This is a genomic window from Pantoea sp. Z09, assembly GCF_022394795.1.
Taxonomy (GTDB): domain Bacteria; phylum Pseudomonadota; class Gammaproteobacteria; order Enterobacterales; family Enterobacteriaceae; genus Pantoea; species Pantoea latae.
In genome coordinates this window covers 56,783-172,125 of record NZ_CP092373.1, presented here as the reverse complement: position 1 = coordinate 172,125, position 115,343 = coordinate 56,783, and the positions used below count along the sequence as shown (strand labels likewise).

Here is a 115,343-nt window from a genome sequence, read left to right as displayed (position 1 = left end):
CTCATCCTGAATCTCATAGGAGCGGAATTCAGGCCGCGCCGCCGCCATGCCGAGCAGATGTCCGCCGGCGGAAAAGCCCAGCACATGCACTTTGCGCTCAAACGAACGCACCAGGCGAATCGCGCGCTGCGCGTCCTGCAGCGGCGCCAGATGCCCCGCCTGCCACTTCTCTTCCGGCAGCCGATAGCTCAGTACATAGGCGGTATAGCCGTTGCTGTTGAGCCAGCGCGCCACCGGCCAGGCCTCGCGGCCCATGCCGATAAACTTGTAGCCGCCGCCCGCCGCGATCAGCACCGCTTCGCCGTTGGGATTTTCCGGTTTAAAACGCTGAATGGTCGGGCTGACGATGTTGGACCAGGAGCCGTGTTTGTTGACGCGCAGCGGCCCGGACGGCCCGCCGCCGCCCGGCGGCTCATCCGGCCACAGCGGGATCACCTCGTCGCGCGCAAAGAGTTTGCCCGCAGTCATAGAGAGGAGAAGTGCTCCGGAGCCCAAAAGAAAGTGTCGACGCGTGATCATGATGCCCGTTGAGTCAATGCCAGTAGCTGATTCAGACGCGCCTGTCTGCGGCGACGCTGTAATTATGTGATGCGTATCAATTGCTGGCGATTATGTACGCAATTCGGGAGAAAATGCCACAAAAAAACGCGCCCGGATGGCGCGTTTATGCTGGGTACCGCAACGCTTAATCTTCCTGCTGAAACTGCGTCATCACCGTCTGCTCGCACTGCGGCTCGTCGGCGCGCAGTTTGCCGCGCTCTTCCTCGCCCAGCTGCAGCCAGGCGTTGGCCACCTCGTTGGCAATATCTTCATCAAACTCCGGCTGATTCATGGCGCTGGAGGATTTGCTCATCGCCGTATAGCTTTTCATTTTCTGCACGTAGGAGTCGGCCGTGCCCACCTGGGTTTCCCCGCTGACGATATGGCATAGCTTGCTGGCGTAGACGTTTTCCTGCGGAATATTGGTGTCGTCGTCAGCCGCCAGCGCGGCGGATGAGGCCAGCAGCCCCAGTACAATCAGTAACGGCTTTTTCATATCTGCTCCTGTTTTAGTCTATTCGTCATTCTGCCGGGCGGAGAGGCGCGCCGAGCGCCAGTTCAGCAGCGGCGTCACCGTCACACCATGAATGACGATGCTGCACACCACCAGCGTCAGCGCCATATCAACCATGGTCTCGGCCTGTTGCCCCGCCATGCCGTGCACCCAGGCAAAGGCGATATAGTTAATACTGCCGATGCCGCGAATGCCCAGCCAGCCGATAAGCAGGCGTCTTACCGCGGGAATGCCGCAGCGCAGCGTGGTCAGCCACACCGCCAGCGGGCGCACCACGATAAACAGCGCCAGCCCCAGCAGAATGCCGTTGAGGTTCCAGTGGTGCGCCAGCGTCACGCCCAGCACCACCATCATCGCCGCCGCCAGCAAACGCTCAATGGTATCACCAAAAGAGAGCGCGTCACTGACCACCAGCCCGACCGATTTTATCATGCCGCCACTCTCGCCCGCGTGCTCCAGGCGATTGTTGGGATTAACCAGCGCTTCGGCGGGCAATACCCGCTGCTCTTCGCTCAGCTCTTCCGGCGGATAGGCTTTAAACACGCGCAGCTCGGCGCGGCGCAGCCCGACGCCGGCGGCGAAGGTGGCCAGGAAGCCCGAAGCGCCGATCGCCTCGGCCGCCGCATAGCTCAGCGCAATCAGCGCCAGCGCGAGAAAATCGTTGGGCGCCACATCGCCGTGCGCGCTGCGCAGCCGCGTCGCCATCAGGCCGACCAGGCGGCCAAACCCGAAGCCCAGCCCCAGGCCGGCGCCGATGCCCCAGATCACCTCCACCGCCGTCCAGTGACCAAAGCTACTCCAGCTGAGGCTTTCGCCGTTGAACAGCAGCAGCGCCAGAATCAACAGCGGCAGCGCCGATCCGTCGTTCATGCCCGCCTCGCTGGAGAGCGCCACGCGCAGCGCGTCGTCGTCGCGCGCGTCGTTGACCGAAATCAGACTTGCCAGCACCGGGTCGGTCGGCGCGACGATGGCGCCGAACGCCAGCGCCAGTGGCCAGTCGAAGCCCACCAGCCAGTGCGCCATCAGCGTCATGCCGCCGACCGTCAGCAGCATCGCCGGAAAGGCGAGCCGCATGCCAACGCGCCAGCTGTGGGCGCGCAGCGGCAGACGCAGCTTCAGCCCGGTGATAAACAGCGAGGCCGCCATGGTGATTTCCGTGATATGCGCAGCGGCTTCCGAATGTTTCAAAATGTCGATCTGCACCACATCGAACACCCAGGGCCCGCACAGGATCCCGGCTAACAGATAAAGCCCAAACGACGTCACTGGCCCGCGATGGATCCATCCCGAGGCCAGCGACATTAATAACAGGAGGCAGCCGGTGGCCGCCATCCAGGCAAGAAAGTTCATAACGCTTCGTTTTCCCTGAAAAATATCTTTTAATCCTGGCACAAGCGCACGAAAGCGGGATCAGTTCTTCAGGTGACGACTCGCCAGGCGAAGCGCGAAGCTGGCGGCGCCGGCCAGCGTGGCGAGCGTTACGACGCCGTTCCAGCCCCAGCGCGCCAGCGCCAGGCTGCCCAGCGCGGCGCCGGTCGCCATGCCGATAAACACCACGGTGAACAGCAGCGCGTTGAGTCGGCTGCGCGCCTCCGGCGCCAGGCTGTAGACCAGCGTCTGATGCGCCACCAGCGTGGCCTGCACGCCGAGATCGAAGCCGATGGTGCTGAGCACGATCAGCGCCAGCTGGGCCGGCAGCGGCAGCGCGGGCAGCAGAAACATCAGCGCGAAGGAGACGGTGACCAGCCCGGCGCCGACGATAGTGACGCGCGCCGGACCGATGCGGTCGGCGACGCTGCCCGCCAGCGGCGCGGCCATAGCGCCCGCCGCGCCCGCCAGGCCGAAGGCGCCCGCTACCGCGCTGTCGAGATGAAAGCGATCGCTGAGCATCAGCGCCAGCGTCGACCAGAAGGCGCTAAAGCCCACCGACAGCAGCCCCTGCGCCAGCGCCGCGCGGCGCAGCGTCTGATGATGGCGCCAGAGATGTGCCAGCGACAGCAGCAGGCGCGGATAGCTCACCGACGTGCCGGGCGTAAAGCGCGGCAGCACGCGCCACAGCGCCAGGCTAATCAACAGCACCAGCGCCGCCGCCAGCCAGTACATGGCGCGCCAGCCGAAATACTCCGCCACCACGCCGCTCACCACGCGCGACAGCAGAATGCCCACCAGCAGGCCGGTCATCACCGTACCGACCGTTTTGCCGCGGCTGCGTTCAGGGGCCAGCGCGGCGGAAGCCGGCACGATATCCTGCGCCACCGTCGCCGTCAGGCCGGTGGCGAAGCTGGCGATCAGCAGCGCGTTCAGGCCGCCGGAAAAGCCGCACAGCAGCAGTGCCGCCACCAGCAGCAGCCCTTTAATCAGAATGATGGCGCGGCGATCGTGCCGGTCGCCCAGCGGCGCCAGCAGCAGAATGCCCAGCGCATAGCCCATCTGCGTCAGCATCGGCACCATGCCGACCGCGCCGACGCCGACGTTGAACTGTTTGCCGATGATATCCAGCATCGGCTGGCTGTAGTAAATCGAGGCGACGCTCAGCCCTGCGCCTGCGGCGAGGGTAAACACCAGCGGGCCGGGTAAAGTCTCGGCCGGGCGGGCCGCAACGCTGTTAATTGCTGACATGTTGTCGTTCTCCAGAAGTATCCGGCGCTTAGTAAAGCGCATCGTCGCCATACGTTGTAGACTGAGAAAAAGCAAAACCGTTATGCGTGGTACGTATGAGCAACCTCTCCAGTCCCGATCGTATTGAACTGATGCAGACCTTTATCCGCATCGTTGAGAGCGGCAGCCTGTCGGCGGCGGCGCAGCAGCTCAACACCACCCAGCCCACCATCAGCCGTCGGCTGCAGGCGCTGGAGCAGCGTCTTGGGCTAAAGCTGATCATGCGCACCACCCACGCGCTGAAGCTCACCGACGACGGCGAGCGCTGCTACGCCCAGGCGCGCCAGCTGCTGGCGACCTGGCACGCGCTGGAGGATGAGCTGACCCACGCCAATGACGAGCCAGTCGGCACGCTGCGGGTGCGCGCGCCGCACGCCTTTGGTCAGGATCAGCTGGTCGCGCCGCTGGTGGAGTACCTGATGCGCTACCCGCGCCTTAACGTAGAGTGGATGCTTAACGATCGCACGCCCGACTTTATCGCCGAGAACGTCGACTGCGCGATTCAGGTCGGCGCGTTGAGCGATCCCGCTATCGTGGCGATTCTGCTGGCGGAAGTGCCGCGCATCGTGGTGGCCTCGCCGGCGCTGCTGGCGCGGCACGCGCCGGTCGATGCCGTCGAGCAACTGGCGGATCTGCCGTGGCTGGCGCTGACCAGCTTTTACCGTAACGAAATCGCGTTACAGCGCCTTGACGACGGCCAGCCGGTCAATATGGCGATTGCGCCGCGCCTGAGCAGCGACAGCCTCTACGCGGTGCGCAAAGCGGCGCTGATGGGCATGGGCGCGGCGATCATGTCGTCGTGGGTGGTGCAGGAGGATTTAGCGCGCGGCGAGCTGGTGCAGCTGACGCCGCAGTGGCAGGCGCCGCCGCTGCCGGTGTGGCTGACCTATCCCTGGGCGAGCTACTACCCGGCGCGCCTGCAGAAGTTTTTTGAAATGATACGGGAGGTGATGCCGCAGCTAACCGGCACGCGGCCAGCCGGGGCGTTTCCGCGCTAGGCGGACTTCTTCTCGCTTTTCGACATATTGTCCAGCAGGCCCATCACAAAAGCCGACAGCACAAAGGTCAGATGGATGATCACGTACCACATCAGCTTGTCGTTGGGCACGTTGCGTGCTTCCATAAACACGCGCAGCAGATGGATAGAGGAGATAGCGACGATCGACGCCGCGACTTTATTTTTCAGCGAGCTGGAATCCATCTTGCCGAGCCAGCTCAGCTTCTCTTTATGTTCGTCGATATCGAGCTTAGAGACGAAGTTCTCATAGCCGGAGAGCATCACCATCACCAGCAGGCCGCCCACCAGCGTCATGTCCACCAGCGACAGCAGCAGCAGGATCAGATCGTTTTCCGCAATGCTGAGTATATTGGGCAGCAGGTGAAAAATTTCTTCAAAGAACTTAATCGTCAGCGCCAGCAAACCCAGCGAAAGTCCAATGTAAACCGGAGCCAGCAACCAGCGCGACGCATACATCAGGTTTTCGGTAAAACGTTCCATAATTTCCCACAGGTAATCAGACAGGTGAGGCAGTATAACCGATCCTCTGTGAAGTTATTTCAGCGCCTCTTCAGAAATTTCAGGCGCGGGCGGCAGCGGCAGCGACAGGCGGAACGCCACGCCGCCTTCAATACGGTTCTCCGCCCAGATGCGCCCGCCGTGGCTCTCGACGATGGTTTTGCAGATCGCCAGCCCCAGCCCGACGCCCGGCACCGACGACTCTTTATCGCCGCGCGCGAACTTGTCGAAAATACGCGTCAGGTCTTTGTCGGCAATGCCCGGCCCGTTGTCCCAGACCGCCATCTCCAGCCGATCGCGCTCGCGCCAGGCGCGAATGCCGCGCTGCGCGCTGTTGCCGGCATACTTCAGGCTGTTCTCAATCAGGTTGGTCAGCACCCGCTCCAGCAGCGCGCTGTCGCCTTTAATCAGCATCAGATCTGACGGCAGGTCGAGCGTCACGCCGTGCCCTTTCAGCGACGGCGCCATGCTGCTGAGCGCGCCGCCGATCACCTCGTCCAGCGCCAGCCACTCTTCGCGCAGGTTCAGCCCGCCCGACTGAATGCGCGCCATATCGAGCATATTGCTCACCAGGCGGATGGTGCTCAGCGTCTGCTCGCGGATCTGGTTCGCCTGAGTGACATACTTCGACTCATCGCTGGCCAGGTCGAGCATCAGCATCTCCGCCTGGCCGAACAGCACGGTGAGCGGCGTGCGCAGATCGTGCGACAGCGCAGAGAGCAGCGCGTTGCGCAGCTGCTCGCGCTCCGCCGCCAGCCGCGACGCCGCTTCGCTCTGTGACAGCGCCATCCGCTCCAGCGCGTTGGCGATCAGCACGGTAAAGGTCTCCACCAGCCGCTGCTGCTCCGGGATCATCAGCTGGCGCAGGTTTTGCGGCTCGACCACCAGCAGCCCGCGACAGTGCGCGCCGCTCTTGAGCGGCAGCATCTGGTAAGGCACGGCGGGCAGCGTATCGGTGCCCGCGCCGGCGGGCTGTCCCTTGCTGTAGCTCCATTTGGCAATGGCGCGATCCGGCTCGCTGCCCGGCGTCGCCGCGCCCGTCGCCACCAGCTCGCCCTGCTCGTCCGGCAGTAGCAGCAGGCTGCGCGCCTGCAGGGTCACCTCGATCACGCGCTGGGCGGTAGCGGCGATATCCTCGGGCGTCAGCGCGCTGCCCAGCGACTTCGCCATCTCGTAGAGGTGGCGCGCGCGCTGCTCGCGGTAGCGCGCCACGCGCGCCTGATAGCGCACGCCGGCGGTCAGGTTGCCGACGATCACGCCTACCGCCAGCATCACCGCGAAGGTTACCAGATACTGCAAATCAGAGACCGCCACCGTGCCGGTGGGGGCGACGAAAAAGAGGTCGAAGGCGAGGATATTCATCACCGTGGCGATCACCGACGGCCAGCGCCCGTAGCGCAGCGCGATAATCACCACCGCCAGCAGATAGATCATCACGCCGTTGGCGGTGTCGAACCCGGCCAGCAGCCAGCGTCCGGCGGCGGTGACCAGGATGCAGAGCAGCAGCGCCATCAGCACGCCGCGCAGCGGCAGGCGCCAGCGGTCGCCGCCGGCGCGCGCGTCGGCTAACGGCAGCGCGTCGCCGGCCGGCTCGTCCAGCGCCACCACCAGCAGATCGAGATCCGGCCCCAGCTTGCCGAGGCGCGTGGCGAAGCTGTCCCGATGCCAGCGCCGCAGCGGCCGACGACCGGTGACGATCTTGCCGAGGTTATGTTCGCGCGCGTAGCGCAGCACCGCCTGCGCCTCGTCGGGATCGGAGAGCGTGGCGGTCTCCGCGCCCAGCTCCTGCGCCAGCTGCAGGGTTTTCAGCACGGCGCGCCGCCGCGCCTCCGACAGCCGGTTAAGGCGCGGCGTTTCGACGTAGACCGCGTGCCATTCGCTGCCGAGCCGCGCCGCCAGTCGCGCGGCGGTGCGCACCAGCTTTTCGCTGCCGGTGTCATCGCCGATGCAGAGCAGAATGGCGTCGCGCGTGTGCCAGACGCGATCGCGGCCCTGCTGGTCGCGCCAGGCGCGCATCTGATCGTCGACGCGGTCAGCGGTGCGGCGCAGCGCCAGCTCGCGCAGCGCGAACAGATTGCCCTTGCGGAAGAAGTTTTCGATAGCGCGCTCGGCGCGATCGCCGACGTAGACCTTGCCCTCTTTCAGACGCTGGCGCAGATCGTCCGGCGGCAGATCCACCAGCACCACCTCATCGGCGCTGTCGAAAAAGGGATCGGGCACGGTTTCGCGCACGCGGATGCCGGTGACGCCGCCCACCACGTCGTTAAGGCTTTCCAGATGCTGCACGTTGACGGTGGTGATGACGTCGATGCCCGCGTCCAGCAGCTCGTCGATATCCTGCCAGCGTTTGGGGTGGCGCGAACCCTGCACGTTGGTGTGCGCCAGCTCATCCATCAGGATCAGCGCCGGATGGCGCGCCAGCGCCGCGTCGAGATCGAATTCGGCGTGGCGCGAACGTCCGGTGGCGCGCCGCGGCAGCACCGCCAGTCCGCGCAGCAGGCTGGCGGTCTCTTCGCGGCCGTGGGTTTCGACCACGCCGATCAGCACGTCGAGCCCCTGCGCGCGCAGCCGCTGCGCCTCCTGCAGCATGGCCCAGGTTTTGCCGACGCCCGCGCAGGCGCCGAAGTAGATTTTCAGCTTGCCGCGATGGCTGTCGGCCTGTTGTAGCAGCAGCGCGTCGGGATCGGGGCGTTGGCGTTCGTCGTTCATCACGTCCTTCAGGGTTGAGTCAGCGCGTCCAGCGCCAGGTTAAGCCGCAGCACGTTGACGGTGGGATCGCCGCTAAAGGCGAGCAGCGGCCGCTCGGTATGGGCGTCGATCAGATCCTCGACCGTTTTCAGCGGCAGCTGACGCGCGGTGGCAACGCGCGGCGCCTGCCAGTGCGCGGCAGCGGGGGAAATCGCTGGATCAAGGCCGCTGGCCGAGGCGGTCACCAGATCCACCGGCACCGCCTGCGGCGAGAGCGGATTGGCGGCGCGCAGCGCGGCAACGCGTTCCGCCACCGCCTTGTCCAGCGCCGGATTGCTCGCCGCCAGATTACTGCCGCTCGACGCCAGCGCATTATAGGGCGCGTCGCCGGTCGCCGACGGCCGACCCCAGAAATAGCCGGGTCGGCTAAAGTTCTGGCCAATCAGCGCCGAACCGCGCGCTTCGATCAGCGAGCCGTTGGCCTGCGCCGGAAACAGCCACTGCGCCAGGCCGGTGGTCAGCAAAGGATACCCCACGCCGGTGACCAGCGTGAGCAGCAGTAAAACTAACATTGCCGGACGTAACTGACTCATTTTTTTCTCCTTATGCCAGACCCAGCAGCACCAGCAGCAGGTCGATGGCTTTAATGCCGATAAAGGGCACCAGCAGCCCGCCCAGCCCATAAATCAACAGGTTGCGGCGCAGCAGCGCCGCAGCGCTCAGCGGCCGATAGCTGACGCCCTTCAGCGCCAGCGGGATCAGGAAGACGATCACCAGCGCGTTGAAAATCACCGCAGAAAGAATCGCCGACGACGGCGAATGCAGATGCATCACGTTCAGCAGGTTGAGCTGCGGATAGGTCGCCGCGAAGGCCGCCGGAATAATGGCGAAATATTTGGCGACGTCGTTGGCGATGCTGAAGGTAGTGAGCGAGCCGCGCGTCATCAGCATCTGCTTGCCGATATGCACCACTTCCAGCAGCTTGGTGGGGTTGGAGTCGAGATCCACCATGTTGCCCGCCTCTTTCGCCGCCTGGGTGCCGGAGTTCATCGCCACCGCCACGTCCGCCTGCGCCAGCGCCGGCGCGTCGTTGGTGCCGTCGCCGGTCATCGCCACCAGCCGCCCTTCCGCCTGATACTGGCGGATCAGCGCCAGCTTCGCTTCCGGCGTCGCCTCTGAGAGAAAGTCATCGACGCCCGCTTCCGCCGCGATCGCCGCCGCGGTCAGCGGGTTGTCGCCGGTGATCATCACAGTTTTAATGCCCATCTTGCGCAGCTCGGCGAAGCGCTCTTTGATGCCGCCCTTAACGATATCCTTCAGCGCCACCACGCCCAGCACCTTCGCCCCTTCCGACACCACCAGCGGCGTGCCGCCGGCGCGCGCCACCTCTTCCACCAGCGCGTTGACCTCTGTCGGGAAGCGGCCGCTATTGGCCTCGATATGGCGCTTCACCGCGTCTACCGCCCCTTTGCGGATCAGCCGGTTCTGCACGTTGACGCCGCTCATGCGCGTCTGCGCCGAGAAGGGAATAAAGCTCGCGCCCATGGTGGTCAGATCGCGCTCGCGCAGGTTGAAGCGCTGTTTCGCCAGCATCACGATGCTGCGTCCTTCGGGGGTTTCATCCGCCAGCGAGGCGAGCTGCGCCGCGTCGGCCAGCTGCTCTTCGCTGACCCCCGGCGCAGGCAGAAACTGCGTCGCCTGACGGTTGCCGAGCGTAATGGTGCCGGTCTTGTCCAGCATCAGCACGTCGACGTCGCCCGCCGCCTCGACCGCGCGGCCGCTGGTGGCGATAACGTTGGCGCCCAGCATGCGGCTCATGCCCGCCACGCCGATGGCGGAGAGCAGGCCGCCGATGGTGGTCGGGATCAAACAGACCAGCAACGCCACCAGCACCGTGACGCTCACCGGCGCCCCGCCCCACGCCGAGAAGGGCCACAGGGTGACGGTGGCCAGCAGAAACACGATGGTCAGCGACACCAGCAGAATGGTCAGCGCGATCTCGTTCGGGGTTTTGCGCCGCTTCGCCCCTTCCACCATGGCGATCATGCGGTCGAGAAAGGTTTCGCCCGGATTGACGCTGCACTGGATCACCAGCCAGTCGGAGAGGATGCGCGTGCCGCCGGTCACCGAGGCGAAGTCGCCGCCCGACTCGCGGATCACCGGCGCGGATTCGCCGGTGATGGCGCTCTCATCCACCGAGGCGCCGCCCTCCAGCACTTCGCCATCGCACGGGATAATGTCGCCCGCCTCCACCAGCACGATCTCCCCTTTGCGCAGGCTGTCGGCCGACACCTGCTGCCACTGCGCGTTGTGGCGCGGCTCCGCCAGCTTTTTGGCGAAGCTGGTTTTTTTGACGCCTTTCAGGCTGCTTGCCTGCGCCTTGCTGCGCCCTTCCGCCAGTGCCTCGGCGAAGTTGGCGAACAGCACGGTGAACCAGAGCCAGAGGGCGATGGCGCCGGTAAAGCGGGCGTTGCCGTCGAGCCAGCCGCCCGCCATGCCCAGCGCCAGCAGCGTGGTGAGCAAACTGCCGAGCCAGACCACGAACATCACCGGATTGCGGAACTGCACGCGCGGATCCACTTTTTTCAGCGCGTCGAGCAGCGCGACGCGCATCAGCGCGCCGTTCAGCGCCTGTTGTTGACGACTCATGAGTGCGTACCCTGAAGAAGTTGCAGATGCTCGGCGACTGGACCCAGCGCCAGAGCGGGAATAAAGGTCAGCGCGCCCACCAGCAGTACCGCGCCGATCAGCAGCGCGATAAACAGCGGGCCGTGGGTCGGCAGCGTGCCGTTGCCCACCGGCTGCGCCTTTTTCACCGCCATGCTGCCCGCCAGCGCGATGACCGGAATAATGATGCCGAAGCGACCGACCAGCATGCAGAACGCCAGCAGCAGGTTCCAGAACGGCGTGTTGGCGCTCAGGCCCGCAAAGGCGCTGCCGTTGTTGTTGGCGGCGGACGACACCGCATAGAGCACTTCGCTAAAGCCGTGAATGCCCGGATTCGCCATGCCGGCGCGCCCCGCATCGGTCATCATCGCCAGCGCGGTGCCGAGCAGTACCAGCGTCGGCGTCACCAGGATCGCCAGCGCGGTCATCTTCATGTCGCGCACGTCGACCTTTTTACCGAGATATTCCGGCGTGCGGCCGATCATCAGCCCGGCGATAAACACCGCCAGCACCACGAACAGCAGCATGCCGTACAGGCCGGCGCCGACGCCGCCGAACACCACTTCCCCCAGCTGCATCAGCCACATCGGCACCATGCCGCCCAGCGCGGTAAAGGAGTCGTGCATCGCGTTTACCGCGCCGCACGACGCGGCGGTAGTGATCACCGCAAACAGACTGGAGTTAAGAATGCCGAAGCGCGTCTCTTTGCCCTCCATGTTCAGCGCGCTGTCGGCGCCGAGCGCCAGCAGATGCGGATTGCCGCGCGTTTCTGCCCACATCACCGCCACGACCGCCACCACGAACATCAGCGACATCGCCCAGAGCAGCATATGGCCCTGACGGCGATCGCGCACCGCGTAGCCAAAGGCGAAGCAGAGCGCCGCCGGGATAAGAAAGATCGCCAGCATCTGCACGAAGTTAGTCAGCGCGTTGGGGTTCTCGAACGGATGGGCCGAGTTGGCGTTAAAGAAGCCGCCGCCGTTGGTGCCCAGCATCTTGATCGCCTCCTGCGACGCCACCGGCCCCATCGCCAGCGTCTGCTTCGCCCCTTCCAGCGTGGTGACCTCATGGTAGGGCAGGAAATTCTGGATGCTGCCCTGGCTGACGAACAGCAGCGCCATCAGCAGGCTGATCGGCAGCAGCAGATAGAGCGTGATGCGCGTAAGATCGCGCCAGGCGTTGCCGAGCGCGTCGCTGTTGCGGCTGGCGAAACCGCGGATCAGCGCGAACGCCACCGCGATGCCGGTCGCGGCGGACACGAAGTTCTGCACCGTCAGGCCGACCATCTGGCTGAAATAGCTCAGGGTGCTTTCGCCGCCGTAGGACTGCCAGTTGGTGTTGGTGACGAAACTCACCGCGGTATTCAGCGCCAGATGCCAGCTCAGCGCGGGCAGCTGCTGCGGATTAAGCGGCAGCCGATCCTGCAGCAGCAGGATCGCCAGCAGCAGCAGCAGGCCGAGCAGGTTAAACAGCAGGATCGCCAGCAGATAGTGCGGCCAGCGCATGGCGGGCGCGTCGGCGCCGAGCAGCCGCCAGAGCGGGCGCTCGACGCTGGCCAGCAACGGCCTGTCGGCGATCAGCACCGCCAGCCCGCGTCCCAGCGGCTGCGCCAGCGCCATTAACGCCACGAAAAACGCGGCGATCAGTAAAAACGCATTGGCGGCCATTAAAACGCCTCCGCATTCAGCAGGGCATAGATCAGGTAGCCCAGTAACAAAAACACCAGCACGATGCCGGCCATTACGCCCACGCTCACAAAGACCTCCAGAGGGATCAGGGTTTCGCGTTAGCCTGCGCGCTTCGGTATAAAGAAGCGGTTAAATTGCCTGTAGCGGGCGTAAAAAAGTTATAAAAATGGCGATAAAACAGGCGGATGGCAGCTGGTAACCGCCTTTTTTAGTTATATAACCCGGCAAGGCACCGCCACGCGTCCTGGAACATTGCGAAGACGACTGATATTCATTATCATTTCGATTTCCTTACGAAATAGTGCTGATGCGTTTTCTTTTTTCTCTGCTGCTGCTGCTGTGCAGCACCGCTGCCGTCGCAAAATCGGTCGTCGATATCACCGGCCAGAAGGTGATTATTCCTGACCATCCGCAGCGCATTATTCTGGGCGAAAGCCGCATGCTCTACACCCTGGCGCTGATCGTGCCCGGCAATCCGGCGGCGCGCATCGCGGGCTGGCCGGGGGATATGGCGAAGTACGACGCGCAAAGCTGGCGAGAGTTTACCGCCGCGTTCCCGGCGATCAACGCGGTGCCGCAGCTCGGCGCCGGCGCGCTGCGCGATCTCAATCCCGAGCAGCTGCTGACGCTGAAACCCGATCTGATTATTCTGCCGCGCCTGGCGAAAAGCGGCGCGCAGGAGGCGCATTTCCGCCAGCTGATGCAGCAGGTCAATATTCCGGTGATCTATGTCGACCTGCGCGTCGACCTGCTTAACAACACGGTGCCGAGCCTGAAAATTTTGGGCGAGGTATTCGACCAGCCGCAGCGCGCGCAGGCGTTTATCGACTTCTATCAGCAGCATATGGATCAGGTGCGCGATCGGCTGGCGCGCTATCACGGCGCGAAAACCCGCGTGATGCTGCATCTGCATCTGGGCCGCCGCGACACCTGCTGCACCACGGCGGTTAACGGCAATCTCGGCCAGCTGCTCGCCTTTGCCGGCGGCGACAATATCGCCGCCGGCGCGGTAAAAGGGGTGTTCGGCGAGATCAATCCTGAACAGGCGCTCGCCCAGCCGCCGCAGGTCTATATCGCGACCGGCATGGCGGACGCGGACGACGACAGCACGCTGCAGCTCGGCCCGGAAATCGACGCCGATCGGGCGGCCGTCAGCCTGCAAAGGCTGCTCGCCGCGCAGCCGGTTCTCAGCCAGCTTGAGGCGGTGAAAAACCACCGCGCGTACGGCCTGTGGCACAACTTTTATCTCAGCCCGTGGCACGTGGTCGCGGTAGAGCTCTTCGCAAAAGCGCTCTATCCGCAGCTGTTCGCCGACCTCGATCCGCAACGCACGCTGGAACAACTTTATCAGCGCTTTCTGCCGCTGAATTTATCAGGGACCTTCTGGAGCCAGTTACCGCAATGAAACCCCTCTCTTCTCTTCTGCTGGGCAGCGCGCTGCTCTCCGGCGGCCTGCAGGCGCAGGAATCGACGCTACTGGTAACACAGGAGGCGGAGCCGCAGGAAAGCGGCTACCAGCCGCACAGCAGTGTGACCGCCACGCGCGCGCCGGCAAAGATTATCGACACGCCGCAGAACATTACCGTCGTGCCGCAGCAGGTGCTGCAGGACAGCGACGCGCAGAATCTCGACGACGCGGTAAAGTTCGTCAGCGGCATCACCCAGGCCAATACGCTGGGCGGCACCCAGGACGCGCTGATCAAGCGCGGCTTTGGCGATAACCGCGACGGCTCGATCCTGCGCGACGGCGTGCGCTCGATTCAGGCGCGCAACTTTACTCCCACCAGCGAACGCGTCGAGGTGCTCAAAGGCCCCTCCTCCATGCTCTACGGCATGAACGAGCCTGGCGGGCTGGTCAACATTATCAGCAAGAAGCCGCTGCTGACGCCGCAGGTGCATCTGGAGGGGCGCAACAGCAGTTTTGGCGGCGGCGGCGGGCAGCTCGACGTCACCGGCCCGCTCGGCACCAGCGGCTTTGCCGGGCGACTGATCGTCGATCACGACGAGACCGACTACTGGCGCAACTTCGGCCGCACGCGCCAGACGGTGATTGCGCCGTCGCTGACGTGGTTCGGCGAGAGCACCACGCTGCGCGTCGCCTGGGAACATATGGAGTATCTGGTGCCTTTCGATCGCGGCACGGTGATCAACCCGAAAACCGGCAAGCCGGTGAATACGCCGCGCGAAGAGCGCTTCGACGAGCGCTTCAACGCCACGCGTGGCGACCAGGATACCCTGACGCTGGCCGCCGATCGGGTCCTGAACGACAGCTGGACGGCGCATCTCAACTACAGCTTTACGCGCAACACCTACAGCGACCATCAGGCGCGCGCCACCGCCTTTAACGCCGATACCGGCGTGCTGACGCGCCAGGCGGACGCCACCGGCGATGCGCAGAGCCGTTCGCAGCTGGTGCAGCTGACGCTGAATGGCGATGTCGACTGGGGACGCGTCAACCATCAGCTGCTGGCGGGATTTGACTACGAAGCCGACCGCACCTTCCGCGGCGATATGCTGCGCGGCACGAAGAACAGCCGCTTCAACATCTGGCATCCGGTGTATGACGAGATGGCGTCTACCTCGACGGTGAGCGCCGCCGACAGCGATCAGCGCGAGAATATCGATAGCCGCGGCCTGTTTTTACAGGATGCGATCCGCCTGACGCCGAACTGGCTGCTGCTGGGCGGCCTGCGCTACGACAGCTTTGACGTGATGGCGGGCAAAGGCCGCCCGTTTGTCGCCCGCACCCGCAGTTCTGACAGCCGACTGGTGCCGCGCGCGGGCGTGGTGTACAACCTCAACAGCTGGTCGAGCCTCTACGCCAGCTACACCGAATCTTTTAAGCCCAACTCCTCTATCGCCACCGAGATCGGCGCGCTGCCGCCGGAGCTGGGTAAAGCCTGGGAAGTGGGCGGCAAGATCGATCTGCCCAACGGCGTAACCGGCACGCTGGCGCTGTTTGATATCCAGAAGCGCAACGTGATGGTGGATGAGCTGGTAGAGGGCGAAACCGTGACGCGCACCGCCGGCAAGGTGCGTTCGCAGGGGGTCGAGCTGGATCTGGCGGGCAAGCTGACCGAGTCGCTCAGCCTGGTGGGCAGCTACGCCTGGACCGACGCGCGCGTCACCGCCGATCCTGAGAACAACGGCAACGCCATGGCCAACACCGCGCGCCATACCGCCGCGCTGTTCCTCACCAACGACTTCGGCGCCACCGGCCTGCTGGCGGCAGACGACCTGCGCGCCGGCGTCGGCGCACGCTACGTCGGCCGTCGTCCCGGCGATGCGGCCAACAGCTTTTACCTCGATGACTACACGGTGGCGGACGCCTTTGTTGCCTGGCAGACGCCGCTCAACGGCTACCGCCTGAAGTGGCAGGTCAACGTCAACAACCTGTTTGATAAGACCTACTATCCGTCAAGCGGCAATAACCTGCGCGTTGCCGTGGGCGAGCCGCGCGAAATCGTGCTGCGCGCCAGCGTCGATTTCTAGCTCGCCAGCGCCCAGACGCGGTTGAGATCGGCGTTCTGCCAGAGCTGACTCTCTTCCGCGCCGATAATGCTGTCGGTGCAGAAGCTGTCGCCGAGATCGATACGCTCCGGCTTCACTTCGCGCTGGGCGTGCAGCGACCAGAAGGCGTGCACCACCGGTTTCAGCAGCGAGCGCTCGCCCGCCTTGACCACCAGCGCCACGCGTCCCGACGCCAGCCGCACCAGCGATCCCACCGGATAGATGCCGATGGCGCGCACAAAGGTATGCAGCACCTGATTGTCGAAGTGGCCGCGCCAGCTCAGCATATTGTGCATCGCGTCGGCGGGCGACCAGCCTTTGCGGTAGACGCGCGTCGAGGTCAGCGCGTCGTAGACGTCGCACACCGCGGCCATGCGCGAGTAGAGCGAGATCTCCTCGCCTTTCAGCCGGTGCGGATAGCCGCTGCCGTCATATTTTTCATGGTGATGCAGCGCAATATCGAGCAGATCGGCGTCGGCGTCCGCCTCCATCAGCATCTGCGCGCCGATCACCGGATGCTGACGCATCACCTCAAACTCCTCGTCGCTGAGCTTGCCGGGCTTGTTGAGGATCTCCAGCGGCACCGCCGCCTTGCCGACGTCATGCAGCAGGCCGCCCATGCCGACGCGCCGCACCTGCCTGCTGTCCAGCCCCATCCGCTGCCCCAGCGTGATCATCAGCCCGCAGACCGCCATCGAGTGCAGCCAGGTGTAATCATCATGATTTTTCAGCCGCGCCACGCTCAGCAGCGCGGTCGGTTCGCGCCGGATAGAGCCGGCGATCTCATCCACCAGATCGAGCGTGCCCGCCAGGTTAAGGCTATGACCGAGACGCGCCTCGTTAAACATCGCCATCACTTGGGTTTTGCCCTGCTGAAAAATTTTCTGCGCCTGGTCCAGCTCCTGGAAAAACGGCGTGCGGGCAATGGGCTTGCGCGCCGGCGACGGCGCGACGGGCGCCTGCACCGATTTATTCAGATCGATCCACAGCTGCTGGATCCCTTCGTTACGCAGCATCGCGATCTGGCGCGGATCGGTCACCAGCATCTGATTACGGATGCGTTTATCTTTGATCCACCAGACATCGAGCTTATGGATAAACATCCCTGGCCGCAGCTCGTCGACGGTGATTTGCTTGATCACGATATCTCTCCTTAGGATCGCCCCTGGTAGAGAAGTATCGGCAAGTGAGCAAATTTTCTTCAGTGAGAATCAAGTGGTCGGTGGTCGGCGCAGCGCGCCGACCGGCGGGAAGTTAAAGCGCCTTGATGCCGTGCGCCGCTTTTTGCGTCTCGCGCGCCGCTTCCGGCGTCTGCGCTTCGCCGACGCGAGCGATCGGCCCCATCACGAACAGGAACAGCAGCGCGGCAACCACGCAGTGCGCGCCGACAAATCCCAGCCCGATGCTGTAGCTGCCGGTCAGCCCGACAATCACGCCGAACAGCAGCGGCGTGACGAAACCGGCGATATTACTGATGCCGTTAAAGATGCCGCCTGCAAGGCCAACCGCCTCTTTCGGCGCGGTGTCGCTGATCACCGTCCAGGTGCCGGCGCCCGCCGCCACGCCCTTGCCGAAGAAGGCGAAAGACATAATGGCGATAATGCCGAGGTTGCTCGGGATCACCGCCGCCATCACCAGCGACGCCGCCATCAGCATGCCGACAATAAAGGGCGTTTTGCGCGCCCAGGAGAGGCTCCAGCCGCGTTTGATCAGCATATCGGAGATGTAGCCGCCGCTGATGCCGCCAAGAAAGCCGAACAGCGCGGGCGCGATGGTGGCGAAGCCGGCGTCCATAATATTCATGCCGCGCGCCTGCACCAGGTAAATAGGGAACCAGGTGATAAAGAAGTAGCTCAGCGCGATGGTGCAGTACTGACCGAGGTAGGCGCACCAGAGCATGCGGCTGGAGAGCAGGGTTTTAAACATCTTTTTGTTCAGCGCAGGCCGCGCCTTAAGAGTATGGGGCGCATCGATATCCACCAGCGCCCCGCCTTCGACGATATAGTTCAGCTCGCTTTGAGAAACGCCGGGATGTTTGCGCGGCTCGCGCATATAGGCCGCCCAGACAAACACCGCCAGCACGCCGATGCCACCGAGTACGAAGAAGGGCCACTCCCAGCCGAAGCGTGACACCAGCCAGCCGGAGAGCGGCGAGAAGATAGCCACGGCGAAGTATTGCGCCGTGCTAAACAGCGCCGAGGCACGGCCGCGTTCGGCGCCGGGAAACCACATAATCACCACGCGCGCGTTGGCCGGGAAGGCGGGCGCTTCTATCAGCCCCAGCGCGAAGCGCAGCGTAAACATCAGCACCAGCGCGGCGGTCATGCCGCCGGCGAATTCGCCGACAAAGCCCATCGCAATGGTGGAAAGCGACCAGAGCGCCAGCGTCACGCCGTAGATTTTTTTGGCGCCGAAGCGATCGAGCAGCAGACCGCCGGGGATCTGGCCGATCACATAGGCCCAGCTAAAGGCGGAGAGGATCAGGCCGAGCTGGATCGCCGACAGACCGAACTCATCTTTGATCGCCGATCCGGAGATCGACAGGATCGAACGGTCGGCGTAGGCCACCACGGAAAGAAACAAGATCAGACACAGGATCCAGATACGCACGCGGGTTGGTCGTGCAGCAGATTGAGCTATGGTCATCAGGTGAATTCCTCAGGATGCGGAGCGTCCTGCCCCTGGAATTATTATCAGGAATACCGCTTTGAATTCGCTGTTGAGGAAATATAGGTAGCAGGCGAAGGGTTGGTCATTGGGCGAGTGTTGAAATCATGCGTGCTCTCTGGCACGGATTTTGGCAGCCTTCACAACACAGCTTGCGGCACCGCACATAAGCGGCAGAAACGTCAGCTGGCGCATGGGGAATGTGCGCCAGCTCCAGGAAATCATGGCGCGCTGCGCTATGAAACGCAGCGGCTTGCGCGGCTGGCAGCAAAATGAAACAAAGCCCATTGCTCTCGTCGCGCTGAACGGCGAAAGTCGTTAATGTCCATCGCGTTCTCCCGGTTTGTTGTTTTAAACAGAGGGTTACGCACTACGCCTGCATATTGGTTACTGGAGCGTTGATAGTGATGCGGAGCTACTCTACAATCGCTAAATGTACGGTAAAAAACCGTACATCAGATGAACCCAAACGGCTGACCTTGTGTAGCTATCGGTTCTCAATGCGGATGAACGGGAAAAGTAGCATGGGCGCTTCAGCTAAATCGGAACGGATGGAACTGCGGATAAGCCCGCATGACAAGCAAGAGATCGAACAGGCTGCGCAGTTGAGCCGCGTCAGCGTGTCGCAGTTTATTGCCGACTCGGCGCGAGAGCGTGCGGAACAGATTATCAATGAACACAAGCGCATCCAGCTGACCGAAGCCTCCTATAGAGCGGTCATGGAGGCGCTGGAAAACCCGCCGGAACCGAATGAACGACTCCGTCGCGCAGCGGATCTCAGCAGAAAGGATTCAACCTGGGAATGGAAGCGGTAACATTAAAAATCATCAGGTTTTCGCCGCAGCTGCCTCTCAATAGCGCGAATTTTAGCTGTGGTCGGCCCGCGTTAGACGACTTCCTGAAAAAACATCTGGCCGCGCAGCACCAGCAGAACGTCCTTAAGGCGTATCTGCTGGTCACCGACGATCCTGTTGCAGAAGTGCTGGGTTATTACACACTGTCAGGCGGCAGTTACGCCAGAAGCGCCATGACGCGCACCTTTCAAAAACAGGCTGCGCCCTACCATGAAACCGCCTGTATCATTCTTAGCCGTCTGGCGGTCGATAAGCGCATTGCCGGCAAGGGCTTCGGCACGCAGCTGGTGCTGGATGCGCTGCGCGTCGCCTGGCACGCGGCGGATGCCGTCGGCATTTACGCCGTCATGGTGGAAGCCAAAGATGAAGAGGCCGCCGGTTTTTATCGCGAAGCGATGAATTTTATCCCGCTCAAAACCGACGACGGGAAACTGAAATTCTTTTTTCCCGTCGCAAGCATCGCGTCGCTACTGTGAAGGGCCATCGCGCAGCAGCGCCATCACAACGATATCGTGATAGTCGCCGTCGCGCAGGCAGGCTTTGCGGCGCACCCCTTCCTGCTCAAAGCCGATGCGCTGATAGAGCCGCCGCGCGCGTTGGTTGTCGTGAAACACCTCCAGCTCGACGCGCGTCACGCCCAACCAGTTAAAGGCGTAATCAAGCCCGGCGCGGATTAGGCGTTCGCCGATGCCGCGCCCGCTGAAAGCGGGATCAACGCCGATGCCGAAGCTCAGTCCGTGCCGGGTGCGCGGCCGGTTTTCCACAAACAGCGTCAGCTCGCCGACCATCTGCCCGTCAAGTTCGGCAACGAAACCGATATAGCCTTCACTGTCCATCCGTTCGAATTTTTTCTGCCATGTCGCCACGCTGGGAAACGGTAGCTGGGTGGTCCAGCGATAGACCTCAGGCTGGCTGTAAAGACGCTGATAGCCAGCGGCATCGCTGGGTTCACGGCCGCGGATGGTCAATTCCATATCGGTAATCCCTTTTAAGTTGCACTAAGCTGTTTACTCTCCCCAGGCGTAAAGAGAGTCGTTATGTTGTATCGCCGTTTCGAACGTTTTATCAATATTTTCCAGGATGCTCCATCCGATTCGCCTCCTGGCCGTATCGGACCCTTCTATTTTTACTACCTGCGCCAGGTGTGGCCGAGCTTTGCGGCGTTGCTGGTGGTCGGGCTGGGCTCAGCGCTGATTGAGGTGGCGCTGTTTAGCTATCTGAGCCGCATTATCGACCTGGTCAACGGCGCGACACCCGCCACGCTGTTTGCGGAACACTGGCCGATCCTGCTGTGGATGGCCTTTGTGGCGCTGATCCTGCGGCCGATCTTTATCGCGCTGCACGATATGCTGGTGCACCAGAGCATTAATCCCGGCATGACCAGCATGATCCAGTGGCAGCAGCATAATTACGTGCTGCGCCAGAGCCTGAACTTCTTCCACAACGATTTCGCCGGCCGCATCGCCCAGCGCATTACCCAGACTGGCAATGCCCTGCGCGACTCGGCGGTGCAGCTGGTGGACGCCATCTGGCACGTGCTGATCTACGCCATCACCTCGCTGGTGCTGTTTGCCGAAGCGGACTGGCGGCTGATGATCCCGCTGGTGATCTGGATCGTCGCCTATATCGCCTCGCTGCGCTTCTTTGTGCCGCGCGTCAAGGCGCGCTCCGTGGTGGCGTCGCAGGCGCGATCGAAGCTGATGGGCACCATCGTCGACGGCTACACCAATATTTCGACGATAAAGCTGTTTGCGCATCACGATCTGGAAAAGCGCTACGCGCGCGACGCGCTGCAGGAGCAGACCGAAAAGAACCAGCGACTGAGCCGCATGATCACCAGCATGGACGTGACGCTCTCTTCGCTTAACGGTTTGCTGATCGTCTCGACCTCCGGGCTGGCGCTCTGGCTGTGGAGCCAGTCGCTGATCAGCGTCGGCGCCATCGCGCTGGCGACCGGGCTGGTGGTGCGGCTGGTCAATATGTCCGGCTGGATCATGTGGGTGGTGAACGGTATTTTCGAAAATATCGGCACGGTGCAGGACGGCATCAATACCATCGCCCAGCCGCTCAGCGTGCAGGATGCGCCGCAGGCGAAAGCGCTGAAGGTGACGCGCGGCCAGATCCGCTACGAGGATATCCGCTTCGACTACGGCGGCGGCCACCAGGTGATTAACCGTCTCAACCTCAACATCAAACCCGGCGAGAAAATCGCCCTGATCGGCCCTTCCGGCGCGGGCAAGTCGACGCTGGTGAATCTGCTGCTGCGTCTCTATGACCTTAACGGCGGACGCATCACCATCGACGATCAGAATATCGCCGAGGTGACGCAGGCGAGCCTGCGCGGCCAGATCGGCATGATTACCCAGGACACCTCGCTGCTGCACCGCTCGATTCGCGAGAACCTGCTGTATGGTCGTCCCGACGCGACGGAAGACGAGCTGCAGACGGCGATCCGCCGCGCGCGCGCCGACGAGTTTATTCCGCGCCTTTCCGACGCCGAAGGGCGCACCGGACTCGACGCCCACGTCGGCGAACGCGGCGTGAAGCTCTCAGGCGGCCAGCGCCAGCGTATCGCCATCGCCCGTGTGCTGCTGAAGGATGCGCCGATCCTTATCATGGATGAGGCGACCTCGGCGCTCGACTCCGAGGTGGAAGCGGCGATCCAGGAGAGTCTGGGCACGCTGATGGAGGGCAAAACGGTGATCGCCATCGCGCACCGCCTCTCGACCATCGCCAAAATGGACCGGCTGATCGTGCTGGATAAGGGACATATCGTCGAGATGGGCAACCACAGCGAGCTGCTGGCGCACAACGGCCTCTATGCACGGCTGTGGCGCCATCAGACCAGCGGCTTCGTCGGCGACCATTAATCGCCGCGTCGATACGGCAGGGCGTCGCGCGCTTCATCCGCCCAGGCGCGCACGCCTTCCCGCTCTTGCTGCAGAAAATCCGCCACCGCGTCGCGCAGGCCGGGATGCGCCAGATAGTGCCATGAGGTAGTGAGCTGCGGCTCAAAGCCGCGCACCAGCTTATGCTCCCCCTGCGCGCCGGCGTCGAAACGCTTCAGGCCGGCGGCGATGGCGTAGTCCATGCCCTGATAGAAGCAGGTTTCGAAATGCAGGCGGTCGAACTCCGCCAGGCAGCCCCAGTAGCGGCCGTAGAGCGTCTCGCCATCCACCAGACAGAACGCCATCGCCGCCGGCTGATGGTGCAGACGGGCAATCGCCACGCGAATGCTGCCCGGCATCCGCGCCACCAGCAGGCTGAAGAAATCACGCGTCAGATAGGGGCGCTGGCCGCGCACCGCGTAGGTGTTGGCGTAGCAGGTATAGACGAAGTCCCACTGATCTTCGCGCAGCTCGTCGCCGCGATACCAGCTAAATTCAAAGCCGCTCTGCGCCACCTGCTCGCGCTCTTTGCGCAGCTGTTTGCGCTTGCGCGACATCAGCGTGTCGAGAAAATCCTGAAAATCGCGGTAGCCGCGATTGTGCCAGTGATACTGGCAGCCGAGCCGCATCAGCCACTCCGGCTGCTGACGCAGCAGCGCGTCGCCAGGCGCGTCGGTAAAATTGATATGCGCGCTGCTCAGCCCGTGGCGATGCAGCGTCTCCGGCAGCGCGGCCAGCAGCTGCGCGGCGGCCTGCGGCTCGCCCAGCAGACGCGCGCCGGTCACCGGGCTAAAGGGAATGGCGCCCAGCCATTTCGGGTAGTAGCGGATGCCCGCGCGCTGGCAGGCGTCTGCCCAGGCGTGATCGAAGACATATTCGCCCCATGAGTTGCGCTTGCGGTAGCCGGGTATGGCGGCACGCAGCGCGCCCGCTTCCCGCCACAGCAGGTGATCCGGCTGCCAGCCGCTTTCGGCGCGCACGCTGCCGCTCTCCTCCAGCGCCAGCAGAAAGGCGTGGCGTAAAAAAGGCTGATCGTCGGGCAGCAGCGCGTCCCATTCAGCGGCGTCGACGTCCGCCAGCGAAGCAAGGTGAAACAGAGACATGCAGGGCTCCAGGCCAAAACGGGCAGAAAGTTAGTCAAGCAGGTTTTACCGCGCAGCGAAAGGGCGACGGCACCTAATGTGAAGCGACGAAGCGCGCGTCTGGCTGAGCCGGCGGCAGCGCGAAGCCCTCCCGCAGTCGCCTCGCCTCTTCGCCCGGCGACAGGCCGAACAGCCGACGGAATTCGCGGCTGAACTGCGAAGGGCTTTCATACCCCACCGCCAGGCTGGCCGCAGCGGCGGTCATCTGCTGCCGCACCATCAGCAGCCGCGCCTGATGCAGGCGAATCGACTTCACATACTGCATCGGCGAAGTCTGCGTGATGGCGCGAAAGTGGAGGTGAAAGGTGGCGTGGCTCATGCCCGCGCGGCGGGCGAGCTGGGTGATATCCAGCGCCTGCGCATAGTGCTGATGAATATGACGCAGCGCCTGGCCGATTTTGCCGAAGGCGCCCTGCTGCGCCAGCGCGGCGCGCAGCTCGCCGCCCTGCTCGCCGCTCAGCACGTGGAAGTAGATTTCGCGCACCAGCGCCGGCCCGAGCAGCGCGGCCTCCAGCGGATCGCCAAGCGCGTAGAGCAGCCGCGCGACCGAACGCTGCAGCGCGTCGCTAAGCGGCGTGGAGAGCAGGCCGGCGGGTTTGTGCCCTACCGTCGCGCCCGCCTGCTCCATCTGCAGCAGCAGCTCTGCCGCGACCGCGAGATCGAGGTGCATATAGATCGCCAGCAGCGGCGCCTCTTCGCTGGCGTCGGTCTCCATGGTAAAGGGCACCGGCACCGAGACCGCCAGATAGTGCTGCGCGTCGTAGCAGTAGACGCGATCGCCGAAATAGCCGCGCTTGCGCCCCTGCAGCACGATGACGATCCCGGGATCGTAGAGCACCGGGGTGCGGCTCAGCGGACGGTTGGATCGCAGCAGCCGCACGTCGGGCAGCGGCGTCAGGTTGTAGCCTTCCTGCGGCGCAAGCGCGGCGATCAGGCGGAGAGAGTCGGCGTTCATAACAGGATTATGCACGCTATCGCGCGGTTTGGCCGCTGGCGCGCCTGAAAATCAGCGTTTCAGGCAAGGATGGCAGATAAACAGGCATCCTCTTTTGCTCACTGCGGGCGCAGGCTACAGGCTCACCCACAGAGAGGAAAAGAGATGAAGACGATTATGATCACTGGCGTCAGCAGCGGATTCGGTCAGGCGCTGGCGCAGGCTGCGTTGACGGCGGGCCACCGCGTTATCGGCACCGTGCGCAGCCAGCCGGCGCTGGAGGCCTTTACGGCGCAGGATCCAGCACGCGCCCACGGCGCCATCCTCGACCTCACCGACGTCGAGCGCATCGCCCCACTGGTGGCCGCGCTGCAACAGGCGCACGGGCCAATCGACGCGCTGATTAACAACGCGGGCTACGGCCATGAAGGCATTTTTGAAGAGGCGACGCTGGCGGAGATGCGCCATCAGTTTGAGGTGAACCTCTGGGGCGCGGTGGCGATGATGAAGGCGCTGGTGCCGCATTTCCGCGCGCGGCGGCGCGGGCGGATTATCAATATTACCTCGATGGGCGGCTTTATTACGCTGCCCGGCATCAGCGACTACTGCGCCAGTAAATTCGCGCTGGAAGCCTTTTCAGAGACCCTGAGTCAGGAGCTGGCCGGTTTTAACATCGCCGTGACCGCCGTGGCGCCGGGATCGTTTCGCACCGACTGGGCGGGCCGCTCGATGGTGCGCAGCCCACGCGCCATCGGCGATTACGACGCGCTCTTCGATCCGGTGCGTGAAGCGCGCCTCGCCAAAAGCGGCCAGCAGAATGGCGATCCGCACAAAGCGGCGCGGGCGATCCTCGACCTGCTAAATCACCCTGCGCCGCCGGCGCACCTGCTGCTGGGCAGCGACGCGCTGCAGCTGGTGCGCGACAAACTGCGCGCGCTGGAGAGCAGCCTGGCGGAATGGGAGCGCGTCACGCGTTCAACCGACGGCTAAAAACCGGTAGAGTGGCGTTTTCTCTTGCAGGAACGCCCTATGGATCGGCTCGATTGCGACCGGATGCTGGTCGCCGTACTGGAGCTGGGCAGCTTTGCCGCCGCCGCGGCGCGGCTCGGCGTCAGCAGCGGCCAGGCGTCAAAACTGGTCTCTAAGCTGGAGCGGCAGCTCGGCGTGCAGCTGATTAAGCGCAGCACCCGCGCCCTGTCGCCTACCGACGTCGGCCACGCCTATTACGAACGGGTCAAAGCGCTGCTGGAGGCCTTCGACGCGCTCGACGCCCGCGTGCGGGAAAGCGCCAGCACGCCCAGCGGCCGCCTGAAAATCAGCGCACCCGTCACCTTTGGCGGCGCGGTGCTCTCCCGCGCGCTGGTCGCCTTCGCCAGGCGCTATCCGCTGATTGAGCTGGACGTCAGCTTTACCGACCGGCTGGTCAGCATCGTGGACGAAGGCTTCGATATCGCCGTGCGCGTCGGCAACCTGAGCGACAGCAGCCTGGTCGCGCGGCGTCTGGGGGACATCCATGTTCGACTGGCCGCGTCGCCGGCCTATCTGCAGCAGTACGGCACGCCGCAGCACTGGCGCGCCGTCAGCGAGCACCAGTGCATTACCGACACCAACTTTCGCGATCCCTGGAACTGGCCCTTCGCCGGCGACAACGGCGAGACGGTCAACGTGCCGGTGCGCGGACGGCTGCGCTTCGCCAACGCCGAGGCGTGTTTGCAGGCGGCGATCGCCGGACTCGGCATTGCGCGCCTGCCGGACTTTATCGCCGCGCCCGCGCTACAGCGCGGCGATCTGGTGCCGGTGCTGGCGCGCTACGACGTGCCGCCGCTCGGCCTGTTCGCGCTCTATCCCGCCGCGCGTCACCTGGCGCAGCGCACGCGGCTGCTGGTCGATTTTTTAGTGGATCATTTTGATCGTTTCCCGCCAGGGCGATCGCTTCCAGAATGGAAAGAATGATTGCGGTTTTGACCCGATTATCAGCGGTCAGGAAGAGGAATAAGCTGCTGCTCATCTCAGAATAAGGAGCAGCGCCATGTTAGTCAGCGGTAAATGGAGTGCAGAGTGGCATCCGGTTCAGGCCACGGATAAACAGGGCGGATTCGTCCGCCAGACCTCGAGTTTTCGCCACTGGATCAGCAGCGACAACAGCACGGCGTTTCCCGCCGAGCCGGATCGCTACCATCTCTATGTGGCGCTGATTTGCCCCTGGGCTTCACGCGCGCTGATTGCCCGCAAGTTAAAAGGCCTGACGTCGGTTATCAGCGTGTCGGTGGTGGAGCCGCAGCTGGGCGAGCAGGGCTGGCGCTTCGGCGACTTTCCCGGCGCAAACCGCGACACCCTCAACGGCGCGCGCTATCTGCACGAGCTCTATACCCGCGCCGATGCCGACTTCACCGGGCGCGCCACCGTGCCAGTGCTGTGGGACAAGCAGACGCAGACCATCGTCAACAACGAGTCGGCGGATATTCTGCGCATGCTTAACAGCGGCTTCGGCGACCTGGCGGATAACCGCATCGATCTCTTTCCCGCCGCGCAGCGCGACGAGATTGAGGCGCTGAACGAGACGATCTATCCGCGCCTCAACAACGGCGTCTATCGCGCCGGCTTCGCCACCACGCAGATCAGCTATCAGCAGGCCTACAGCGATGTATTCGCCCAGCTGAACGAGCTGGAGGCGCGCCTGGCCGACGGCCGCACCTTTCTGCTGGGCGAGCGCGTCACCGAAGCGGATATTCGCCTCTTCGTCACGCTGATCCGCTTTGACGTCGCCTACTACGGCCTGTTCAAGTGCAATCAGCGTCGGGTGCGCGACTATCCGTTGCTCAACCGCTATCTGAAGAGCATGCTGTCGGTTTCCGGCGTGCGCGAAACCGTTAACGTCGAGCACATTAAACAGGGCTACTATTCCATTAAGGCGCTGAATCCCAACGGCATCGTGCCGGCAGGCCCGGATATGAGCGAGTATGGTTTTTAAGGAGAAACGGATGGCGAAAGCGTTAGTGATTTTTCTGCATGGCGTCGGCAGCAACGGCGAGGATTTAGCAACGCTGGGCCGCCACTGGGCGCCGCTGTTGCCGGACGTCATCTTCGCGGCGCCCGATGCGCCCTTTCCCTTTCCCCACGGCGCGGGCTTTGAGTGGTTCAGCCTCGACGGCGTGACGCCGGAAAACCGTCCGGCGCGGGTGCGCGCCGCGCGCGCAACGTTCGACGCCACGCTGGAAGCGATACTGGCGCAGCACGGCATGGAGGATGCCTGGCATCAGGTGGTGCTGGTCGGTTTTTCGCAGGGTTCGATCATGGCGCTCGACGCGCTGGCGTCAGGTCGTTTCCCGCTGGCGGGCGTGGTGGCGTTTTCCGGCCGGCTGGCGTTCGACGAGGCGCTGTCGCCGGCGGCTCAGACGCCCGCGCTGCTGATCCACGGCCACGCCGACGCGGTGATCCCGTGGCGTGAGAGCGAATCGGCCGCGCAGCGCCTGAAAGCGGCGGGCGTGCCGCTTGAGCTACAGCTTGAACCCAGGACAGAGCACACTATTTCCGCGCAGGGGGCGATGCGCGCCGCCGCCTTTATCGCGCAGTGTCTGCAGGACTAAGACCAGAAACGCCGTAACGCGGCATACGCCTGCTGCGCCGCTTCGCGCGGCGGCTGGCGTTTCAGGTCGTCGTTGAACACCTCGATGCCCACCGGTCCCTGATAGCCCGCGCTTTTCAGCTTGTCAACAAAGCTGTTGATATCGATGATGCCCGCGCCGGGCAGCTGGCGCTGGTGTTTGGCGAGGGTCATGATCGCCTCTTTATCCTGCGGCGACGGCTGAACCGCCATATCGCACAGCTGCACTTCATAGATCCGCTCGGCGGGAATGGTGTCGAGATGCGAGGCGTCGCCGCCCAGCGCGCAGATATGAAACAGATCCACCACCAGCCCGATATTGGGCTGATCCAGCCGCTGCAGCCGCTCCCAGGCTTTCGGCAGCGTATTATCGACGCTGCACCAGGCCATCGGCTCATACATAATGCGCATGTCGAAACGTGCGGCTTCCGAAGCGAGCCAGCGCAAATCTTCGTCGATATGCTGCGCAATGCAGTCCTCGCGCGTGGTAGCGGGCGCCTGTATGGTGTCGCAGCCGAGCGCCTGCGCCATCTCGATAAACTGGCGCAGCTCGTCGCGCTTTTGCCGACGCAGATCGCCAGGCGCGCCGGTGAAATCGCGCAGCACCTGCAGGTTAGTAAAGCCGATGCCCTGCTGCGCCAGCCGCGCTGCGCCGCCGTGACAGGCCTCAACATCTTCACGCCAGATTTCCACCTGATCGAATCCCGCGTCGCGCGCGGCCTGTAGCTTCTCTTCGGGTTCACCGCTTAACAGCACCAGGTTAAGGAATGCAGGATGAGTCATGAACGTCCTCCTTAATTGTCCGGAATAATCGGTTGCCGCAGAGGCGGAATGCCGCTGCGACGCGGTATTTGCTTTTAGCCGAGCGCGTTCACCAGCGCGAAGCCGGCGAAGGTCATCAGCAGCGATCCGGTGACGTGCACCAGCACGCTCGCCATCGCCCACAAATACTTACCTGATTGTAGCAACATGAGAATTTCTGCTGAGAAAGTCGAGAAGGTGGTCAGGCCGCCGCACAGGCCGGTGACGATCAGCAGCTTCCAGGCGGGATCGAGCTGCGGATATTTGAGGAACCAGGCGAGCGCCGCGCCGATAATAAAGCCGCCCGCCAGATTCACCAGCAGCGTGCCAGGCGGCAGCGAGGGAAACAGCGCGTTAAAGCGCAGCGAGATCAGCCAGCGCAGCGTACAGCCCACAGCGCCGCCCAGCATAACGGCGAACAGCGACTTCAACATAATGTGCTCCTGTAGTCAGCAATCGCGCAGGGTTATGGCGGAGAGAGAACGGCCTGACACACCGATAACGCCTGCGAGAGGATTAGGGTTAATGTCAGGCGTCATCAGCCGCTGGGATCGCCAGCAGGCGGTTGGCAAAGGTGGAACGCCATCACCTTAAGGCGTTGATAGTACGATGATGAGCAGGGAGTGACAAGCGGGTCAGAGGCGCAGCAGGCGGCGGAAAAAAGTGGGGTTTTAAAAAATTGCGGGCACCTCAATATTAGCGATCAGCTTAGGCAGCTGTGTTTTAGCATTGTAAGGGTTTAACTTGTGCATAAAACCGCTTTTAGTTGGTCAAGCTACTCGCCAGTTTTCCCGTTTTGTTAGTCTAAAAGCATCGCTTTTTTCTGGTCAATTTTTATTCAGGCATTCAGGCGATAGCGACGTCCCCTCTTAGGGTCATGCGTTAAGGAGATTTTATGCGCAACTTGATTTTCGACACCGATATCGGCGTAGATGACGCCTTTGCGCTGGCTTATGCGGCGCGGACGCAGCGGCTGCTGGGCATTACCACGGTGTTCGGCAACGTGGCGGTGGGCCAGGCGGTGAAGAACGCCCGCCTGTTTTGCGAAAAAATGCAGATTAACGCGCCGATCTATCGCGGCTGCTCGCGTCCGCTGGCGCTGGCGCCCAGCGAACCGGCCAGGCTGCACGGCGAAGATGGTTTAGGCGACGCGTTTGACAATAGTTACAGCGACGCGGCGCCGGACGCGGTCGCCTTTATTATCAACAGCGTGCGCGCGCAGCCGCATGAGATTACGCTGGTGGCGATTGGCCCGCTAACCAATATCGCCAGCGCCATTAACCAGGCGCCGGACATTATCCCGCTGGTGAAAGAGCTGGTGATCATGGGCGGCGCGTTCGGCACCGACGGCCACAGCGGCAACGTGACGCCTTTCGCCGAGTTTAATATCTGGAAAGATCCGCACGCCGCCGATCAGGTGCTGAGTTCGGCGCTCAACGTGGTGGTGATGCCGCTCGACGTGACCCATAAGGTGCTGATCAGCGGTGAAGAGGTGCGACAGCTTAACCAGCCGGTGCTGAGCGCCATCGTGCGGCCCTACCTCGCCTACAGCCTGCAAAAAGAGGGCTTCGACGGCATGGCGCTGCACGACACGCTGGCGATCGCCTGGCTCTGCCAGCCCGAGGCATTTCAGCTAAGCGAAGGGCCGCTGCGCGCGATCACCGAAGGCATCGCGTGCGGACAAACGGTGCGGAAGCTGAGCGCGCTGGCGTCGCGGGAGGATCCGTTTCGCCATCTGCCTGCCCAGCGCGTGGCGCTGGACGTGGACGCCGCGCAGGTGCGCGACCACTTCTTCCGCACGCTTAGCGATCGAAGTGAATCACCCCTTTAATCAGCTCGCGGTTGTTGATCACCTGCGGCTCGAAGCTTTCCGCCAGCGTCGAGAAGGCGAAGTGCGCGTTGAGCATCATCTCGGCGCGCAGCTGGCCGCTGGCCATTAAATCGCGCACGCGGTCGAAATCCTCGCGCGTCGCATTGCGGCTGCCCATCAGCGTGGTCTCTTTTTTATGAAACTCGCTGTCCGGGATCACCAGATCCCCTTTGTGCAGGCCGACGTAAACTACGGTGCCGCCGTGGCGCATCAGGTTGACCGCGTTATTCATCGCCGCCGGGCTGCCGGTCGCGTCGATCACCTTGAGCGCCAGCCTGCCGTTGAACTGCGCGCGCAGCGCGTCGTAAAAATCGTCCTGCGTTGGGTCAAGCGCCGCCACGCCCAGCTCTTTAGTGACGTGCGCGCGGCGGAATTCGCTGGTGTCCGCCACCGCGACGCTGGCGCCCGCCGCTGCGGCAATCGCCGCCACGCCCAGGCCAATCGGCCCCGCGCCCACCACCAGCACATGCTCGTCCGCGCCGACATTCGCCCGGCGCACGGCGTGCGCGCTGATGGCGAACGGCTCAATCAGCGCTGCGGCCTCTGGCGCCACCTTATCGACCGGCAGCAGATTGCTGACCGGCACGGCGAGGTAGTCGCAAAAGCCGCCATCCTGATGCACGCCGATCACCGAGATCTTTTCGCAGCAGTTGGTTTTGCCGCTCTGGCAGGCGTCGCAGCGCAGACAGGAGAGATAGGGGATCAGCGCCACGCGCTGGCCGGGCTCAACGCCTGCGGCGCCTTCCCCCAGCGCCACCACTTCGCCGCACAGCTCATGGCCCAGCACGCGCGGATAGCTGAAGAAAGGCTGGTTGCCCGCCCAGGCGTGGATGTCGGTGCCGCAGATGCCGGCGGTAATGATTTTAATCAGCGCCTCGCCCGCCGCAGGCACAGGCTGCTCGCGCGTGGCCCAGACCATTTTTTTCGGTTCAGCGATGACCAGGCTTTTCATTGTTGTCATGGTGGTTCTCCTGTTGTCTTGCCGCAGTTATGACGAAACGATCGCAAACCGGCTGTTTTGCCCGCGCGATCTGTGAGGCATGACGTTTTTTTTGGGATTTGAATGGTTTTTAATAAATAAAAACCCGGAGAGCCCCCGTGAGCCGCAACCTGAATCTGCGCCAGAACGTCATCAACCAGATGCTGGAAGGGATCGCCCAGCGTCATATCCGTTCGCCGCTGCCCGCGCAGGCGGCGCTGGCGGAGATGTTCAATATCAGCCGCACCACGGTGCGCCATACGCTGCACTATCTGGAACAGCGCGGCGTGCTGGAAAAAGTGGCGGGCACCTATGTGATTGTGCGTCAGCCGCAGGAAGAGGATGGCTTTAGCGAACTGACGTCGCCGATTGAGCAGCAGGCGAGCCAGTTCGAACAGGCGTTTTTCGAGATGATCAACCAGCGCCAGCTCTCGCCCGGCGACGCCTTTAGCGAGCTACAGCTGGCGCAGCGGGTCAAGGTCAGCCCGGTGGTAGTGCGCGAATTTCTGCTGCGCTTTATGCGCTACGACCTGCTGGAGCCGGTGAAACGCGGGCGCTGGCGCATGAAGAAGTTCACCCTCGACTACGCTGACAAGCTGTTCGAGCTGCGCGAGATGCTGGAGACGCATGCGCTGACGCGCTTTCTCAATCTGCCGCCGCAGGATGAGCGCTGGATCCAGGCGCGCGACCTGCTGGATCGCCATCGCGCCCTGCGCGATACCATCGCCAGCGACTATCGCCAGTTCGCCGCGCTGGATAAAGAGCTGCATTCGCTGATCCTCTCCGCCGCCAACAACCCCTTTTTCAACCACTCGCTGGAGATTATTTCGGTTATTTTTCACTCGCACTATCAGTGGGATGAGCGCGATCTCAAGCAGCGCAACATCGTGGCGCTGGAGGAGCATATGGCGCTGCTCTCCGCGCTGATCGGCCGTCAGGACGTCGACGCGCTGCTGGCGCTGCACAATCATCTGGCGACCTCTCGCTCGTCGATGGCGCGCTCAATCCGTCAGTACAATTAAAAACCGATTAAAAACCACAAAGCATTAGCTCCCGCACGAATCAGAAACATCTTCGCAACATCCCGGCTGCATTGCTTCTAGTCTCGACTGCAACTCATGGCGGGGTGCTGAACCGCCGTGTCCTTTGATATCCGATAACGATAACGACCCCGCTACGGGAGAATGCCATGGAAAATACCTCAACCCGCGACAGCAAAAACCCGGCCGCCGACGCGCAGTCTGGACAGGAGTACGTGCCGGCGCGCAGCGATATCGTGCGCTCGCCGCGCATTCGCAAGATTCAGATCACCGCGATGCTGCTGCTGCTGTGCGCCGCCATTATCAACTATCTGGATCGCAGCTCGCTCTCGGTGGCCAATATGACCATTCGCGAAGAGCTGGGGCTCAGCGCCACGGAGATCGGCATGCTGCTCTCCGCCTTTTCGCTGGCCTACGGCCTGGCGCAGCTGCCGTGCGGCGCGCTGCTGGACCGCAAAGGCCCGCGCATTATGTTAGGCATCGGTATGTTTATCTGGTCGCTGTTTCAGGCGGCAGCTGGGCTGGTGCATAACTTCACCCAGTTTATTCTGGTGCGTATCGGCCTCGGCATCGGCGAAGCGCCGATGAACCCGTGCGGCGTGAAGGTGATTAACGACTGGTTCAACATTAAAGATCGCGGCATGCCGATGGGCTTTTTCAACGCCGCTTCGATGATTGGCCTGTCGGTGGCGCCGCCGGTGCTCGCCGCCATGATGCTGGCCTTCGGCTGGCGCGGCATGTTCATTACCATCGGCGTGCTCGGCATGTTTCTGGCGATTGGCTGGTACATGATCTATCGCGACCGCGACAACAGCAGGCTCAGCGCGGAAGAGATCCACTATCTGCAGGCGGGCAGCGTGGCGTCGCGCAAAGAGCCGCTGAGCTTCGCCGAATGGCGCGGCCTGTTTAAGCAGCGCACCATGTGGGGCATGATGATCGGCTTTAGCGGCATCAACTACACCGCCTGGCTCTATATCGCCTGGCTGCCGGGCTATCTGCAGTCGACCTATCATCTGGATCTGAAGAGCACCGGCCTGCTGGCGGCGATCCCGTTCCTGTTCGGCGCGGCGGGCATGCTGCTCAACGGCTATGCGGTGGATGCGCTGGTGCGTCGCGGCTTCGACGCGGTGAAAACCCGTAAGGTGTGCATTATCTCCGGCATGCTGCTGTCGGCGGCCTTTACCGCCTTCGTGACGCGCGCCACCGATACCACCAGCGCGGTGACGCTGATCGGCATGGCGCTGTTCTGCATCCACTTCGCCGGCACCTCCTGCTGGGGGCTGATCCACGCCAACGTTACGGCGCGCATGACCGCGTCTGTCGGCAGCATTCAGAACTTCGCCAGCTTTGTGTTCGCCTCGTTCGCGCCGGTTATCACCGGCTGGGTGTTGGATACCACCAAATCGTTCAGCCTGGCGCTGATGATCTGCGCCGGCATCGCCGTGGTGGGCGCCCTCGCCTATCTGGTGCTGGTGCGCAAGCCGATTACCGACGGCGCAGCATAAGCGGACGGCCGGGCTGATGCCCGGCTAGTTCAGTTTGTGCAGCGTCACGCCGTGGCGCGCGCCGTAGCGTTCAATACCGGCAATCACCTTCTCCACGCTCAGCGGTGGCGGCGGCGCAAAGAGCGGCGCCCGCGCCCGCAGCGCCGAGTCAAAATGCGCTAAGCCGCTGATATCGTGAGGATAGCGCTCGCTGTCCACCCCAACCAGCGCGCCTTCCTGCATGGCGCGATCGAGCAGCCCCTGCCAGCGTTCAAGCGGCGCCAGACCAATACTCTCCACGCCTGAAGAGAACAGCAGCATATCGATGTCGCGATAGCGCGGCTGGCGGTCGAGGAAGCGCGCCAGCGACGCGGCGGAAGGCTCCGCGCCCGACATCAGCCAGAACGGGATGGCGTGCTGGCGCATGGTGCACCAGGGATCCATCAGCAGGTAGCTCGCCACCGTCAGGCGCGTGGCGTTAATGCCCGCCGCCAGATACCAGTCGCGATAGATTTCCGCCACCACAAAGCTCAGCGCCTCGGGATCCTGATAGCGTATCTCCAGCAGCTGCCAGCCCTGATCCGCCGCCAGCTTTTTCAGCGGCGATTTCAGGTATTCATCCAGTCCCCACTCCGCTTCCGGCACGCTGTCGGTGGGCGCGGGCGCATCCCACTGCTCGCGATCGCTGCCGTAGCGCGCCAGCAGCTCCGCCACGCGTCCGCCGCCCTGCCGATACTCTTTTTCGGTCGCGCCGCCGAGCGCGCCGAACTGAAAGAAAGAGCGATCGCTGGTGCGCGTCACCGGCCACTGCTGCGTGCAGTGGCTGACAAACAGCGTGCTGTTGCCCGGCAGGCTGCGCATCAGGAATTCATTGAAGGCGAGCGGCAGCGCGCGCAGCTTCAGATGGAAGTAGCGCAGCTTGTCGAGCAGCAGGCGGTCCTGGTTGGGATCATGAATATGGTGCACCGCCAGACGCGGCCAGGCCGCCAGCAGCGCCGCCGCGACCGATTTGCCCTGCTCAAAGCCGCGCTGTGCATCATCGGGATCGCTGTGCGGCGCGCGCACCGGACAGAGAAAGGTTTGCGGCAGCCAGGGCGCGCCCACTGCCGCCGCCAGATGGGTCAGCGCGCCGTTTGACGAGCCGATAAAGGCGGCCGGATAGTCGCGCGCCGGATATTCGCTCACCATCCATTCGGCGATGCCTTCGATATCGAGATCGCCCGCCTGCGATTCGCTGATGCCTTCGGCCATGCCGCCGACGGCGTAGCCCCACTCTTTCAGCCGGCCCGGCAGACGGTCGAGCGACGGCAGCAGGCGATCGCGCAGCGGCGTCGCGTCTGGGCTGTCGACCGGTTTGTCATGCAGCGTATGGGCCAGCGCCATCAGCATCGTGGTGGCGGAATCGAAGCGGGCGATGCCTTTAGGCCGTTTACTCATGCTGCTCCTCCTGCTGAATGCGCGTCAGAAACGGACGGATAGCGTGGCGGAAACTCCACGGATAGACATAGTGCAGCGTATGGGTGCCGCCGCGCAGCGTCAGCACTTCACCGCGCGGCAGCAGCGCGCCCAGTTCCTCAACCCAGCGCGCGGGGGACACCGTGTCGCGCGAGCCGCGCAGCAGCAGCGTCGGCACGTTGATGTAGGGCAGCCGGTGTTCGATGCGATCGTGCAGTAGCAGACGATGGTTTTTCAGCGCGCGCCACAGGCCCGCTTTGGCGAGGTCGACGTGCATCAGCGACGTGGAGGAGCGATGGCGTTCGAGACGGCTGTTGCGCCAGCCGCGCCACGCCTGACGCAGCAGGCTACGCGCGTGGCGATCGACCGTCGGGCCCTGGAAAACCAGCCCGGCCACCGCTTCAGGATGCCTGACGGCCAGCGCGGCGAGCACCTGACAGCCCGAGGCGCTGCCGATCCAGATGGCGCGCGTCAGCTGGTTGTGCTGCAGCCACTGCCAGAGCGCATCGGCCTGCTCCTCCACCGACAGCACCGGCGCCGAGGGCGGCAGGATGCTGGCACCGAATCCGGGCAGATCCGGCACCAGCACGCGATAGTTGTTGCTCAGCGCCAGCGCCAGCTCCTCCATAGCCCGGCCCGACATCACCAGTTCGTGCACCAGCACCAGCGGCAGGCCGGGTGTGTCGTGGGGCGTGACGCGCGTAAACATGCGCCACTCGCCGACCTGCTGAAAGTATCCGGCCAGTCCCGCGTGGTGGCTGCGCGGCGACACCGGCGGCGTCTGTTTTAAACGCTGCCATTGCTGAACGCCCCACCAGGCCGCCGCTGCGCCCAGCCCCAGCCCGGCCAGCAGCGCGCCGCTTTTCCAGCGCGTCGGTTGTTCCTTACGCCTCATTACCCGCTCCTGAATATGGATGTGTCACTTCAGTGTAGGCGGCGAAATCGTGACCAGCAGGCGAGGCGGGGGAAAGTTATTTTCAGGGACGCGCCAGCCGCGCCTCGCACTGCTGCGCGATTTCCCACAGGCGATGGCGGATAACCTGCTTCAGATGCAGGGTAGACTGGGACTGCGGCCGGTCGCGACGGCTGATCAGCATCACCTCGAACGGCAGCGGCTGCGCGACCGGCAGCAGCGTCAGCTGATCGGCGTAGCGACAGGCGGTAAAAAGGTCGACCACGCCGACGCCGCCGCCCGCCAGCACCATATCAGCGATAACCGAATAGGTTTTAATCGAAAGCGACACCGCCGGATAGAGGCGTTTGTCGTCAAGCGCGCGGTGCAGCACGCGGCCCAGCGGATCCTGCGCCTGCATCAGCAGCAGGTTATTGGCGCAGAGCCACTCCAGCGACACCGGCTCTTCGCGCCTGAGATGCAGCGGCAGCAGCGCCACCATCGTCGAGTGGAAAAGCGGCTCCGCCAGCAGATCCGCATCCACCTGCTGACCGAAGACCAGCGCGAAATCGAGCTGATCGTCGAGAATGTTGCGGCACAGGGTGGAAAAATGTTCGGTCACCAGCTCGACGTTAACCGCCGCTGCCTGCTGGCGATAGCGCACCAGCGCGGGCGCCATCACCATCTGGCCGAACGCGTGCGCCGCGCCGACGCGCACCGTCTGCCCTTCACCGCGCCGCAGCTGATCCGCCAGCTGATTGATCGCCTGAAGGCGGTGATAGAGCGCGTCGATCTCCGGCAGCAACCGCCGCCCTTCTGCGGTGATCACCAGCCCCTGCGCGCGACGCTCGAACAGCGCAAACCCCAGCTGCTGTTCGGCATGGTTGAGCACGCGGCTGACGTTGGGCTGCGAGACGTTCAGCAGCCGCGCCGCGGCGCTGATGGTGCCCGTCTGAGCCACCGCCTGGAACACTTCGATATGACGCAGACGCATGGTTATTCGCCCCAGGTCGCTTCCAGCACCCGCAGCCAGTTGCCGTAGCAAATTTTATGCAGCAGCTCAGGACCATAGCCGCGCGCCGCCAGCGCGGCCACCAGCCGCGGAAAGCCGGCGGCGTCGCGGAAGTCGTCCGGCATGGTGGCGCCGTCGAGATCGGAGCCGAACCCGACGCCATCCTCACCGACTTTGTCGAGAAGATACTCGATATGGCGAACAATCTCCTGCAGGCTGGTTTCTGCGTCGCGCCGGCCATCTTCGCGCAGAAAAGGCACGGCAAAGTTGACGCCAACAAAGCCGCGCGTCTCGGCAATCGCCGCCAGCTGGCGATCGGTCAGGTTGCGCGACTGTGCGCTCAGGGCGTGGGCGTTTGAATGGCTCGCCACCAGCGGCGCGTCGCTGATGGCGGCGGTATGCCAGAAGCCTTTCTCATCCATATGGGAGAGATCCACCAGAATGCGCCGACGATTGCAGTCGCGCACCAGCTGCTTGCCCGCGTCGGTCAGGCCGTCGCCGAGATCGGGCGAAGACGGATAGCGAAACGGCACGCCGGCGCCAAACCGATTAGGCCGGCTCCAGAGCGGCCCCAGGCTGCGCAGCCCGCTGGCGTAAAAAATGTCGAGCAGCTCGCCGTTGACGTCCAGCGCCTCGGCGCCCTCGATGTGCATCACCACCGCCAGCGTCCCGCTGGCCATGCAGGCGCGAATGTCGCCTGCGCTGCGGCAAATTTTCACTTTTCCCTGCGACGCCTGCTCGATGCGCAGCAGGATCGCCAGCATCGAAAAGGTGGCGTCGCGCGCGGCGATCGCCGCTTCCTGCGGAAAATCAGCGGGAGTTGGCGCACTTCTTGCAACCTGTTCGCTGTCCGCCGCGGCAGCCACCGCGGGATGGGAAGGCACCCATACGGCGAAAATGCCGCCCGCCACGTTGCCCTGGCGCAGGCGCGGAAAATCGAGATGACCCGACGCGGTGCCCTGCATAAAGGCGTTAACCGCGTCAGCGTAGTGATGCTGCCAGAGTCGACACAGCACGTCGTTATGACCATCGAATACCGGGACGGCGAGCGGTGCCACTTGATGATTTTCCGACATTTTTTCCATTCCATCTGCGAGGGAGAGTGCACAAAGGCGGCATGCGGCAAGCGCAGGCGCACCAAAACAGAGCAAGGCCGTATTGTGCTTCGGTGAGCGTTTATTAATCCCCGCAGCGCGGACGCATGTCAAGACAAAAAACGCGCATATTTTAAATTTTCATTTTAAATATCAATAACCTGGAGTTTTCATGGTCACCAGAAGAAACTTTATTGCAGGATGCGGCGCCGTCTCCTTTTTCTCATTCCTCAGCCTCAACTCCGCCTCTGCCGCCACGCCGCCCAGCATGCTGGTGATGGCGATGCAGCTCGACAATATGACCAGCCTCGATCCTCACGAAAGCTTTGAAGCGACGGGCGGGCAGATCTGCGGCAACCTCTACCAGAAGCTGGTGCAGCCCGATGCGCAGCAGGCGGATAAAATCGTTGGCATGCTGGCGAAAAGCTGGCAGGCGAACAGCGACGGCTCTGTCTATACGTTCTATCTCGATCCGGCGGCGCGATTTGCCGACGGCTCGCCGGTGACCGCAGAGGATGCGGCGTTTTCCATCGAGCGCATCGTCAAGCTGGATAAGAGCCCGGCGTTTATTATCAATCAGTTCGGCTTCACTAAAGAGAACGTGGCCAGCAAGGTCACGGCGAAAGACACCCATACGCTGGAGATGGCGCTGGGCGCGCCCGCTTCGGAGTCGTTTCTGCTCTACTGTCTCTCTGCCACGGTCGGCAGCATCGTGTCGAAAAAAGCCTGTCTTGCCAATCAGCAGAACGGCGACCTCGGCAACGCCTGGCTGAAGCAGCACAGCGCCGGCTCCGGCGCCTTTACGCTGCGCAGCTGGAAGGCGAGCGAAACGGTGATCCTGGAGCTGAGCCCGCAGTATGCTGGCCAGAGCGCCATTAAGCGCGTGATCCTCAAGCATATCGCTGACCCCGCCGCGCAGTCGCTGATGCTGCAAAAAGGCGACGTCGACGTCGCCTACGATCTCACCACCGAGCAGTTAAAGCCGCTGCAGTCGGACAGCAAGGTCACGCTGGAGAAACAGCCGCTTTCCGCCATTATGCTGATGTCCAGCAACACCACGCATCCGCTGCTGCAAAAGCCGCAGGTGTGGCAGGCGCTTAAGTGGGCGATCGACTACGAGAGCATTCAGAAAAATATCCTGTCGCTCACCTACAACGTGCATCAGAGCTTTTTGCCTTCTGGCTTTCCAGCGGCGCTGGACGATACCCCTTTTCATCGCGACGTGGATAAAGCGAAAGCGCTGCTGGCGGAAGCGGGCTACCCGGACGGCTTCGAGATCACCCTCGACCACTACTCGATGCAGCCCTATCCCGATATCGCTCAGGCGATTCAGACCCAGCTCGGCGCCATCGGCATTAAGGTGTCGCTGATCGCCTCGGAGAACCGTCAGGTGCTGACGAAGATGCGTGCGCGTCAGCATCAGCTGGCTATCACCTCATGGGGCGCGGACTACTTCGATCCGAACTCCAATACGGAAGCGTTCTGCGTCAACACCGACAACACCACCGGCGCGCGCAACCGCACCCTGGCGTGGCGCTGCGGCTGGTCAGACGACGAATTCAACCAGCTCACTGCGCAGGCGCTGCATGAAAGCGACCCGGCGCAGCGCCTCGCGCTGTATCAAAAAATTCAGCAGCTGCATCGGGAAAAGAGCCCGTTTATTTTTATGATGCAGCAGATCCAGACCACCGCCTGCGCGAAGACGCTGTCTGACGTCCATCTGACGGTGCTGGAGCAGTGGCCCTATCAGCAGGTGAAAAAAGCGTGACGGGCGCGGTAAAGCGCGGCGTCAGCACGCTGGGCAGCCTGCTGCTGACGCTGTTCGGCCTGACGGTGCTGACCTTTTTTATCGGCCGGGTGATGCCGACCGATCCGGTGCTGGCGGCGGTCGGCGACAACGCGCCGCAGGCGGTGGTCGAGCGGGTGCGCGCGGAGATGGGGCTGGATCAGCCGCTCTACGTGCAGTTCGGCCACTATCTCAACCAGCTGCTGCACGGCGATTTAGGCCGCTCCGTGCTGACCTCCAACAGCGTCACCAGCGATATCGCGCGTTTTTTCCCGGCCACTATGGAGCTGGCGACGGCGGCGATTGTGATTGCCGCGCTGATCGGCGTTCCCCTCGGCGTCTGGGCGGCGGTGCGCCAGGGCTCCTGGCTCGATCAGAGCATTCGCGTTATCTGTCTCGCCGGCCATTCGCTGCCGGTATTCGTGCTGGCGCTGCTCAGCCTGCTGCTGTTCTACGCCGTGCTCGGCATTGCGCCGGGGCCGGGGCGGCAGGATATTATCTGGCAGGATATGATCCCGCAGGTCACCGGCTTTCTCACCGTCGACTCTCTGCTGGCGGGAGAATATGACGCCTTCCGCGACGCGCTGGCGCACATGGCGCAGCCGGTCTGCATCCTCGCCTACTTCAGCATGGCCTACATCACGCGCATGACCCGCACCTTTATGCTCAACGCCCTCAGCGGCGAGTTCGTGATCACCGCGCGCGCCAAGGGGCTGTCGTCGCGCCGCGTGATCTGGCGCCACGCCTTTCCGACGGTGGCGGTGCAGCTGGTGACGGTGCTGGCGCTCACCTACGCCGGGCTGCTGGAGGGCGCGGTGGTGACGGAAAATGTCTTCGCCTGGCCGGGCCTGGGCCAGTATCTCACCACCTCGCTGATGAACGCCGACATGAATCCGGTGGTTGGCGCCACGCTGTTGGTCGGTACGGTTTACGTGCTGCTCAATCAGCTTGCCGACCTTCTCTATCGACTCTGTGATCCACGGGTAAAATAATGGCTATTTCACGTGACTGGCTGCTCGCCGATTCGCCGACCAACCGCCGGCAGGCGGTGTGGGGCCGCCGCTACCGCCTGTGGCTCAGCCTGCGCGGCAACCCGCTGGCGATAGCCGGTCTGGGCGTTATCCTGCTGATGCTGCTGCTGGCGGTCGCCGCGCCGCTGCTGACGCCGTATGACGCAGGCGCGCAGCATCTGGAAAACCGTCTGGCGGCGCCGTCCGCCGCGCACTGGCTCGGCACCGACGAACTGGGGCGCGACCTCTGGACGCGCATTATTTACGGCGGCCGCACCACGCTCGGCATGGTTATCGCCGTGGTGGCGCTGACCGCCCCGCTCGGCCTGCTGATCGGCTCTGTGGCCGGTTATCTCGGCGGCGTCGTTGATAAGGCGCTGATGCGCATTACCGATATTTTTCTCGCCTTTCCGCGCCTGATCCTGGCGCTGGCGTTTGTCGCGGCGCTCAAGCCGGGCATCGAGAGCGCGGTGCTGGCGATCGCCCTGACCGCTTGGCCGCCATACGCCCGGCTGGCGCGCGCCGAAACCCTGCAGTTTCGCCACAGCGACTTTATCGCCGCCAGCCGCCTGACCGGCGCGTCGCCGCTGCGCATTATTTTGCGCCACATTATGCCGCTATGCGTGCCGAGCCTGATCGTGCGCGTCACGCTCGATATGAGTTCCATCATTATTACCGCCGCCAGCCTCGGCTTTCTCGGCATGGGCGCGCAGCCGCCGTCGCCGGAATGGGGCACCATGATCGCGACCGCGCGCCGCTTTCTCTTCAGCGAATGGTGGGTGCCGCTGATGCCGTGCATCGCGATTTTTCTCACCTCGCTGGCCTTTAACTTTCTCGGTGACGGCCTGCGCGACGTCCTCGATCCCAGGGAGCGCTAAATGCTGGTGGAAATTGAAAATTTACGCATCGCCTTTCGCAGCCGCGCCGAAACCTTCGAGGCGGTGCGCGGCGTCAGCTTCAGCGTCGGCAAAGAGAAATTTGCCATTGTCGGCGAAAGCGGCTCCGGCAAATCGCTCACCGCGCGCAGCCTGATGCAGCTGCTGCCCGGCAATGCCGAGGTCAGCGCTGACTTGCTGCGGTTTGACGGCATCGACCTGCGCGGCGTCAGTGAAAAAACGCTGCGCCAGATCCGCGGGCGGCGCGTCGGCTTTATTCTGCAGGACCCGAAATATTCGCTTAACCCGGTGATGACCATCGGCCAGCAGATTGCCGAAGCCTGGCGCGAGCACAAAGGCGGCAGCAGAAAGGCGGCGATGCAGGCGGCGATCGGCCTGCTGGAGCAGGTGAAAATCCGCGACGCCGCCGCGGTGGCGCTGCGCTATCCCCATGAAGTGTCCGGCGGCATGGGGCAGCGCGTGATGATCGCCATGATGCTGGCGCCCGATCCCGAACTGCTGATTGCCGACGAGCCCACCAGCGCGCTCGACGCGACGGTGCAGGCGGAGATTTTGCGCCTGATCGACGACCTGGTGTCGGCGCGCGGCATGGGGCTCATCCTCATTAGCCACGATCTGCCGCTGGTGTCGCACTTCTGCGATCGCGTGGCGGTGATGTACGCCGGGCGTATCGTCGAGCAGCTTGACGCCCGCCAGCTACATCAGGCGCAGCATCCCTACACCCAGGGGCTGCTGGCCTGTCTGCCGTCGCTGCGTCATCCGCGCGCGCGCCTGCCGACGCTGCAGCGCGACGCCGCCTGGCGCGATTAGGAGCAAGCTATGTTTGAAATCAACAATCTGGATATCAGTTTCGGCGCGCAGCGCGCCGTCAAAGCGGTCTCTTTTCAGGTAGGCAGCGGCGAGAGTTTTGGCATGGTGGGCGAAAGCGGCTCGGGCAAATCAACGGTGCTGCGCGCGCTGGCGGGGTTGAATCATGCCTGGCGCGGCGACATTCGCTTTGGCGGCATGGCGCTGAGCGCCCGACGCGGCCGCGCCTTTTTTCGTCAGGTGCAGATGGTGTTTCAGGATCCCTACGGTTCGCTGCATCCGCGCCAGACCATCGACCGCATTTTGCATGAGCCGCTGCTGGTACATCGCCTCGATCGCGCCGAACAGCGCATTAGCCAGGCGCTGAGCGACGTCGGCTTGCCCGCCGCGGCGCGCTTTCGCTATCCGCATCAGCTCTCTGGCGGCCAGCGCCAGCGCGTGGCGATCGCGCGCGCGCTGATCGCCGAACCGGAAGTGCTGCTGCTGGATGAGCCGACCTCTGCGCTCGATGTCTCCGTGCAGGCGGAAATTCTCAATTTGCTCAGCGATTTGCGCAGCGAGCGCCGCCTCACCTATATTCTGGTGACGCATAATCTGGCGGTGGTCACGCATCTCTGTCAGCGCATCGGCGTGATGCAGCACGGCGAAATGGTGGAGCAGCTCAGCGCGGACGATTTGCGCGCGCGCCGCATCCGCCATCCGCACACCGCGCAGCTGTTTGATTTAAGCATTGGGCTGGAGGAGCCGGCATGACGCTGGAGTGGCAACGGGCGGCAGCGGTCGCCGAAGAGATTGTGCAGGGCTGGCGCCAGCCCGATGCGCCGGGCGGCGCGATGGTGCTGTTCGACGCGCGTCAGGTGCAGTCGGCGCACTGCGCCGGACTGGCGGATCTGGCGCAGCAGACGCCGTTTAGCCTCGACAGCGTGGTGCGCTTCGCGTCGATGACCAAACACCTTTTTGCGGCGCTGGCGACCGGGCCGGCACGCCGCTATCTGTCGCCTGACGACCGGCTGGTGGATCACCTGCCGCAGCTGCGCGGCGCTAACGGGCAGGTAACCGTCGGTCAGGCGCTGGATATGTCGAGCGGGCTGCCGGATCTGCGCGAAACGCTGTCGCTGATCGGCCTGTCGGTCTACAACGCCACGACGGACGCCGATCTGCTGGCGTTTATCGCCGCAGAGGGCGAGCTAAACTACCCGCCCGGCAGCGAAGTCTCCTATACCAACACCGGCTACCGGCTGGTGGAGGAGGCGCTCAAAGCCAAAGGGGTGCGTTTCGACGCGCTGCTGCAGCAATATATTTGCCAGCCGCTCGATATCAGCCTGACCGCGCCGGAAACCTGGTTCGACGTGGTGCCGGGCCTGGCGCCAGGCTACTGGTTCGACGGCAGCCGCTGGCGGCTCGCCAGCGCCGGTCTACATCTTTCCGCCTCCGGCAGCGTCACCGGCAGCCTGCGCCATCTGACGCGCTGGCTGCAGGCGTTGCTGAGCGACAGCGGCCCCGGCGCGGGCGTGCTGCAGCGCCTCAGCGCGCCGCGCACCCTGGCGGACGGGCGCGTCAGCGGCTACGGGCTGGGCCTGGCCAGCAGCCAGATCGGCACCCAGACGCTGTTTGGCCACGGCGGGTCGCACGCGGGCTACAAAAGCTATTTTCTGCTGCATCCCGAGCGCCATGCTGGCGTGGCGCTGGTGGCGAACCGCGAGGATATCGCCACCTCGGAAAGCGCGCTGCGCGTGATGGCGGCGCTGCTCAACCGCACGCTGCCGGAGAAGGGGCACGATCTGGTGCCCGGCCTCTATGTTGGGGAGCAAGAGGCGGAGTGGCTGGAGATCGGCGGCGACGCGGCGACCTGGCTCGGCGCGAGCGAAACCCTGTGGCGCGGCGACGCGCACGGCGATGCGCGATCGCTTTCCAGCACCTTGCCGCTGCGCCTGCGTCATGACGGCGCCGCCATTGTCGGCGAAATCGGCCATGCGCCGCGCCGCTTTGTGCCGGCGCAGCCCGACAGCGCCAGCCTGCAGGCGATGCAAGGGCGCTGGTTCCTGCCGCAGTGGCGCAGCGAACTGGAGATCGTGGGCGAGAGGCTCACAATGGGCATCGGCCCGGCGGCGCTGGTCGCCAGGCTACAGTCGCTGGGCGGCGACCGCGTGCTGGCGACGGCGCAGGATGGGCCGTGGCAGAAACGCTTTATGCTACAGCGCAGAGGAGACGAGCTGCGATTAGTGCTTAACCGCAGCCGTGTGGTGCGGTTTACGCGATAACGTTGCGCAGCCTGCCAATCTTTTCAATCTCTACTTCCACCACGTCGCCGCTGAACATAAACAGCGGCGGGGTGCGTTTTTTCCCCACGCCCCCTGGCGAACCGGTAAAAATGACGTCGCCCGGCGAGAGCGGACTAAAAGCAGAGATATATTCAATAATATTTGCCACCTTGTGCACCATGCTGCCGGTGGTGTCGTTCTGCACTTCGCGTCCGTTGAGGAAGGTCTTGATCGCCAGCGTCTGCGGATCGCCAATCGTCTCGGCGAGGGTCATCCAGGGGCCGAAACCGCCGGTCTGCGGCCAGTTTTTCCCGGCGGTGAACCAGGTAAACTGCATATCGCGCACCGTGGCGTCCATAAAGCAGCTGTAGCCCGCCACGTAGTCCAGCGCCTCGTCGGCTTTCACCTGATGCGCCGGTTTGCCGATGATCACCGCCAGCTCGCCTTCGTAGTCGAACTCGCTGGTAGAAGCGGGCTTCATCAGCGGCTGGTCATGACCGGTCAGGGAGTCGGCGAAACGGATAAACAGCGTCGGCGCGCTCTGGGTTTCGGCAAACTCTTTACGCTTATCGGCGTAGTTCATGCCGACGCAAAAGACCTTGCCCGGATTGTCAATGACCGGCAGAAAGCGCAGCGCGTCGAACGCGTAGTCGGTGGGCAGATCGCGAAACGCCGCGAGATCCGCCAGAGAGGAGCGCTGCAAAAAGGTTTTCAGATCCGGGCACTGTGCGCCCATGCGCGTGCCGACATCCACCACGCCGTTTTCTTTGACGATGCCGAAACTTTTTATGCCCTGGTCTGGAAGATAAAAACTGCAAAGCTGCATTACTGCCTCGTTGTTATCGATAAATTCGCGCGCAGGTTAGCAAAAGATGAGATGAAAATCGTACAAACTTCCGCTCATCCGATGACATAGCGTTTAATTTTGTGTCGACGCCAGATAAGAGAAGGCGCTGAGCAAACTGACCAGCGTCGCCATGCGCTCGCTCTGATAGCCGACCGTGACGGCATCGAGACGCGCGACGTCGGGGATCAGCGAGAAGAGATCCGCCAGCACCGGTTTGCTCGCCTGCAGCCTCAGCCGATAAGGTGGGCGAAGCAAGGTGTCGCACCCGCCCGGCGCGCGCGCCACCACTCGCTCCGCCGCTTGCCGAATACGCTGGCGCGCCGCTTCTGGACTGAGCGACTCGGCGCTGGTGTGGGAAATCGCGCGCTTTACGCAGACATAGTCCGCGTCGGGGTGGCGCTCGCCGATCCACTGCTGCAGGCAGTCGTCGCCGCTCACCAGCCACAGCGGCGTGCCCTGCTCCGCTGCCGCTGCAGCGTAAATATCGCTTTCGCCCACCACCCGATCGTTGATAAGGATGCGCCAGAAGGCGCGGCCGTTGATGGTGTGCGCCAGCACGCCGTGCTCGCCCGCCGCGCTGTGATAGCCGATCAGCATCAGCCCGTCGAAGCGCTGCTGCTCCAGCCCCTCTACCATCGAGAGCGCGCGCGGTTTGCCCTGCACCAGCCGTGCGCGCGCATCTATCTGCGCGGCGCGCAGATTGGTCATCTGCGCATGGCTGTCGGCGACGACGACGTCGGTCGCGCCGGCGGCAAAGGCGCCGTCGATGGCGGCGTTAACCTCCTGCTCCATCAGCTCGCGCGCCAGCTGCCAGTCGGCGTGGCCGGGCGTGCACTGTTCCGGGCGCATTACACCCGCGACGCCTTCGATATCGGCGGAAATAAATATTTTCACGGTGTGACTCCTGCAAGGCGGTCCAGCACATCGCTGAGCGCCGGACGATGGTGGCCGCGAAAGCCGGTAACGGGCTCTGCGCTGAGCAGCGCGTCGAGCACCGCGTGTTCAGTGGCGTCGGCCGCCGCCGACAGCAGCGGCTCCAGCGCGGCATCCTGCGGCGGCTGCGGCGCTGGCTGCGTGGAGAAGGCCACTGCGATGTCGCCGGAGCCGTGTCCCCAGTAGCTGCCAAGCCGCCCCAGACCGGCGCCGGCGCGCTTCGCCACGCGCGTCAGCTGGCGCGCGTCGAGCGGCGCGTCGGTCGCCATAATAATAATGATGGAGCCAGCGTCGCGCTGCGGCGTCAGCGACGGCAGCAGCGGCGCGATCTGCTCGCCAAGCCGCACGCCGTCCAGCGTCAGCGCCTCCAGCGCGCCGAAGTTCGCCAGCACCAGCACCCCCAGCGTGGCGTTAAGTGACGCAATACGGCGCGAGGCGCTGCCGATGCCGCCTTTCAGGCTAAAGCAGCTCATGCCGCGTCCTGCGCCGACGCTGCCGCGCGCGAACGCGACGTCGGCGCTGTCGAGCGCCGCCTGCGCCATCGCTTCGGTGATCGCCATCGCCTGAATATCGTTGAGCCAGCCGTCGTTGCACTCCAGCGCCAGCGGGTTGACCGTGGGCAGCTCGCGTCCCAGCTCAGGGTTGGCGCGGATAGCCGCGCGCGCCAGGGTGGTGAACAGCGTGCCGACCGCCAGCGTGTTGCTGAGCAGGATCGGCGTCTGCAGCACGCCCAGCTCCGCAACCTGCACCAGCCCGACCGGCTTCGCGAAGCCGTTGAACACCGCCGCGCCGCACGGCAACGGCTGGGCGAAAAGATTCTCGCCCGGCGGCACCACCGCCGTGACGCCGGTCTGCTGCTCATCCTTGTCCAGCGTGTAGTGACCGACGCGCACGCCCGGCACGTCGCTGATGCCGTTGGTCGGCCCGCAGACGCCGCGCGGCTGGCCCAGCCGGCGCGTGGCGCGCCAGCGCTGCAGCAACAGGTCGCGCTGCTGTTGTTGAAAGTCCATCTTTAGCTCTTTAGTTTAGGGTCCAGCGTATCGCGTAGCGCATCGCCCAGCAGGTTGAACGCCAGCACCGTCATAAAAATCGCCAGGCCGGGAAACACGCTGACGTGCCACAGGCCCGCCATCATCATGCTGCGGCTCATAGCAAGAATATTGCCCCACTCCGGCACGTCCGGCTCCGGGCCGAGGCCGATAAAGCTCAGCCCGGCGGCGGTGAGGATACTGGTGCCGATGCGCATGGTGAAGTAGATGATCACGTTCGGCAGCGTGCCGGGAAGAATATGGCGCAGCAGGATCACCCGATCCGGCGCGCCAGCGCAGCGCACCGCGTCAACCCAGGCGGCCTGTTTCAGCGACAGCGTCGAGGCGCGCACGATGCGTGCGAAGACCGGCACGCTGAACACCGCCACCGCGATAATCACGTTGTTGAGGCCGGGCCCGAGTATCGCCACTACCGCAATCGCCAGCAGCATGCCGGGAAAGGCGAAGAGCACGTCGCAGCCGCGCATAATCAGCATATCGACCCAGCGGCCGTAGTAGCCCGCCAGCAGGCCGAGCACGATGCCCACCAGCATGCCGAGCGTCACCGACACCACGCCGACGTAGAGCGAGATACGCGCGCCGTAGATCACGCGACTCAGCACGTCGCGCCCGAGGTCGTCCGTGCCCATCCAGTGCGCGCCAGATGGCGGCGCGGAGAGCGCCGTCCAGTCTGGCGCCATCGGATCCCAGGGCGCCAGCCAGGGCGCGAAAAGGGCAACCAGCAGCAGCAGCAGCACGAAGCCGCCTGACGCCAGCGCCAGCGGATTGCGCACAAAGGCGTGCAGAAAGTCGCGCCACGGCGAGCGGATCGCGGCGCGGTCGCCGGTAGAGAGCGTCTGCTGGCTCATTTGGCCCCCTGACTGAGACGAATGGCCGGATTCACCACCGCGTAGAGCAGATCCACCAGCAGGTTGATAAGGATAAATTCAAACACAAACAGCATTACCAGCGCCTGAATCACCGGCTGGTCCTGCGCCTTGATTGATTCAATCAGCAGCCAGCCCAGGCCGGGCCAGTTGAAGACGCTCTCCACCACAATAGAGCCGCCGAGCAGAAAGCCGAACTGCAATCCCAGCATGGTGATCACCGGGATCAGCGCGTTGCGCATCACATGTTTCCAGGTGACGCGCGCGGCGCGCAGCCCTTTGGCGCGCGCGGTGCGCACATAATCCTCCTGCGCCACCTCAAGAAACGCCGAGCGGGTAAAGCGCGCCATCACCGCCGCGACCGACGAGCCAAGCGTGATGGCGGGCAGGATGATATCGGCGGGCTGGTTGAAGCCGCTGACCGAAAAGAGGCCAAACGGCATGGCGACGAACTGGATCAGCAGCAGGCCGAGCCAGAACGCCGGCATCGAAATGCCGCCGACCGCGGCGCTCATCAGCGTCCAGTCCAGCCAGCCGCCGCGCCGCAGCGCCGCGGCGACGCCCAGCGCCAGCCCCAGCGTGACCGACCAGGCGAACCCCGCCAGCGCCAGCCACAGCGTCGGCATAAAGCCTTTGCGGATCACCTCCCGCACCGGCTGCTGGGTGCGGTAGGTGACGCCCAAATCGCCGCGCAGCATACCGCCCAGCCAGTTAACATACTGCTGCGGCAGCGGATCGTTCAGGCCGAGATGCTGACGCGCCGCCTCGACCGCCTCGATCGGCGCGTCAGGCCCGGCGTAGATGCGCGCCGGATCGCCAGGCAGCAGCTTGATAAAGCCGAACACCAGCAGCGAAACCACCAGCAGCACCGGGATCATCTCCAGCAGTCGACGCAGGATGTATGCGAACATAGCCTTCCTTTTTTGCAGAGCCGATAAGCGTTATTTGAAAACGGCCTGGTTAAAAAGCAGATTGCCGTCGGGCAGCATCGAGACGCCGCTCAGCGTTTTCGCTTTGCCGACCAGGTTGTCTGGCGTGCCGAGAAAGGCGATGGGCGCCTCTTGCCACAGCAGGCGCTGCGCCTCGGCGTAGGCCGCCGCGCGCTTCGCCGGTTCGGCGGTCGCCAGGCCGCCGGCAATCGCTTTATCCACCGCCGGATTGCTGTAGTAGGAGACGTTGTAAGAGGTCGGCACCCAGGATTCGCTGGCGAACAGCGGACGCAGCGCCCAGTCGGCGTCGCCGGTCGAGGTGGACCAGCCGCCGTAGTAAAGATCGTACTCGGCCTGTTTCGGATCCTTTACGCCCCACAGCCTGGCGTTGCGCGTGCCGGAATCCATCGGCGTCACGGTCACGCGGATGCCGACCGACGCCAGCTGCGCCTTGAGAAACTGCGCGGCGCGGACGCTGGCGGTGGCGTTGGTGCACCAGAGCTTGAGATCGAGCCCGTCCGCATAGCCCGCCGCTTTCAGCAGCGCCTTCGCCTCTTCCGGCGCGTAGCGATAGTTCGGCTCGCTCTGCTTCTGGTAGAACTGCACGCCGCTCGGGATCGCCGACGTGGCGGGCGCGCCCATGCCGGCAAAGCCCACTTTCAGCCACAGCTCGCGGTTAATGGCGTAGTTGATCGCCTGGCGCACGCGCCTGTCCGCCAGCGGCTTGTGCTGGGTGTTGATCGCCATGTAGTAGAGATAGATGCTGGGATCGCGCTGGATCGCCAGCCGGCTGTCGCTCTGCACTGCGGCGACGAGATCGGACGGCAGCGGGTAGATGGCGTCTACCTGGCCCGACTTCAGCGCCGCGACGCGCGTGGCGTCTTCCGGGCTGGGCGAGAAGATCACCCGGTCCACCTTCGGCCAGCCCTTGTTCCAGTAGCCGCTGAATTTCGTCAGCGTTACCGCCTTGCCCGGCTGCCAGTCGACAAAGCTAAACGGACCGGTGCCGACCGGATGCAGGCGCAGCTGCGCCTCGTCGGGAAAAGCCTTCAGCACCGCTGGGCTCCACATCACCGCCGAGGGGTGCGCCAGGGTGTTGATAAAGGCGCCGAAGGATTCGCTGAGATCGATTTGCACTTTATTGGGCGCCAGCACCGTAACGCTTTTGATCATGCGGTAAAGGCTGTTGCGCTTTAGCCCCTTTTTCTGGTCGGCGAGCCGCTCGAGGTTGGCCTTCACCGCGTCGGCGTCAAACGACGTGCCGTCCTGAAAGGTCACGCCGTCGCGCAGAGTCAGGGTGAACTGCGTGGCGTTGTCGTTGCTGGTGTAGCCCGTCGCCAGCCAGGGCGTCAGGGTCATTTTGGCGTCGAACTGGAACAGGCGTTCAAAGATGCCGCTCTGCACCGAATAGCTGATGTTATCGGAGGTGTCATGCGGATCGAGGCCGGTGATATCGGCGTACATCGAAATACGCAGATCCTGTGCCTGCGCGACGCTGGCCAGAGAGAGCGCGAGGGCAAGAGAGGCGCGGCGGAATAGTGGCTTCATAAAGGCTCCTGGTATTGATGAGTAGGCGCAGTTAACGCACGTCGGCCACCCAGTGACCGGGCGCGACCTGACGATAACGATGTTTACTGACCGTCTCTTTTACGCTGCGCACAGGCGACGGGATTTCACTCTCGTCAAACCGGCGTGCTGGACGATTGAGCGGATCGACCACCGGCACCGAGGCCAGCAGGCGTTGCGTGTAGGGATGCTGCGGCTGATTGAACACCGACTGTCGCGGCCCGATCTCGACGATCTGTCCGAGGTACATCACCGCGACGCGGTTAGCGATGCGCTCCACTACGGCCATGTCGTGCGAGATAAAAATCCACGCGACGCCGGTTTGCTGCTGCAAATCCATCATCAGGTTGATGACCTGCGCCTGAACCGACACGTCGAGCGCGGAGACCGCTTCATCGGCAATAATAATTTTGGGTTTGAGCGCCATGGCGCGGGCGATGGCGATGCGCTGCCGCTGGCCGCCGGAAAACTCATGGGGATAGCGCCGTGCGTGCTCCGGCAGCAGACCGACGCTCGCTAACAGCGCCTCGACCTGCGGCGTCGCCTCCGCGAGCGAGCGGACGATACCGTGCAGCAGCAGCGGCTCCGCAATGGTAAAGCCGACGGTGAGTCGCGGGTTGAGCGAGGCGTAGGGATCCTGAAACACCATCTGGATTTCACGCCGCAGCGGCTGGAACTGCGCCTCTTTCAGGCTGGCGATCTCCCGGCCGGCGAACAGAATGCTGTCGGCGTCGCCGTCAACCAGCCGCATCAGGGCGCGACCGGTGGTCGATTTGCCGCAGCCGCTTTCGCCGACGATCGCCAGGGTTTCCCCTGGCCAGAGGGCGAAGTCGATCTGCTCCACCGCATGCACGCGGTGCGTCAGTGCGGAGAAAATGCCGCTGCGAATGGGAAAGCGCACGCTCAGGCCGCGCACGTCGAGCAGCGGTTTCTCTTCGTAGCGGGCGGTGATATGCGGCTCCTCGGCCGGCGCGTCGCCGTGCAGCAGCGGAAAGCGCTGCGGCCAGCGCTGTTCGCGCATCTCTCCCGGCTTCGGCACCGCCGCCAGCAGCGCGCGGGTGTAGTCGTGCTGCGGCGCGGCGAAAATCGCCTCTACCGGCCCCTGTTCGACTACATGGCCGCGATACATCACCACCACGCGATCCGCCACCTCGGCGACGACGCCCATGTCGTGCGTGATAAACAGCACCGCCATCTGCTTTTCCCGCTGCAGCTCGCGCAGAATATGCAGAATGCGCGCCTGCACCGTGACGTCGAGCGCGGTGGTCGGTTCGTCGGCAATCAGCAGCTGCGGATCGCACGCCAGCGCCTGGGCAATCATCACGCGCTGACGCATGCCGCCGGAGAGCGCGTGTGGAAAACTTTTCATCACGCGATCGATGTCGGCGATGCGCACCTGACGCAGCAGCGACCGCGCGCGCGCCTGCGCGTCGGCGGCGGAGCAGATCTGGTGGTCGCGCAGCGCTTCCGTGAGCTGATCGCCCACGCGCAGCACCGGATTCAGCGAGGTCATCGGCTCCTGAAAAATCATCGCCATTTCGCGGCCGCGCAGCCTGCGCCGCTGCTCGTCGCTGAGCCGGCTGAGATCGCGCGTTTCGCCTGTGCGGTCGCGAAAGCGGATCGCGCCGCCGTCGATGCGCGCCGAGGCGGCCAGCAGCCCCATCACCGCCAGCGAAGTGACCGATTTTCCCGAGCCGCTCTCGCCGACGACCGCCACGATTTCCCCTGGCTGAATGGCGAAGGAGACGTCGTGCAGCGCCTGATGCACGCCGCTGCGTCCGCGAAAGCTGACGCTGAGATGCTCTATCGCCAGCACCGGCGCGCTGCTTGATCCGGCCACGCTGGCGGCGTCGGGCTGGCGAGAAAGGTCCGTCATCGTTGCTCCTTGGGCGTTTACAGCCAGATGCGGCCTTGTGAATAGGTCAGGAAGGGCGAACTGTCCGCCGCCAGCCAGATGGGACCGTCCAGATCGACATGCTCCGCCTGCGGTGTGGCCAGCAGCGCCGCCTCCATCGCCAGCGAGGAGCCGAGCATGCAGCCCACCATGATGCGCATCTCCTGCTTTCGCGCCTCGTCGATCATCGCCAGCGCCTCCGTCAGGCCGCCGCACTTGTCGAGCTTGATGTTGATCATCTCGTAGCGCGCGCGCAGCGCGGCGATGTCGCCGCGCGTGTGGCAGCTTTCGTCGGCGCAGAGGGGAATGGGATGGGCGATATGCTCTAATCCGGCATCCTCGCCCGCCGGCAGCGGCTGTTCGATCATTGCAAGTCGGTAAGGCAACAGCGCCGCGAACAGCGTCGGCAGTTCAAGGCCGCCCCAGGCTTCGTTGGCGTCGACGATCAGCGTGGCATCCGGCGCGACGGCGCGGATAGCCGCTACCTTTTCCACTATCGCCTCGCGGTCGAGCTTGATTTTCAGCAGCCGCGCGCCGCGCGACACCGCATCCGCCGCCGCCTCGGTCATCTTCTCGACGCTGTCGAGGCTCAGGGTTTCTGCGGTCACCACCGACGCGGGCGCGGCCACGCCAGCCTGCTGCCACAGCGTCCTCCTGACGCGCGCGGCATCCAGACGCCACAGGGCGCAATCCAGCGCGTTGCGCGCCGCGCCCGCGTTGAGCTGGCTCTGCAGCGCCTGACGGCTGAGGCCGCCCTCGATTGCATCTTTCATCGCGTTGAGCTGCGCGTGCACGCCCTCGACGGACTCGTTGTAGCGCGGCGTCGGCGTACATTCGCCGCGCCCGATAAAGCCATCCTGCTCCAGCGTGACCCGTATCACCGCCACGGCGGTGCGGGTGCCGCGCGCAATAGCAAACGGCCGCGCCAGCGGCAGCGTCAGCACGTCGATCAGCATACGGCGCATATCAGCCTCGCTCTTTCAGCAGCGCGGCGATGGCCGCAATACCGAAACGCACCGGATCCGTCGCCGGCACGCCAAAGGTTGCGCTGAGCTGCGCGCAGTAGTCGCGCGCCTCTTGTTCGCTGAAGTTCGAGGTATTGATGGCGAAACCCGCCAGCTGCGGATTGTCGCTGGTGACCTGCGCCGCGCGCAGATTGGCTTCGACGCAGTCCGCCAGGCCCACCATCGGCTGATGCGGTAAATGCCGCATATGCGGACGTCCCATCTCATGACACATCACCAGCCAGTGCGGCTGCGCGCCGTGGATCAATCCCATGCTGACGCCCGCGTAGGAGGGGTGAAACAGCGAGCCTTGCCCCTCGACGATATCCCAGTGATCGTCGTCGTTAGCGGGCGAGAGCGCCTCCGCCGCGCCGGCGATAAAATCGGCGATAACCGCGTCGATAGCGATGCCTTCGCCCGCCACAAGGATGCCGGTCTGCCCGGTGGCGCGGAAATCCGCCTTCATGCCCTGTTCGCGCATCGCGGCTTCCAGCGCCAGCGAGGTGTACATTTTGCCGACCGAGCAGTCGGTTCCGACAGTCAGCACGCGCTTGCCGCTGCGTTTTTTGCCGCTGCCCACCGCCAGTTTCGGACGCATATGACGGATATCGAACAGCGCGACGCCGTGCGCCTCCGCCAGCGCCACCAGCTCCGGTTCGTCCGCCAGGCGATGATGCAGGCCGCTCGCCACGTTCATGCCCGCTTTGATGGCGGAGGTGACGCTCTCCATCCAGTGCTGCGGCAGATAGCCGCCCGCGTTGGCGGTGCCGAGCACCAGAGTTTTGGCGCCGCGCGCCTTCGCCGCGGCGATGTTCAGCTCGTCGAGGCCAAGGGAAACGGTGCAGCCGGGCAGACACATTTCGCCGACGCACTGTTCGGGCCGCCATACCTGAATGCCGCGCGCGGTTTTGGCCGCAAGCGGATCGGTGACGTCGCCGAGAAACAGCAGATAAGGTTGCGGGATAAACATGATGCGCTCTCTTTCAGACAGGGTTGAGGGTCTGAAGCGCACTATTTCACGGCAGAGAGAGCGGGACGAATGCTTGTTTAGTCGCGGGCTATAACCTGGAGCTATAGCAAAAAGCTGCGCTTATGACAGGCGCGCAATGGCGGCTTGAGCAGGCGAAAAGAGGGGAAAGGGTAAAAAGAAAAGGCTATGACTAGCGGGCATCACGGCGCAGCAGACGCCGTGATTACCTGAGGCGATGCAACAAGAGAAGATTAATACATTGCGCCTGGCGGGACGTACTTAAAGGTTTCAACATAAGCACGGAAAACATATTTCATAAAGCGTTTCATAGCGTACCTGATTCAAAATTTGTTGAAGAAATGCAGAGAAATTATAACTTCTGTGCATTTTGCAGGCAATAAATTTTGAACCAGATCACAAAAACAGCATTAATCTGCCTGGCCGATCTCAGGCGAAGAGATGGAGATGCTGGCTGAGAATAGTGCAGCCAATAGAGATTAACACCAGCCCGCCGAGCACTTCCGCCCATTTGCCCAGCACCGGCCCCACTAAACGCCCTACCAGCACGCCGGTGGTCGCCATAATGGTGGTCGCCATGCCGATGGTGAGCGCGGTGGCGATAATGTTGACCTGCAAAAAGGCCAGGCCGACGCCAACCGCCAGCGCATCGAGGCTGGTGGCGACCGCCGTGGTGGCGAGCACCAGAAAGCCGTGACGCTGCGGCGCTTCGCACGGCTCAGCCGTCGCTGTCTGACGGAAGCCTTCCATCATCATGCGGCCGCCGAGGAACGACAGCAGGAAAAAGGCGACCCAGTGGTCCCACGCCATTACATAGCGGCTGGCGGCCAGGCCAGCAGCCCAGCCGATCAACGGCGTCAGCGCTTCAATGGCGCCAAAAATCAGGCCAGTACGCAGCGCTTCTTTGAATCCGGGGCGATGCAGCGCCGCGCCTTTGCTTAACGCAGCGGCAAAGGCGTCCATCGACATGCCGAAAGCCAGGATCAGGGTGGCGATAAAAGTCATAATGGCTAGTGTCAGGGTAAAAAGCGTTCGAACACCCGCTTTTGACCGCATTATCTGTTCAGTCTGATAAAAGTGCGCGCAGTCTAGCACGCATGATGCCCGATAAAAAGACAACAAAATCAGGGATTTAAGTATAGCAAAGGCTATAACTTTTATCGTTCGCTATCTTTTGCCGCTAAGTTGATGGTACTTAAGCCTTTTCTTGCGGCCTTTTTACCGCATGCGCCTCGCCGACGCGCGGGGATTGAACCCTGGCGGCGATTGCCGGAAAATAGCCGCGCTGATTAACGCGGAACCTGCTGATGAAAAATCCTTTCGAGTCCCTGATTATTCCCGGTGGCATTTTGCTGCTTGGCTTTCTCTCTGCTTTGCTGCTGCCAGCGCCCAATTTTGGCCTGACAATGGCGAGAAGCCTGACCCAACGGCTGCACCTGCAGGATATCAACCAGCTCTACACCCTGATCTTCTGCGTGTGGTTTCTGCTGCTGGGCGCGGTGGAGTTCTATGTGATCCGCTTTATTTATCGCCGCTGGTTCCGTTCCTGACGAACCTCTCCGCCCGCGCCTTTTTCCTCTGGCGCGGGCCGATCAAAATCACAAAAATGTAACACTATTTTTACAGAAACGCGGTTTCCCGGCGGTCACGTCAAAAATTCCTTATCGATCCCTTTCAGTATAAATCCATAAAATCATTGGCTTATAAAATATGGCCATTTTCTCGTCATCTGCCGTTATGCACTGTCATTGTGCAGTTACGCAACATCATATCAGGTTAACCCGCTGAGTTTACGGTAAAAAATTCCTTATGGCCGCCAGGCTGAGATGATTAATTCTTATGCTGAATCATTTCTGCATTTAAAAAATAAACAAATGTTTAATTCAGAGATGAGAATGTTATATTCAACAGACAAAGCATAACGTGCAGTTAACCTGCATCCCGCTTAAACGAACCTGAGTCTTAACCTTTAGGAAATAGCGCAACGCGCTCCCAAGAAGCGTGACTATTTCGCCTGCGAAACTGTTGAGCATCAGGTCAACAGAGAGAGGAGATGTCGCCTCATGTGCAAAACAGCTGTAAATCTTACGCTCGCAATGAGCGCCATTGGCATGGAAAAACCGCAGATGTCCGAGCGTAAAGAGGTGGACGTCCTGCTGATCGGCGCCGGCGTGATGAGCGCGACCCTCGGCGCCTGGCTACAGGAGCTGGAGCCGGACTGGACCATTGAAATGGTCGAGCGGCTGGAGAGCGTGGCGGAAGAGTCCTCCAATGGCTGGAACAACGCCGGCACCGGCCACGCCGCGCTGGCGGAGCTGAACTATACGCCGCAAAAGGCGGATGGCAGCATCGACATCAGCAAGGCGCTGGCGATCAACGAATCTTTCCAGATCTCCCGTCAGTTCCTGGCGTATCAGGTGCAAAAGGGCCATCTCCACTCGCCTGAACGTTTTATTAACAGCACGCCGCATATGAGCTTCGTCTGGGGCGACGAGAACGTGGCTTTCCTGCGCAAGCGCTATCAGGCGCTGCAGAAAAGCACGCTGTTCCGCGGCATGGCCTACTCCGAAGATCCGCAGCAGATTGCCGAGTGGATCCCGCTGGTGATGAAGAACCGCGACCGCCGGCAGAAAGTGGCAGCGACCTGGACGGAAATGGGCACCGATGTTAACTTTGGTGAAGTGACGCGTCAGCTGATCGCCTCGCTGGAGAAACGCGCCAGCTTCCGCCTGCGTCTGCGCCAGGAAGTACGCGATCTCAAGCGCCTGAGCGACGGCCGCTGGCAGGCGACGCTGCATTCGCTGGCGACGGGCGAGAAGCGCCAGCTCACGGCGAAAAACATCTTTATCGGCGCGGGCGGCGCGGCGCTGCCGCTGCTGCAAAAAAGCGGCATTCCCGAGGTAGGCGGCTATGCGGGCTTCCCGGTCGGCGGCTCTTTCCTCGTGACCGAAAATCCAGACGTGGTGCGCCAGCATATGGCGAAGGTGTATGGCAAAGCCTCGGTCGGCGCGCCGCCGATGTCGGTGCCGCACGTCGATACCCGTGTGCTGGACGGTAAACGCGTGCTGCTGTTTGGCCCGTTCGCCACCTTCTCTACCAAATTCCTTAAGCAGGGCTCACTGCTCGATATGTTCGGCTCGATGAACAGCGGCAACCTGCTGCCGATGATGAATGTCGGGCTGAAAAGCTTCGATCTGGTGAAATATCTGGTCGATCAGGTGCTGCAGAGCGACGCCGACCGCATGGAGGCGCTGCGCGCCTACGTGCCGGATGCGCAGCCGGACGACTGGCGTCTGGTGACCGCGGGCCAGCGCGTGCAGATTATCAAGAAAGACGCCAAAGAGGGCGCCGTGCTACGACTCGGCACCGAAGTGGTCACCTCGCAGGACGGCACTATCGCTGCCCTACTCGGCGCCTCGCCGGGCGCGTCGACTGCCGCGCCGATTATGCTGGAGCTGATGGCGAAGGCCTGGCCAGAGCAGATGGCCTCCACCGAATGGCAGAACCGCATTCGCGCGGTAGTGCCGTCATGGGGCCGCAAGCTCAACGGCGACGTCGCGCTGACGGAGAAAGTGCTGGCGGATACCAGCCGCGTGCTCAAGCTCGCCTATACGCCGCCGGTAACGCCAAACGCCGCCAACGACGAAGCGCGCGAAACCGCGCACGTGGTCGGCAAGTAGCTCTGTTGTGACGACAAGCCCCGCTCCGACGGTAACACTTGTCAGTTAAACGCAGTCTGGTGCCGCTCAGAGGCTGGCGGTCCTCGCGCCGCTGACGCGGTACCTTCACGTCATTCGTCTGCCTGACGGACCGGTGGGGATGGAACATCCCTGTTCCAGCCCCACCTTTCGCCCGCCGCCCTGCGGGCTCCCCTGGCAAACTCACTCTGTTCAGCGCTGCGAAATGCCCGCCTCTCATCGGCCCCAGCCTGCTGGCCAGCTTCCGTGTACGCTGCTGGAAAAGGACGGCGGCGTTTTTGCTGCTGCAAAGGGCACCCTGTCTGAGGCCACCGCGCCTTCTCTGCTGTAGAGGGCTATCCGCAGCGCTGAGGCGGAAACGTTGTGCCCGGAGCCGGTCGCAGGGATGCGACAGGCAGTTCGGGTAGGCCTGGATGGCCGTACCCGAACGGTCCGGCTGGCACGACGTTGCAGCCGAAGGCACCGCGCAGCGGCGCGAGGACGGCCCGGCAGCAGAGGAGGTGCGGTGGCCCGCACCAGCATGCTCATACGCGTATAAGGCCTCGCGCCGTGACCGCGCCTGGTCGAGTAGCGGATTCTCTATTAGGGTTAATGAAACGCTTTTTTCCCCATCACGTTTCGCTAACCAGGAGAATGTCCGATGTCACAACCGACCGCTGCCAGCGATCTTCAGCTGCTGGATCGCTACTGGCGCGCCGCCAACTACCTTTCCGTCGGGCAGATCTACCTGATGGCGAACCCGCTGCTGCGCGAGCCGCTGCAGCCGGAACATATCAAGCCGCGCCTGCTGGGCCACTGGGGCACCACGCCGGGCCTTAACTTTATCTACGCGCACCTCAACCGCATTATCCGCCAGCGCGACCTGAACCTGATCTATATCTGCGGGCCGGGCCACGGCGGACCCGGCATGGTGGCCAACACCTGGCTGGAGGGCAGCTACAGCGAAATCTACCCGCACGTCAGCCAGGATATTGACGGGATGCAGCGCCTGTTCAAGCAGTTCTCTTTTCCCGGCGGCATTCCCAGCCACGCCGCGCCGGAAACCCCGGGGTCGATCAACGAAGGAGGCGAACTCGGCTATTCGCTGTCGCACGCCTTTGGCGCCGCCTTCGATAATCCCGATCTGATCGTGCCCTGCGTGATCGGCGACGGCGAGGCGGAAACCGGCCCGCTGGCGTCGAGCTGGCACGGCATTAAGTTTCTCAATCCCGCGCGCGACGGTGCGGTGCTGCCGATCCTGCATCTCAACGGCTATAAAATCGCCAACCCGACCATTCTGGGACGCGCCAGCGACGAGGATCTACAGCAGCTGTTTAGCGGCTACGGCTACGAGCCGCTGTTTGTCAGCGGCCACGAACCGGAGAAGATGCATCAGCAGATGGCCGCTATGCTGGAGCGCGCCTTTGACAGCATCGCCGCTTACCAGCAGGCGGCGCGCGCAGGCGGCGAGCAGGAAGGGATCCCGCGCTGGCCGATGATCGTGATGCGCAGCCCGAAAGGCTGGACCGGCCCGCAGGAGGTCGACGGTAAAAAAGTCGAGGATTTCTGGCGCGCCCATCAGGTGCCGGTGGCGGCCTGCCGCGAGGATGCGGGACATCGCCAGATTCTGGAACAGTGGCTGCGCAGCTATCAGCCGGACGATCTGTTTGACGAGCAGGGTCGGCTGAAGCCAGAGCTGCGCGCGCTGGCGCCGCAGGGTGACAAGCGCATGGGCGCCTCGCCGCACGCCAACGGCGGCCTGCTGCGCCGCGAGCTTAACACCCCTGATATCCGCGAGTTCGCCTTTGACGTGAAACAGCCCGGCTCGCAGCTGGCGCAGGCCACCGAGCAGTTCGGCCGCTATCTGGCAGAAATTTTCGCGCGCAATCAGCATAATTTCCGCCTGTTCGGCCCCGATGAAACCGCCTCGAACCGTCTGACGCCGGTGTTCGACGTCACCAGCCGCACCTGGCTGGAGCCGATGAAACCCTACGACGAGCAGCTGGCGCGCGATGGCCGCGTGATGGAAATTCTCAGCGAGCATCAGTGTCAGGGCTGGCTGGAGGGCTATTTGCTGACCGGCCGCCATGGCCTGTTCAACTGCTACGAAGCCTTTATCCATATCGTCGATTCGATGTTCAACCAGCACGCCAAGTGGCTGAAGGTGACGCGCAAGCTCGGCTGGCGCAAGCCGGTCTCGTCGCTCAACTATCTGCTCTCTTCTCACGTCTGGCGCCAGGATCACAATGGCTACAGCCATCAGGATCCCGGCTTTATGGATCACGTCGCCAATAAAAAAGCGGATATCGTGCGCATCTATCTGCCGCCGGACGCCAACACGCTGCTGTGGGTCGGCGATCACTGCCTGCGCACCTGGGATCGCATCAACGTGATCGTGGCGGGCAAGCAGCCGTCGGCGCAGTGGCTGGATATGGAGAGCGCTATCGCGCACTGCGAAGCGGGCATGGGCGAATGGCGCTGGGCGGGCACCACGCCGCAGGGCGAAGAGCCGGACGTGGTGATGGCGTGCGCCGGCGACGTGCCAACGCTGGAGACGCTGGCGGCGGTGGATCTGCTGCGCGGCTATCTGCCCGACCTGCGCATTCGCGTGGTGAACGTGGTCGATCTGATGGCGCTGCAGACCCAGGATCAGCATCCGCACGGCAAAAGCGAAGCGGAATTCGACGCGCTGTTCACCCTCGACAGGCCGGTGATTTTCGCCTTCCACGGCTATCCGGCGCTGGTGCATCGCCTGACCTATCAGCGCAACAACCATCGTAACTTCCACGTGCGCGGCTTCAACGAAGAGGGCACCACCACCACGCCGTTCGATATGACGGTGCTTAACGAGCTGGACCGCTATCATCTGGCGCAGGAGGCGATCCTGCGCGTGCCGGGGCTGGCGGATCGCCATCCTGAGCTGCTTGACGACCTGCAGGAGCGCATCGCCGAACACCATCGCTACGTGCGGGAATATGGCGAAGACGTGCCGGAGGTGCGCGGCTGGAAGTGGCCGTCAGAAACGGGCAACGGCGCGCCGGACTAACGCAGCGCGTCCGCCAGCATCCACAGCGTGGTGGCGACCAGCGAGAGCGCCATCACGCTGTTGAAGAGCTGACGCTTCCAGCGGGTCTGCAGATGCAGGCCCAGCCGATCGCCCAGCGCCGCCCAGATCAGAATGCAGGGCAAATTCACCAGCGCGAAGCCGAGCATCACCGGCAGCAGCCCGCTTTGCGCGCTCCAGAGCAGCGCCACGTTCGTCGCCATCAGCCAGGCTTTGGGATTGACCGCCTGAAAGCCGATAGCGCCAGCCACGGTCATCGGCTGCGCCTTCTCCCGCTGGGTCGGCGCGCCCGCCCGCCACAGCTTCCACGACAGCCAGAGCAGATAGGCGCAGCCCGCCAGCGTCAGCGGCAGCCGGACGGCGCTCATCCAGCTCAGCAGCCACTCCAGCGCCAGCACCGCCAGCGCGTTTTGCAGCAGGCAGCCCAGCAGCACGCCGGAGATCATCGGCAGGGTGCGGCGCAGGCCGAAATTAACGCCGGAGGTTGCCAGCAGCAGGTTGTTGGGGCCGGGCGTAATAGACATCACGGTAACGTAGCTGAAAAAAGAGGGATCGAGCATGGCGCTATTCTCTGAAAGGAAACAGAGTTCTATGCTAGAGCGGGAAAAGAGTTGGTAACAGAGACACAAAATCACTATTGTTATGGTTACAGTTAACGCTTTTTTCAATTGTACCCATGCCGCGCGGAGGCTTTTGTGTCCCCTTCCTTGTCAGACGATCGGCCGCTCTACCACCAGCTGGCCGATAGCTTCGCCGAAGCGATCCATCAGGGCACGCTCAAGCCCGGCAAGCGCCTGCCCGCGATTCGCCGCGTGGCGCAGACCCATCAGATCAGCATCAATACCGTGCTCAATGCCTGGCAGCTGCTGGAAGATCGCGGCCTGATTGAGGCGCGGCCGCAGTCGGGCTACTACGTGCGCAGCGTGCTGCCCGCCGTGACGCCGCCGGCGCCGCACCGCGCACGCATCAAAGATCCGAGCAGCGAAAAGCTCGACCTGATCGACCAGGTCTTCGCCGCGCAGAACCATCCCGACTATATCAATATCTCCCTTGCCTGTCCGCAGGACGGCGAGCTGTATCCCTCGGCGCGCCTGGGCCGTATTACCGCCTCGCTGCTGCGGCGCAGCCCCGATCTTATCGGCCGCTATGCGCTTCCACCAGGAAGTGAGCGCTTACGGGAGGAGATCGCGCGCCGCGCGCTGCATGGGGGCATGTCGCTGACCAGCGACGCCATCACCCTGACCCACGGCTGTATGGAGGCGCTGCAGCTGGCGCTGCGCGCGGTCACGCAGCCGGGCGACTGCGTCGGGCTGGAGTCGCCGACCTACTTTTTCCTGTTTCCGCTGCTGGCGTCGCTGGGTCTGAAGGCGCTGGAAATCCCCACCGATCCGCAGCACGGGCTTTCGCTCGACGCGCTGGAGATGCTGCTGCAGGAGAAGCGCATTCAGGCGCTGATCGCCATGCCGAGCGCGCAAAACCCGCTCGGCTGCTGCATGTCGCGCCAGAACAAACAGCGGCTGGCGACGTTAGTCAACGCTTACCAGGTGCCGCTGCTGGAAGACGGGCTGTATGACGAGCTGCAGTTCGACTGGCCGCTCTCCCCCGCCGTGAAGTCGTTCGATAGCGAAGGCTGGGTGATTTACTGCACCAGCTTTACCAAAACCGTCGCGCCGGACTTCCGCATCGGCTGGATCGCCGCAGGCCGTTTCCATGAGGCGGTTGCCCGTCTGAAAGCGGTCTCCTCGATGGCGGAATCGCGCCTGCTGTCGGAAACCCTGGCGGAATTTCTCGCCAACGGCGGCTACGATCACCATCTGCGCACGCTGCGCCGCCGCTACGCCGCCAATATGGATGAGGCGCGCGGCCTGATCGCCCGCTATTTCCCGCAGGGCACGCGCGCCACGCTGCCGCGCGGCGGGTTTGTGTTTTGGGTGGAACTGCCGCAGCGGGTCGATACGGTGGCGATGTTCCGCCGCCTGTTGCAGGAGCAGATCTGCGTGACGCCCGGCGCGCTCTATTCGCTCAGCGAGCGCTATAACCACGCGCTGCGGCTCTCCTGCTGCTATCCGTTTGACGAACGCTACACCTGGGCGCTGAAGCGCACCGGCGCCATCGCCTGCGAGCTGGCGGGTCTGGCGCCAGGTATCGATCAGGGCTTGCCGTTGCGGCCCCAGACGGTGTAAGGCGTACGTTCGGTGAGGCGTTCGTAGTAGTTGCGCACCGCCGGCAGGTTGGGATGATCCAGCGGGGTTTCGAACCAGCGATTGACCGCTAGCCCGACGCCGATATCCGCCAGCGTAAAGTTGCGGCCTGCGACGTAGCGCCCGGTTTTCTCCAGCTGCTGGTTGAGAATGCCCATGGTGTGCGTCCAGCCCTTACAGGCCGCCGCCAGCAGGCGCGGATCCTGATGCGCGGGGGAATTGCGCACCAGCGACATAAAGGCGTAGCGCCACGAGGTGTTGAGTTCGGTGGACTGCCAGTCCATCCACTGGTCAATCGGCGCGCGGGCGCGCGGGTTTTGCGGATAGAGCCAGTCGCCTTCGTAGGCGTTCGCGATATAGCGCAAAATCGCGTTCGACTCCCACATCACGAAGTCGTCGTCGATCAGCACCGGGATAAGCGCGTTGGGGTTCAGCGCGAGAAATTCCGGTTTGCGCAGGGAGTCGGGTTCGGTGCCCCACGCTTCGTGGTCATAGTCGAGATCCAGTTCATCGCAGAGCCAGAGCACTTTGCGCACGTTGATCGACGAGTCGCGCCCAAGAATTTTCAGCATAACGGTCTCCTGCAGCAATTGTTAACATATTGATAACCCTGTCAGGCGATAAACGCAAATCCCGGGCGCGGAAATGCCCTGTTGAGAAAGGAGTAGTCATGAAAGTCGCGTTTAAGCAAGTTGATGTCTTTACCTCGCTGGCGTTTAACGGCAATCCGCTGGCGGTGATCATGGATGCGCAGGGTCTGAGCGACGAGCAGCTTCAGGCTATCGCCCGCTGGACCAATCTGTCGGAAACCACCTTTGTGCTGCCGCCGCAGCATCCGCAGGCCGACTACCGCGTGCGCATCTTTACCGTTGAGGGCGAGCTGCCGTTCGCCGGTCATCCTACACTGGGTACAGCGCACGCGTTGCTGGAAGCGGGCTGGCCGACAAAAACGCCGGGCAGGATGGTACAGGAGTGCGGCGTCGGCAACGTTACTATTGATATCACCGCCGACGGCTCGCTGGCGTTCGCCGCGCCGGAGGCGACAATTACCCCTTTCACTGACGCGCTGATGGGCAACGCACTCAACTGCGAGCGGTTCGACACCACGCAGACGCCGGTGGTGGTGGATATGGGCATTCGCTGGCTGCTGGTGCCGATGATCAGCGCCGAGGCGGTGCTGGCGATTAAACCTGCCGTGAACGATTTACAGCGCCTGATCGCCCATGCGGGCGCCACCGGCGTGATGCCGTTCGGCCCGCTGCCGCAGGGCGAGAGCGAGCAGTATGAGGTGCGCGGCCTGCTGGTCGAGAACAACAGCCTGACGGAAGATCCTATTACCGGCAGCGCCAACGCCTGTCTGGCGCGCTATTTTGCCGCCCAGGGCCAGCAGCGGGATTACCGGACGCGTCAGGGCACGGCGATCCAGCGTCAGGGACGGGTATCGGTGCGCTTCGAGGGCGACCAGATCTGGATCGGCGGCAAGACGGTGACGGTGATTGACGGCACCATCGCGCTGTAGGCCCGCAGCCGCCGCGCGTCCGTGCGGGTTATAACGCCTGACCGCCTGACGCCTCGATGCGCTGCGCCGTGATCCAGCCGCTCTCCTCGCTGAGGATGGCGCTGATGGCGTCGCCGATATCGTCCGGCTGGCCCACGCGGCCCAGCGCGGTCAGCGCCGCGATGGTGTCGTTGATCTCTTTGTTGTCGCGCACGCGACCGCCGCCAAAGTCGGTTTCGATGGCGCCCGGTGCCAGGATATTGACGCGAATGCGGCGTTCGCCCAGCTCTTTCGCCTGATAGCGCGTCAGCACCTCCATCGCGCCTTTTACCGAGGCGTAGGTGGCGGAACCGGGATAGGTCATGCGCGTCAGGCCGCTGGAGATATTCAGAATGCGTCCGCCGTCGTTAATCAGCGGCAGCAGCTTCTGCGTCAGAAAATAGGGCCCTTTAAAGTGAACGTTGACCAGCGCGTCAAACTCCTCCTCCGTGGTCTCGCGAAAGGGCTTATAGTGACCATGTCCGGCGTTGTTGATTAAATAGTCAAAGCGCTCGCGCTGCCACTGCTTTTGCAGCGCCGCTTTCACCTCGGTGACAAAGCTGTCGAACTGGCGGCTGTCGCCGACATCCAGCGGTAGCGCGGCCGCGCGGCCGCCCAGCGCTGTGATTTCAGCGACCACCGCCTCCGCTTCGTCGCGATGGCTGCGGTAGGTAAAAAGGATATCAACGCCCTTTGCGGCCAGTTTTAACGCCGCATTCTTGCCTAAACCACGATTTGCGCCGGTAATTACAGCAATTTTGTTAGACATGTTTCGATCCTGTTGAGAAATTGAACACAGGATCAGGATATTCCCGAATAATTGATCTATAAACGCATGGGAATACGCCGCACTGTTTCACTTACAACAACAATCGGTGAACAACATGGATAAAATTCACGCAATGCAGGTTTTTGTGCGGGTGGCGGAGATGGGCAGTTTTACCCGCGCGGCGGAAAGCCTTGGCCTGCCGAAAGGCAGCGTGTCGCGCCAGCTGCAGGCGCTGGAAAATCAGATGGGTACCCGACTGCTGCACCGCACCACGCGCCGCGTGCAGCTGACGCAGGATGGGCTGGTCTACTACGACCGCTGCCTCGATCTGCTGTCGATGCTCGACGATATGGACAGTTTGTTTCAGCACGATCCCGCCACGCTCAGCGGCAAGCTGCGCGTCGATATGTCGGTGGCGATGGCGACCGGTTTTATCCTGCCGCGCCTGCCGGAATTTCTGCAGCACTACCCTGGGATAGAGATTGAGCTGAGCAGCAGCGACCGCATGGTGGATGTGATCCGTGAAGGCTTCGACTGCGTGATACGCGTCGGCGAGCTAAAAGACTCCGGCCTGATTGCGCGCAAAATCGGCACCTACACCTTAATCAACTGCGCCAGTCCCGGCTACCTCTCCCGCTTCGGCATGCCGACGCGGCTGGAGGCGCTCTCGTCGCACGCCATGGTGCACTACACCCAACAGCTCGGCCAGCCGTCGCCCGGCTTTGAATATTTTGACGGCAAACAGTGCCACTACGTGCAGACCGGCGGCGTTGTCACGGTTAACAGCACCGAAACCTATCGCGCCGCCTGTCTGGCCGGGCTCGGCATTATTCAGGTGCCGGCGATGGGCATCTATCCGCTGCTGGAGTCTGGCCAGCTGGTGGAGGTGCTGCACGCCTTCCCGGCGAAGCCGATGCCGATTTCGCTGCTCTATCCTCATCGGCGCAACGTGGCGCGCCGGGTGCGCGTATTTATGGAGTGGCTGAGTCAGGTACTTCAGGAGTATGTCACCTGAGCGGCTATAATTGCTTTTTTATGTTTAGCAGGATGACAACTGTCTATGACGGACAAACAGGAACATGCCACCCATTCCGAGCAGCCCAAACCGCTGATTGATATTCAGACCGGCAATAAAACCGTCGACGGCTCGATTCGTCGCGTGTCGCGTTTTGCCGCCTGGTTTCAGGCCATCCCGGCCGTGGCGCACTTTATTCGCGCGCTGGAGCGCTTTAACGATCGCCTCGGCAGTCAGTTCGGCGCCGCCATCACCTACTTCTCGTTTTTATCGCTGATCCCGATCTTAATGGTCTCGTTCGCCGCCGTGGGTTTTGTGCTGGCGTCGAATCAGGATCTGCTGTCGGAGCTGATCAACAAGATCGTCAGCAGCATCAGCGATCCCACGCTTGCCACCACGCTGAAGAATACGGTGAATACCGCGATTCAGCAGCGCGCCACCGTCGGCATCACCGGCCTGCTGCTGGCGCTCTACTCCGGCATCAACTGGATGGGCAACCTGCGTGAAGCGGTGCGCGCCCAGTCGCGCGACGTCTGGGAGCGCAAGCCGGACGATCAGGAGAAGTTCTGGAAAAAATATCTGCGTGACCTTATCTCGCTGATCGGCCTGATGCTGGCGCTGGTGATCACCCTGTCGCTGACCTCTATCGCCGGCGCGGCGCAGGCGGCGATCGTCAACGCGCTGGGGCTGGCGGATATCGAGTGGCTGCGCCCGGCGATGACCGCCATCGCGCTGGCGATTTCGATTATGGCCAACTATCTGCTGTTTCTGTGGATTTTCTGGATCCTGCCGCGCCACAAGCCGCGCAAGAAAGCGCTGTTTCGCGGTACGCTGCTGGCGGCTATCGGCTTTGAGGTGATCAAGTTCGTGATGACGCTAACGCTGCCGAAGCTGGCCTCGTCACCCTCTGGCGCCGCCTTTGGCTCCGTGCTCGGCCTGATGGCGTTTTTCTACTTCTTTGCGCGCCTGACGCTGTTTTGCGCCGCCTGGATCGCCACCGCGAAATATAAGGACGATCCGCAGCTGCCGGAAGGCGGACGTAAAAAAGGTTACCAGTAGCGAAAAATTTCTCCCTTCGGCTGTTTTTTGGCCAACCAGCAGGATGAATAGCTGAAGGGTCACTTTTATTTCCCCGTTTTATAGAGATTCCCGCTGCAAAAGGCGGGCTTCTCCCTGCCTTAATCCACGCATTTCATGCCAGCACACATTATTCACTTTTTCGCCGAAAAAGCCCGTTCTGGCGCGGTTTATCGCCGTTGAATGCGGCATGACAGGTGCGTAATATTCCCTGTCTCTATTTACAATTAAGAAACAGTTATGCAAGCCTCCATTACAGAACCTCTGAAAAAGTCACAAGACGATACGCCAGTGAACTCTCGCGGCAAAGTCGTGGTGGCCTCGCTGGTCGGTACGGCGATTGAATTCTTCGATTTCTATATTTACGCCACCGCGGCGGTGATCGTTTTCCCGCATATTTTCTTCCCACAGGGCGATAACACCGTGGCGACGCTGCAGTCGCTGGCGACCTTCGCCATCGCCTTTGTGGCACGTCCGATCGGCTCCGCGCTGTTTGGCCACTTCGGCGACCGCGTGGGACGTAAGGCGACGCTGGTCGCCTCGCTGCTGACCATGGGCGTCTCTACCGTGGTGATCGGCTTGCTGCCGGGTTATCAGTCGATTGGCGTGGCGGCCCCGCTGCTGCTGGCGCTGGCGCGTTTTGGCCAGGGGCTTGGCCTCGGCGGCGAATGGGGCGGCGCGGCGCTGCTGGCGACGGAAAACGCCCCGGCGAAAAAACGCGCGCTCTACGGCTCCTTCCCGCAGCTTGGCGCGCCGATCGGCTTCTTTTTTGCCAACGGCACCTTTCTGCTGCTCTCCTGGCTGCTGACCGACGAGCAGTTTATGCAGTGGGGCTGGCGCGTGCCCTTTATCCTCTCGGCGGTGCTGGTAATTATCGGCCTTTACGTGCGCGTTTCGCTGCATGAAAGCCCGGTGTTCGCGAAGGTGCAGAAAGAGAAAAAACAGGTGCGCGTGCCGATCGCCGCGCTGCTGAGCAAGCATCTGACGGCGACCATTCTCGGCACCTTTATCATGCTGGCGACCTACACGCTGTTCTACATTATGACTGTCTACTCGATGAGCTACGGCACCGCGCCGGCGCCGGCGGGTCTCGGCTTCTCGCGCAACAGCTTCCTGTGGATGCTGATGATGGCGGTGATCGGCTTCGGCGTGATGGTGCCAATCGCCGGACTGCTGGCGGATCGCTTCGGCCGTCGTAAAACCATGATTACGATTACGCTGCTGATTATCGGCTTCGCCTTCCTGTTCCCGTCGATGCTGGGCTCGGGTTCGCAGGCGCTGGTGATGGCGTTCCTGCTGCTCGGCCTGAGCGTGATGGGGCTGACCTTCGGCCCGATGGGCGCCCTGCTGCCGGAACTGTTCCCGACCGAAGTGCGTTATACCGGCGCCTCGTTCTCCTATAACCTGTCGTCGATTCTCGGCGCCTCGGTTGCGCCCTATATCGCCACCTGGCTGAACGCCCACTACGGCCTGCAGGCGGTGGGCTACTATCTGGCGGCGATGGCGGCGCTGACGCTGATCGCGCTGATCGCCTGCAAAGAGACGCGCCACCAGACGCTGTACGAAGCGGTGTAACCCGCATCAACAAACCCGGCTCAGGCCGGGTTTCTCGCTATGTTATAGTGGCTCTCTTCCCGGTATGCAGGAAAAGAGCCATGGCGACGGCAGCCCACCTGATCAGCAACACCCTTCCCAGCGTTAAACAGCTTCAGTGTTTTCTCGCCGTGGCGCACGAGCTGAATTTTCGCCGCGCCGCCGAACGCCTCAGCATGACTCAGCCGCCGCTGACGCGGCAGATCCAGAGTCTTGAAGCGCTGCTGCGCCAGCCGCTGTTCAGCCGCAGCACTCACGCGGTGAGTTTGACCGAGGCGGGACGCGCGCTGGTCGGCAAAACGGAGAAAATTCTCGCCGATCTTGACGCCCTTAGCGCCGATTCCCTTTCCCGCCAGCATCGGCTGCGCATCGGGCTGACCCGCACGCTGGACTTTACGCGCATCGCGCCGGTCGCCGCGCGGCTGGCGTTGCTGGACAGCGGTGATGAGATCGATTCGCCCGATCTGACCTCGGCCCAGCTGCTGCAATGTCTGGCGCAGCAGACGCTGGATCTGGTGTTAACCGGAGAGAAAGGCGCAGGCGACGAGCAAGGCGTGCAGTATCGCTGGATCTGCCGCGAGCCGCTGCTTGTCGCGCTGCCCGCCCGGCATCCCGCCAGCCGGCAGGAAACCGTCTCGCTAAACGACCTCAGCGGCCTGCCGCTGTTCTGGTTTGCCAGACGCGCCAATCCCGCCTTTTATGACAAGTGCGAACAGCTTTTCGCCCAGCTGACAACGCCGCTGACAAAGCGCAAAGAGCCGGAGGATTCGCTGACGATGCTGTCGCATATTGCCCGCGGTAAAGGCTTCGCGCTGCTGCCGCAGTCAAAGTGCGCCTTTGCTCAGGCAGGCTTGTGTTACCGGCCGCTGCCCGACAGGGAAGCGCAGCAGCTGGCTATCGACGTCTACGCCGCCACGCGCCGTCACGACGCGCGCGCTGTGCTGCTGCAGGCGCTGAACACCCTGAGCGACAGCGCGCCTTAATACCTTTTCGGCATCACAAAAATGGCAATTCCCTGCTGCGCCGGCGGGTGAAAGAATCAGCGCAGGCAAACAGGAGGGATTATGCAAACGCGATTCTTAGCAAAAGACTTAGCGGTCAGCGCCATCGGCTATGGCGCCATGGGCCTCAGCGAATTCTACGGCGCGACGGATGAGGCGCAGTCGCTGCGCGTTCTCCACCAGCTTATCGATCTGGATCAGACCTTTATTGATACGGCGGATCAGTATGGCCGCGGCCACAATGAAACCCTGATCGGCCGCTTTCTGGCCGGGCTGGAGAGCGCCGCGCGCAGCCGGTTCAGGGTCGCCACCAAGTGCGGCATCGAGCGCGCGCCAGAGGAGGCGTATAGCCGCACCATTAACAACCGGCCTGACTATATCACCCGCTGCTGCCACGACTCGCTAAAGCGGCTGGGCGTCGAGCGCATCGATCTGTTCTATCTTCACCGCGTCAGCCAGGCGACGCCGATTGAAGAGAGCATGGCGTGCCTGAGCCAGCTGGTGAAGGAGGGCAAGATAAACCATATCGGGCTGTGCGAAGTCTCGGCCGCCACCCTGCGCCGCGCGCACGCCGTTCATCCCGTCGCCGCGCTGCAGACAGAGTACTCGCTGTGGACGCGCGACGTTGAGCAGGCGATCCTGCCCACGGTAAAAGCGCTGGACGTCGGGCTTGTGGCCTATTCGCCGCTGGGCCGCGGCTTCCTGACCGGCAAATATCGCCACAACAGCGATTTTGCCGATGGGGACTTTCGCCAGCACAATCCGCGCTTTCAGCAGGCGAGCCTCGATCATAATGCGGCCTTGCTGGACGCGGTGCGCCCACTGGCGGAGAAGTATCGCTGCACGCCCGGCCAGATTGCGCTCGCCTGGCTGCTGGCGCAGTACCACAGGCTGGTGCCGATCCCCGGCACGAAACAGATCGGCTATCTGACTGAAAACGCGCAGGCGGCAGAGATAAGGCTGGAAGAGGCGGATGTGGCGCTGCTCAACACCCTCCACCAGCGCGTTGAGGTGCAGGGAGCGCGCTATACGGAAGAAGGGATGAAAGGCGTGAACGCCTGAAAGGAAAAACCCCGGCAGGCCGGGGTTTTATCAGTGCTGAAAAAGGTGGCGCGCGTGGCTTAGCTGGCGACGGCGATACGCTTCATGTCGGTCATATAACCGCGCAGCTTACGGCCAACCGCTTCGATCGGATGCTGGCGAATCGCTTCGTTGACGTCGCGCAGCTGCGCGTTATCAACCTGGGTGCCTTCGATCGCTTTGCCCAGGTCGCCTGGCTGCAGCTGAGTCATAAACTCTTTCAGCAGCGGCACCGCGGCGAAGGAGAAAAGATAGTTGCCGTACTCGGCGGTGTCGGAGATCACCACGTTCATTTCATACAGACGCTTACGCGCGATGGTGTTGGCGATCAGCGGCAGCTCGTGCAGCGACTCATAGTAGGCGGACTCTTCAATAATGCCCGCGTCGACCATGGTTTCAAACGCCAGCTCAACGCCCGCTTTCACCATCGCCACCATCAGAACGCCTTTGTCGTAGTACTCCTGCTCGTCGATTTTGCCGTCGAACTGCGGCGCGGTTTCAAAGGCGGTTTTGCCGGTCTCTTCGCGCCAGGTCAGCAGGTTTTTGTCGTCGTTGGCCCAGTCAGCCATCATGCCTGACGAGAATTCGCCAGAGATGATGTCATCCATATGCTTCTGGAACAGCGGCGCCATAATTTCTTTCAGCTGCTCTGACAGCGCATAAGCGCGCAGTTTCGCCGGGTTAGAGAGGCGATCCATCATCAGCGTGATGCCGCCGAACTTCAGGGATTCGGTGATGGTTTCCCAGCCGAACTGGATCAGTTTTTCGGTGTAGGCCGCGTCGTGACCTTCCGCCACCAGCTTGTCGAAGCAGAGCAGCGAACCGGCCTGCAGCATGCCGCACAGAATGGTCTGCTCGCCCATCAGGTCAGACTTCACTTCCGCAACGAAAGAGGATTCCAGCACGCCCGCGCGGTCGCCGCCGGTGGCTGCGGCCCAGGCCTTGGCGATCGCCATGCCTTCGCCTTTCGGGTCGTTTTCCGGGTGCACGGCGATCAGCGTCGGCACGCCGAATCCGCGCTTGTACTCTTCGCGCACTTCGGTGCCCGGACATTTCGGCGCCACCATCACTACGGTGATGTCTTTGCGAATGGTTTCACCCACTTCAACGATGTTGAAGCCGTGCGAGTAGCCCAGCGCCGCGCCATCTTTCATCAGCGGCTGCACCGCCTGCACCACGGCAGAGTGCTGCTTGTCCGGCGTCAGGTTCACCACCAGGTCAGCCTGCGGGATCAGCTCTTCATAGGTGCCGACCTTGAAGCCGTTCTCGGTGGCCTTGCGCCAGGAGGCGCGCTTCTCGGCGATCGCTTCGGCGCGCAGCGCATAAGCGACGTCCAGACCAGAGTCACGCATGTTCAGGCCCTGGTTAAGGCCCTGCGCGCCACAGCCCACGATGACCACTTTTTTCCCTTTCAGGAAGCTGGCGCCGTCGGCGAATTCATCGCGCGCCATAAAGCGACATTTGCCTAACTGCGCTAACTGGTTGCGCAGATTCAGTGTGTTGAAGTAGTTAGCCATGGGGCACTCCGGTCAGATGTTGTGTTTGTTTTTGTCCTGTAACGGCGTAAACAGCAGCGCCGCGAATGACCCCATCATATGACAGGAAATCTGTTGCTTAAATTGATATATTAGCAAGGTCACATTGCAGAATTTGCAACGCTACGGGAGAGGTCAAGGCGCATGGATTTACGAGATTTAAAGCTGTTTCTTCATCTGGCTGAAAGCTGCCACTTTGGCCGCACCGCGCGCGCCATGCACGTCAGTCCATCCACGCTGTCGCGCCAGATCCAGCGCCTTGAAGAGGATGTGGGACACGCGCTGTTTCTGCGCGACAACCGCACCGTCACCCTGACCGAAGCGGGCGAGCGTCTGCGCCAGTTCGCGCAGCAGACGCTGTTGCAGTATCAGCAGCTGCGCCACGTGATGGATCTTAACGGCCCGTCGCTGAGCGGCGAGCTGCGCCTGTTCTGTTCGGTGACGGCCGCCTACAGCCACCTGCCGCCGATTCTGGATCGCTTTCGCGCCGAGCATCCGCAGGTGGAGATTAAGCTGACCACCGGCGACGCCGCCGACGCTATTGAAATGGTGCAGTCCGGCGAGGCGGATCTGGCCATCGCCGGGCGGCCCGAGTCGCTGCCCGCCAGCATCGACTTTACGCCGCTGGGCCTGATCCCGCTGGTGCTGATCGCCCCGGCGCTGCCCTGTCCGGTGCGCAGTCAGGCGACCCAGCCGTCGCCCGACTGGGCGCAGATCCCCTTTATCCTGCCCGATCAGGGTCCGGCGCGACGCGGTATCGATCTCTGGTTTCGTCGTCACCGTATTCCCAATCCGCATATCTACGCCACGGTTTCCGGCCATGAGGCGATTGTGTCGATGGTGGCGCTCGGCTGCGGCATCGCGCTGCTGCCGGACGTGGTGCTGGAGAATAGCCCGGAGCCGGTGCGCAATCGCGTGCTGACGCTGGAGAATGTGGAGTCGGTGGCGCCGCTGGAGCTGGGCGTCTGCGTACAAAAAAAGCGGCTCGGAGAGCCGCTGATTCACGCCTTCTGGCACCTGCTGTAATTACTGCCCGGCGAGGAAGAAACGGAACGCCGGGTTATTGGCTTCGTCGTGGAAGTCATAGCCCAGCTCGGTAAGATGCGACTCAAAGCGCGGTTCGTTGTCGCCGATTTCAAACGCCGCCAGTACGCGACCGTAATCGGTGCCGTGGCTACGATAGTGAAACAGCGAGATATTCCAGTGCGTGCCGAGGGTTTGCAGGAACTTCAGCAGCGCGCCCGGCGCCTCCGGGAACTCGAAGCTGAACAGCCGTTCGCGCAGCGGCTTCGACGGACGGCCGCCCACCATGTAGCGCACGTGCAGCTTCGCCATCTCGTCGTCGGAGAGATCCACCACCTGATAGCCGCCCTGAATCAGCTGGCTGATAATCTCGCCGCGCTCCTCCAGCCCGCGCGTCAGACGCACGCCGACGAAGATGCAGGCGTTGTCGGCGTCGGCGTAGCGGTAGTTGAACTCGGTCACCGCGCGTCCGCCCAGCGTCTGGCAGAACTTCAGGAAGCTGCCCTGCTGTTCCGGGATGGTCACCGCCAGCAGCGCTTCGCGCTGTTCGCCCAGCTCGCAGCGCTCGGAAACATAGCGCAGGCCGTGGAAGTTGACGTTGGCGCCTGAAAGAATATGCGCCAGCCGCTCGCCTTTGATGTCGTGCTGCTGGATATATTTCTTCATGCCCGCCAGCGCCAGCGCGCCTGACGGCTCCGCCACCGCGCGCACGTCTTCAAACAGATCTTTCATCGCCGCGCAGATGGCGTCGCTGTCGACGGTGATGATGTCGTCGAGATATTCCTGACACAGGCGGAAGGTTTCGCTGCCGATGCGCTTCACCGCCACGCCTTCGGCGAACAGCCCGACGCGCGGCAGATCCACCGGCTCGCCCGCTTCAAGCGCCGCTTTCAGGCAGGCGGAGTCTTCCGACTCTACCGCGATCACCTTGATTTGCGGCATCAGCTGTTTGATCAGCACCGCCACGCCCGCTGCCAGGCCGCCACCGCCCACCGGCACGAAGACGCGATCGAGATGCGCGTCCTGCTGCAGCAGCTCCATCGCCAGCGTGCCCTGACCGGCGATTACCGCCGGATGGTCAAACGGCGGCACGAAGGTGTAGCCCTGCTGCTCCGCCAGCTCGATCGCTTTGGCTTTCGCCTCGTCGAAGTTAGCGCCGTAGAGATAAGCCTCACCGCCAAATGCGCGCACTGCATCCACCTTGATGTCTGCCGTGGCTACCGGCATCACAATCAGCGATTTGATGCCGAGCCGGCTGGCGGAGAGCGCCACGCCCTGCGCGTGGTTGCCAGCCGACGCCGTTACCACGCCGCGCGCTTTCTGCTCTTCGTCTAGTCCGGCGATCATCGCGTAGGCGCCGCGCAGCTTGAAGCTGTGCACCGGCTGCCGATCCTCGCGCTTCACCAGAATGGTGTTGCCGAGACGCGATGAAATCTTTTCCATTTTTTGCAGGGGCGTCACCTGTGCCACTTCATACACCGGTGAGCGCAGCACGGCGCGCAGATATTCTGCGCCGCAGGGCGACGCAGGTAGCGGTTGAGCCTCAGCCATTGGTTAGCCTCCCAGCTTGCTCTTGTCGCGCACTGCGCCTTTGTCGGCACTGGTGGCGAGGGATGCGTAGGCGCGCAGCGCGAACGAAACCTGACGCACGCGGCCGTGCGGCGTATAGGCCGCTTCGCCGCGCGCTTCTTCCTCTTCGCGACGCGCGTGCAGTTCGTTGTCCAGCACCGCCAGTTTGATGCCGCGGTTCGGGATATCGATCTCGATGATGTCGCCATCTTTCACCAGCGCGATGGTGCCGCCGCTGGCCGCTTCCGGCGAGGCGTGGCCGATCGACAGGCCGGAGGTGCCGCCAGAGAAGCGTCCGTCGGTGATCAGCGCGCAGCTTTTGCCGAGGCCCATCGATTTCAGGTAGGTGGTCGGATAGAGCATTTCCTGCATGCCCGGCCCGCCTTTCGGCCCTTCGTAGCGGATCACCACTACATCGCCCGCCACCACTTTGCCGCCGAGGATCGCTTCAACCGCGTCATCCTGGCTTTCATAGACTTTCGCCGGGCCTTTAAAGGTCAGGATCTCTTTGTCTACGCCCGCGGTTTTAACGATACAGCCATCTTCCGCCAGGTTGCCGTAGAGCACCGCCAGACCGCCATCCTGCGAGTAGGCGTGCTCGCGGGTGCGAATACATCCCTCGGCGCGATCGTCATCCAGCGTCTCCCAGCGGCAATCCTGCGAGAAGGCCTGGGTGGTGCGAATGCCCGCCGGACCGGCGCGGAACATATCCTTCACCGCCTGGTCTTTGGTCAGCATGATGTCGTACTGATCCAGCGTCTCGCGCATCGTCTGCTGCAGGATGTTGCGCGCGCTGGTGTCGATCAGGCCGGCGCGATCCAGCTCGCCGAGGATGCCGATAACGCCGCCGGCGCGGTGAACGTCTTCCATATGGTATTTCGGGGTGCTCGGCGCCACTTTGCACAGCTGAGGCACTTTGCGCGACAGGCGGTCGATATCGGAGATATTGAAGTCGATTTCGCCCTCTTGCGCCGCAGCCAGCAGGTGCAGAACGGTATTGGTGGAGCCGCCCATGGCGATATCCAGCGTCATGGCGTTCTCAAAGGCCGCTTTAGTGGCGATGTTACGCGGCAGCATGTTTTCGTCATCCTGCTCGTAATAGCGTTTGGTCAGGCTCACGATGCGCTTGCCCGCGTTGATAAACAGCTCTTTGCGGTCGGCGTGGGTCGCCAGCAGCGAGCCGTTGCCCGGCTGCGACAGGCCCAGCGCTTCGGTCAGGCAGTTCATCGAGTTGGCGGTGAACATGCCGGAGCAGGAGCCGCATGTCGGACAGGCGGAGCGTTCGATCTGCTCGCTGTCGGCGTCGCTGACGTTCGGGTTGGCGCCCTGAATCATCGCGTCGACCAGATCCAGCTTGATGATTTTGTCGGAAAGCTTGGTTTTCCCCGCTTCCATCGGACCGCCGGAGACGAAAATCACCGGAATATTGAGGCGCAGCGACGCCATCAGCATGCCCGGGGTGATTTTGTCACAGTTGGAGATGCAGACCATGGCGTCGGCGCAGTGCGCGTTGACCATGTATTCGACCGAGTCGGCGATCAGCTCGCGCGACGGCAGCGAATAGAGCATGCCGCCATGGCCCATGGCGATACCGTCATCCACCGCAATGGTGTTGAACTCTTTGGCTACGCCGCCCGCCGCTTCGATCTGCTCGGCGACCAGCTTGCCGAGATCGCGCAGGTGGACATGGCCCGGCACAAATTGGGTGAATGAGTTGACCACGGCGATAATCGGCTTGCCGAAATCGGCGTCGGTCATTCCTGTGGCGCGCCACAGGGCTCGGGCACCCGCCATATTGCGGCCATGCGTGGTGGTGGCGGAACGGTACTTAGGCATGCTCTGTTTACTCCAGTCTGTAAATGACGCGGGCACTGCTGCGCCCGCGTTACTCTCTTGTTATGGGTTAACCTGATCCAGCCAGCCGTATTTGTCTTCGGTTTCGCCCGTAAACAGGCCGAAGAAGGCTTTCTGGATTTTTTCGGTTACCGGGCCGCGTTTGCCTTCGCCGACCTGAATGCCGTCAACGCTGCGTACCGGCGTGATTTCTGCGGCGGTGCCGGACATGAAGATCTCGTCAGCCAGGTAGAGCGATTCGCGCGACAGCACCTGCTCGCGTACTTCGATGCCCATATCCTGCGCCAGCTTGATGATGGCGTCGCGGGTAATGCCCGGCAGCGCAGAAGAGGTAAACGGCGGTGTGAACAGAATGCCGTCTTTAACTTCAAACAGGTTTTCGCCCGCGCCTTCGGAGATATAGCCGTTGGTGTCGAGCGCGATGCCTTCCTGATAGCCGTGGCGGCGCGCTTCGCTGCCCACCAGCAGAGAGGAGAGGTAGTTGCCGCCCGCTTTCGCCGCGGTTGGCAGGGTGTTCGGCGCCACGCGGTTCCAGGAAGAGACCATGGCGTTGATGCCATTTTCCAGCGCTTCGGCGCCCAGATATGCGCCCCACGGGAAGGCGGCGATGATCACGTCAGTGGTGTAGCCGTCCGGCGGGTTCACGCCCAGACCAACGTCGCCGACAAACGCCAGCGGACGGATATAGGCGCTTTTCAGATTGTTGTCGCGCAGCACTTTACGCGTCGCTTCCATCAGCTCTTCGACGCTGTATTGCAGCGGGAAACGATAGATTTTGGCGGAATCGTGCAGACGCTGCATGTGTTCACGGTGACGGAACACCACCGGGCCTTTGTGCGAGTCGTAGCAGCGCACGCCTTCAAACACAGAAGTACCGTAGTGCAGCGCGTGAGACATGACGCTGACTTTCGCGTCTTCCCACTTAACCATCTCCCCGTTGAACCAAATAAAGTCTGCTTTCTTCGTGCTCATTCTTATTTCCTTTCACGACCAGGCGTGGATTTGTTGTGATGTTTGTTGCTGGATCTCGACACTGGCGACATCCATAAGTTTGCTTAACTGTGAAGACAGTAAATCGACTGAACGCTGGCTGGCAACGGTCATTTCGATATTAATGGTTTCGCCGTTCGCCACTGCACCCATGTTCATGGCGCAGACCTGAAAGCCGCGATGACGGACGACGCGTAAAATGCGCTCCAATATTTCAGGACGAAAGCGGGCTTCGATAGACAATTGGTGCTGGTTCATACGGTTTTCTCCATCATGTTTGCGTTGCTGGCGCCAGGCGGCACCAGTGGCCAGACGTTTTCATGCTCATCAATCGCAACATGCAGGAAGTAAGAACCTTCGCTGTTCAGCAGAGCATCAAGTGCGGCGTCGACCTCATCTTTACGGCTAATACGCTGGCCTGGAATATCAAACGCGCTGGCCAGCGTCAGAAAATCGGGGTTGTCGGTCAGAATGGTTTCGCTGTAGCGACCGTCGAAAAAGAGCTGTTGCCACTGGCGCACCATGCCGAGACGCTGGTTATCCAGCAGCAGAATTTTCACCGGCAGCTTCTTGCGCTTGATGGTGCCCAGCTCCTGAATGTTCATCATGATCGAGCCGTCGCCCGATACGCAGATCACGGTGTCGTCGGGACGCGCAACCTGCGCGCCGACCGCTGCAGGCAGGCCGAAGCCCATAGTGCCGAGGCCGCTGGAGGTGATGAAATTCTCCGGCGCGCTGAAGTTCATATGCTGCGCGGTCCACATCTGGTGCTGGCCGACGTCGGTGGTAATGACGGCGCTCGCCGGCTTGCGATCGGAAAGCTGCTTCAGCAGCAGCGGCGCGTAGATCGCCTCGCCGGGATGATCGTAGCGCCAGTTGAACGCCGCTTTCATCGCCTTCACCTCTTCGCGCCAGCCTTCAATTTGCAGCGGCATGCTCAGCGCGGGCAGCACCTGATTCAGATCGCCCTGCAGCGACACGTGCGCGCGGCGCAGCTTGTTCAGCTCGGCGGGATCGATGTCGATGTGGATTACGCTAGCGTGCGGCGCGAAGGTATCGAGCTTGCCGGTGACGCGGTCGTCAAAGCGCGCGCCGACGGCAATCAGCAAATCACAGGACTGCACCGCCAGGTTCGCCGCTTTGGTGCCGTGCATACCCAGCATCCCGAGATAGACGTCGCTTTCGCTGTCGGCGCTGCCGAGGCCTTTCAGCGTGGCGACCACTGGAATGCCGGTCTGCTGTGCCATAGCGCGCAGCGCGGGAACCGCCTGCGCCATGCCGACGCCGCCGCCGATATAGAGCATCGGCTTATGCGACTGCGCCATCAGCGCGCGCGCCTCTTCAATATGCTGCGGCGAATGCGCGATTTGCTCTTCAACCGGCAGCAGATGAGGCGTCAGCTCGGCACTGGCGATCTGGATATCTTTAGGGATGTCGACCAGTACCGGGCCCGGACGGCCTGACTGCGCGATAGCGAAGGCTTCCGCCATCACCGAGGGCAGCTCGTCCAGCGATTCAACCAGGAAGCTGTGTTTGGTGCAGGCCAGCGACAGGCCTAAAACGTCGATCTCCTGGAAGGCGTCGGTGCCGATAAACGCCGAAGAGACCTGGCCGGTGATGGCGACGACCGGCACGGAATCCATCATGGCGTCCGCCAGGCCGGTGATTAAGTTGGTCGCGCCGGGACCGGAAGTGGCAATGCAGACGCCGGTTTTGCCGGTGGCGCGGGCATAGCCGATCGCGGCGACCACCGCACCTTGCTCATGACGGCACAGTAGGTGTTCCACGCCGCCATCGTACAGCGCGTCGTACACGGGCATGATGGCGCCGCCAGGATAACCAAACACGGTTTCGACACCCTGCGCGCGTAAAGCCTGAACTACCCACTGTGCACCTGTCATGGTTATTCTCCTGTATCCTTAGGGGAACAACAGAATTTTATGCTACTGCTCATTGTTTGCTCCTCGGTAATTCGCTGAGATTTGCACTGGTCGAAAAAAAACCCCCGGACCTTTCGGTGCGGGGGTTTTTCGAATTCCAGGCTTGATTTTTAAGCCTTTCTTTCTCCAAGCGTAGCCCCGCACGGTGGGTTAATAATCACCACCACGCTAATCACGACTAGGCTAATCACTTGTAGAAGGGCTTTCATCTGTTGTCTGTTTTTTCGTTTGTTCGAAGTAATACCTACAGAGTTATCACAGTTATGCAGGGGATGACAACTTTTTCCATCAGATTTTTTTATGCCTCTGCGCGTGCCAGCCAGCTATCAGACTGTAAACACAGACTTATTTCATGGTTGATAAATATTCATTACGACCGTGACGCAATAAGAAAGGAGAAGTTTGCCTGTTCGCTCGAGAAAAAAAGCAACGCCGTGCATAGCCGCCTGTTTTATTAAGGCCTCTCTCGAAGCCTGAGCGATTCGCCATCGCAGTCGCGTTTTCTGCGCGCCATAATCGCCGCGTTAAGGAGCGGTTATGACATTGTCCAGAGTGCTTACCCGAGCGGCGATTGGCGTCGAGGCGCCGTTGGTCACCATCGAAGCGCATATCAGCAGCGGCTTACCCGCGCTGACGCTGGTGGGATTGCCCGAAACGACGGTCAAAGAGGCGCGCGAGCGGGTGCGCAGCGCCATCATAAATAGCGGGTTCAGCTTTCCCGCAAAGCGCATCACTATCAATCTGGCGCCGGCCGATCTGCCTAAAGAGGGCGGCCGTTACGATCTGCCGATGGCCATCGCTATTCTGGTGGCGTCTGAACAGCTCTCTGACGCGAAACTGACGCAGCATGAGTTCGTGGGCGAACTGGCGCTTAACGGCGCGCTCTGCGGCGTTCAGGGCGCCATTCCGGCCGCAATGGCGGCGATGCGCGCCGGAAGAGAGCTGATTCTTTCGGCCGAGAATCAGCAGGATGTCGGCTTGATCCAGCATGGCGAGACGCGGGTCGCTTCGCACCTGCTGGAGATCTGCGCGTTTCTGCAAGATCAGGCTGCGCTTTCCTGCGCACGCGTTCAGCAGGCTAGTGCCGATCAGGCGGCAGAAGATCTACGCGACATCATTGGGCAGGATCAGGGGCGGCGGGCGCTGGAAATTACCGCGGCGGGCGGACACAACCTGCTGCTGATCGGACCGCCCGGCACCGGCAAAACCATGCTGGCGACGCGGTTGCCCGGCATCATGCCGCCGTTGAGCGATAGCGAGGCGCTGGAGTGCGCGGCAATCGCCAGCCTGACGCAGAACAGGACACTGTCCCAGGCGTGGCGTAAGCGGCCGTTCCGCGCGCCTCACCATAGTGCTTCGATGTATGCGCTTATCGGCGGCGGCTCTTTGCCTCGTCCGGGCGAGATCTCTCTGGCACATAACGGCGTACTGTTTCTGGACGAGCTGCCGGAGTTTGACCGTCGGGTGCTGGATGCGCTGCGGGAGCCGATTGAGTCGGGTCATATCGCCATTTCGCGCGCGCGCGCAAAGGTAACCTATCCTGCGCGCTTTCAGCTGGTTGCGGCCATGAACCCGAGCCCGACCGGACACTATCAGGGTCAGCATAATCGCTGTTCACCGCAGCAGGTGCTGCGCTATCTGAGCAAGCTATCCGGCCCTTTTCTCGACCGCTTCGACCTGTCGATAGAGGTGCCGCTGCTGCCGGCCGGTTTCTTGAGTAATCGGCCTGACGCAGGCGAGTCTTCAGCAGAGGTCGCTGCGCGCGTGATCGACGCACGCGCGTTGCAAATGGCGCGCGCAGGTAAAATTAATGCGCACATGACGCATGCCGATATAAAACAGTGGTGTGGTATCGCCAGCGAGGATGCGATATGGCTGGAAGAGGTGTTGAATCAGCTCGGGCTTTCGGTACGCGCATGGCAGCGTATTTTAAAGGTGGCGCGCACAATTGCTGATTTGGCGGGTGAGGAGAGGATTTTGCGCTGTCATCTTCAGGAAGCAGTCAGTTACCGCACTATCGATCGCTTACTCATCTATCTGCATCGCAGTCTGGAATAAAAAATGGGGCTGATGGCCCCATTCTGCTTAATCGTCGCTGTCGCTGTAATCTTCAACGGTATCCATCTGAGGTTTGCCGCCTGACAGAGTATGGAAACGCTTAGGACGCTTAATGCGCGTCGTGTATTTGGACCATACGCGTTCAGCTTCGGTTTGCGGCTCACGCAGACCACGACATACTTCTAAGAAAAGACGCTCTTCTTCCGTCGTCGGCTCGCGTTTTGCTAAATCGAGTTCGTTGAAAGCAAAACCGTGACGCTCCAGCAGTTGGGCCTCTTTAATGGTGAAATCACCATGCCGCGAGAACCCGCGCGGATAATGTTTGTTATCAAAGAAACGATTTGTGGTTGAGAAGCTTTCCGCCATCTTACACGCTCCTGATTCTCTTATGGCCGAGCTATTAATGGCGCGGAGTATTAGATAGGCTTGACAGAGTGTAAAACAAAACATTTAAATCTATACGACAAACAATTTTTGGGAGAAAGCTGTGGATACGGAATTACTGAAAACTTTCCTGGAAGTGAGCAGAACGCGCCATTTTGGCCGGGCTGCGGAAGCACTTTACCTCACACAGTCCGCCGTCAGCTTTCGTATTCGTCAGCTGGAAAATCAGCTAGGCGTTAACCTGTTTACTCGCCATCGCAATAACATACGGCTCACGTCGGCAGGGGAACGCCTTCTGCCCTACGCGGAAAGCCTGATGAGCACCTGGATGATGGCGAAGAAAGAGGTTTCACACACGCAGCAGCACCATGAGCTGTCGATAGGCGCCAGCGCGTCGCTATGGGAAGCCTATCTGACGCCGTGGCTGCAAACGCTTTATGAGAACCGTGAGAGCCTTCATCTTGAAGCGCGCGTGGCGCAACGGCATCTGCTGGTGAAGCAGCTGCATGAGCGACAGCTGGATCTGCTGGTCACCACCGAAGCGCCGAAGATGGATGAGCTGACCAGCCAGCAGATTGGCCATATCTCTCTGGCGCTTTTCAGAGCGCGTAAAACAGAGAAGCGTGAGAAGTATGATTACATCAAGCTGGAATGGGGCGCGGACTTCCATCAGCACGAGAGCTACCTGTCAGGTGGCGACGACGTGCCGGTATTAACCACCACCTCTGCGCACGTTACGCGCGAGCTGCTCTATACCACGGGTGCCTGCGCCTTTTTGCCGGACTACTGGCATAGCCTTTACAGCGATCTGATGGTTATCCCCGATACGCCGGTGGCTGTGCGTCCTTTGTATGCGGTGTGGCTGCAGAACAGCGACCAGCAGGCGCATATTCGTCAGCTGTTGAAGTTTCCGGTTCTGGCGCGTTGATGGGGGACTGAGTAAGGTGAAGTCAGGTGAAAAGAGGCTGATCTGTCGGCCTTTTTTTATTTTGGCTGAATAACAGGCAAAAAAAAATCCTTCGCCGAAGCAAAGGATTCTTTTTTCTGGCAGGGGCGGAGGGACTCGAACCCCCAACACCCGGTTTTGGAGACCGGTGCTCTACCAATTGAACTACGCCCCTAAAGAGGGTGGCGGTGCGGACGGGACTCGAACCCGCGACCCCCGGCGTGACAGGCCGGTATTCTAACCGACTGAACTACCGCACCACCGAATACTGCTGCTACCAGCGGGGTCTCGCTGATAACCGGTGTCACCCTCGCGGGTGCATACCAATATGGATGCCTGGCAGTTCCCTACTCTCGCATGGGGAGACCCCACACTACCATCGGCGCTACGGCGTTTCACTTCTGAGTTCGGCATGGGGTCAGGTGGGACCGCCGCGCTAGTGCCGCCAGGCAAATTCTGTTTTCCGCGCCGCCATAAGGCCGCACGGTGTATCCGTCAACAAGCTGAAAATCTCGCGTCTCACAAAACGCCTCTGGCGTTGTAAGGTTAAGCCTCACGGGTCATTAGTACCGGTTAGCTCAACGCATCGCTGCGCTTACACACCCGGCCTATCAACGTCGTCGTCTTCAACGTCCCTTCAGGACCCTCAAGGGGTCAGGGAAAACTCATCTCGGGGCAAGTTTCGTGCTTAGATGCTTTCAGCACTTATCTCTTCCGCACTTAGCTACCGGGCAGTGCCATTGGCATGACAACCCGAACACCAGCGGTGCGTTCACTCCGGTCCTCTCGTACTAGGAGCAACCCCCCTCAGTTTTCCAGCGCCCACGGCAGATAGGGACCGAACTGTCTCACGACGTTCTAAACCCAGCTCGCGTACCACTTTAAACGGCGAACAGCCGTACCCTTGGGACCTACTTCAGCCCCAGGATGTGATGAGCCGACATCGAGGTGCCAAACACCGCCGTCGATATGAACTCTTGGGCGGTATCAGCCTGTTATCCCCGGAGTACCTTTTATCCGTTGAGCGATGGCCCTTCCATTCAGAACCACCGGATCACTATGACCTGCTTTCGCACCTGCTCGAGCCGTCACTCTCGCAGTCAAGCTGGCTTATGCCATTGCACTAACCTCCTGATGTCCGACCAGGATTAGCCAACCTTCGTGCTCCTCCGTTACGCTTTGGGAGGAGACCGCCCCAGTCAAACTACCCACCAGACACTGTCCGCAGCCCGGATAACGGGCCTACGTTAGAACACCAGCCATTAAAGGGTGGTATTTCAAGGACGGCTCCACGCAGACTGGCGTCCACGCTTCGAAGCCTCCCACCTATCCTACACATCAAGGACCAGTGTTCAGTGTCAAGCTGTAGTAAAGGTTCACGGGGTCTTTCCGTCTTGCCGCGGGTACACTGCATCTTCACAGCGATTTCAATTTCACTGAGTCTCGGGTGGAGACAGCCTGGCCATCATTACGCCATTCGTGCAGGTCGGAACTTACCCGACAAGGAATTTCGCTACCTTAGGACCGTTATAGTTACGGCCGCCGTTTACCGGGGCTTCGATCAAGAGCTTCTCCTTGCGGATAACCCCATCAATTAACCTTCCGGCACCGGGCAGGCGTCACACCGTATACGTCCACTTTCGTGTTTGCACAGTGCTGTGTTTTTAATAAACAGTTGCAGCCAGCTGGTATCTTCGACTGGCCTCGGCTCCGGGAGCAAGTCCCCTCACCTACGCGCCAGCGTGCCTTCTCCCGAAGTTACGGCACCATTTTGCCTAGTTCCTTCACCCGAGTTCTCTCAAGCGCCTTGGTATTCTCTACCTGACCACCTGTGTCGGTTTGGGGTACGATTTCGTGTTGCCTGATGCTTAGAGGCTTTTCCTGGAAGCAGGGCATTTGTTGCTTCAGCACCGTAGTGCCTCGTCGTCACGCCTCAGCCTTGACTTTCCGGATTTGCCTGGAAAGTCAGCCTACACGCTTAAACCGGGACAACCGTCGCCCGGCCAACATAGCCTTCTCCGTCCCCCCTTCGCAGCAACACCAAGTACAGGAATATTAACCTGTTTCCCATCGACTACGCCTTTCGGCCTCGCCTTAGGGGTCGACTCACCCTGCCCCGATTAACGTTGGACAGGAACCCTTGGTCTTCCGGCGAGCGGGCTTTTCACCCGCTTTATCGTTACTTATGTCAGCATTCGCACTTCTGATACCTCCAGCGGCCCTCACAGGCCACCTTCGACGGCTTACAGAACGCTCCCCTACCCAACAGTATCGCTACTGCTGCCGCAGCTTCGGTGCATGGTTTAGCCCCGTTACATCTTCCGCGCAGGCCGACTCGACCAGTGAGCTATTACGCTTTCTTTAAATGATGGCTGCTTCTAAGCCAACATCCTGGCTGTCTGGGCCTTCCCACATCGTTTCCCACTTAACCATGACTTTGGGACCTTAGCTGGCGGTCTGGGTTGTTTCCCTCTTCACGACGGACGTTAGCACCCGCCGTGTGTCTCCCGTGATAACATTTCTCGGTATTCGCAGTTTGCATCGGGTTGGTAAGCCGGGATGGCCCCCTAGCCGAAACAGTGCTCTACCCCCGAGAATGAGTTCACGAGGCGCTACCTAAATAGCTTTCGGGGAGAACCAGCTATCTCCCGGTTTGATTGGCCTTTCACCCCCAGCCACAGGTCATCCGCTAATTTTTCAACATTAGTCGGTTCGGTCCTCCAGTTAGTGTTACCCAACCTTCAACCTGCCCATGGCTAGATCACCGGGTTTCGGGTCTATACCCTGCAACTTAACGCCCAGTTAAGACTCGGTTTCCCTGCGGCTCCCCTATACGGTTAACCTTGCTACAGAATATAAGTCGCTGACCCATTATACAAAAGGTACGCAGTCACCCCATAAAAGAGGCTCCCACTGCTTGTACGTACACGGTTTCAGGTTCTTTTCACTCCCCTCGCCGGGGTTCTTTTCGCCTTTCCCTCACGGTACTGGTTCACTATCGGTCAGTCAGGAGTATTTAGCCTTGGAGGATGGTCCCCCCATATTCAGACAGGATACCACGTGTCCCGCCCTACTCATCGAGCTCACAGCCTGTGTGTTTTCGTGTACGGGAGTATCACCCTGTACCCTGCGACTTTCCAGACGCTTCCACTAACACACAAGCTGATTCAGGCTCTGGGCTGCTCCCCGTTCGCTCGCCGCTACTGGGGGAATCTCGGTTGATTTCTTTTCCTCGGGGTACTTAGATGTTTCAGTTCCCCCGGTTCGCCTCGCAACACTATGTATTCATGTTGCGATAGTGTGTCGAAACACACTGGGTTTCCCCATTCGGACATCGCCGGCTGTAGCGGTTCATATCACCTTGCCGGCGCTTTTCGCAGATTAGCACGTCCTTCATCGCCTCTGACTGCCAGGGCATCCACCGTGTACGCTTAGTCGCTTAACCTCACAACCCACAGGCGTCTTGCGACGTCGCGGTTGTGATTATTGAGAGACTCGAACGCGTTGCCTTTATTCCTTATTACGGAGGAATAACGCAAAGCGTCGTTTCAATTTTCAGCTTGTTCCGGATTGTTAAAGAGCATAATACTTCACAGCCCACCGTTTCCGGTACGCTCTGAACTATTTCAGAAAACAGTATGGTGGAGCTAAGCGGGATCGAACCGCTGACCTCCTGCGTGCAAGGCAGGCGCTCTCCCAGCTGAGCTATAGCCCCATACAGTTACTGCAGAGACCGTCTACTACCACTCAACCTTTCCCTTAAGGAGAAACGTGAATTCGTGCTCAGGCAAGGCATGTTTTCGCGAAGCATAGTGAACTATGCGAGACGGAAACATAACGCAGCATGAGTGCGAATTGGTAGGCCTGAGTGGACTTGAACCACCGACCTCACCCTTATCAGGGGTGCGCTCTAACCACCTGAGCTACAAGCCTGTAGAGGTTTTTCTGCTCGTTACTTTCTATCAGACAATCTGTGTGAGCACTTCGAAGGCAGTATCTTCAGGTAAGGAGGTGATCCAACCGCAGGTTCCCCTACGGTTACCTTGTTACGACTTCACCCCAGTCATGAATCACAAAGTGGTAAGCGCCCTCCCGAAGGTTAAGCTACCTACTTCTTTTGCAACCCACTCCCATGGTGTGACGGGCGGTGTGTACAAGGCCCGGGAACGTATTCACCGTGGCATTCTGATCCACGATTACTAGCGATTCCGACTTCACGGAGTCGAGTTGCAGACTCCGATCCGGACTACGACGCACTTTATGAGGTCCGCTTGCTCTCGCGAGGTCGCTTCTCTTTGTATGCGCCATTGTAGCACGTGTGTAGCCCTACTCGTAAGGGCCATGATGACTTGACGTCATCCCCACCTTCCTCCGGTTTATCACCGGCAGTCTCCTTTGAGTTCCCGACCGAATCGCTGGCAACAAAGGATAAGGGTTGCGCTCGTTGCGGGACTTAACCCAACATTTCACAACACGAGCTGACGACAGCCATGCAGCACCTGTCTCACGGTTCCCGAAGGCACTAAGGCATCTCTGCCAAATTCCGTGGATGTCAAGAGTAGGTAAGGTTCTTCGCGTTGCATCGAATTAAACCACATGCTCCACCGCTTGTGCGGGCCCCCGTCAATTCATTTGAGTTTTAACCTTGCGGCCGTACTCCCCAGGCGGTCGACTTAACGCGTTAGCTCCGGAAGCCACTCCTCAAGGGAACAGCCTCCAAGTCGACATCGTTTACGGCGTGGACTACCAGGGTATCTAATCCTGTTTGCTCCCCACGCTTTCGCACCTGAGCGTCAGTCTTTGTCCAGGGGGCCGCCTTCGCCACCGGTATTCCTCCAGATCTCTACGCATTTCACCGCTACACCTGGAATTCTACCCCCCTCTACAAGACTCTAGCCTGCCAGTTTCGAATGCAGTTCCCAGGTTAAGCCCGGGGATTTCACATCCGACTTGACAGACCGCCTGCGTGCGCTTTACGCCCAGTAATTCCGATTAACGCTTGCACCCTCCGTATTACCGCGGCTGCTGGCACGGAGTTAGCCGGTGCTTCTTCTGCGGGTAACGTCAATCGACGCGGTTATTAACCGCATCGCCTTCCTCCCCGCTGAAAGTACTTTACAACCCGAAGGCCTTCTTCATACACGCGGCATGGCTGCATCAGGCTTGCGCCCATTGTGCAATATTCCCCACTGCTGCCTCCCGTAGGAGTCTGGACCGTGTCTCAGTTCCAGTGTGGCTGGTCATCCTCTCAGACCAGCTAGGGATCGTCGCCTAGGTGAGCCGTTACCCCACCTACTAGCTAATCCCATCTGGGCACATCCGATGGTGTGAGGCCCGAAGGTCCCCCACTTTGGTCTTGCGACGTTATGCGGTATTAGCTACCGTTTCCAGTAGTTATCCCCCTCCATCGGGCAGTTTCCCAGACATTACTCACCCGTCCGCCACTCGTCACCCAAGAGCAAGCTCTCTGTGCTACCGTTCGACTTGCATGTGTTAGGCCTGCCGCCAGCGTTCAATCTGAGCCATGATCAAACTCTTCAATTTAAGTTTGATTTGCTTAAACAAGTTAAGCGGTGCTCATCTGTAAAACGTCATAATGAATGTCATTATGTGTCCACTCGTGAGGCTTGATATTTTTTAAGCCCGGAGGCTTTGATATCTGCTCTCGAGTGCCCACACAGATTGTCTGATAAATTGTTAAAGAGCATGCCGCGATTATTCAGCGGCGCGGGCTGCGTATATTACGCTTTCCGCTTTATCAGTCAAGCATTTATTTTTGCTTTCCTGACGATTCGAACCTTGTCGAACCTTACTTAACACCGCATTCCGTAAGCCGTTGTGCCGTGTCAGTGGAGGCGCATTATAGGGAGTTCTTTCTGGCTGACAAGGGCTAATTTCAAATTAATTTCCGAGTGTCGATTTTTTCAGCAAAACTACCCTAAACTGCCACTTTTTCCAGCGCCGGGAAGCCATAACGCCTTAAAACCGGTGATAATTGCAGCGCTTCGCCGTTTAGCTCGGTGCAAAAGGCGCAGTTCGCCTGCGAAGATTGCGCGGCTGGCGCCTCATGCTCCAGCAGCCAGGCCGTTCGCCGCGCAATCGCCGCGCCCGAATCAATCAAACGCGTTCCCTCAGGCAGCACCTGCTGTAGTTCTTCGCGCAGTAAAGGAAAGTGCGTGCAGCCCAGCACCACGGTATCCGGCGGCTCGGCCATGCGCAGCCAGGGCTGAACGATACGACGCACATCCTGCAACGCCACAGGCTGGCCGTGCAGCTTCTCTTCCGCCAGCTCCACCAGCTCCGCCGAGCCCAGCATCGCGATCTGGCAAGAAGTAGCGAACTGCGCCACCAGCTCATGGGTATAGGGACGGCGCACCGTCGCCCGCGTCGCCAGCAGCCCGACCACGCCGTTGCGCGTTAGCCTTGCCGCCGGCTTTATGGCGGGCACCACGCCCACTACGGGAAAATCAAAGCGCGCGCGCAGCGCCGGCAAGGAGACGGTGCTGGCGGTGTTACAGGCGATAATGCAAAGCGAGAGCGGATGACGGGTGGCAATCGCGCCGACGATATCGACGACGCGCTCGACAATATACGCTTCGCTCTTTTCGCCGTACGGGAAGCCTGCGTTATCGAAAGCGTAGAGATAATGCAGATCCGGCAGCAGCTGCCGGACCTCATCATAGACAGAGAGCCCACCGACGCCGGAGTCAAACACCAGCACGGTGGGACGCAGATCAGAAGCGGTAGCTGGCGCTGAGGTAATACTCCGTTCCCGGAGTTCGATAGCCATACACTGTCTCGTAGTCTTTATCAAACAGGTTGGCAATTCTACCACGAACCGTCAGCTGAGATGTGACCGGATACGACACCGCGAGATCCCACAGACTCACGCCGCCCAGTTTCACGCGGCGGGTGGGATAGCTGTTGTAGTCATTATCGAAGCGGTCGCCGAGATAGTGATACGTCACCGACCAGTCGAGGTTATAAATCGTCCAGTCGAGCTGGTACTTAACCTGCTGTTTCGCACGGCGCACCAGCTGCTCGTCGGTTTCGCCGTCGCGCGCGTCGACATAGTCATAGGAGATCTGATGGCCCAGCGGGCCGGTCTCGAACGACGCGGTCGCCTCGACGCCTTTAATACGCGCCTTACTGATGTTGTAGTAGCGATAGGTCACCGGATCGCTATCAATCAGGTTGCTAATGTCGTTGCGATAACCAGAAAGCCGCCAGCTCACCGCTCCGGTCAGCCCTTCAACTCCCCCTTCCCACTGCTTGCTCTTTTCCGGATCGAGGTCAGGATTGCCGTAGCCCGGGCTGTAGACCTGGGAGAGATTCGGCGCCTTAAACGCGGTGCCGTAGGAGGCGAAGAGGCGATAGCCCGATATGAACTCCCATGCGGCGGCGGTCTGCCAGGTGTTGTGCCAGCCGAACTGGTTATTGTCATCGCCGCGCAGCGCGCCTTCCAGCGTCACGCTGCCAAACTGCTGCTGCCCGGTGAGATAAAGGCCGGTGTTGCGCTGCTCATAACCCTCCGCCAGATAGTTGGTGCCAGGTTCGGTGGTCTCTTTCTGCCAGTCGACGCCGCCGCTGATGGCGCCCTGGCCGACCTGCACGGTGTTGCCCCACTGCAGGTTGTACTGGGTGACGTCGTCAAAAGTGGACGCGGCGCCATAGCGGCCGTTGCGCGGATCGTAATTAATATCTTTGGTGCGGCTGTAGCTGGCGATCAGCTGCGTCGAGTAGATGTCGCGGTTGAAGCGCAGGCCGGTGTCCCAGGTCTGGCTATAGAGCTGACGCGTATCCGCCAGGCCGACAATATTGGTATAGCTGTCATCATAGCTGTAAGAGCCGTCATAGGCGGTGCGGTTGTCAAAGCCGTAGCCGCGTACAAATCCGCTCAGCTCGTCGCTGAACTGGTGCTCGAGGTTGCCATAGAGGGTTTTACTCATAAACCCGTCTCTGTCGCCCTGCGCCGGACCATAGGCGTTGGGATAGCCGGCACCGACGTCGAAGCCGCGGTTATAGGTGTAGTTGCCGGCCAGCGTCAGTTTTGTGGCGTCGCCCAGCTGCTGCTGCGTTGAGCCATCATATGACTGATAGCCTTTCGAGCCGACGCCGGCGGTGAGCGTGGTACCGGGCTGCGCGCGGCCGGTAATGATATTTACTACGCCGCCGATAGCGTCCGACCCGTAAACCGCCGAGCGCGCGCCGCGGATATATTCGATGCGCTGTACCAGCGACAGCGGGATCTGGCTAAGGTCGGACGAACCCGAGATGCCCGCCTGGTTGAGGCGAATGCCGTCAATCAGGATCAGCACGTGGCTGGAATTGGTGCCGCGAATAAACAGCGAGCTGCTCTGCCCGAGGCCGCCGTTCTGCGCCACATCAACGCCAGGCAGCCGGCGCATCACGTCAGTCAGGCTTTTCGCCTGCCAGCGGTCGATTTCAGCGCGCGTCACCACGGTGGTGGGTGCCAGCACCGACGAAACCGGCTGGGCGAAGCGGTTGGCGGTTACGATTTGCGTATCATCATTATCCTGAGCGAAACCAGGTTGCGCCCAGAGAGCAAGCGCCGTTGCGCTAAACGCGCACAGCGAAGCGGAGTGTTTTTTCATTTTTATGAGCATCCAAAAGACCAAGCAGGATGCCGCAGGCATACGATCGATAGCACGCGATGACCGTACGAGTTGCGACGTCACACCGGCAGGTCTTCGGGCTGGGAACCATAGGTGGCGAAGACTTCCCATCCGGCTGGACAGTGTCTGCAAGGCGATCGCCACGACATTCCTTACCGCTGCGCGTCAGCTCCAGATTCGCACTGGATTCCCTTTTAACTCAGGCTGAGGCCGGCGCAGGCAGTCTACAGGAGTGATAATGGAAGTCCAGACAGCTATACCGCCCGATGCGCGCAGGACTGGACAACGCCAGGTGAATGCCTACAATCGCCCGCAAGTTTGCTATTAACCAGGATCGATCATGACACCCGAACATCTCCCGACCGAGCAGTACGACGCGCAACTGGCCGAGAAAGTCAGCCGTTTACAGACGATGATGACGCCGTTCGCCGCACCTGAAGCGGAGGTGTTTCGCTCGCCGGTCAGCCACTACCGGATGCGCGCGGAGTTTCGCCTCTGGCACGATGGCGACGATCTCTACCACATCATCTTCGATCAGGCGACGCGCGAACGCATTCGCGTCGATCGCTTTCCCGCCGCCAGCGAGCTGATTAACGCGCTAATGCCGAAAATGATCGCCGGGATCCGCGACAACCGCGTGCTGCGCCACAAGCTGTTTCAGATCGACTACCTCTCGACCATGAGCAACGAGATCGTGATCTCGCTGCTCTACCACCGCAAGCTGGAAGCGGACTGGGTCGAGGCGGCGAGCGCGCTGCGTGACGCGCTGCGGGCTGAAGGCTATGCGGTGCAGCTGATTGGCCGCGCCACCAAAACCAAGATCTGTCTCGACCAGGATTTTATCGACGAGCGTCTGCCGGTGGCGGGCCGCGAGATGATCTACCGTCAGGTTGAGAACAGCTTTACCCAGCCTAACGCGGCGATGAACATTCAGATGCTGGAGTGGGCGCTGGACGTCACCACCGGATCGCGCGGCGATCTGCTGGAACTTTACTGCGGCAACGGCAACTTTTCGCTGGCGCTGGCGCGCAATTTCCGCCGCGTGCTGGCGACCGAAATCGCCAAGCCGTCGGTGGCGGCGGCGCAGTTCAATATCGACGCCAACCAGATCGATAACGTGCAGATTATCCGCATGGCGGCGGAAGAGTTTACCCAGGCGATGAACGGCGTGCGCAGCTTTAACCGCTTACAGGGTATCGATCTGAAGAGCTATGAGTGCGAAACCATTTTTGTCGATCCGCCGCGCAGCGGGCTGGATGAAGAGACGGTGAAGATGGTGCAGGCCTATCCGCGCATCCTTTATATTTCCTGCAATCCCGACACGCTGTGCGACAACCTGCGGACGCTGGCGCAAACGCATCAGGTTTCGCGCCTGGCGCTGTTCGATCAGTTCCCCTATACACACCATATGGAGTGCGGCGTCTGGCTGACGCGCAAAGACGGATAACCGATCGCAGATTAGCGTAAACGCAGGTGGTGTGGACGGAAGAGCAAAGCGTCCCGCGCCAGAAATAAAAACGGGAACCTCAGGTTCCCGTTTTTGTTTATCAGTCGTTGTTCTTACGACGCTTCATCTTCACGCCGATCCAGAACACCAGCGCCACCATCAAAATGGTCGGAATAAAGTTAGAGCCGATATCGGGATATTCGGCGCGCACCAGCGCGCTATACACCAGAATGCCCAGCAGGAAAAAGGCCGCCGCCAGACCCGGCATACCGTCCGGCATATTGCGGTTCAGATAGCGCTGGTGCAGGCTCCAGACCGCCAGACCCAGGGCGATAATGGGAAAGATAGAAAAAGGAACAAAGGCGCTAAACAGCACGGAAAATGAGCCGTTAATCGCTAAACCAGTAATAAAAGCCAGCAGCAGCGTGCCTTTATCGCGGGAAGTCGGTTGTGTCATGGCATTATCCTTATCGTTTACTCTTCGGGTTTTTCCAGGGTGACCGCCAGACGTTCCTGCTCGCGGCGATACCAGTAATAAGCGCCTTTGGCGATCATGCGCAGCTGCAGCACCAGGCGATCCTCCAGCCTGCGGCGCTGCTCAATATCCACATCCAGCGCCTCCGCGCCTGCGCTAAAAACAATGGTCACCATCGCTTCCGCCTGCGCCTCGGTAAAGCTGCGCGGCATGCGATTTTCGACCTCAAGGTAATCCGCCAGTTCGGCGATAAAGTGTTGGATCTCACGCGCTACGGCGGCGCGAAACGCGGCGGAGGTGCCGGAACGCTCGCGCAGCAGCAGCCGAAACGCGTTAGGATTATTGCCGATGAACTCCATAAAGGTAGAGACCGAGGTTTTGATAATGCTGCCGCCCTTGGCGATGCGCTGACGCGCCTGGCGCATCAGCTGGCGCAGCATCAAACCGCTCTCGTCGACCATGGTCAAACCAAGCTCATCAACATCTTTAAAATGACGATAAAAAGAGGTGGGCGCGATACCGGCCTCCCTGGCCACCTCACGCAAACTTAAACTGGCGAAACTGCGCTCGGCGCTGAGCTGGCTAAATGCCGCTTCGATCAGCGTACGTCTTGTACGTTCTTTTTGTTGCGCTCTGACGCCCATTCTCTCTGCCTTGTGACAAGTTAGAGGGGCACTATAACAAACTTTTCAGCGTACAAGAGGCCAAAGTTTGTGACTGCCTGTGAACCTCACGCTTTGTCAAACCGTGGGGAATTTCGCTGTTAGAATTCAGATGTGCGCGGCGAGATGTTAGAATCTCGTTGTAAAAATGTATAGAAACATAGGACGTACTGGTATGCAAAAGTCTTACGATTACGATGCCATCGTGATTGGCTCCGGTCCTGGAGGTGAAGGTGCAGCCATGGGCCTGGTGAAGCAGGGAGCGCGCATCGCAGTGATCGAACGCTACCATAACATCGGCGGCGGTTGTACCCACTGGGGCACCATTCCCTCCAAGGCGCTTCGCCATGCAGTCAGTCGCATTATTGAATTCAACCAGAACCCGCTTTACAGCGACCACACGCGCCTGCTGCGCTCCTCGTTCGCCGATATCCTCAACCACACGGAAAACGTTATCAGCCAGCAGACCGCGATGCGTCAGGGCTTCTACGAGCGCAACCGCTGCGAACTGTTTCAGGGTAACGCCCACTTTATCGATGCCAACACCATTGAAGTTGAACACTACGACGGCACGCGCGAGCGCCTGACGGCGGAAAAATTCGTTATCGCCTGCGGATCGCGTCCCTATCATCCGGCCGACGTCGACTTTACCCATCCGCGCATCTACGACTCCGACTCTATCCTTAATCTGCACCACGAGCCGGGCCACGTCATTATCTACGGCGCGGGCGTCATCGGCTGCGAGTATGCGTCGATTTTCCGCGGGCTGAACGTCAAGGTCGATCTGATCAACACCCGTGACCGCCTGCTGGCGTTTCTCGATCAGGAGATGTCCGACTCGCTCTCTTACCACTTCTGGAACAGCGGCGTGGTTATCCGCCACAACGAAGAGTTTGAGAAAATCGAAGGCGTGGAAGATGGCGTGATTATGCACCTGAAGTCGGGCAAAAAGGTGAAAGCGGACTGCCTGCTCTACGCCAACGGCCGAACCGGCAACACCGACTCGCTGGCGCTGGAAAATGTCGGGCTGGAGGCGGACGGACGCGGTTTGCTGAAGGTCAACAGCATGTATCAGACCGCGCAGCCGCACATCTATGCGGTAGGCGACGTGATCGGCTACCCGAGCCTGGCCTCAGCCGCCTACGATCAGGGGCGCATCGCCGCGCAGGCGATTATCAAAGGAGAAGCCAGCGCGCATCTGGTAGAGGATATCCCGACCGGTATTTATACCATTCCGGAAATCAGCTCTGTCGGCAAAACCGAGCAGCAGCTGACGGCGATGAAGGTGCCTTACGAAGTGGGCCGCGCGCAGTTTAAGCATCTGGCGCGCGCGCAGATTGTCGGCATGAACGTCGGCAGCCTGAAAATTCTGTTCCACCGCGAAACCAAAGAGATCCTGGGTATTCACTGCTTTGGCGAACGCGCGGCGGAGATCATTCACATCGGCCAGGCGATTATGGAGCAGAAAAACGGCGGCAACACCATCGAGTACTTCGTGAATACCACCTTTAACTATCCCACCATGGCCGAAGCCTATCGCGTGGCCGCGCTGAATGGCTTAAACCGCCTGTTTTAAGGTGGTGTTGAGATAGCCCTGCATGTGCGTGCGAATCGCTTCTGCCAGCTGCTCATAGCGGCTGCGCAGAGGCGAACCGGGACGATAAACCAGCGCGATGGTGCGCTGCGGCACAGGCTTATAGCACGGCAGATAGCACACGCCGTCGCGCACGCGTTCCTGCGGCACTGCCAGCGCGGGCAGCAGCGTGATGCCGCTTCCGGCCGCGACCATATTGCGCAGCGTCTCCAGACTGGTGGCGCGGAAATGGGTATCTTCGTCAGCGCCCGCTTCAAAGCAGAAGCCCATCGCCTGATCGCGCAGACAGTGGCCATCTTCCAGCATCAGCAGCTTTTCGCCCGCCAGATCGGACATCGGCACACGATCGCGATCGTGCCACGGGTGATCCTGATAGATCGCCAGCTTCATCGGCTCGTCGAACAGCGGCACCTCAATAAAGGCTTCGCTCTCTTTCACCAGCGCCAGAATCGCGCAGTCGAGCTTGCCGCTGTCGAGCTGCGCCAGCAGCTGCTGCGTCTGCGCCTCGTGCAGGTACATCTCCAGTTTGGGAAAGGTCTTGTGCAGCATCGGAATGATTTGCGGCAGCAGATAGGGGCCGGTGGTGGGGATCAGCCCGATATGCAGCGGGCCGGACATCGCTTCGCCCTGCTGGCTCGCCATCTCTTTTAAGACTTTAACTTCCCGCAGCACGGTGCGCGCCTGATCGACCAGCAGCATGCCCGCCTGGGTGAACAACACTTTACGGCTGGTCCGCTCCAGCAGCATCACGCCCAGCTCATCTTCCAGCTTGCGGATCTGTCCGCTTAGCGTCGGCTGGCTGACGTGGCACGCATCCGCCGCGCGGCGGAAGTGGCGATGCTCGGCAAGCGAAACCAGGTATTCAAGATCGCGAATGTTCATTGTTATCCTCCAGACCACGATAGCCCGTGGCGATAGATAGGATAGCAATGAACGATTAGCCCTATCAAGCAATGATCAGAATAATGCACGCATCAAATTCAGGCGATTTGCTCTTACATAGAAAACAGGCTGGTAATTCAGGAAGCTAAGCTTGTTGCGCGAGATTAATTTCAGCGCCGCCAGAGCGATCGCTAAGCAGTCGGTCTCACCGTTTACCCGGCCATTCTGCAGCAAAGCGAAACAGACGCTGATGAGCACCTGCTGGTCAGCGTAAAAGAATCACTGTGTCAGCCGGGAGCGCTGATCCTTTGATGATGTGCCTATAAAAATAGAATGAAATTCCGAAGCTAGAGGTTAGCGGGCAACTGTTGCCCGCCTTTTTTTTGCCTGCTAATCAGGCGAGACGCTTTTTCGCTTCGGTGATGGCAAACGCCACCTGCTGCGGCGCGACACCGCCTTTGGCGTTACGTTTGTCGAGACAGGACTGCAGCGCCAGCACCGCATAGACATCCTCTTCGATCGCCGTGCTGAACCCCTTGAGCTGCGCCAGCGACAGCGCCTCCAGCGCCACGCCCTGCCTGATCGCCTCGACCACCGCTTCGCCCACGATATGGTGCGCTTCGCGGAAAGGCACGCCCTTCGCCACCAGATAATCGGCCAGCTCGGTGGAGTTGGCGTAGCCCTGCTCCGCCGCTTCCTGACAGCGCGGACGCTTCACCTGAATGCCATCCAGCACCAGCGCCGACATATGCAGGCAGTCCAGCCAGGTGTCGAGCGCGTCGAACAGCCCCTCTTTGTCTTCCTGCATATCTTTGTTGTAGGCAAGCGGCAGCCCTTTCAGCGTCATCATCATGCCGGTCAGCGCGCCCTGCACGCGGCCACATTTGCCGCGGATCAGCTCCAGCGCGTCCGGGTTTTTCTTCTGCGGCATCAGCGACGAGCCGGAGGTGACCTTGTCGGACAGCTCAACGAAGCCCGCTTCGCCGGTGTTAAAGAAGATCAAATCTTCGGCAAAGCGCGACAGATGCACCATACCGATAGAGGCGTCGGCCAGCAGCTCCAGCACGTGATCGCGATCGGAGACGGTGTCGAGGCTGTTGCGCGTGGCAGAGGCGAAGCCCAGCCAGCCAGCCAGCTGCTCGCGGTCGATGGCATAGGCGGTGCCCGCCAGCGCGCCGCAGCCGAGCGGGCTGACGTCAAGGCGCTTCAGCGTGTCCTGCAGGCGGCTTTCGTCGCGCGCCAGCATTTCCACATAGGCCAGGCACCAGTGGGCGAAGGTCACCGGCTGCGCGCGCTGCAGATGGGTGTAGCCCGGCATCACCGCGTCCTGATTCGCCTCGGCAGTCGCCACCAGCGCCTGCTGCAGTTCGCGCGTGGCGCCCAGCAGCGCCTCGACCTGCGCTTTGCACCAGAGTTTCAAATCGGTCGCCACCTGGTCGTTACGGCTGCGGCCGGTGTGCAGCTTTTTGCCCAGCGCGCCGACTTTCTCGATCAGCTGGCCTTCAACCCAGCTGTGAATATCTTCGGCGTCGCTCTGCAGGATCTGCTCGGGATCGGCCTGCACCTCGGCCAGCAGCGCATTGAGCGCCTGCTCCAGCTGCTGCTGCTCTTCGCTGCTCAGCACGTTGACCGTCACCAGCGCTTTGGACCAGGCGATGGAGCCGACAATATCCTGCTCCGCCAGACGATAGTCGAAGCGCAGCGAATCGTTGAACTGTTTGAAACGTTGGTCTGCTGCCTGGGTAAAACGTCCGCCCCAAAGTGCCATGTGAAACTCCTTACTATCCTTAAACAGGAGGCGGCCCGAAGCCGCCTCTGCGAAATCTGGTTGGGCGAGGCGCGCGCCTCGCCGACGCTTACTTTTTCTGCTCGTTCAGAGCGCGAATGCGCGAAGAGAGCGAGAACAGACGGATAAAGCCGCCTGCGTGACGGTGATCGTAGACCTCGTCTTCGCCGAAGGTGGCGAACTCTTCCGAGTAGAGGCTGTTGGCGGAGCGCTTCTCAATCGCCGTCGCCTGACCTTTATAGAGCTGCAGCACCACTTCGCCGTTCACCTCTTCGGCCAGCGACTCGGCCGCCGCCTGGATAGACTTACGCAGCGGCGCAAACCAGCGGCCGTCGTACACTACGTAGGACATCTCATGGCCCAGCTGCTCGCGCCATTTAAAGCTGTCGCGATCCAGCACCAGCTGCTCAACCGCGCGCAGCGCGTTCACCATAATGGTGCCGCCAGGGGTTTCGTAGCAGCCGCGCGACTTAATGCCGACCAGACGGTTTTCCACGATGTCGATACGGCCCACGCCGTGCTTCGCGCCGATGGCGTTAAGCGCTTCCAGACACTGGAACGGGCTCAGCCTTTCGCCATTCACGGCAACCACGCGGCCTTTCTCCACGGTAACGGTGACGTTTTCCGGCTGATCCGGCGCCTCCAGCGGATCCACGGTCCACACCCAGCAATCTTTGTTCGGCGCGTTAGCGGGGCTTTCCAGCACGCCGCCTTCGGTGGAGATATGCCAGGCGTTCTCATCGCGGCTGTAGATTTTTTCCAGCGACGCGGTGGTGGGAATATTGCGCTCTTTCAGATAGTCGAGCAGCGCTTCACGCGAACGCAGGTTCCATTCGCGCCACGGCGCCACCACTTTCAGCTGCGGCGCCAGCGCGGTGTAGGTGGTTTCGAAACGCACCTGGTCGTTGCCCTTGCCGGTCGCGCCGTGACACAGCGCGTCCGCGCCCACTTTCAGCGCCAGTTCGACCTGCGCTTTGGCGATAATCGGACGCGCCATAGAGGTGCCCAGCAGATAGGTGCCTTCATAGAGCGCGCCGGTCTGCAGCACCGGGTAAACGTAGTCGCTGATAAACTCTTCACGCAGATCGACTACGTGGCATTCAGAGGCGCCGGACTGCAGCGCTTTCTTCTCCACGCCTTCCAGATCGCTACGCTCCTGGCCGATATCCGCCACGAACGCCACCACTTCACAGCCGCCGTAGTTCTCTTTCAGCCACGGAATAATGGCGGAGGTGTCCAGACCGCCAGAGTAAGCCAGTACGATTTTTTTGATGTTTTGCGTGCTCATGTCGTCATCCTAAATCTAAGTCGTTAAGCGAGGATCCGGGTGCCGATCGACACGCCGTTAAACAGGTCGGGCAGTTGCTCCGCGTGGCGCCAGCTGGCGATATCCACCGGGCGGCCCAGCGTGCGCGCCGCGTCGAGCGCCGCGTGCACTTTTACAATCATGCCATCGGTAATGATGCCTTGCGCGATCAGCTGCTCTGCTTTGGCGGCGGTCATCTCGGCGATGCGCTGGCCCTTGCCGTCAAGGATGCCGCTTACGTCGGAGAGCAGCACCAGATCGGCACCCAGCGTGGCCGCCAGCGCGGTCGCCGCCTGGTCGGCGTTGACGTTCATCAGCTTGCCGTCGTCGGTGATGCCGATAGAGCTGACCACCGGCATATAGCCTGCCGCCAGCAGCGTATTAAGCAGCGCCGGATCGCCCGGCTCGGCGTGGCCGACGTGTCCCAGCTCTTCATCGAACTGCGCCACCTTAACCAGATCCGCGTCGCCCAGGCTCAGGCCGACCGCTTTAATGCCATGTTTTTTCGCCCAGGCGAGCAGGGTTTTGTTGGCGGTGCCCGCCAGCGCGCCGGTAATAATGTCGATCTGATCGGCTGGCGTAACGCGCAGGCCGTTTTTCTTCTTCACCGGCAGCGCCAGCTTCTTCATCAGCTCGTCAACCACGCAGCCGCCGCCGTGAACGATCATCAGCGGACGCTGATGCGCGCTGCGCCAGGCCACCAGCGCGTCAAACAGCCGGGCCAGCGCCTCTTCGCTATCGAGCAGCACGCCGCCCAGTTTGATAATTAATGGAGTAGTCATGTCCGTTCTCGTCCGTTAAATCAGTGACTGCGTTTCAGGAAAGCCAAAACGAATATTCATACACTGCACCGCCTGCGACGCGGCGCCTTTCAGCAAATTGTCTTCCGCCGCGACGACGATAAGATGCTCGCCCTCTAGCGCGAAGCCGATATCGCAGAACGGCTGGCCGACCACCGCTTTCAGCGCCGGCACGCCCTGTTCGTAGACACGCACCAGCGGCTTGTCGTGATAGGCGTTGTGGAACGCCGCCGCCACGTCGGCGTGGCTGACGCCCGGCTTCAGGCGACAGGTGATGGTCGCCAGAATGCCGCGCGGAAAGCTGCCGAGATGCGGGGTGAAGATCACCGGCAAGCCGAGATGCGCGACGATCTCCGGGTGATGGCGATGGTTAAACAGGCCGTAAGGCTGCAGGCTCACTTCGCAAAAGCTGGTATTGACGCTCGCCTTGCGTCCCGCACCGCTCACGCCGCTGGTGGCGTTGATCACCGGCCACTGGTCGGCGTTAAGCAGATCGCCGTTAACCAACGGCTTCAGCGCCAGCTGCGCCGCGGTGGGATAGCAGCCCGGCACCGCGACCAGCTGCGCCTCTTTGATCTTCTCGTGGTTCCACTCCGCCAGGCCGTAAACCGCTTTGTCGAGCCAGTCGCCGTGCTGGTGGGTAAAACCGTAATAGCGCTGAAAAAATTCGCCGTCGTTGACGCGGAAGGCGCCGGAGAGGTCAAACACCACACAGCCCGCCTTGAGAAATTCCGGGGCGAGATCGTGACTGACTTCGTGCGCCGTCGCGAGGAACACCACATCCACTTTGTCCGCCCATTCGGCCGCGCTGCTCAGCGGCTGCAGCGGCAGATCCACCACGCCTTTCAGCTGCGGATGGAGATCGGAGAGACGTTTTCCGGCATCCGGGCTTTGCGCTGAAACCGCCAAAGCGGTTATGTTCATATGTGGATGACGATTGAGGAAGGTGGCGAGCTCTACGCCAGCGTAACCACTGGCACCAACGATCAGCGTATTCAACATCAGGCTGTAACCCTTTTTACAGTCACACGTTCCGGGTCGCGGCCTTGCCCCGTTGCCCACGATGCCGTTTGCCGGGATTTTTGCTTCCCACCCAATCGGCGTTAATGTATTTTTATTCACTATTAATGCATGAATATTGATACATCCTAACTCAAGGACCGTCAACAGTGAAGACAAAATTACCGCCTTTTATCGAACTCTACCGCCAGCTGATCGCGACTCCGACCATCAGCGCGACCGACGCGGCGCTGGATCAGAGTAATGAAACTTTAATCAATTTACTGGCGGGCTGGTTTCGCGACCTGGGCTTCAGCGTCGAGGTGCAGCCGGTGCCGGGCACGCGCCATAAATTCAATATGCTGGCGCGCACCGGCGAGGGTGCAGGCGGCCTGCTGCTGGCGGGTCATACCGACACTGTGCCGTTCGACGACGGGCGCTGGACGCGCGATCCCTTTACCCTGACGGAGCACGACAACAAGCTCTACGGCTTGGGCACCGCCGACATGAAAGGCTTCTTCGCCTTTATTCTCGACACGCTGCGCGACGTCGACGTCAGCAAACTCAGCAAACCGCTCTATATTCTCGCCACCGCCGATGAAGAGACCACCATGGCGGGCGCAAAGTATTTCTCCGAAACGGCGAGCATCCGCCCAGACTGCGCCATTATCGGCGAGCCGACCTCGCTGAAGCCGGTGCGCGCGCACAAAGGTCATCTGTCGCACGTCATTCGCGTGCAGGGCCAGTCGGGCCACTCCAGCGATCCGGCGCGCGGCGTCAACGCCATCGAGCTGATGCACGACGCCATCGGCCACCTGATGCAGCTGCGCAACACCCTGAAAGAGCGCTATCACCACGACGGCTTCGCTATTCCCTATCCCACCATGAACTTCGGCCATATTCACGGCGGCGACGCGGCAAACCGCATCTGCGCCTGCTGCGAGCTGCACATGGATATCCGTCCACTGCCGGGGCTGACGCTCAGCGACCTGGAAGGACTGCTCAATGAGTCGCTGGCGCCGGTCAGCGCGCGCTGGCCGGGACGCCTCACCGTCGGCGAGCTGCATCCGCCGATTTCGGGCTATGAATGTCCGGCGAATCACGAGCTGGTCGCCGTGGTGGAAAAACTGCTCGGCACGCCGACCGAGGTGGTGAACTACTGCACCGAGGCGCCGTTCATTCAGAAGCTGTGCCCGACGCTGGTGCTGGGACCGGGATCGATTAACCAGGCGCATCAGCCGGACGAGTTTATCGATACCGCATTTATTAAGCCGACTCGCGCCCTGATTGCGCAGGTTGTGCAGCACTTTTGCCACTGATACGCAATAAACAGGGCAATTCACTGTTAAGAAAGTAAATTTCCTGATCTCTACGCGGGATTTGTTGATAAGAATAACTTATCCCGCTCCTCCTTAATTAAAATCTTTGAATTTCCGCCAGTTAGCCGCATGTTACCGGGCGCTCATGCGCATTGACGCCGCAGGGTTTACGTGGCTAGATAAAAGACGATGTTATGCCCGGTGGGTGATTACTCATGCAGTTTCTGCGCGGTCGCAGGCTGTGGGTGTAGAAGTTTACAAAGACGATAAGGGTGTCAGGGTCACATGAACGAACAATATTCCGCAATGCGAAGTAATGTCAGTATGCTCGGCAAACTGCTCGGGGATACGATCAAGGATGCACTAGGAGAGAACATCCTCGACCGGGTGGAGACCATCCGCAAACTCTCAAAGTCATCCCGCGCGGGAAATGACGCTCATCGCAAGGAACTGCTCAACACGCTGCAAAATCTGTCAAACGACGAGCTGCTGCCCGTCGCGCGCGCCTTTAGCCAGTTCCTTAACCTGACCAACGTCGCCGAACAGTATCAGACCATTTCACGCAGCGGCGACGGCGCCAACCATCCCGAGCTGCTGAAAACCACCTTCGATCGTCTTAAACAGCAGCCAGATCTCAGCGAGAGCGCCATTCGCGCCGCCATTGAGTCGCTGTCGCTGGAGCTGGTGCTTACCGCACACCCCACCGAAATTACCCGCCGCACCCTGATCCACAAGCTGGTCGAGGTCAACAGCTGCCTGAAGCAGCTCGACCACAGCGACATCTCCGACTACGAGCGCAACCAGATTATGCGTCGTCTGCGTCAGCTGGTGGCGCAGGCGTGGCACACCGACGAGATCCGCAAATATCGCCCGACGCCGATCGACGAGGCCAAATGGGGCTTCGCCGTGGTGGAAAACAGCCTGTGGGAAGGCGTGCCCGCCTTTCTGCGCGAGCTGAACGAACAGGTCGAAGAGGCGTTCGGCGTGAAGCTGCCGGTGGACTTCGTGCCGGTGAAATTTACCTCCTGGATGGGCGGCGACCGCGACGGCAACCCGAACGTCACCGCCACGGTGACGCGTCACGCCATGCAGCTCAGCCGCTGGAAGGCGGCCGATCTCTTCCTGCGCGATGTCGGCGTGCTGATCTCCGAGCTGTCGATGTCTGAATGCAGCGACGAGGTGCGCGAGCTGTGCGGCGATCCCGAAGCGATCGAGCCTTACCGCGTCATCCTGAAGCGGATGCGCAGCCAGCTGCTGAATACCCAGGCTTACCTTGAACGCCGCCTGAAAGGCGAGCGTCTGCCGCGTCCGGCCGATCTGCTGATTTCTAACGACCAGCTCTGGACGCCGCTTTACGCCATCTATCAGTCGCTGCAGCAGTGCGACATGGGCATTATCGCCAACGGCCAGCTGCTGGACACGCTGCGCCGCGTCAAGTGCTTCGGCGTGCCGCTGGTGCGCATCGACCTGCGTCAGGAGAGCACGCGCCACACCGAGGCGATCGCCGAAGTGACGCGCTATCTTGGCCTCGGTGACTATGAAAGCTGGTCGGAAGCCGATAAACAGGCGTTCCTGGTGCGCGAGCTGAACTCCAAGCGTCCGCTGCTGCCGCGCCACTGGGAGCCGAGCGACGAGACGCGCGAAGTGCTGGAAACCTGCCGCGTCGCCGCCGAAGCGCCGCAAGGCTCGATTGCGGCCTACGTGATCTCAATGGCGAAAACCCCGTCCGACGTGCTGGCGGTGCATCTGCTGCTGAAAGAGGCGGGCATCACTTTTGCGATGCCGGTGGCGCCGCTGTTTGAAACCCTCGACGATCTCAACAACGCCAACGACGTGATGAGCCAGCTGCTGAGCATCGACTGGTACCGCGGCTTTATTCAGGGCAAACAGATGGTGATGATCGGCTACTCCGACTCGGCGAAAGACGCCGGCGTGATGGCCGCCAGCTGGGCGCAGTATCAGGCGCAGGACGCCTTGATCAAAACCTGCGAGAAGGCCGGCATTGCGCTGACGCTGTTCCACGGACGCGGCGGCAGCATCGGCCGCGGCGGCGCCCCTGCCCATGCGGCGCTGCTGTCGCAGCCGCCGGGCAGCCTGAAAGGCGGTCTGCGCGTCACCGAACAGGGCGAGATGATCCGCTTTAAATATGGTCTGCCGGAAGTCACCATCGCCAGCCTGTCGCTCTACACCGGCGCGATTCTGGAAGCCAACCTGCTGCCGCCGCCGGAGCCGAAGCAGGAGTGGCACAGCATTATGGATCAGCTCTCAAAGCACTCCTGCGATATGTATCGCGGCTACGTGCGCGAAAACCCGGACTTTGTGCCCTACTTCCGCTCCGCCACACCAGAGCAGGAGCTGGGCAAACTGCCGCTCGGCTCGCGTCCGGCGAAGCGTCGCCCGACCGGCGGCGTCGAGTCACTGCGCGCCATCCCCTGGATCTTCGCCTGGACGCAGAACCGCCTGATGTTACCTGCCTGGCTCGGCGCGGGCGCGGCGCTGCAAAAGGCGATGGAAGAGGGCCATCAGGATCAGCTGGAGGCGATGTGCCGCGACTGGCCGTTCTTCTCCACGCGCCTCGGCATGCTGGAGATGGTGTTCGCCAAAGCGGACCTGTGGCTGGCGGAATACTACGACCAGCGTCTGGTGGATAAAACGCTATGGCCGCTGGGCAAACAGCTGCGCGACCAGCTGGACGCCGACATTAAAGCGGTGCTGACCATCGCCAACGACGCGCATCTGATGGCAGACCAGCCGTGGATCGCCGAGTCGATCGCGCTGCGCAATGTCTACACCGATCCGCTCAACGTGCTGCAGGCGGAGCTGCTGCAGCGTTCGCGCGAGCAGGACGCGCGCGGCGAAGAGGCCGATCCGCGCGTCGAACAGGCGCTGATGGTGACCATCGCCGGCGTCGCGGCGGGGATGCGCAATACCGGTTAACCTCTCTGACCTCTCCGGGCAGGCCCCTGCCCGGAACCCGCCACGCCGCTGCGCGTTTCGCGCGCGTCGGCGTTGTGCCAGGCCGCTACTTTGCTCTATTCTTTAGGACCATTCCTCGGTTATCACTATTCTCATTTACAGGAGTTGCCCTTATGGCATCAGGAATTTCTCGCATCTGGATGCGTACCGGCATGTTGCTCGGCGCCGCGTTGCTGGTGCTTAACCTCACCGCGTGCGGCGACAAAGAGGGCGATCAGCGCAAAGCCTTTATCGACTTCCTGCAGAACACCGTGATGCGCAGCGGCGAGCATCTGCCCAGCCTGAGCGAAAGTCAGAAGCAGAATTTTGGTAAATATGCCGGCGACTACGCCATCCTTTACGGCTTCTCCCAGCAGGTGAACAAAGCGGTGGATCAGGGCATGCGCCCGGTGGTTGATGAGCTGTCGGCGATCCACGTACCGCAGGATTATCTGACGCGCCGCGACGCGCTGCGCCAGGCGAACGGCGCGCTGGTGATTGTCACCCAGCAGCTGGAGAGCGCCAAAATGCAGGCGGACAGCAGCAAAGCCGCGCTGAAGCAGGAAGAGGATCTGAAGAAGGTCTACGACACCGCCTACGATAAAGTGGTGACGCAGCCGGCCAACCAGCTGGTGCCGCTGCTGCCGAAGCTGCAGGCGCTGAGCCAGGGCGCGGCGCAGGCGGGCGACTTCCTGCAGCAGCAGGGGCCGCGCGTGAGCTTCAACAACGGCGCCGTTCAGTTCCCGACGCCGGATCAGGTCACGCAGTACAACGCGCTGATGAGTGATATCTCCGCCAACGCGCAGGCGTTAACCCAGGCGCAGAGCGCCGTTCAGAACGGACTGCAGTAACCACTGATGCGGGACGCGCCAGCCGCTCGTCCCGCCCTCTTCGCCGTCACTCTCTTTCAGATTTTCCCCAGCCAGACAGCCGCCTCGTCCACAGTGTGATCTGGCGCATTTTCGACCAAAAATAGTTTGTGATCTTAATCACATATATGAAACAAACCAGACACCCTTAAACGTGATATTCATCACGTTTAACCCCGTTTTACGGCGAAAAAAACGCCACTGTAGCTTTTTTACACCGTTTTTTTGTGATCTTCCTCACCAAAACAGCCCCTTATCCCACCGGCAATCGGTGATCTGGATCACACTAAGGCGGGCCGCTACGCAGCGTCATACTGGCGTGGTAGAGTCCGCCTGCATACAGTAATAGCGACGGTTCGCCGCCGTACTGACTTAACAAAAACAAACGCGCGCCCTTATGGCAGCGCGTCTCGATAAGGGGTGGGTTTATGTCCTCATCAGTCAAGGTCAAGGTTCAAAGCTTTGGTCGCTTTCTGAGTAATATGGTGATGCCTAACATCGGTGCGTTTATCGCCTGGGGTATCATCACTGCGCTGTTCATCCCGACCGGATGGATCCCTAACGCGACGCTGGCGAAGCTGGTCGGCCCGATGATCACCTACCTGCTGCCGCTGCTGATCGGTTTCACCGGCGGCCGTCTGGTTGGCGGCGATCGCGGCGGCGTGGTCGGTGCCATCACCACCATGGGCGTGATCGTCGGCGCCGATATGCCGATGTTCCTCGGCGCTATGATTGCCGGTCCGCTGGGCGGCTGGGCGATCAAAGCCTTTGACCGCGCCGTTGACGGTAAAATCAAAAGCGGCTTTGAGATGCTGGTCAACAACTTCTCTGCCGGCATTATCGGCATGTTGCTGGCGCTGCTGGCATTTCTCGCCATCGGTCCGCTGGTCGAGGGGCTCTCCCACATTCTCGCCGCAGGCGTTAACCTGATGGTGCAGAACAACCTGCTGCCGCTGACCTCAATTTTTGTCGAACCGGCGAAAATCCTGTTCCTCAATAACGCCATCAACCACGGCATCTTCTCGCCGCTGGGCATTCAGCAGGCAAGTGAAGCAGGCAAGTCGATCTTCTTCCTGATTGAAGCGAACCCAGGCCCGGGCATGGGCGTACTGGTTGCCTATATGATGTTCGGTCGCGGCAGCGCCAGACAGTCTGCGGGCGGCGCGGCGATCATCCACTTCCTCGGCGGCATCCACGAAATCTACTTCCCGTACGTGCTGATGGCACCGCGTCTGCTGCTGGCGGTGATCCTGGGCGGCATGACCGGCGTCTTCACCCTGACGCTGCTGAACGGCGGTCTGGTTTCTCCGGCTTCGCCAGGCTCTATTCTGGCGGTGCTGGCGATGACGCCGAAAGGCGCCTACTTCGCCAATATCGCGGCGATTATCGCGGCCTTTGCAGTCTCGTTCGTGGTCTCCTCTATTCTGCTGAAAACCAGCAAAGTGAAAGAAGACGACGATATCGAAGCGGCCACCAAACGCATGCAGGATATGAAAGCGCAGTCTAAAGGCCAGTCGGTTGCCGGCGCGCCGGTAGTAGCCGACGCCAACAGCGTTGACGTCAGCCACGTGCGTAAAATCATTGTTGCCTGCGACGCCGGTATGGGCTCCAGCGCCATGGGCGCGGGCGTGCTGCGCAAAAAAGTGCAGGACGCGGGACTTGCTAACGTGTCGGTCACCAACAGTGCGATTAACTCGCTGCCGGGCGACGTCGATCTGGTGATCACGCACCGCGACCTCACCGAGCGCGCGATGCGTCAGGCGCCGCAGGCGCAGCATATATCACTGAATAACTTCCTCGACAGCGCGCTCTACACCAACCTGACCGATCGTCTGGTGGCGGCGAACCGCAGCGAAGCACACCGCGAAACGGTGCAGACCGCGCTGGCGGATAGCTACGACACCAGTAACGCGCACCTGTTTAAGCTGGGCGCGGACAACGTCTTCCTCGGCCTGAGCGCCAGCAATAAAGAGCAGGCGATCCGCTTCGCCGGCGAGCAGCTGGTGAAAGGCGGCTACGTCCAGCCGGAATATGTGGAAGCGATGCTGGCGCGTGAGCAGCTCACCCCAACCTATCTCGGCGAATCCATCGCGGTGCCGCACGGCACGGTGGAAGCGAAAGATCGCGTATTGAAAACCGGCGTGGTGTTCTGTCAGTATCCGCAGGGCGTGCTGTTCGGCGACGATGCGGACGATGTCGCGCGACTGGTTATCGGCATCGCGGCGCGCAACAATGAACACATCCAGGTGATCACCAGCCTGACCAACGCGCTGGACGACGAAAGCGTGATTGAGAAGCTGGCGCACACCACCAGCGTGCAGGAAGTGCTGGATCTGCTCTCTGGCAGCCCGGCGACCGCCTAAACGTCCTGCGTGATTTTCCCTGGGGCGGGTAAGCCCGTCCCGATTTCCGGGGCGGGCGTGCCCGCCCCATCGTCATTTGATATGGGTCAATATTATGAAAGCGTTACATTTTGGAGCAGGTAACATCGGTCGTGGCTTCATCGGCAAGCTGCTGGCAGATGCCGGCATCGAGCTGGTGTTCGCCGATGTCAATCAGGCGGTGCTGGATGCACTCAACGCGCGTCATGAATATCCAGTACATGTGGTTGGCGAACAGGCAAAAGTGGAAATCGTAAAGGGCGTCAGCGCCGTTAACAGCACCAGCGACGACATTATCGCGCTGGTGGCGGAGGTCGATCTGGTGACCACCGCCGTCGGCCCGCAGATCCTCGAGCGCATCGCCGGCAGCGTGGCGAAAGGGCTGGCGCAGCGCCATGAATCAGGCAACGCACGCCCGCTCAATATTATCGCCTGCGAAAACATGGTGCGCGGCACCAGCCAGCTGAAGCAGCACGTGCTGAACGCGCTGCCGGAGCAGCATCACGCCTGGGTGGAGCAGCATGTCGGCTTCGTCGACTCCGCCGTCGACCGCATCGTGCCGCCGTCTGAAGCGGGCAGCAACGATCCGCTGGAAGTGACCGTGGAAACCTTCAGCGAGTGGATTGTTGATAAAACCCAGTTCAAAGGCGCGCTGCCAGAGATTGCCGGCATGGAGCTGACCGACAACCTGATGGCGTTCGTTGAGCGCAAGCTGTTTACCCTCAACACCGGCCACGCCATCACCGCCTATCTCGGCCAGCTGGCTGGCCATCAGACCATTCGCGACGCCATCCTTGACGAAAAAATCCGTGCGGTGGTCAAAGGCGCGATGGAGGAGAGCGGCGCGGTGCTGATCAAGCGCTACGGCTTCGACGCCGACAAGCACGCCGCCTATATCGAGAAAATCCTTGGCCGCTTCGAGAACCCCTACCTGAAAGATGACGTAGAGCGCGTTGGCCGTCAGCCGCTGCGCAAGCTGAGCGCGGGCGATCGCCTGATCAAACCGACGCTGGGCACGCTGGAGTATCAGCTGCCGAACGCGCATCTGGTGCAGGGCATCGCCGCCGCGATGCACTATCGCAGCGCGCAGGATCCGCAGGCGCAGGAGCTGGAAGCGTTGATTAACGAGAAAGGCCCGCAGGCGACGCTGGCGCAGGTATCCGGTCTGGATGCCAACAGCGACGTGGTGGCCGCCGCGGTCAGCGCCTACCACGCAATGGCATAACAAACGCGTGTCAGTCACGCACAAGCGGTACGGGCGCAGCGAGGCTGCGCCCGTTGGCGGTATCAGAATTCTGCAGGCGACAATGGAAGAGAAGCAAGCTTTTGAAAACCGGGTGCTTGAGCGCCTGAACGCCGGACGTTCGGTGAGAAGCTTCCTGATCGCCGCCGTCGAACTGCTGGCCGAAGCGGTCAATGTGCTGGTGCTGCAGGTGTTTCGCAAAGATGACTACGCCGTGAAGTACGCGGTTGAGCCGCTGCTGCTGGGCGACGGCCCGCTTGGCGAGCTGCCGGTGCGCCTGAAGCTGATTTACGGTCTGGGCGTTATCAACCGTCACGAGTATGAAGATTGCGAACTGCTGCTGGCGCTGCGCGAAGAGCTGAATCACGATCGGGGCGATTATCGCTTCACCGACGACGAGATCCTCGGCCCGTTCGGTGAGCTGCACTGCGTGGCCGCCTGGCCGCCAAAACCCGCTTTTCATCCCGACGACGCCGAACTGCGCGCCATGCAGCAGCAGCGCTACCTGCAGATGGTGCGCTCCACGATGGTGCTCTCCCTGACCGAGCTGATCTCGCGTATCAGCCTGAAACAGGCGTTCAAACGTCCCGGCGCCTGATCTTCAGGCGCCCTGCTCCATCGCCGCGCGCGAATCTGCGCCGCTTTTCGTGTATCCTTTGCCTGTTTTCCACAACGAGTTTTCGCTATGAAAGAGCAAGAAAAAGCCGAGATTAAACGTCTGAGCGATCAGCTGGACGCCCTGAACCGTAAAGAGCCGCAGCTGCTGGAAGCGGGCGACGCCGAGAAGCTGGGCGCGCTGCTGAAAGAGAAAGAGACGCTGGTGACTGAGATCGAGCGCCTGCGCGACAAGATCGACGACAAGCTGAGCAAAGAGGCGCAGAAGCTGATGAATCTGCCCTTCAACCGCGAAATCACCAAAAAAGAGCAGGCCGATATGGGCACGCTGAAGAAAAGCGTGCGCGGCCTGGTGGTGGTGCACCCGATGACCGCGCTGGGCCGTGAAATGGGCCTGAAGGTGATGACCGGCTTCGCGAAGAAGCCGTTCTGAGCCAGGGATCAGGCGGCCGCCTGATCCTCCTCGCGCTGGCCGACGGCAGCGGATAGCTGCTGCGCCAGCGCGTCAAGCAGCTCGTAGCGGCGGCGATACTCCGCGCGCTTCTTGCTGGCGATATCCTCCAGCGCTTTACGCGGCAGGCTCAGCGGCAGGTGAAACAGCGCATCTTTGCGCGCCTCGCCGCCAAGCGACAGCCAGAACTCGCTGTAGCTGGCGAAGAAATAGTCGCGCTTGCTGTGACGATAGCGCAGGCTGCGAAACACATGCGTGGTATCGCCGACGGCGAGGATCTGCTCTACCGCGCACTGCTGCGCCAGCCTGGCCACCACTTCCATCAGGATACGCTTGGGAAACAGCCCGTGCGCCGCCTTCGTCGCCTCGCGGATCACCTCGTTAGAGATATGCTTGCGCGGCCCCTGTAAGCCGCCGATCAGCAAGGTGCGTTGACCCGCCTCCCGGACCAGCGAAAAAGAGAGCGAGGCGATCACCTCACGCTGATAGCGCAGCACCAGCGTGATCTCGCCTTCGCGATCAAAACGTCCCGGGCAGGAGAAGAGTTCGAACCGCTCCCCATTTTTCCCCTCTAGCGTCGCCAGCAGATTATCGCCAGGGCTTTGCAGCAGCTGACGCAGCGCGCCGTTCTGCAGCGCGCCTACCATCTGATAGTGGTCGAGGATCGCCTGCGCGCGCGCCGCCACGCTGATGCCGGCGCGCAAATAGGGACGGTGCGGTTTGGCAGGCAGTAACCCCTGCACGCCCATCACCTGATGCAGATCCGGCAGGCGCGACAGCTGATGCAAATAGCGCAGCGTGGTCACGGGAAACGCCAGCGTTCTCAGGGCGAACTTCAGGCGAAAGTTTTTGCTCAACCACAGTTTATTCGGGATATATTTTCCGCTGATTAACTGAAAAAACAGCGAAGCCGACGACTCGGTGGTCGGCGCAGGCGTAGTTATAATGGACATAATGTTACATTCTCTGGTGGAATGTTTTTTAGCCTACCTGGGTGAAACTCAACGGCGGGTTAATGTCCCAAAAAGTTAAATGTCTGGTGCGAGGATGTTTAGCTGCGGTTTAATTTTCAGAATTTTGGCAATAAAAAACCGGCGAATCACGTCGCCGGTTGGGGCTACCTTAACGGTTGAACTTACTTAGCAGAGGCGAAACGCGCCGCGGCTTCGTCCCAGTTCACCACGTTCCAGAACGCCTTGATGTAGTCAGGGCGTTTGTTCTGATACTTCAGGTAGTAGGCGTGTTCCCACACGTCCAGGCCGAGGATCGGGTAGCCTGACGCGCCAGAGATCGCTTCGCCCATCAGCGGGTTGTCCTGGTTAGCGGTAGAGACCACGGCCAGTTTGTCGCCTTTTTTCACCAGCCACGCCCAGCCTGAACCAAAGCGGGTCGCAGCAGCTTTCTCAAACTCTTCCTGGAATTTCTCAACGCTGCCGAAATCTTTTTCGATAGCCGCTTTCAGGTCGCCCTGCAGCGTGGTGCCGGTTTTCAGGCCTTTCCAGAACAGGCTGTGGTTAGCGTGGCCGCCCGCATTGTTGCGCAGCACGCCTTTTTTGTCTGCCGGAACCTGATCCAGTTTGGTGATCAGCTCGTCAACCGGCAGGTCAGCGAATTCGGTCCCTTCCAGCGCCGCGTTAGCATTGTTAACGTAGGTCTGGTGGTGTTTGGTGTGATGGATCTCCATCGTCTGCTTGTCGAAGTGCGGTTCCAGAGCGTCGTAGGCGTAAGGCAGGGATGGCAGTGAATAACTCATGTTCTTCCTCTCCATTTCATATTTGGGCGGCGCCGCCCAGTGGCGTGCCGCGTAAGCAGTCGAACCATTATAGTTAAATTCATGATCCGGAAAAGGGTAATCAATGCCCCATTAAACATAAGGAATTTACAAATCTGTTATAAACAAACTGTTGTTTTTACAGCCTGCCGCCGCAACGCGTCCGTTAACGCAGCCGCTGCGGATGGCTATAGACCGTGGCGCGCCCCGGCTTGCTGAAGCCGACCAGCGTCAGGTTGCAGCGCTCCGCCACCTCGACGGCCAGCCGCGTCGCCGCCGAAACGGCGAACAGGATCTCAACGCCGCAAATGGCGGACTTCTGCACCATCTCATAGCTGGCGCGGCTGGAGACCAGCACCGCGCCGCCGCCCCACGCTGCCTGGCTGCGATAGCCGAGCAGCTTATCCAGCGCCACGTGACGGCCGACATCTTCGCAGCCGCCCGCCAGCTCGCCGTCCGGGCGGATCCACGCCGCTGCGTGGGTGCAGCCGGTCTGCTGGCCCACC

At 61.5% G+C, this 115,343-nt stretch carries 98 protein-coding genes, 4 tRNA genes, 3 rRNA genes and 2 riboswitches (2 of these 107 running past the window's edge); of the genes, 42 read left to right on the top strand and 63 right to left on the bottom strand.

The genetic code is table 11. From position 1 onward, the window contains the following. The 4 genes from MC269_RS00770 to MC269_RS00755 form a co-directional block, all read right to left on the bottom strand. A protein-coding gene (locus MC269_RS00770) for an alpha/beta hydrolase (RefSeq protein WP_081136672.1) crosses the window boundary here: on the bottom strand, positions 1-519 show its 5' portion. The gene continues 378 nt to the left of window position 1, outside the view; only the first 519 of its 897 coding nucleotides appear in the window; its start codon is at positions 517-519; its stop codon lies off the left edge, out of view. A gap of 166 nt (positions 520-685) precedes the next feature. Then, entirely contained in the window at positions 686-1,036 is a 351-nt protein-coding gene (locus tag MC269_RS00765) for a hypothetical protein (RefSeq protein ID WP_239953400.1), read from the bottom strand. An 18-nt stretch (positions 1,037-1,054) separates the two neighbouring features. Beyond that, positions 1,055-2,404, bottom strand: a complete 1,350-nt coding sequence (locus MC269_RS00760) for a sodium:proton antiporter (protein ID WP_239953399.1) — start codon at positions 2,402-2,404, stop codon at positions 1,055-1,057. Between the two features lie 60 nt (positions 2,405-2,464). Then, complete coding sequence (locus MC269_RS00755; protein WP_239953398.1) at positions 2,465-3,673, bottom strand: MFS transporter; 1,209 nt, start codon at positions 3,671-3,673, stop codon at positions 2,465-2,467. 95 nt (positions 3,674-3,768) lie between these two features. Between MC269_RS00755 and MC269_RS00750 the strand changes: the two genes are divergently transcribed. Continuing rightward, positions 3,769-4,710 (top strand): LysR family transcriptional regulator, encoded by a 942-nt coding sequence (locus MC269_RS00750; RefSeq protein ID WP_239953397.1) that lies wholly within the window; start codon positions 3,769-3,771, stop codon positions 4,708-4,710. Here MC269_RS00750 and MC269_RS00745 read toward each other — a convergent pair. The 6 genes from MC269_RS00745 to kdpF are packed head-to-tail and all read right to left on the bottom strand — an operon-like array spanning position 4,707 to position 12,339. After that, entirely contained in the window at positions 4,707-5,210 is a 504-nt protein-coding gene (locus MC269_RS00745) for a TIGR00645 family protein (RefSeq protein WP_081136677.1), read from the bottom strand. The genes MC269_RS00750 and MC269_RS00745 overlap by 4 nt on opposite strands. Before the next feature lie 54 nt (positions 5,211-5,264). Then, entirely contained in the window at positions 5,265-7,937 is a 2,673-nt protein-coding gene (gene kdpD / locus MC269_RS00740) for a two-component system sensor histidine kinase KdpD (RefSeq protein WP_239953396.1), read from the bottom strand. Positions 7,938-7,945: 8 nt separating this feature from the next. Next, positions 7,946-8,509 carry a potassium-transporting ATPase subunit KdpC gene (gene kdpC / locus MC269_RS00735; protein ID WP_239953395.1) on the bottom strand — a complete coding sequence of 188 codons (564 nt, stop codon included), beginning with the start codon at positions 8,507-8,509 and terminating at the stop codon, positions 7,946-7,948. 10 nt (positions 8,510-8,519) lie between these two features. Beyond that, entirely contained in the window at positions 8,520-10,565 is a 2,046-nt protein-coding gene (gene kdpB, locus MC269_RS00730) for a potassium-transporting ATPase subunit KdpB (RefSeq protein ID WP_239953394.1), read from the bottom strand. Continuing rightward, on the bottom strand, positions 10,562-12,250 hold the full coding sequence (gene kdpA / locus MC269_RS00725) for a potassium-transporting ATPase subunit KdpA (RefSeq protein ID WP_239953393.1): 1,689 nt from the start codon (positions 12,248-12,250) through the stop codon (positions 10,562-10,564). Before kdpA ends, kdpB begins: the two co-directional genes overlap by 4 nt. Further along, positions 12,250-12,339, bottom strand: a complete 90-nt coding sequence (kdpF, locus tag MC269_RS00720; RefSeq protein WP_081136686.1) for a K(+)-transporting ATPase subunit F — start codon at positions 12,337-12,339, stop codon at positions 12,250-12,252. The genes kdpA and kdpF overlap by 1 nt, the downstream gene beginning before the upstream one ends. Positions 12,340-12,578: 239 nt before the next feature. On the opposite strand from kdpF, the gene MC269_RS00715 reads away from it, so the two are divergent. Both MC269_RS00715 and MC269_RS00710 read left to right on the top strand, forming a co-directional pair. Beyond that, positions 12,579-13,676: an ABC transporter substrate-binding protein gene (locus tag MC269_RS00715; protein WP_239953392.1), complete on the top strand. Its 1,098-nt coding sequence runs from the start codon at positions 12,579-12,581 to the stop codon at positions 13,674-13,676. Further along, positions 13,673-15,763, top strand: a complete 2,091-nt coding sequence (locus MC269_RS00710) for a TonB-dependent siderophore receptor (RefSeq protein WP_239953391.1) — start codon at positions 13,673-13,675, stop codon at positions 15,761-15,763. Before MC269_RS00715 ends, MC269_RS00710 begins: the two co-directional genes overlap by 4 nt. Here MC269_RS00710 and MC269_RS00705 read toward each other — a convergent pair. Next, on the bottom strand, positions 15,760-16,923 hold the full coding sequence (locus MC269_RS00705; protein WP_239953390.1) for an HD-GYP domain-containing protein: 1,164 nt from the start codon (positions 16,921-16,923) through the stop codon (positions 15,760-15,762). The genes MC269_RS00710 and MC269_RS00705 overlap by 4 nt on opposite strands. A 112-nt stretch (positions 16,924-17,035) precedes the next feature. Further along, positions 17,036-18,427, bottom strand: coding sequence for an MFS transporter (locus MC269_RS00700; protein ID WP_239953389.1), 1,392 nt, complete (start codon positions 18,425-18,427; stop codon positions 17,036-17,038). A gap of 151 nt (positions 18,428-18,578) precedes the next feature. Here MC269_RS00700 and MC269_RS00695 point away from each other — a divergent pair, with 151 nt between their 5' ends. The 3 genes from MC269_RS00695 to MC269_RS00685 all read left to right on the top strand — a co-directional run bounded on the left by MC269_RS00695 (position 18,579) and on the right by MC269_RS00685 (position 19,778). Next, a complete protein-coding gene (locus MC269_RS00695) occupies positions 18,579-18,770 on the top strand; it encodes a hypothetical protein (RefSeq protein ID WP_239953388.1) in 192 nt (63 codons plus the stop codon). 202 nt (positions 18,771-18,972) lie between these two features. Continuing rightward, a complete protein-coding gene (locus MC269_RS00690) occupies positions 18,973-19,263 on the top strand; it encodes a DUF1778 domain-containing protein (protein WP_239953387.1) in 291 nt (96 codons plus the stop codon). Further along, entirely contained in the window at positions 19,251-19,778 is a 528-nt protein-coding gene (locus tag MC269_RS00685; RefSeq protein WP_239953386.1) for a GNAT family N-acetyltransferase, read from the top strand. The genes MC269_RS00690 and MC269_RS00685 overlap by 13 nt, the downstream gene beginning before the upstream one ends. On the opposite strand, the gene MC269_RS00680 is transcribed toward MC269_RS00685, so the two are convergent. Further along, a complete protein-coding gene (locus MC269_RS00680) occupies positions 19,770-20,276 on the bottom strand; it encodes a GNAT family N-acetyltransferase (protein WP_239953385.1) in 507 nt (168 codons plus the stop codon). The genes MC269_RS00685 and MC269_RS00680 overlap by 9 nt on opposite strands. A gap of 63 nt (positions 20,277-20,339) precedes the next feature. Here MC269_RS00680 and MC269_RS00675 point away from each other — a divergent pair, with 63 nt between their 5' ends. Further along, a complete protein-coding gene (locus tag MC269_RS00675; protein WP_239953384.1) occupies positions 20,340-22,172 on the top strand; it encodes an ABC transporter ATP-binding protein in 1,833 nt (610 codons plus the stop codon). Here MC269_RS00675 and MC269_RS00670 read toward each other — a convergent pair. Both MC269_RS00670 and MC269_RS00665 read right to left on the bottom strand, forming a co-directional pair. Continuing rightward, positions 22,169-23,293: a GNAT family N-acetyltransferase gene (locus tag MC269_RS00670; RefSeq protein WP_239953383.1), complete on the bottom strand. Its 1,125-nt coding sequence runs from the start codon at positions 23,291-23,293 to the stop codon at positions 22,169-22,171. The two genes, MC269_RS00675 and MC269_RS00670, sit on opposite strands and share 4 nt — an antisense overlap. 73 nt (positions 23,294-23,366) lie before the next feature. Beyond that, positions 23,367-24,287 carry an AraC family transcriptional regulator gene (locus MC269_RS00665; protein ID WP_239953382.1) on the bottom strand — a complete coding sequence of 307 codons (921 nt, stop codon included), beginning with the start codon at positions 24,285-24,287 and terminating at the stop codon, positions 23,367-23,369. A 144-nt stretch (positions 24,288-24,431) separates the two neighbouring features. Here MC269_RS00665 and MC269_RS00660 point away from each other — a divergent pair, with 144 nt between their 5' ends. The 4 genes from MC269_RS00660 (at position 24,432) to MC269_RS00645 (ending at position 27,853) form a co-directional block, all read left to right on the top strand. Beyond that, on the top strand, positions 24,432-25,256 hold the full coding sequence (locus tag MC269_RS00660; RefSeq protein WP_239953381.1) for an oxidoreductase: 825 nt from the start codon (positions 24,432-24,434) through the stop codon (positions 25,254-25,256). Positions 25,257-25,295: 39 nt separating this feature from the next. Beyond that, the gene (locus tag MC269_RS00655; RefSeq protein WP_239953380.1) at positions 25,296-26,219 is read left to right on the top strand and encodes a LysR family transcriptional regulator; all 924 of its coding nucleotides are present in this window, start codon (positions 25,296-25,298) and stop codon (positions 26,217-26,219) included. 76 nt (positions 26,220-26,295) lie between these two features. Further along, positions 26,296-27,237, top strand: a complete 942-nt coding sequence (locus tag MC269_RS00650; RefSeq protein WP_239953379.1) for a glutathione S-transferase family protein — start codon at positions 26,296-26,298, stop codon at positions 27,235-27,237. A 10-nt stretch (positions 27,238-27,247) separates the two neighbouring features. After that, a complete protein-coding gene (locus tag MC269_RS00645; protein WP_239953378.1) occupies positions 27,248-27,853 on the top strand; it encodes an alpha/beta hydrolase in 606 nt (201 codons plus the stop codon). On the opposite strand, the gene MC269_RS00640 is transcribed toward MC269_RS00645, so the two are convergent. Continuing rightward, positions 27,850-28,653, bottom strand: a complete 804-nt coding sequence (locus MC269_RS00640; RefSeq protein ID WP_239953377.1) for a sugar phosphate isomerase/epimerase — start codon at positions 28,651-28,653, stop codon at positions 27,850-27,852. The genes MC269_RS00645 and MC269_RS00640 overlap by 4 nt on opposite strands. Positions 28,654-28,727: 74 nt before the next feature. Further along, complete coding sequence (crcB, locus tag MC269_RS00635) at positions 28,728-29,105, bottom strand: fluoride efflux transporter CrcB (RefSeq protein WP_081136714.1); 378 nt, start codon at positions 29,103-29,105, stop codon at positions 28,728-28,730. Between the two features lie 88 nt (positions 29,106-29,193). Then, a riboswitch (Fluoride riboswitch) is annotated at positions 29,194-29,270 on the bottom strand. A gap of 296 nt (positions 29,271-29,566) precedes the next feature. Between crcB and MC269_RS00630 the strand changes: the two genes are divergently transcribed. Next, positions 29,567-30,502 carry a nucleoside hydrolase gene (locus MC269_RS00630; protein ID WP_239953376.1) on the top strand — a complete coding sequence of 312 codons (936 nt, stop codon included), beginning with the start codon at positions 29,567-29,569 and terminating at the stop codon, positions 30,500-30,502. Here the strand turns inward: MC269_RS00630 and MC269_RS00625 are convergent. Then, positions 30,474-31,502 carry a zinc-binding alcohol dehydrogenase family protein gene (locus MC269_RS00625; RefSeq protein WP_081136718.1) on the bottom strand — a complete coding sequence of 343 codons (1,029 nt, stop codon included), beginning with the start codon at positions 31,500-31,502 and terminating at the stop codon, positions 30,474-30,476. The genes MC269_RS00630 and MC269_RS00625 overlap by 29 nt on opposite strands. Before the next feature lie 137 nt (positions 31,503-31,639). Between MC269_RS00625 and MC269_RS00620 the strand changes: the two genes are divergently transcribed. After that, positions 31,640-32,542, top strand: a complete 903-nt coding sequence (locus tag MC269_RS00620; protein WP_239953375.1) for a GntR family transcriptional regulator — start codon at positions 31,640-31,642, stop codon at positions 32,540-32,542. Between the two features lie 167 nt (positions 32,543-32,709). After that, positions 32,710-34,065 (top strand): MFS transporter, encoded by a 1,356-nt coding sequence (locus MC269_RS00615; RefSeq protein ID WP_239953374.1) that lies wholly within the window; start codon positions 32,710-32,712, stop codon positions 34,063-34,065. 24 nt (positions 34,066-34,089) lie between these two features. On the opposite strand, the gene MC269_RS00610 is transcribed toward MC269_RS00615, so the two are convergent. The 4 genes from MC269_RS00610 to MC269_RS00595 all read right to left on the bottom strand — a co-directional run bounded on the left by MC269_RS00610 (position 34,090) and on the right by MC269_RS00595 (position 38,479). Further along, positions 34,090-35,481, bottom strand: coding sequence for a hypothetical protein (locus MC269_RS00610; RefSeq protein WP_239953373.1), 1,392 nt, complete (start codon positions 35,479-35,481; stop codon positions 34,090-34,092). Continuing rightward, positions 35,474-36,394 (bottom strand): alpha/beta fold hydrolase, encoded by a 921-nt coding sequence (locus MC269_RS00605; protein WP_239953372.1) that lies wholly within the window; start codon positions 36,392-36,394, stop codon positions 35,474-35,476. The genes MC269_RS00610 and MC269_RS00605 overlap by 8 nt, the downstream gene beginning before the upstream one ends. A gap of 82 nt (positions 36,395-36,476) precedes the next feature. After that, positions 36,477-37,385: a LysR family transcriptional regulator gene (locus MC269_RS00600; protein ID WP_239953371.1), complete on the bottom strand. Its 909-nt coding sequence runs from the start codon at positions 37,383-37,385 to the stop codon at positions 36,477-36,479. Positions 37,386-37,387: 2 nt separating this feature from the next. After that, positions 37,388-38,479: a dipeptidase gene (locus MC269_RS00595; protein ID WP_239953370.1), complete on the bottom strand. Its 1,092-nt coding sequence runs from the start codon at positions 38,477-38,479 to the stop codon at positions 37,388-37,390. Positions 38,480-38,669: 190 nt separating this feature from the next. Here MC269_RS00595 and MC269_RS00590 point away from each other — a divergent pair, with 190 nt between their 5' ends. The 6 genes from MC269_RS00590 to MC269_RS00565 all read left to right on the top strand — a co-directional run bounded on the left by MC269_RS00590 (position 38,670) and on the right by MC269_RS00565 (position 45,257). Beyond that, positions 38,670-40,265, top strand: a complete 1,596-nt coding sequence (locus MC269_RS00590) for an ABC transporter substrate-binding protein (protein WP_239953369.1) — start codon at positions 38,670-38,672, stop codon at positions 40,263-40,265. A gap of 92 nt (positions 40,266-40,357) precedes the next feature. Then, positions 40,358-41,275, top strand: a complete 918-nt coding sequence (locus tag MC269_RS00585) for an ABC transporter permease (protein ID WP_239955043.1) — start codon at positions 40,358-40,360, stop codon at positions 41,273-41,275. Next, positions 41,275-42,171 carry an ABC transporter permease gene (locus tag MC269_RS00580; RefSeq protein WP_081136736.1) on the top strand — a complete coding sequence of 299 codons (897 nt, stop codon included), beginning with the start codon at positions 41,275-41,277 and terminating at the stop codon, positions 42,169-42,171. The genes MC269_RS00585 and MC269_RS00580 overlap by 1 nt, the downstream gene beginning before the upstream one ends. Further along, positions 42,172-42,999: an ABC transporter ATP-binding protein gene (locus tag MC269_RS00575; protein ID WP_239953368.1), complete on the top strand. Its 828-nt coding sequence runs from the start codon at positions 42,172-42,174 to the stop codon at positions 42,997-42,999. Positions 43,000-43,008: 9 nt separating this feature from the next. Further along, positions 43,009-43,749 (top strand): ABC transporter ATP-binding protein, encoded by a 741-nt coding sequence (locus tag MC269_RS00570; RefSeq protein WP_239953367.1) that lies wholly within the window; start codon positions 43,009-43,011, stop codon positions 43,747-43,749. Next, positions 43,746-45,257 (top strand): serine hydrolase, encoded by a 1,512-nt coding sequence (locus tag MC269_RS00565; RefSeq protein WP_239953366.1) that lies wholly within the window; start codon positions 43,746-43,748, stop codon positions 45,255-45,257. Before MC269_RS00570 ends, MC269_RS00565 begins: the two co-directional genes overlap by 4 nt. Here MC269_RS00565 and MC269_RS00560 read toward each other — a convergent pair. The 11 genes from MC269_RS00560 to mntP all read right to left on the bottom strand — a co-directional run bounded on the left by MC269_RS00560 (position 45,247) and on the right by mntP (position 56,338). Continuing rightward, positions 45,247-46,083, bottom strand: a complete 837-nt coding sequence (locus MC269_RS00560; protein WP_239953365.1) for a fumarylacetoacetate hydrolase family protein — start codon at positions 46,081-46,083, stop codon at positions 45,247-45,249. The genes MC269_RS00565 and MC269_RS00560 overlap by 11 nt on opposite strands. A 93-nt stretch (positions 46,084-46,176) precedes the next feature. Further along, positions 46,177-46,998: a M55 family metallopeptidase gene (locus tag MC269_RS00555; RefSeq protein WP_239953364.1), complete on the bottom strand. Its 822-nt coding sequence runs from the start codon at positions 46,996-46,998 to the stop codon at positions 46,177-46,179. Then, the gene (locus tag MC269_RS00550) at positions 46,995-48,047 is read right to left on the bottom strand and encodes a P1 family peptidase (RefSeq protein ID WP_239953363.1); all 1,053 of its coding nucleotides are present in this window, start codon (positions 48,045-48,047) and stop codon (positions 46,995-46,997) included. Before MC269_RS00550 ends, MC269_RS00555 begins: the two co-directional genes overlap by 4 nt. Positions 48,048-48,049: 2 nt before the next feature. After that, complete coding sequence (locus tag MC269_RS00545; protein WP_239953362.1) at positions 48,050-48,934, bottom strand: ABC transporter permease subunit; 885 nt, start codon at positions 48,932-48,934, stop codon at positions 48,050-48,052. After that, complete coding sequence (locus tag MC269_RS00540; protein WP_081136754.1) at positions 48,931-49,863, bottom strand: ABC transporter permease; 933 nt, start codon at positions 49,861-49,863, stop codon at positions 48,931-48,933. Before MC269_RS00540 ends, MC269_RS00545 begins: the two co-directional genes overlap by 4 nt. 30 nt (positions 49,864-49,893) lie before the next feature. Next, the gene (locus MC269_RS00535) at positions 49,894-51,429 is read right to left on the bottom strand and encodes a glutathione ABC transporter substrate-binding protein (protein ID WP_239953361.1); all 1,536 of its coding nucleotides are present in this window, start codon (positions 51,427-51,429) and stop codon (positions 49,894-49,896) included. 31 nt (positions 51,430-51,460) lie between these two features. Beyond that, on the bottom strand, positions 51,461-53,323 hold the full coding sequence (locus tag MC269_RS00530) for an ABC transporter ATP-binding protein (RefSeq protein ID WP_239953360.1): 1,863 nt from the start codon (positions 53,321-53,323) through the stop codon (positions 51,461-51,463). 17 nt (positions 53,324-53,340) lie between these two features. Further along, positions 53,341-54,306 carry an N-acetyl-D-Glu racemase DgcA gene (dgcA, locus tag MC269_RS00525; RefSeq protein ID WP_239953359.1) on the bottom strand — a complete coding sequence of 322 codons (966 nt, stop codon included), beginning with the start codon at positions 54,304-54,306 and terminating at the stop codon, positions 53,341-53,343. 1 nt (position 54,307) lies between these two features. Then, positions 54,308-55,315, bottom strand: a complete 1,008-nt coding sequence (gene dgcN / locus MC269_RS00520) for an N-acetyltransferase DgcN (protein ID WP_239953358.1) — start codon at positions 55,313-55,315, stop codon at positions 54,308-54,310. Positions 55,316-55,566: 251 nt separating this feature from the next. Next, the gene (gene azuC / locus MC269_RS18795) at positions 55,567-55,632 is read right to left on the bottom strand and encodes a stress response protein AzuC (protein WP_371824369.1); all 66 of its coding nucleotides are present in this window, start codon (positions 55,630-55,632) and stop codon (positions 55,567-55,569) included. Between the two features lie 130 nt (positions 55,633-55,762). Continuing rightward, entirely contained in the window at positions 55,763-56,338 is a 576-nt protein-coding gene (mntP, locus tag MC269_RS00515) for a manganese efflux pump MntP (protein WP_081136764.1), read from the bottom strand. Positions 56,339-56,640: 302 nt separating this feature from the next. On the opposite strand from mntP, the gene MC269_RS00510 reads away from it, so the two are divergent. From MC269_RS00510 to MC269_RS00500, 3 genes are all read left to right on the top strand, one after another. Next, positions 56,641-56,883, top strand: coding sequence for a DUF1158 domain-containing protein (locus MC269_RS00510; protein WP_239953357.1), 243 nt, complete (start codon positions 56,641-56,643; stop codon positions 56,881-56,883). A gap of 513 nt (positions 56,884-57,396) precedes the next feature. After that, the gene (gene mqo, locus MC269_RS00505) at positions 57,397-59,013 is read left to right on the top strand and encodes a malate dehydrogenase (quinone) (protein WP_239953356.1); all 1,617 of its coding nucleotides are present in this window, start codon (positions 57,397-57,399) and stop codon (positions 59,011-59,013) included. A gap of 658 nt (positions 59,014-59,671) precedes the next feature. Beyond that, a complete protein-coding gene (locus tag MC269_RS00500) occupies positions 59,672-62,056 on the top strand; it encodes a phosphoketolase (protein WP_239953355.1) in 2,385 nt (794 codons plus the stop codon). Here the strand turns inward: MC269_RS00500 and MC269_RS00495 are convergent. After that, complete coding sequence (locus MC269_RS00495) at positions 62,053-62,634, bottom strand: LysE family translocator (RefSeq protein ID WP_239953354.1); 582 nt, start codon at positions 62,632-62,634, stop codon at positions 62,053-62,055. The genes MC269_RS00500 and MC269_RS00495 overlap by 4 nt on opposite strands. 135 nt (positions 62,635-62,769) lie before the next feature. Between MC269_RS00495 and MC269_RS00490 the strand changes: the two genes are divergently transcribed. Next, complete coding sequence (locus MC269_RS00490) at positions 62,770-64,257, top strand: PLP-dependent aminotransferase family protein (RefSeq protein WP_239953353.1); 1,488 nt, start codon at positions 62,770-62,772, stop codon at positions 64,255-64,257. Here the strand turns inward: MC269_RS00490 and MC269_RS00485 are convergent. Next, positions 64,224-64,847: a glutathione S-transferase family protein gene (locus MC269_RS00485; RefSeq protein ID WP_081136776.1), complete on the bottom strand. Its 624-nt coding sequence runs from the start codon at positions 64,845-64,847 to the stop codon at positions 64,224-64,226. The genes MC269_RS00490 and MC269_RS00485 overlap by 34 nt on opposite strands. 98 nt (positions 64,848-64,945) lie before the next feature. Between MC269_RS00485 and MC269_RS00480 the strand changes: the two genes are divergently transcribed. Further along, positions 64,946-65,794, top strand: a complete 849-nt coding sequence (locus tag MC269_RS00480; RefSeq protein WP_081136778.1) for a PhzF family phenazine biosynthesis protein — start codon at positions 64,946-64,948, stop codon at positions 65,792-65,794. Between the two features lie 28 nt (positions 65,795-65,822). Here MC269_RS00480 and MC269_RS00475 read toward each other — a convergent pair whose 3' ends face one another. Next, positions 65,823-66,581, bottom strand: a complete 759-nt coding sequence (locus MC269_RS00475) for an SDR family NAD(P)-dependent oxidoreductase (protein ID WP_239953352.1) — start codon at positions 66,579-66,581, stop codon at positions 65,823-65,825. A 115-nt stretch (positions 66,582-66,696) separates the two neighbouring features. Here MC269_RS00475 and MC269_RS00470 point away from each other — a divergent pair, with 115 nt between their 5' ends. The 5 genes from MC269_RS00470 to MC269_RS00450 all read left to right on the top strand — a co-directional run bounded on the left by MC269_RS00470 (position 66,697) and on the right by MC269_RS00450 (position 72,329). Then, positions 66,697-67,596 (top strand): LysR family transcriptional regulator, encoded by a 900-nt coding sequence (locus MC269_RS00470; RefSeq protein ID WP_081136808.1) that lies wholly within the window; start codon positions 66,697-66,699, stop codon positions 67,594-67,596. Positions 67,597-67,641: 45 nt separating this feature from the next. Continuing rightward, a complete protein-coding gene (yhjD, locus tag MC269_RS00465; protein WP_239953351.1) occupies positions 67,642-68,655 on the top strand; it encodes an inner membrane protein YhjD in 1,014 nt (337 codons plus the stop codon). 258 nt (positions 68,656-68,913) lie between these two features. Beyond that, positions 68,914-70,248 (top strand): MFS transporter, encoded by a 1,335-nt coding sequence (locus MC269_RS00460; RefSeq protein WP_239953350.1) that lies wholly within the window; start codon positions 68,914-68,916, stop codon positions 70,246-70,248. 80 nt (positions 70,249-70,328) lie between these two features. After that, positions 70,329-71,249, top strand: a complete 921-nt coding sequence (locus tag MC269_RS00455) for a LysR family transcriptional regulator (RefSeq protein ID WP_239953349.1) — start codon at positions 70,329-70,331, stop codon at positions 71,247-71,249. Positions 71,250-71,330: 81 nt separating this feature from the next. After that, on the top strand, positions 71,331-72,329 hold the full coding sequence (locus tag MC269_RS00450) for an aldo/keto reductase (protein ID WP_239953348.1): 999 nt from the start codon (positions 71,331-71,333) through the stop codon (positions 72,327-72,329). Between the two features lie 59 nt (positions 72,330-72,388). Here the strand turns inward: MC269_RS00450 and ilvC are convergent, their stop codons facing one another. Beyond that, positions 72,389-73,864 (bottom strand): ketol-acid reductoisomerase, encoded by a 1,476-nt coding sequence (ilvC, locus tag MC269_RS00445; protein WP_239953347.1) that lies wholly within the window; start codon positions 73,862-73,864, stop codon positions 72,389-72,391. A 162-nt stretch (positions 73,865-74,026) separates the two neighbouring features. On the opposite strand from ilvC, the gene ilvY reads away from it, so the two are divergent. After that, positions 74,027-74,908 carry an HTH-type transcriptional activator IlvY gene (gene ilvY / locus MC269_RS00440; RefSeq protein ID WP_239953346.1) on the top strand — a complete coding sequence of 294 codons (882 nt, stop codon included), beginning with the start codon at positions 74,027-74,029 and terminating at the stop codon, positions 74,906-74,908. Here ilvY and ilvA read toward each other — a convergent pair whose 3' ends face one another. From ilvA to ilvL, 6 genes are all read right to left on the bottom strand, one after another. Further along, positions 74,909-76,456 carry a threonine ammonia-lyase, biosynthetic gene (gene ilvA / locus MC269_RS00435; RefSeq protein ID WP_239953345.1) on the bottom strand — a complete coding sequence of 516 codons (1,548 nt, stop codon included), beginning with the start codon at positions 76,454-76,456 and terminating at the stop codon, positions 74,909-74,911. 3 nt (positions 76,457-76,459) lie between these two features. After that, a complete protein-coding gene (gene ilvD, locus MC269_RS00430; RefSeq protein WP_239953344.1) occupies positions 76,460-78,310 on the bottom strand; it encodes a dihydroxy-acid dehydratase in 1,851 nt (616 codons plus the stop codon). Positions 78,311-78,370: 60 nt separating this feature from the next. Then, complete coding sequence (locus MC269_RS00425; RefSeq protein WP_081136798.1) at positions 78,371-79,300, bottom strand: branched-chain amino acid transaminase; 930 nt, start codon at positions 79,298-79,300, stop codon at positions 78,371-78,373. 12 nt (positions 79,301-79,312) lie between these two features. Next, complete coding sequence (gene ilvM / locus MC269_RS00420; RefSeq protein WP_081136800.1) at positions 79,313-79,576, bottom strand: acetolactate synthase 2 small subunit; 264 nt, start codon at positions 79,574-79,576, stop codon at positions 79,313-79,315. After that, positions 79,573-81,219 (bottom strand): acetolactate synthase 2 catalytic subunit, encoded by a 1,647-nt coding sequence (ilvG, locus tag MC269_RS00415; RefSeq protein ID WP_239953343.1) that lies wholly within the window; start codon positions 81,217-81,219, stop codon positions 79,573-79,575. The genes ilvM and ilvG overlap by 4 nt, the downstream gene beginning before the upstream one ends. A gap of 149 nt (positions 81,220-81,368) precedes the next feature. Then, positions 81,369-81,467 (bottom strand): ilv operon leader peptide, encoded by a 99-nt coding sequence (gene ilvL, locus MC269_RS00410; protein WP_071813600.1) that lies wholly within the window; start codon positions 81,465-81,467, stop codon positions 81,369-81,371. Positions 81,468-81,795: 328 nt separating this feature from the next. Here ilvL and MC269_RS00405 point away from each other — a divergent pair, with 328 nt between their 5' ends. Beyond that, the gene (locus tag MC269_RS00405; protein ID WP_239953342.1) at positions 81,796-83,316 is read left to right on the top strand and encodes a YifB family Mg chelatase-like AAA ATPase; all 1,521 of its coding nucleotides are present in this window, start codon (positions 81,796-81,798) and stop codon (positions 83,314-83,316) included. Positions 83,317-83,343: 27 nt separating this feature from the next. Here MC269_RS00405 and MC269_RS00400 read toward each other — a convergent pair whose 3' ends face one another. After that, entirely contained in the window at positions 83,344-83,682 is a 339-nt protein-coding gene (locus MC269_RS00400; RefSeq protein WP_033753510.1) for a DUF413 domain-containing protein, read from the bottom strand. A gap of 121 nt (positions 83,683-83,803) precedes the next feature. Between MC269_RS00400 and hdfR the strand changes: the two genes are divergently transcribed. Beyond that, a complete protein-coding gene (gene hdfR, locus MC269_RS00395) occupies positions 83,804-84,628 on the top strand; it encodes an HTH-type transcriptional regulator HdfR (protein WP_081136806.1) in 825 nt (274 codons plus the stop codon). A gap of 117 nt (positions 84,629-84,745) precedes the next feature. On the opposite strand, the gene MC269_RS00390 is transcribed toward hdfR, so the two are convergent. From MC269_RS00390 to btuB, 9 genes are all read right to left on the bottom strand, one after another. Beyond that, positions 84,746-84,821: transfer RNA gene (locus MC269_RS00390), tRNA-Trp, on the bottom strand. Between the two features lie 8 nt (positions 84,822-84,829). Further along, a tRNA-Asp gene (locus MC269_RS00385) sits at positions 84,830-84,906 on the bottom strand. A gap of 74 nt (positions 84,907-84,980) precedes the next feature. Further along, positions 84,981-85,096, bottom strand: a 5S ribosomal RNA gene (gene rrf / locus MC269_RS00380). A 92-nt stretch (positions 85,097-85,188) separates the two neighbouring features. Next, positions 85,189-88,091: ribosomal RNA gene (locus tag MC269_RS00375) — 23S ribosomal RNA — on the bottom strand. A 194-nt stretch (positions 88,092-88,285) separates the two neighbouring features. After that, positions 88,286-88,361, bottom strand: a tRNA-Ala gene (locus MC269_RS00370). 141 nt (positions 88,362-88,502) lie between these two features. Further along, a tRNA-Ile gene (locus tag MC269_RS00365) sits at positions 88,503-88,579 on the bottom strand. Between the two features lie 71 nt (positions 88,580-88,650). After that, a 16S ribosomal RNA gene (locus tag MC269_RS00360) occupies positions 88,651-90,190 on the bottom strand. Together the 16S, 23S and 5S rRNA genes with 4 tRNA genes alongside form the textbook arrangement of a ribosomal RNA operon. A gap of 394 nt (positions 90,191-90,584) precedes the next feature. After that, complete coding sequence (gene murI / locus MC269_RS00355; protein ID WP_239953341.1) at positions 90,585-91,436, bottom strand: glutamate racemase; 852 nt, start codon at positions 91,434-91,436, stop codon at positions 90,585-90,587. Beyond that, positions 91,381-93,261, bottom strand: coding sequence for a TonB-dependent vitamin B12 receptor BtuB (gene btuB, locus MC269_RS00350; protein ID WP_239953340.1), 1,881 nt, complete (start codon positions 93,259-93,261; stop codon positions 91,381-91,383). The genes murI and btuB overlap by 56 nt, the downstream gene beginning before the upstream one ends. Before the next feature lie 69 nt (positions 93,262-93,330). Then, a riboswitch (cobalamin riboswitch) is annotated at positions 93,331-93,512 on the bottom strand. A gap of 110 nt (positions 93,513-93,622) precedes the next feature. Here btuB and trmA point away from each other — a divergent pair. Continuing rightward, the gene (gene trmA / locus MC269_RS00345) at positions 93,623-94,729 is read left to right on the top strand and encodes a tRNA (uridine(54)-C5)-methyltransferase TrmA (RefSeq protein WP_239953339.1); all 1,107 of its coding nucleotides are present in this window, start codon (positions 93,623-93,625) and stop codon (positions 94,727-94,729) included. Positions 94,730-94,829: 100 nt separating this feature from the next. Here the strand turns inward: trmA and MC269_RS00340 are convergent, their stop codons facing one another. Continuing rightward, positions 94,830-95,186 (bottom strand): YijD family membrane protein, encoded by a 357-nt coding sequence (locus MC269_RS00340; protein WP_239953338.1) that lies wholly within the window; start codon positions 95,184-95,186, stop codon positions 94,830-94,832. Between the two features lie 17 nt (positions 95,187-95,203). After that, positions 95,204-95,848, bottom strand: a complete 645-nt coding sequence (gene fabR, locus MC269_RS00335) for an HTH-type transcriptional repressor FabR (RefSeq protein WP_081140611.1) — start codon at positions 95,846-95,848, stop codon at positions 95,204-95,206. A 193-nt stretch (positions 95,849-96,041) separates the two neighbouring features. Between fabR and sthA the strand changes: the two genes are divergently transcribed. After that, on the top strand, positions 96,042-97,442 hold the full coding sequence (sthA, locus tag MC269_RS00330) for a Si-specific NAD(P)(+) transhydrogenase (RefSeq protein WP_033755573.1): 1,401 nt from the start codon (positions 96,042-96,044) through the stop codon (positions 97,440-97,442). On the opposite strand, the gene oxyR is transcribed toward sthA, so the two are convergent. The 5 genes from oxyR to argC form a co-directional block, all read right to left on the bottom strand. After that, positions 97,425-98,342 carry a DNA-binding transcriptional regulator OxyR gene (oxyR, locus tag MC269_RS00325; protein ID WP_081140610.1) on the bottom strand — a complete coding sequence of 306 codons (918 nt, stop codon included), beginning with the start codon at positions 98,340-98,342 and terminating at the stop codon, positions 97,425-97,427. The two genes, sthA and oxyR, sit on opposite strands and share 18 nt — an antisense overlap. 394 nt (positions 98,343-98,736) lie before the next feature. Continuing rightward, positions 98,737-100,110: an argininosuccinate lyase gene (argH, locus tag MC269_RS00320; protein WP_239953337.1), complete on the bottom strand. Its 1,374-nt coding sequence runs from the start codon at positions 100,108-100,110 to the stop codon at positions 98,737-98,739. A gap of 88 nt (positions 100,111-100,198) precedes the next feature. Beyond that, positions 100,199-101,416 (bottom strand): argininosuccinate synthase, encoded by a 1,218-nt coding sequence (locus MC269_RS00315; RefSeq protein ID WP_033755567.1) that lies wholly within the window; start codon positions 101,414-101,416, stop codon positions 100,199-100,201. A gap of 23 nt (positions 101,417-101,439) precedes the next feature. Continuing rightward, positions 101,440-102,216: an acetylglutamate kinase gene (argB, locus tag MC269_RS00310; RefSeq protein WP_239953336.1), complete on the bottom strand. Its 777-nt coding sequence runs from the start codon at positions 102,214-102,216 to the stop codon at positions 101,440-101,442. A gap of 15 nt (positions 102,217-102,231) precedes the next feature. Continuing rightward, on the bottom strand, positions 102,232-103,236 hold the full coding sequence (argC, locus tag MC269_RS00305) for an N-acetyl-gamma-glutamyl-phosphate reductase (protein ID WP_239953335.1): 1,005 nt from the start codon (positions 103,234-103,236) through the stop codon (positions 102,232-102,234). Between the two features lie 167 nt (positions 103,237-103,403). On the opposite strand from argC, the gene argE reads away from it, so the two are divergent. The 7 genes from argE (at position 103,404) to MC269_RS00270 (ending at position 113,048) form a co-directional block, all read left to right on the top strand. Further along, on the top strand, positions 103,404-104,552 hold the full coding sequence (gene argE / locus MC269_RS00300; protein ID WP_239953334.1) for an acetylornithine deacetylase: 1,149 nt from the start codon (positions 103,404-103,406) through the stop codon (positions 104,550-104,552). Positions 104,553-104,837: 285 nt separating this feature from the next. Further along, entirely contained in the window at positions 104,838-107,489 is a 2,652-nt protein-coding gene (gene ppc / locus MC269_RS00295) for a phosphoenolpyruvate carboxylase (protein WP_239953333.1), read from the top strand. A 152-nt stretch (positions 107,490-107,641) separates the two neighbouring features. Continuing rightward, positions 107,642-108,358, top strand: a complete 717-nt coding sequence (locus MC269_RS00290) for a DUF3053 domain-containing protein (protein ID WP_081140604.1) — start codon at positions 107,642-107,644, stop codon at positions 108,356-108,358. A gap of 446 nt (positions 108,359-108,804) precedes the next feature. Next, entirely contained in the window at positions 108,805-110,739 is a 1,935-nt protein-coding gene (locus tag MC269_RS00285) for a PTS mannitol transporter subunit IICBA (protein WP_081140603.1), read from the top strand. A gap of 94 nt (positions 110,740-110,833) precedes the next feature. Beyond that, positions 110,834-111,982 carry a mannitol-1-phosphate 5-dehydrogenase gene (gene mtlD / locus MC269_RS00280; RefSeq protein ID WP_239953332.1) on the top strand — a complete coding sequence of 383 codons (1,149 nt, stop codon included), beginning with the start codon at positions 110,834-110,836 and terminating at the stop codon, positions 111,980-111,982. Between the two features lie 82 nt (positions 111,983-112,064). Further along, positions 112,065-112,598 carry an MltR family transcriptional regulator gene (locus tag MC269_RS00275; protein WP_081140601.1) on the top strand — a complete coding sequence of 178 codons (534 nt, stop codon included), beginning with the start codon at positions 112,065-112,067 and terminating at the stop codon, positions 112,596-112,598. Between the two features lie 87 nt (positions 112,599-112,685). Then, positions 112,686-113,048: a YibL family ribosome-associated protein gene (locus tag MC269_RS00270; protein WP_081140600.1), complete on the top strand. Its 363-nt coding sequence runs from the start codon at positions 112,686-112,688 to the stop codon at positions 113,046-113,048. An 8-nt stretch (positions 113,049-113,056) separates the two neighbouring features. Here the strand turns inward: MC269_RS00270 and MC269_RS00265 are convergent, their stop codons facing one another. From MC269_RS00265 to fdhD, 3 genes are all read right to left on the bottom strand, one after another. Beyond that, positions 113,057-114,019, bottom strand: a complete 963-nt coding sequence (locus MC269_RS00265; protein ID WP_239953331.1) for a VirK/YbjX family protein — start codon at positions 114,017-114,019, stop codon at positions 113,057-113,059. Between the two features lie 182 nt (positions 114,020-114,201). Then, complete coding sequence (gene sodA / locus MC269_RS00260; protein ID WP_081140598.1) at positions 114,202-114,819, bottom strand: superoxide dismutase [Mn]; 618 nt, start codon at positions 114,817-114,819, stop codon at positions 114,202-114,204. Positions 114,820-115,003: 184 nt separating this feature from the next. Beyond that, a protein-coding gene (gene fdhD, locus MC269_RS00255; protein ID WP_239953330.1) for a formate dehydrogenase accessory sulfurtransferase FdhD crosses the window boundary here: on the bottom strand, positions 115,004-115,343 show its 3' end. Its footprint extends 485 nt past the window's final position; only the last 340 of its 825 coding nucleotides appear in the window; its start codon lies beyond the right edge, outside the window; the stop codon is at positions 115,004-115,006.

Coding starts and splice junctions, on each gene's coding strand:
- MC269_RS00765 (WP_239953400.1), bottom strand. CDS start 1,036: ATGAAAAAGCCGTTACTGATTGTACTGGGGCTGCTGGCCTCATCCGCC.
- MC269_RS00760 (WP_239953399.1), bottom strand. CDS start 2,404: ATGAACTTTCTTGCCTGGATGGCGGCCACCGGCTGCCTCCTGTTATTA.
- MC269_RS00755 (WP_239953398.1), bottom strand. CDS start 3,673: ATGTCAGCAATTAACAGCGTTGCGGCCCGCCCGGCCGAGACTTTACCC.
- MC269_RS00750 (WP_239953397.1), top strand. CDS start 3,769: ATGAGCAACCTCTCCAGTCCCGATCGTATTGAACTGATGCAGACCTTT.
- MC269_RS00745 (WP_081136677.1), bottom strand. CDS start 5,210: ATGGAACGTTTTACCGAAAACCTGATGTATGCGTCGCGCTGGTTGCTG.
- kdpD (WP_239953396.1), bottom strand. CDS start 7,937: ATGAACGACGAACGCCAACGCCCCGATCCCGACGCGCTGCTGCTACAA.
- kdpC (WP_239953395.1), bottom strand. CDS start 8,509: ATGAGTCAGTTACGTCCGGCAATGTTAGTTTTACTGCTGCTCACGCTG.
- kdpB (WP_239953394.1), bottom strand. CDS start 10,565: ATGAGTCGTCAACAACAGGCGCTGAACGGCGCGCTGATGCGCGTCGCG.
- kdpA (WP_239953393.1), bottom strand. CDS start 12,250: ATGGCCGCCAATGCGTTTTTACTGATCGCCGCGTTTTTCGTGGCGTTA.
- MC269_RS00715 (WP_239953392.1), top strand. CDS start 12,579: ATGCGTTTTCTTTTTTCTCTGCTGCTGCTGCTGTGCAGCACCGCTGCC.
- MC269_RS00710 (WP_239953391.1), top strand. CDS start 13,673: ATGAAACCCCTCTCTTCTCTTCTGCTGGGCAGCGCGCTGCTCTCCGGC.
- MC269_RS00700 (WP_239953389.1), bottom strand. CDS start 18,427: ATGACCATAGCTCAATCTGCTGCACGACCAACCCGCGTGCGTATCTGG.
- MC269_RS00690 (WP_239953387.1), top strand. CDS start 18,973: ATGGGCGCTTCAGCTAAATCGGAACGGATGGAACTGCGGATAAGCCCG.
- MC269_RS00685 (WP_239953386.1), top strand. CDS start 19,251: ATGGAAGCGGTAACATTAAAAATCATCAGGTTTTCGCCGCAGCTGCCT.
- MC269_RS00680 (WP_239953385.1), bottom strand. CDS start 20,276: ATGGAATTGACCATCCGCGGCCGTGAACCCAGCGATGCCGCTGGCTAT.
- MC269_RS00675 (WP_239953384.1), top strand. CDS start 20,340: ATGTTGTATCGCCGTTTCGAACGTTTTATCAATATTTTCCAGGATGCT.
- MC269_RS00670 (WP_239953383.1), bottom strand. CDS start 23,293: ATGTCTCTGTTTCACCTTGCTTCGCTGGCGGACGTCGACGCCGCTGAA.
- MC269_RS00665 (WP_239953382.1), bottom strand. CDS start 24,287: ATGAACGCCGACTCTCTCCGCCTGATCGCCGCGCTTGCGCCGCAGGAA.
- MC269_RS00660 (WP_239953381.1), top strand. CDS start 24,432: ATGAAGACGATTATGATCACTGGCGTCAGCAGCGGATTCGGTCAGGCG.
- MC269_RS00655 (WP_239953380.1), top strand. CDS start 25,296: ATGGATCGGCTCGATTGCGACCGGATGCTGGTCGCCGTACTGGAGCTG.
- MC269_RS00650 (WP_239953379.1), top strand. CDS start 26,296: ATGTTAGTCAGCGGTAAATGGAGTGCAGAGTGGCATCCGGTTCAGGCC.
- MC269_RS00645 (WP_239953378.1), top strand. CDS start 27,248: ATGGCGAAAGCGTTAGTGATTTTTCTGCATGGCGTCGGCAGCAACGGC.
- MC269_RS00640 (WP_239953377.1), bottom strand. CDS start 28,653: ATGACTCATCCTGCATTCCTTAACCTGGTGCTGTTAAGCGGTGAACCC.
- crcB (WP_081136714.1), bottom strand. CDS start 29,105: ATGTTGAAGTCGCTGTTCGCCGTTATGCTGGGCGGCGCTGTGGGCTGT.
- MC269_RS00630 (WP_239953376.1), top strand. CDS start 29,567: ATGCGCAACTTGATTTTCGACACCGATATCGGCGTAGATGACGCCTTT.
- MC269_RS00625 (WP_081136718.1), bottom strand. CDS start 31,502: ATGACAACAATGAAAAGCCTGGTCATCGCTGAACCGAAAAAAATGGTC.
- MC269_RS00615 (WP_239953374.1), top strand. CDS start 32,710: ATGGAAAATACCTCAACCCGCGACAGCAAAAACCCGGCCGCCGACGCG.
- MC269_RS00610 (WP_239953373.1), bottom strand. CDS start 35,481: ATGAGTAAACGGCCTAAAGGCATCGCCCGCTTCGATTCCGCCACCACG.
- MC269_RS00605 (WP_239953372.1), bottom strand. CDS start 36,394: ATGAGGCGTAAGGAACAACCGACGCGCTGGAAAAGCGGCGCGCTGCTG.
- MC269_RS00600 (WP_239953371.1), bottom strand. CDS start 37,385: ATGCGTCTGCGTCATATCGAAGTGTTCCAGGCGGTGGCTCAGACGGGC.
- MC269_RS00595 (WP_239953370.1), bottom strand. CDS start 38,479: ATGTCGGAAAATCATCAAGTGGCACCGCTCGCCGTCCCGGTATTCGAT.
- MC269_RS00590 (WP_239953369.1), top strand. CDS start 38,670: ATGGTCACCAGAAGAAACTTTATTGCAGGATGCGGCGCCGTCTCCTTT.
- MC269_RS00585 (WP_239955043.1), top strand. CDS start 40,358: ATGCCGACCGATCCGGTGCTGGCGGCGGTCGGCGACAACGCGCCGCAG.
- MC269_RS00580 (WP_081136736.1), top strand. CDS start 41,275: ATGGCTATTTCACGTGACTGGCTGCTCGCCGATTCGCCGACCAACCGC.
- MC269_RS00575 (WP_239953368.1), top strand. CDS start 42,172: ATGCTGGTGGAAATTGAAAATTTACGCATCGCCTTTCGCAGCCGCGCC.
- MC269_RS00570 (WP_239953367.1), top strand. CDS start 43,009: ATGTTTGAAATCAACAATCTGGATATCAGTTTCGGCGCGCAGCGCGCC.
- MC269_RS00565 (WP_239953366.1), top strand. CDS start 43,746: ATGACGCTGGAGTGGCAACGGGCGGCAGCGGTCGCCGAAGAGATTGTG.
- MC269_RS00560 (WP_239953365.1), bottom strand. CDS start 46,083: ATGCAGCTTTGCAGTTTTTATCTTCCAGACCAGGGCATAAAAAGTTTC.
- MC269_RS00550 (WP_239953363.1), bottom strand. CDS start 48,047: ATGGACTTTCAACAACAGCAGCGCGACCTGTTGCTGCAGCGCTGGCGC.
- MC269_RS00545 (WP_239953362.1), bottom strand. CDS start 48,934: ATGAGCCAGCAGACGCTCTCTACCGGCGACCGCGCCGCGATCCGCTCG.
- MC269_RS00540 (WP_081136754.1), bottom strand. CDS start 49,863: ATGTTCGCATACATCCTGCGTCGACTGCTGGAGATGATCCCGGTGCTG.
- MC269_RS00535 (WP_239953361.1), bottom strand. CDS start 51,429: ATGAAGCCACTATTCCGCCGCGCCTCTCTTGCCCTCGCGCTCTCTCTG.
- MC269_RS00530 (WP_239953360.1), bottom strand. CDS start 53,323: ATGACGGACCTTTCTCGCCAGCCCGACGCCGCCAGCGTGGCCGGATCA.
- dgcA (WP_239953359.1), bottom strand. CDS start 54,306: ATGCGCCGTATGCTGATCGACGTGCTGACGCTGCCGCTGGCGCGGCCG.
- dgcN (WP_239953358.1), bottom strand. CDS start 55,315: ATGTTTATCCCGCAACCTTATCTGCTGTTTCTCGGCGACGTCACCGAT.
- mntP (WP_081136764.1), bottom strand. CDS start 56,338: ATGACTTTTATCGCCACCCTGATCCTGGCTTTCGGCATGTCGATGGAC.
- MC269_RS00510 (WP_239953357.1), top strand. CDS start 56,641: ATGAAAAATCCTTTCGAGTCCCTGATTATTCCCGGTGGCATTTTGCTG.
- mqo (WP_239953356.1), top strand. CDS start 57,397: ATGTGCAAAACAGCTGTAAATCTTACGCTCGCAATGAGCGCCATTGGC.
- MC269_RS00500 (WP_239953355.1), top strand. CDS start 59,672: ATGTCACAACCGACCGCTGCCAGCGATCTTCAGCTGCTGGATCGCTAC.
- MC269_RS00495 (WP_239953354.1), bottom strand. CDS start 62,634: ATGCTCGATCCCTCTTTTTTCAGCTACGTTACCGTGATGTCTATTACG.
- MC269_RS00485 (WP_081136776.1), bottom strand. CDS start 64,847: ATGCTGAAAATTCTTGGGCGCGACTCGTCGATCAACGTGCGCAAAGTG.
- MC269_RS00480 (WP_081136778.1), top strand. CDS start 64,946: ATGAAAGTCGCGTTTAAGCAAGTTGATGTCTTTACCTCGCTGGCGTTT.
- MC269_RS00475 (WP_239953352.1), bottom strand. CDS start 66,581: ATGTCTAACAAAATTGCTGTAATTACCGGCGCAAATCGTGGTTTAGGC.
- MC269_RS00470 (WP_081136808.1), top strand. CDS start 66,697: ATGGATAAAATTCACGCAATGCAGGTTTTTGTGCGGGTGGCGGAGATG.
- yhjD (WP_239953351.1), top strand. CDS start 67,642: ATGACGGACAAACAGGAACATGCCACCCATTCCGAGCAGCCCAAACCG.
- MC269_RS00460 (WP_239953350.1), top strand. CDS start 68,914: ATGCAAGCCTCCATTACAGAACCTCTGAAAAAGTCACAAGACGATACG.
- MC269_RS00455 (WP_239953349.1), top strand. CDS start 70,329: ATGGCGACGGCAGCCCACCTGATCAGCAACACCCTTCCCAGCGTTAAA.
- MC269_RS00450 (WP_239953348.1), top strand. CDS start 71,331: ATGCAAACGCGATTCTTAGCAAAAGACTTAGCGGTCAGCGCCATCGGC.
- ilvC (WP_239953347.1), bottom strand. CDS start 73,864: ATGGCTAACTACTTCAACACACTGAATCTGCGCAACCAGTTAGCGCAG.
- ilvY (WP_239953346.1), top strand. CDS start 74,027: ATGGATTTACGAGATTTAAAGCTGTTTCTTCATCTGGCTGAAAGCTGC.
- ilvA (WP_239953345.1), bottom strand. CDS start 76,456: ATGGCTGAGGCTCAACCGCTACCTGCGTCGCCCTGCGGCGCAGAATAT.
- ilvD (WP_239953344.1), bottom strand. CDS start 78,310: ATGCCTAAGTACCGTTCCGCCACCACCACGCATGGCCGCAATATGGCG.
- MC269_RS00425 (WP_081136798.1), bottom strand. CDS start 79,300: ATGAGCACGAAGAAAGCAGACTTTATTTGGTTCAACGGGGAGATGGTT.
- ilvM (WP_081136800.1), bottom strand. CDS start 79,576: ATGAACCAGCACCAATTGTCTATCGAAGCCCGCTTTCGTCCTGAAATA.
- ilvG (WP_239953343.1), bottom strand. CDS start 81,219: ATGACAGGTGCACAGTGGGTAGTTCAGGCTTTACGCGCGCAGGGTGTC.
- ilvL (WP_071813600.1), bottom strand. CDS start 81,467: ATGAAAGCCCTTCTACAAGTGATTAGCCTAGTCGTGATTAGCGTGGTG.
- MC269_RS00405 (WP_239953342.1), top strand. CDS start 81,796: ATGACATTGTCCAGAGTGCTTACCCGAGCGGCGATTGGCGTCGAGGCG.
- MC269_RS00400 (WP_033753510.1), bottom strand. CDS start 83,682: ATGGCGGAAAGCTTCTCAACCACAAATCGTTTCTTTGATAACAAACAT.
- murI (WP_239953341.1), bottom strand. CDS start 91,436: ATGGCTATCGAACTCCGGGAACGGAGTATTACCTCAGCGCCAGCTACC.
- btuB (WP_239953340.1), bottom strand. CDS start 93,261: ATGAAAAAACACTCCGCTTCGCTGTGCGCGTTTAGCGCAACGGCGCTT.
- trmA (WP_239953339.1), top strand. CDS start 93,623: ATGACACCCGAACATCTCCCGACCGAGCAGTACGACGCGCAACTGGCC.
- MC269_RS00340 (WP_239953338.1), bottom strand. CDS start 95,186: ATGACACAACCGACTTCCCGCGATAAAGGCACGCTGCTGCTGGCTTTT.
- fabR (WP_081140611.1), bottom strand. CDS start 95,848: ATGGGCGTCAGAGCGCAACAAAAAGAACGTACAAGACGTACGCTGATC.
- sthA (WP_033755573.1), top strand. CDS start 96,042: ATGCAAAAGTCTTACGATTACGATGCCATCGTGATTGGCTCCGGTCCT.
- oxyR (WP_081140610.1), bottom strand. CDS start 98,342: ATGAACATTCGCGATCTTGAATACCTGGTTTCGCTTGCCGAGCATCGC.
- argH (WP_239953337.1), bottom strand. CDS start 100,110: ATGGCACTTTGGGGCGGACGTTTTACCCAGGCAGCAGACCAACGTTTC.
- MC269_RS00315 (WP_033755567.1), bottom strand. CDS start 101,416: ATGAGCACGCAAAACATCAAAAAAATCGTACTGGCTTACTCTGGCGGT.
- argB (WP_239953336.1), bottom strand. CDS start 102,216: ATGACTACTCCATTAATTATCAAACTGGGCGGCGTGCTGCTCGATAGC.
- argC (WP_239953335.1), bottom strand. CDS start 103,236: ATGTTGAATACGCTGATCGTTGGTGCCAGTGGTTACGCTGGCGTAGAG.
- ppc (WP_239953333.1), top strand. CDS start 104,838: ATGAACGAACAATATTCCGCAATGCGAAGTAATGTCAGTATGCTCGGC.
- MC269_RS00290 (WP_081140604.1), top strand. CDS start 107,642: ATGGCATCAGGAATTTCTCGCATCTGGATGCGTACCGGCATGTTGCTC.
- MC269_RS00285 (WP_081140603.1), top strand. CDS start 108,805: ATGTCCTCATCAGTCAAGGTCAAGGTTCAAAGCTTTGGTCGCTTTCTG.
- mtlD (WP_239953332.1), top strand. CDS start 110,834: ATGAAAGCGTTACATTTTGGAGCAGGTAACATCGGTCGTGGCTTCATC.
- MC269_RS00275 (WP_081140601.1), top strand. CDS start 112,065: ATGGAAGAGAAGCAAGCTTTTGAAAACCGGGTGCTTGAGCGCCTGAAC.
- MC269_RS00270 (WP_081140600.1), top strand. CDS start 112,686: ATGAAAGAGCAAGAAAAAGCCGAGATTAAACGTCTGAGCGATCAGCTG.
- MC269_RS00265 (WP_239953331.1), bottom strand. CDS start 114,019: ATGTCCATTATAACTACGCCTGCGCCGACCACCGAGTCGTCGGCTTCG.
- sodA (WP_081140598.1), bottom strand. CDS start 114,819: ATGAGTTATTCACTGCCATCCCTGCCTTACGCCTACGACGCTCTGGAA.